Here is a 91,906-nt window from a genome sequence, read left to right on the forward strand (position 1 = left end):
CCAGGAACAGATTCTCGTACTGACGCACCTCGACCGGCACTGCATGCTCGGCGCTGACCCAATGGATGACACCCTTGACCTTGCGGCCTTCCGGGTTCTTGCCGAGGGTATCGAGGTCGACACTGCACCGCAGCTCGACGATCTCGCCGGCGTCATCCTTGATCACTTCATCACAGCGGATGACGTAACCGTTGCGCAGACGCACTTCCTTCTCGGGCGCGAGACGGAAGAACTTCTTCGGCGCGTCTTCCATGAAGTCATCCGCGTCGATCCACAGCTCACGGGTCAACGGAATCTGACGCGTGCCCATGTCATCACGCGCCGGATGGCCGGGGACCTCGAACACTTCCTCATGGCCTTCCGGGAGGTTGGTCAGCACCACCTTGAGCGGGTTGAGCACGCACATGGCACGCAGCGCGTTGTCTTCCAGGTCCGAGCGAATGGCGTGGTGCAGCATGCCGATCTCGACCATGCCGCCGTCAGCACGGCTCACGCCGATCATGTCGCAGAACTTGCGGATGGAAGCCGCGGTATAGCCACGACGACGCATGCCGGAGATGGTCGGCATGCGCGGATCATCCCAGCCATCGACCACGCCTTCATCCACCAGCAGCTTCAGCTTGCGCTTGGAAGTGACGGTGTAATCCAGGTTCAGACGCGCGAACTCGATCTGACGCGGCGTGCTCGGCACCGGCAGATTGGCGAGGAACCACTCGTACAGCGGGCGGTGGTCTTCAAACTCCAGCGTACAGATGGAGTGCGTCACGCCTTCCAGTGCATCGGATTGACCGTGGGTGAAATCATAGGACGGATAGATCTTCCACTTGTCGCCGGTCTGATGGTGGCTGGCATGACGGATGCGGTAGAGGATCGGGTCGCGCAGATTGATGTTGGGCGCGGCCATGTCGATGCGCGCACGCAGCACCTTCTCGCTCTCGCCGAACTCGCCCTTCTTCATGCGCTCGAGGAGATCAAGATTCTCCTCGGGGCTACGCTCACGATACGGGCTGGGACGTCCCGGCTCCTTGAGCGTGCCACGGTATTCACGGATCTCGTCCGGCGAGAGGTCATCGACATAGGCCTTGCCTTCGCGCACCAGGTGCTGAGCCCAGGCATAGAGCTGATCAAAATAATCGGAGGCGAAGCGCACCTTGCCGGCCCACTCGAAGCCCAACCACTCGACGTCTTCCTTGATGGCGTCGATATAGGCCTGCTCTTCCTTGGCCGGGTTGGTGTCATCGAAGCGCAGGTGACAGTCGCCACCCAGCTGTTGCGCCAGACCGAAGTTCAGACAGATCGACTTGGCGTGCCCGATGTGCAGGAAGCCGTTGGGCTCCGGCGGGAAACGCGTGACAACCTTTTCGGCGCGGCCGGCGTCGAGTTCTTCGCGGATCTGGTTCAACACGAAGTTCGGGGCGCTCTGGGTCTCGGTACTCATGAAGTTTCGCTGCACCTCTGTGTGGTTCTTGGGCGTCGTGTTCCGGGACGTCACGGGGACTGGCACTGGGTAGCAGGCGATCGTGACGCGCGCTGGCGTGCGTCTCCGGGGCCTGCCGCCCCCTCAGGCTTTCGTCTCAGGATACAAAGCCGCTATTATAGCGCGACGCCCGCAGGCGATGCCATGAGGCCCCGCCTGCCTGACACTTGAGCAAGACAGATGACCGGGAAATTCGCATGATCGTTCTTCACACCAACTACGGCGACATCACCCTCGAACTCAACCACGAGAAGGCCCCGAAGACTGCGGCCAACTTCGAGCAATACGTGCGTGAAGGCCACTACAGCAACGTCCTTTTCCACCGCGTCATCCCGGGTTTCATGGTTCAGGGCGGTGGCTTTGACACCGACTTCAACCAGAAGCCGACCAACGGCGTGATCGAGAACGAAGCCGACAATGGCCTCAAGAACGACCGCGGCACCGTGGCCATGGCACGTACCATGGATCCTCACTCCGCCAGCGCCCAGTTCTTCATCAACGTCAATGACAACGACTTCCTGAACTTCACCAGCAAGACCAGCCAGGGCTGGGGTTACTGCGTGTTCGGCAAGGTCGTCGAAGGCATGGACGTGGTCGAGAAGATCGAGGCGGTCAAGACCACGCGTCGCGACGGCCACGCCGACGTGCCGGCAGAAGACGTGATCATCACCAGCGCCGAAATCACCGAATAAGCGATTTCCGCTGATCGCGCCTCACCGCGTACCTGCCGCCCGGCCTTGCCTCGTGATATCGAGCGTCAGGCCGGGCGGTTTGCGTTGCTCTCTCACTCGGCCTCTTCCGTCGCCTGCTGCGCATGACGACACCCGCCCCGACCCGTGGACCTGACCATGACTGCCACCACTCTGTTCATCTCCGACCTGCACCTGCAGCCCGAGACTCCCGAGATCGCCCTGGGCTTTCTTGACTACATGGCGCGCCTGGCGACCTGCGAACCTGCGGTGGATCGCCTCTACCTGCTGGGGGATATCTTCGAGGTATGGGTCGGCGATGATTATCGCGACGACTTCACCCAGCGCATGAGCGAGGCCATGCAGCGCGTCTCGGCCCGCGGCACCAGGCTCTACTTCATGCACGGCAATCGCGACTTCCTCATCGGCGAGACCTTCGCGGCCGAGGCCGGCGTGACCCTGCTGCCCGACCCGAGCGTGATCGAGCTCGACGGCGAGCGCGTGCTGCTGATGCATGGCGACAGCATGTGTACCCGCGATGAGGCTTACATGAAGTTTCGTGCCATGACGCGCGACCCTCAGTGGCAGGCACAGATTCTGGCCATGCCGCTGGAGCAACGACTGGCGCTGGCCCAGTCACTGCGCATGCAGTCCGGCGAGACCAATAGCGAGAAGGATGAGGCGATCATGGACGTCACGCCCGAGGAAGTGGTTCGCGAGATGCGCGAGCACGGCGTGCGCACCCTGATCCACGGCCACACCCATCGCCCGGCGGTACATGAACTCGAGATCGATGGCGAAGCGGCGCGCCGCATCGTGCTGGGCGACTGGCGCCCCGATACCGCCTTCGACATCATTGCCTGCGGCCAGGGGCCGACCCTGCGGGAATTCGCATTGCCACTGTGTGATGCGATCACCCACGGCTGATCGCTCGCAACGCCCATGAAAAGCCCCCGTTGCCTTGAGTGGCAACGGGGGCTTTTCCTTGTCCAGCCTCGGCTTGCGAAGCGACTGGCGCCGTTCAGAGTCTGCTCAGCCCGGAGCGCCGGGCGTGCGCGTCAGGCCGGCGAGGACGCCTTGCGACGCGCACGCCCTTCCACCGCCTCCACCAGCTGATGCCACCCCAGTACCGCGGGTGCATCCGTTGCCGGCAGCTCATCCAGCAGTGCCTTGAGGCGCTCGCAGCGCTCGGCATCCTGCGCATCGACCAGCCTCAACCAGGCAGCGAGTCCCATTGCTTCATGATGCGGATTTTCCTGCTCGATGGAGTAGGCCAGGCCCTGCTCGATCAAGGAACGCACCTTCTCGCTCGGCAGACCTTGAGCGGCACGCAACGCGGCCACCAGGTAGCTGACCTCTGCCAGATAGAAGGAGTTGCGCTCCTGAGCCACCAGCAGCACCTTCTCCATGTACTCTTCGGCCGCCGAATGCTCACCCAGCGCCATCACGGCATCCATGTACCAGAGATTGGGCCGCTGATGCCGCTCACGCCCGGTCAGCTCGGCGAACTCGTTGATGCTGGACTGCAGCATCGCGAGCCCGTCGCGGTCGCCGTTCATCGCCCGCGCCCAGCCAAGCACGCCATGCGCCGCCATGTGCCAGAGGTGCAGATCCGCTGAGCGGGTCAGCTCCAGCGCCCGCTCGGCACGCTGGGTGGCCAGATGGGTATGCCCCAGCTGACGATAGAGCGAGGTGGAGAACATCAACGCCATGGCCAACGAGCCCGGCTGACCGATGGCCTCCGCCATGCGGATGGCCGCCTCGGCCTGCTGCTCGGCCTGCACGTAATCAAAGCGCAGGCAGGACGTCCAGCTCTGCAGACATGCCGCTGCCACCTGAGGGTGATCACTGAACGGCAACCATTCGAGCACCATGGGATTGTGGACCGGATCGATCTCATCGAGATGCTCACCTGCCACGCGTACGCGACCGGCCCAGAATTCGCAGTGTGCCCGCGCATAGTCGGCCAGACGACGATAACGCCCATCCGACAGCTCTTCCGCCAGATCACTCAGGCCCGAGGCCAGCGCGAAGGCATCCGCATGCGCATGGCGCTCACTGCAACCGACCCACAGTCCCCACTTCACGATGAAGGCCTGCTCGAGATCCGGCTCATCATCTTCCAGCAGCGCCGGACTGTTGAGCAGATTGCGCGCCTGCACGAAGCTCTCGTGCGCGATGCGGGAACCATGCCCTTCCAGCGCGAAGCCGGCCTGGCCGCGCACGGTCAGCAGGCTCACCTCGCGCTCCTCCTGCCCTTCGACATGCTTGAGACACGCCAGACCACTGTCGGCCATCTTGAGCGCGGTACGGTTGGCGCTGATCTTGAGCGCCTCACGTGCCGACAGCTCGAAATAGCGCGCAGCACGACTGAAGTTCTGTGACTTGCGCAGATGGACGGCGAAATAGCCGGGGTGACGGCTGATCCAGGCAGGATGCTTGTCCTCGATGAGGGCCACGACCTGCAGGTGAATGCGGCGACGCACATCACGCGGGCAGGACAGATAGGCCGCTTCCTGGATCAGCTGGTGGGTGAACTGATAGTCGAATTCACTATCGTTGCCACAGGCCTCGATGATCTCCAGGCGCTGCATGCTCTCGATGGAACGCTTGAGGCGCCCTTCCTCGAATTCGCAGCTCTGGCGCAGGAAGCTCAGCTTGAAGACACGTCCCAGCACGGCGGCGGCGTGGGCCACATCGCGGCCTTCTTCCAGCTGGTCGATACGGCTGGACAGCAGGCCGATCAAGCCCTTGGGCAGCTCGTCGAGCTGCACCGGACGCCCCTCACGGCGATCCATGTCGAGACGACGACAGATCTCCTGCAGGTAGAGCGGCACACCATCGCAGCGCTCGATGAGCTGGCTGCGCATGCGCGGGCTGAGATGCAGACGATAGCGACGCGACAGATGCGACAGCAGACGCGAGACCTGCATCGGGTCCAGGCGACCCAGCGAGATATGCTGGTCCCAGTTGAGCTTGACGGCAAGGCTGTCGCGGCCGTTATGGCTGGCCGCCAGCATGAAGCCGATGTTGATGGGCAGGCGCGCCTGCAGTCCCGCCAGCACCTTGAGCGACGGTTCATCGAGCCACTGCAGGTCGTCGATCATCATCACCAGCGGGCGCAGGCTTGCCGATTTCTCGATCACCAGATGCAGCACACGCACCACACGCTCGACCGTCTCGCTGCTCTGGATCAGGGATTCATCTTCCGAGGCCTCCTCCGCGGTCCCCAGCACCGCATGGAAGGAGCGACGCACGTCCTCGTCGAGAGCCTGCAAGGCCTCGGAGGATTCAAATACCTGTTCGACGCCATCACGATCCACATGACCATCGAGGCGCCAGCGCATCAGGGTGCGCACCACGCTGTAGGGTTCCAGCTGCGAGAGGCGAGTCGTCGGCATCCAGCACAGGCCCACGTCCTGACTCTGTTCGAGCTGCCGGAAGTTGACCATCAGGGCCGACTTGCCCATGCCGGAGTTGCCGCTGACCAGCACGCTCTGACGCAGCCCGATACTGGCACGCGCCAGCGCATCGCGCAGACGGCGCAGCTCGCCTTCACGTCCGATCAGTGTCGGCAGTGACGCCTCACGATGCCCCACGCCGCTGCTCAGGACCAACGCGCGCAGACGCACCCGTCCGTCCGCTGCCAACAGGCGTGACGTGAGACGTGGCTGCAGATCCAGTGCGGGAGGCATGTGCTGACTGGCCTCCTGGGAAATCACCAGCTCGCTGCCTTCGGCCGCCGTCATCAATTCCAGGGAATACTGGGTCACCTGGCCAAGCGGGTCGGCCAGCTGACGCTCCGGCAGATAGATGACCTGCCCGGAGTGGAGACCCGCCGACAGCGAGAAGACCGGCGGCTTGCCTTCGCCATCCCAGATCCGCTCGATCTCATCCGGCATCGCCTTGCTGCAGTGCTCATAAAGCGCCACGAGCTCTGCCAGCTGGTGGGCCGGGCCATGCGTGCCGAAGCACGCCAGGCCGACGCCACCCGTGGCACCCGGCAGCCAGAAACCGCCCAAGTGGTGACATTGCTGCTCCAGCCAGCGCAGCAGCTCGATCTGCAGGGTCAGACTGGCGCGGGCCCAGACGCGATCGCGATGACTGTCCTTGACGCTGAGGCGAATCGCCATGACCGACAGCTGACGATGGTCGATCTCGTCTTCACGCAGCGGCGCGCTGTCCAGCGACAGCGTGCGAGAAATGGCGCCCTGCGGCGTGAGCGCGCCCATCTGCTCGCTCTTGCCATCGGACCAGTAACGGGCCAGCTGCAGGAATCCCGGATCAGGCTGCTGACCGGAGAGTGCCAGCTGTTGCAGGAAGGCATTGAACTGCTCATGCGCCGCAGCCGACTGACCATCTTCCGCGAGCTGACGTACCAGGCGTTCATGGAAGGGGCCATATCCGGAGAAGCGGCTCACCAGGGTCCGCAGTACGTCGTCCGGGACCGGCTCATCGGTCGCCAGTACTCGCTCGGCATACTGGATGACGCGCTGACGCCATTCGCCGCGCACCTTGATCATCCAGCGCTGGAATTCCGGGCACTGGGTCAGGGCAAGCTCTTCGACGAGATCGCCCCGGTAGAGTCCCAGCACCTCGTTGAGCGTCGCCACCGAGGGCGGCGCCAGCAACAGGCCGTTGAGCTCGTCGAGATCCAGCTCCCAGTAATCCGGAATCGACAGCGCGATCGTCTGACGTGAGACCGTCAGAAGATTGTCGGCCTCCTCCCCCAGGCTCTGACGCAGGCAATGCAGGGCATGGCGCAGGTTGGTGCGGCCCGAGGACAGCCCCTGATCCGGCCATAGCAGCTCTGCTAGCCCCGCCCGCGAGACGGCCTGATCATGCAGCAGAAGATGCAGCAACAGTGCCTTGACCTTGTCGTAGCTGAACTGCGTCAGCGTGTCATCGCCCAGGGTCAGCTGGAAATGTCCCAGCAGCGCCAATTGAGCTTGACCAGATGTTTCCTGCGTCATGTGTCATCCATTTCAAAGTCGCGAACGAAACGCCAGCCCAGCCATGGCGCCGGAGGTCCCCTGTTCTTGAGCCTTGCCTTGTGTCTGTACTGCCTCAACTCACCTGGCTTGAGGCGTTTTCCACCCGATTCGTGACGGGGATGCCGCTGTGGAAACGGAAGCTGACATCAGGACGTTCGATCAGCTCCTTCTCCACCGCACGCAGTACCGCAAGACGGGATTCCAATGGTTCCTTGCTGTAACGCTCGGCCAACATGAGGTAATCCTCATAATGGCGTCCCTCAGACTTAACCAAAGTGCGATAGAACTTTGCAAGCTCGGGCTCAAGATACGGGATCAGACGCGCGAATCGCTCGCAGGACCGCGCTTCGATCAATGCCCCGATCAGCAGGATATCCACCAGCCGCTGAGGGTCTTCCTTGCGCACCTGCTGACGCAGTCCTTCTGCATATCGGGAAGCCTTGATATGACGATAGACGATTCCACGCCTTTCCATCAGTCCTACCACCTGCTCGAAGTGCAGAAGCTCCTCTCGAGCCAGCTGTGACATCTTGCTCAGCAGCAAGGGGTGGTCCACATAGCGGTACATCAGACTCATCGCGGTGGAGGCCGCCTTCTTCTCGCACTGCGCGTGGTCGATCAGCAACAGCTCAGGATTGTCGAGCGCCGCCTCTACCCAGGCGTGCGGTGTGCGGCAACCGAGAAAGGCCAGCAGGGAGTCCGGCAGCAGTACATCGGTATCCTCGTTGCTCGGCCCCTGCGGCGCCTTGATGACGCGTGAAAGCTCATGGGCCATCCGAGCGTCATGCTCATCCGTCGCGAAACGCTCGCGGTCAGTCATCAGGGTCATGCCATCGTCCATCATGTCAGTCTTTTCTCTTGCCAGCGTCATCCTGCGTTGCATCAGGAGGATGACCTGCCGGACTCACTTCATTATTGGCCCGCTTTGCCGCTTCCACCATGATTTCATCGTTTATTCGCGAAAAAAGCTGTTCCGGCTCAAGTTCTTCGCCGTCACTGCACGGCGTGATGCCATAGGCAGAGAGGTCACGGATCCTGGTGCGTCCCACCCGCAGGAGCTCCACCGCACGTGACAGCGCCGACTGATCCTCACGAAAACGAATCCGGTGGCGCGTCAACTGTTCCGCCAGCGCCGCCTCGTCATGCACGTACAGCCAGCGCCCGGCGACGTCACTGCGCAGCGCATCCAGCTCGCGCATGCGCTGCGTGCGCTGCTCACTGTCATACCCGAACCAGTCGAGGATCTCCTGGTCATGGCGCTGGCATCCACGACAGACGTTGTCACCCACCGTGGTGGAACACACCCCGACGCAGGGAGAAAGAATACGGCTCATGCTGCCCTCGGCTTGCGGCGAAATTTCAGGAAAAAGGATAACAGCATCATACCGTGCGCCTGCTGAGCTCGACAGCGGTGCCCGGAGACCGCAAGGCTCGAGTCACCTCGACGCGACATCGGGCGATGCGAGCCGCGCCATGCCTGAAGCGCGACAAAGAAATGCAATATCAAGCTGTTAAGGTCGAAATGGCGCCCTGGATGACGACCAAAGTCTCAGCCCCCGCACGGGGGTGCTCCTTAACATTGTCGACAAAGTTGAGTAGACTCGCGTTCGCCCCGTAGCGCCTGATTCGCTCGCAATAAGACGCTTGAATTACCCGCAAGAAGCCTCGGGATGTCTCTGCCGGTTCGCGTGACGACTGGCACACGCATCTCGACACGATTACAGATGAGGGTCTCCCACGTGCTTGAAGCCTACCGTCAACAGGTTGAAGAACGCGCCCAGCAGGGCATCCCGGCGAAGCCGCTGAATGCAGAGCAGACCGCTGATCTGGTCGAACTGCTCAAGAATCCGCAGGCCGGTGAAGAAGAGTTCATCCTCGACCTGTTCACCAATCGCATCCCGCCGGGCGTCGATGAAGCCGCTTACGTCAAGGCTGGCTTCCTGACCGCCATCGTGCGTGGCGAAGCTTCTTCACCGCTGATCGACAAGACCCACGCCACCAAGCTGCTCGGCACCATGCAGGGCGGCTACAACATCGCCACGCTGGTCGAGCTGCTGGACGACGAGTCCATGGCCAAGGAAGCCGGCGAACAGCTCAAGCACACCCTGCTGATGTTCGATGCCTTCCACGATGTCGCCGAGCGCGCCAAGGCCGGCAACACCGTCGCGCAATCCGTGCTGCAGTCCTGGGCGGACGCCGAATGGTTCCTGTCAAAGCCCGCCCTGGCGGACAAGATCACCCTGACCGTCTTCAAGGTGCCGGGCGAGACCAACACCGACGACCTGTCCCCGGCGCCTGACGCCTGGTCACGTCCGGACATCCCGCTGCACGCCAACGCGATGCTCAAGAACCCGCGTGATGGCATCATCCCGCAGGAAGAAGGCGTCATCGGCCCGCTGGCCCAGATCGAGGAAGTGAAGGCCAAGGGCTTCCCGGTCGCCTACGTCGGCGACGTGGTCGGTACCGGCTCCTCACGCAAGTCCGCCACCAACTCCGTGCTGTGGTTCTTCGGTGACGACATCCCGAACGTGCCCAACAAGCGCGCTGGCGGCTTCGTGTTCGGCAACAAGATCGCGCCGATCTTCTTCAACACCATGGAAGATGCCGGTGCCCTACCGGTGGAAATGGACGTCGAGAAGATGGCCATGGGCGATGTCATCGACATCTACCCGTACGAAGGCAAGGTCTGCCGTCACGACACCGACGAAGTCATCTCCACCTTCGAACTCAAGACGCAGGTCCTGCTGGACGAAGTGCGTGCTGGCGGCCGTATCCCGCTGATCATCGGTCGCGGTCTGACCGACAAGGCACGTACCGAGCTGGGACTGGACGCCTCTGACGTCTTCCGTCTGCCGGAGCAGCCGAAGGATACCGGCAAGGGCTTCACCCTCGCGCAGAAGATGGTCGGCAAGGCCTGCAACATGGAAGGCGTGCGTCCGGGCATGTACTGCGAGCCGAAGATGACCACCGTCGGCTCCCAGGACACCACCGGCCCGATGACTCGCGACGAGTTGAAGGATCTGGCATGTCTGGGCTTCCAGGCCGACCTGGTGATGCAGTCCTTCTGCCACACCGCCGCCTACCCGAAGCCGGTCGATGTCGAGACTCACCACACCCTGCCGGACTTCATCATGAACCGCGGCGGCGTGTCGCTGCGCCCGGGTGACGGCATCATCCACTCGTGGCTGAACCGCATGCTGCTGCCGGACACCGTCGGTACCGGTGGTGACTCCCACACCCGCTTCCCGATGGGCATCTCCTTCCCGGCAGGCTCTGGCCTGGTGGCCTTCGCTGCCGCGACTGGCGTGATGCCGCTGGACATGCCGGAATCCGTGCTGGTGCGCTTCAAGGGCAAGCGTCGCCCGGGCATCACCCTGCGTGACCTGGTCCACGCCATCCCGCTGTACGCCATCAAGCAGGGCCTGCTGACCGTCGACAAGTCCAACAAGAAGAACGCCTTCTCCGGCCGCATTCTGGAAATCGAAGGTCTGGAAGATCTCACCGCAGAGCAGGCCTTCGAGCTGTCTGACGCCTCTGCCGAGCGCTCCGCCGCGGGCTGCACCATCACGCTGTCCGACGAGAGCGTCACCGAGTACCTGACGTCCAACATCACCCTGCTCAAGTGGATGATCGCCAACGGTTACGGCGATGCCCGTACCATCGAGCGTCGTATCGCCGGCATGGAAGAGTGGCTGGCCAACCCGAGCCAGATGCGTGCCGACAAGGACGCGGAATACGCCGAGATCATCGAGATCGACCTCGACGAGATCGATCAGCCGGTGCTGTGTGCCCCGAACGACCCGGACGATGCGCGTCTGCTGTCCGACGTGGCCGGCCAGAAGATCGACGAGGTCTTCATCGGCTCGTGCATGACCAACATCGGTCACTTCCGTGCCGCCGGTAAGCTGCTCGAGAAGCAGCCGGCCGGTAGCCTGAAGACCAAGCTGTGGCTGGCACCGCCGACCAAGATGGACCAGCACCAGCTGACCGCCGAAGGCTATTACGGCATCTACGGCCGTGCCGGCGCGCGCATGGAAATGCCGGGCTGCTCGCTGTGCATGGGTAACCAGGCACGTGTGGCTGCCAAGTCCACCGTGGTGTCCACCTCCACGCGCAACTTCCCGAACCGTCTGGGCGACGGCGCCAACGTCTTCCTGGCGTCTGCCGAACTGGCCGCCATCGCCGCGGTCATCGGTCGTCTGCCGAGCGTCGAGGAGTATCAGGGCTACATGGGCGAATTCGATGCCATGGCCGGCGAGATCTATCGCTACCTGAACTTCCATGAGATCGAAGAGTTCCAGAATGCCGCCTCCAACGTGATTCCGGTCACTCAGGAAGCCTGATCAGGCGAGGCGCCGGGCTCCAATGTCCGGCGCCTCTCTGGACCGCAGCCGTCACTGGTCACGCCAGAGCTGCCAGCGAGACAACGAAACGGGCCGCCCCATCAGGGACGGCCCGTTTTTTCATGCCTGGCGTTTCGCCCGCCGCCCGAGACGGCCTGACGACCTGCTCGGCCTAGAACTTGTAACCGACAGAGGCCGTGAAGGCATCTACCTGATAGTCGCTGTCGAAGTCATAACGCTCGTATTCGGCACGGATCAGGAACGGATCGAGATTGACCTGGGCACCGGCACCATAGACCGGGTCGAAGCCGTCATTGTCCTTCAGGTCGACACTGGAATCGCCCAGATTGCCATCGACATCGGTTTCCCACTTGGCCATGCCCGCCTTGGCGAACAGCGAGAAGTACTGGCCGATCGGCAGGATACCCACCACGTTGACGCCGTAGGCCTTGGACTTGAGATCGGTATTGCCGAAGTCATTGCCCTTGAGCTGAACGGTCCCGAGGTCCGTATAGAAGGCTTCGGTGGCGAAGTACGGGTTGTACTGATAGCCCACGAAGGCCTTGTAGACGTTGTCGTCATCATCCACGTCGAAGTCATCGCTGCCGGAGTCGATGAAATCGCCGGCCTCATCGGAATCATCGTTCTTCAGGCTGGAAAAACCGGTACCGGCACCGATATAGAGCCCTTCGGTGGCATTGCCTGCCGCCTGGGCGTGACCACTGAGCGCCAGAGCGAGAGCGGCGAAGGAAACGGTGGCCAACGGGGCGGCCAGAAGACGTGACTTGCTCATGTGTTGCTCCTTGATCCAATGGGCGGCACAGGCGGATGCCTGCCAGAGGCAGTCTGGTTCAACGTCGCCTGCCATGGGTGCAGGAGCATCGTGGTAGATATCGAACGGTGTTTCAAGAGTGGCGTTTTCACTACTTCCCACGTCGCCAGTCAGCAACATGCCCTCGTGACCCTCCCGTCCCTCGCTTGCACGCGCCCGAGGCCCGCTTAGCCCTTCGCACAGGTGCAATGCCTTGGCGTATCGGGCATTCTCGACGTTGTGGCATTGCAGCAATCGCCAGCGCTCCGTCCCCAAGCGACCCTCACCGGGCCGCCCAGCACAAGGAATCCGACATGACGCACTCCATCTCCACCCCCGATCTCTGCGATGAGTTCCCTGATGTGCAAGTCCTCGAGCCCCTGTTCATCAACTACGGCGGCGTCGAGTCCTTTGGCGGCGAAGTCGTGACCATCAAGTGCTTCGAGGACAACTCGCTGGTCAAGGCGGCGGTCGCGGAACCCGGTGCAGGGCGCGTGCTGGTCGTCGATGCCGGTGGCTCGATGCGCTGCGCCATGCTGGGCGACATGCTCGCCGAGCAGGCCGCCAAGAGCGGTTGGGCCGGCGTGATCATGTATGGCTGCATCCGTGATGTCGACGAGATCCACGCCACCCAGCTCGGCGTGCAGGCACTGGGCTGCTACCCGCGTCCCAGCATCAAGCGTGGCGAAGGCCAGCGCGATATCCCGGTCACCTTTGCCGGTGTCACCATCGTGCCGGGCGACTTCCTCTATGCCGACAACAACGGCATCGTCACCTCGAAGGAAGCGCTGATTCGCACCCAGCCGACGCCCTGACCGGTTCCCGACCACCGGTCGAACCGTTCAAGCCCCCAATGAAAACGCCCCCGCAACCGTTCTGGCTGCGGGGGCGTTTTCCTGTCAGTCGTGTCTGTCTCAGCGCACGCTGACCGGCTCACCTGATGCGGTGTCCTGGCGCTCGGCGACCGCATCATCGGCACGCGCAAAGCGATCCACCACGGCGGCGCAGGCCGCGTCACCGGTGATGTTGAGCGCGGTACGCGTCATGTCGAAGATACGATCCAGCGCGAACAGCAGCGGCAGGCCCTCGATGGGAATGCCGGCCGCCAGCAGCACGGCAACCACCAGGAACGACGGCCCCGGCACGCCAGCCTGACCGATGGCACCCAGGGTTGCGGTGAACACGATGGCGGCGTAGGCGGAGAAGCCGAGATCGACGTTGAAGACCTGGGCGAAGAACATCGCCACCAGCCCGTAATAGATGGCGTTGCCGCTCATGTTGATGGTCGCGCCCAGCGGCAGCACGAAGGCCGTCGTGGCGTTCTTCAGGCCCAGCTCCTTCTCGCAGACTTCCATGTTGACCGGCAGGGTCGCCATGGAGGACGCCGTGGACAGCGCGACGGCCTGCGGCTTCTTCATCACCGACAGGAAGCGACCCAGCGGCACGTCAGAGCCGAACTTGACCACCAGCGGGTAGAACACGAAGCCATAGATGAGGATGGCGCCCATGTAGACGAGGAACAGCTTCATCACCAGGGTCAGCACATCGAAGCCGAAGGTGCCGACGGCGTCCGCCATCAGACCGAAGACGCCGATCGGCGCGATCAGCATCACCACGTTGATCATCCACACGAAGGCCTCGATGACGGTATTCAGGCCTTCGATCAGCGGCTTGCCACGCTCGCCGGTCTTGGACAGGCCAATGCCGAGAAACAGGCAGAACACCAGAATCTGCAGGATGTTGGCATCGGTGAGTGCGCCGAAGATATTGGTCGGCACCATGCCCAGAATGGTATCCATCACGCCCGGCACGCTGCCCTTGTCGGCGTAGGCGTTGGAGAACATGCCCTTGGCGCTTTCCAGATCCACCCCACTGCCCGGCTGGAACACATGCCCCATCACCAGCGCCAGCATCACCGCCACGGCTGAGGTGAGCATGAAGAAGGCGAAGGTGGAGAGACCGATCTTGCCGGCAGAAGGGCTATCGCCCAGATTGGCGGCTCCCGACACGATGGAGACCGCGATCAGCGGTACCACCAGCATCTTGATCAGGTGAATGAAGAGCTCACCGAGTGGCGCGAACATCGCGGCGCTCTCGCCCATGTAAGCGCCTACACCAGCGCCCAGTATCATGGCGATGACTACCTGGACGCCGATGTTCTTCCATAAAGACTGTTTCACGTTACGACTACCTTGGATTGTGTCTGAAAGGTCGGTTGTTGCGTGCCACCGCATTGCTGGCTACCGGTGAGGCCTGCCGTCATGGTCACCATGGATGCATGGTCATCATGGATTCATAGCCACCATGGATATTGTGGTCAGCGGGGTGGCTGGGATTATAAATGACTGCCTTTTCCACACGAGGCAGGATGATCATCATTTAGTCGCGGATTCGAGATCATTTTGTTGCTATTTGTTACGAACTGACATGCTTCTGCCGGTTTCTACACCATTGGTCTAGTGTCGCGAGCTGACCATCCATTCAGTTTTCGGGCGAGAAAATGAAAAGCGCCCACCGCACATGATGTGCAGTGGGCGCTAGATCAGCCGGCGACTGGCGCCAGCATCTGGTAGTACGCCAGCCTAGGGCCTCTCACGGGATCAGATACCGAGGCTGGGCATCACATCCGCTCGCGAGCGGGATCAGGCCAGTTCCTTGTCCGCCAGCATGAACCAGGTTTCCAGCACGGAATCCGGGTTGAGGGAGACGCTGTCGATGCCCTCTTCCATCAGCCACTTGGCCAGCTCCGGATGATCCGACGGCCCCTGGCCGCAGATACCCACGTACTTGCCCTGCGCCTTGCAGGCACGGATCGCCATCGACATCAGCTGCTTGACCGCCGGATTACGCTCATCAAAGAGGTGAGCGACGATGCCGGAGTCGCGATCCAGTCCCAGGGTCAGCTGGGTCAGATCGTTGGAGCCGATGGAGAAGCCATCGAAGTGCTCCAGGAACTGATCCGCCAGCAGCGCGTTGGTCGGCAGCTCGCACATCATGATGACGCGCAGACCGTTCTCGCCACGCACCAGGCCATTCTCGCCCAGCAGCTTGATGACCTGTTCCGCCTCGCCGGTAGTCCGCACGAAGGGCACCATGATCTCGACGTTGGTCAGCCCCATCTCGTCACGCACACGCTTGAGCGCACGGCATTCGAGATCGAAGCAGTCGCGGAAGGTGTCGGACACGTAGCGCGAGGCGCCACGGAAGCCCAGCATCGGGTTCTCTTCACCCGGCTCGTACATCTTGCCGCCGATCAGGTTCTCGTACTCGTTGGACTTGAAGTCCGACATGCGCACGATGACCTTCTGCGGGTGGAAGGCGGCCGCCAGGGTGGAGATGCCCTCGACCAGCTTGTCGACATAGAAGTCGACCGGACTTGCGTAGCCGGCGGTACGCGCATCGATGGTCTGCTGCAGGTCGATGGGCAGGGTGGCGTAGTCAAGCAGCGCCTTGGGGTGCACGCCGATCATGCGGTTGATGATGAACTCGAGACGCGCCAGGCCCACACCGGCATTCGGCAGACGCGAGAAGCTGAAGGCGCGGTCCGGGTTGCCGACGTTCATCATGATCTTGAACGGAATCTCCGGCATCTCGTTGACGCTGGTGACGGTGCGGTCGAAGTTGAGGATGCCGTCATAGACATGCCCGGTATCGCCTTCGGCGCAGGAGACCGTCACTTCACGGCCTTCGGCGAGCACCGAGGTGGCGTCGCCACAGCCGACGACGGCTGGAATGCCCAGCTCACGCGCGATGATCGCCGCGTGGCAGGTACGGCCGCCACGGTTGGTGACGATGGCGGAGGCGCGCTTCATGACCGGCTCCCAGTCCGGGTCGGTCATGTCGGTGACCAGCACGTCGCCGACCTGCACCTTGTCCATCTGCTCCGGGTTGTCGATCACGCGTACCGCGCCCTGGCCGATACGCTGGCCGATGGCACGCCCGGTCACCAGGGTCCGGCCCTTCTCGCGCAGCTGGAAGCGCTCGAGGTTGCCGCCCTCTTCCTGGCTGACGACCGTTTCCGGACGCGCCTGGACGATGTAGAGCTTGCCGTCATCGCCGTCACGCGCCCATTCGATGTCCATCGGACGCTGGTAGTGCTTCTCGATGATCATGGCCTGGCGCGCCAGGGCCTCGACATCGGCGTCGCTGATGCAGAATCGATGACGCTCCGGCACCGGCACGTCGACGGTCGCCACGGAACGCCCGGCGCTGGTGTCGTCGGTGTAGACCATCTTGATCAGCTTGGAGCCCAGGTTGCGGCGCAGCACCGCCGGGCGGCCGGCGGCCAGCGTGGTCTTGTGGACGTAGAACTCGTCAGGGTTGACCGCGCCCTGTACCACGGTCTCGCCCAGGCCCCAGGAGCCGGTGACGAAGACGGCGTCGCGATAGCCGGATTCAGTGTCCAGGGTGAACATCACGCCGGAAGCGGCCGTCTCGGAGCGCACCATCTTCTGCACGCCGGCAGACAGCGCGACCAGCGAGTGATCAAAACCCTTGTGCACGCGGTAGGAGATGGCGCGGTCGTTGAACAGTGACGCGAACACCTCGTGCACCGCACGCTTGATGTTGTCGAAACCTTCGATGTTGAGGAAGGTTTCCTGCTGACCGGCGAAGGAGGCGTCCGGCAGGTCTTCCGCGGTGGCGGAGGAGCGCACGGCGACCTTCAGGTTCGGGTGTCTGGCCTGCAGCTCGGCATAGGCACGTTCCATCTCGGCCTCGAAGGCCGGCGGCAGCGGCGTATCGATGATCCACTGACGAATCTCGGCACCGACGCGCGCCAGTTCGACCACGTCATCCACATCGAGAGCATCGAGGGCGGCATTGATACGCTTGTCGAGGCCTTCGTGAGCCAGAAACTCGCGATAGGCAAAGGAGGTAGTCGCAAAGCCGCCGGGCACGGTGACACCGGCATCGGCCAGATTGGAGATCATCTCACCGAGCGAGGCGTTCTTGCCGCCAACGCGATCAACATCGTTCATGCCGAGCTGATCGAAATCGACGACGTATTCGGATGTGGCTTGCTGTGACAAGGGAACCCCCTGGTACCAATGGATGGAAACGAATGACCGATGGAGGACGTTGAACCGCCTTCCGTTCAGCAATGACGCCACCCTAACAAGCTCTCTCTAGTATTAGCCATTGGTCTAACCGGCTAGTCAGTGGAGGAGGACTACAACCCTGAGACTGTTTCAGGCGTTCTGTCGCCATCGTCGCCGAACATGTCGACAAGCCAGAAACGGCCGCTACAGGAATGTAGTCATGGGCCGCTTTGCCGGAGAACGGGAACACGAGATTTCCCATATCGCGCCACTGGCCATCCACCGGATATTGCAAGCACGACAGTGAACGCCGACACTTGGGACTTCACGAGACGACACCCTGCGCCGGGTTGTGTCTTCGATTCGTTCTTCACGAGTGCCCGTCATGACCCGAACCGCCTTCTTCATTTCCGATGGAACCGGTATCACCGCCGAGACACTGGGACGCAGTCTGCTGGCCCAGTTCGAGAACACCGACATCCGCATGGTGACCAAGCCCTACATCGACTCCTCCGAGAAGGCCACGGCACTGGTCAAGGCCATCGAGAGCGCCCACGCCACGGACGGTGAGCGCCCCATCATCATCGACACCATCGTCGATCAGGACATCCGTGACATCATCTCGGAATCCTCCGGTTTCAAGGTCGATATCTTCTCCACCTTCCTCAAGCCACTGGAAGAGGAGCTGGATACCCACTCGTCCTACAGCGTCGGCAAGACCCACTCCATCGGTCAGGATGATGTCTACATGAACCGCATCGATTCGGTGCATTTTGCCCTCGACAACGATGATGGAGCGCGCACCCACCAGTACGACAAGGCCGACGTCATCCTCATCGGCGTCTCACGCTGCGGCAAGACCCCGACCTCGCTGTATCTGGCCTTGCAGTTCGGCATCCGCGCGGCCAACTACCCGCTGACCGAGGATGATCTCGACGAATCCGGCACCCTCAAGATGCCGGCGTCACTGGCGCAATATCGCCACAAGCTGTTCGGACTGACCATCGACCCGCGCCGCCTGGCTGCCATCCGTACCGAGCGTCGCCCCAACAGTCGCTACTGCTCGATCGACCAGTGTCTGCAGGAAGTCGAGCAGACCGAGGCGCTGTTCCGCCGCTCCAAGGTGCCCTACATCGATACCACGCGCTTCTCGATCGAAGAGATCTCGACGCGCATGATCGCCGAGACCGGCCTGGCACGCCGCTTCTCACCGCGCTGATACCCGGCGCTACGTTACGCCCCCAACAACATACATCGACCACAACAGCCCCCCTACTCACGCAGGAAGTCTCCCCATGTTCCACACCAACCACTACTTCGACGGCCAGGTGGCCTCCATCGCCTTCCAGAGCGCAGATCTGCCTGCCACGGTCGGCGTAATGGCCATCGGCGAATTCGTGTTTTCCACCAGCCAACGCGAATACATGACGCTGATCAGCGGCGACATGCAGGTACTGCTGCCGGGCGCGGAAGAGTGGTACCAGCTTGCCGCAGGGGAAAGCTTCATCGTCGAAGCCAACCAGAGCTTCGAGGTGCGCACCACGGTCGAGTCCGCCTATCTGTGCAAGTACGAAGACGCCTAAGGCACTGGGAATAAGCCGCCTAAGGCACTTGAAAACAGCCGCCTGAGGCACTGGGCAACAGCCGCCCAAGGCACTGAAAGCCAGACATGAAGAAGCCGCCGTGCCTTCGAGCACGGCGGCTTCTTTCGTCTCGATCTCTGTCTCTCGATACCGTGCTCAGGCGCGTCGCCTGAGCACGGAACGCAGCGCCAGATAACTGATACCGCCCATCAGCAGATAGCTTGTCGCCACCCCGGCAAAGATACCGACCACACCGTGAAGCGTCCCCCCCAGCCAGGCCAATGGCACCAGCAGGGCGAACAGTCGCACCAGCGAGAGTGTCATCGCACGGCGTGGCTCGTGCAGCGCATTGAGGCTGGAGTTAGCGAGGATGATCACGCCCTGGGCGCCGAGTGCGGCGGGAATCAGCCACAGGTAGGTGACCACCAGCTGCGCGACTTCCGGGCTTTCAGCGAAGCGCGCCGCGATCCACTCACCGCCAAGCCCCAGCCCCAGCCAGACCGCCAGCTGCCAGACGAGAATGAAGCCGAGTATGCCGTGGATGGCTCGCCATACCCGCCGGTGCTGCCCGGCACCATCGTTCTGGCTGATGAAGGGTGACAGCGTCATCGAGAGTGCCAGCACCAGAATCAGCGCCAGTGACTCGATGCGTGAACCGATGCCATAGGCCGCGACGGCGGCATGACCATGCTGACTGACGATCCGCGTGACCAGCGCCGTGGCGATCGGCGTCATCACGCTGGTCATGGCCGCAGGCAGGCCGATGGCCCCCACTTCTCGCCATGAGGTGATCAGACGTGTCAGCGACAGCTGATGCAGATCCAGCCGCGCGCGCAGCAATGGCAATGCCAGCAAGCCCAGCGTCATCGCCAGCCACGACAGCACCGTGGCCAACGCCGCCCCCGCCACGCCCATGCCCTGCCAATCTCCGATGCCGAAGATCAGCAGCGGGTCGAGCAGCGCATTGAGCCCCCCTGCCGCCGCCATCACCAGCGAGGGCACCAGGGTATTGCCCTCGGCGCGCAGCACGCTGCCCAGCACGCGTGGCAGCAACACGAAGGGCGCCCCGAAGTACCATACCTGCATGTAGTCCTGAATGTGCGGCATCAGGGTGTCATCGGCCCCCAGCAACCCGAACAGCGGCCCGATGCTGACAAGCCCCGCCACGATCATCACGACGCCCAGCAGCAACCCCAGCAGACTGGCATCCGTGGCCCGCGCCTTGACCGTCTCGAACTCGCCACGCCCGAGCCTGCGCCCCACCACGGCGGTGGTGCCGATGGACAGACCGATGGCGATGCTGATGACGGCAAAGGTCACCGGAAAGGTGAAGGTGACCGCCGCCAGCTCCGCGGTGCCCAGCTGGGCGATGAACCAGGCATCCACCAGGTTGAACAGCATCATGGTGACGATGCCGCCGATCACCGGCCCCGTCATGCGGGCAAGCGTCGAGGCGATCGGATCACGCAGCAGATCACGCCGACCACGCGGGGACGGGTTTCTGGCAGAGGAAGAGGACGTGGGGTTGGCAGGCTCAGGCATGCAGGCTCCGGACAGTAAACGGCCCCGTCAGGCGAGCTGCCTGCGGGGCCATCGGGGGCTATCGATCGTACGATCTGTCGTGCAATCCGTCGTGCAGGACGGGCACAGTGTAAGACATCCGCGCGGCGAGAGCAGTTCCCTTGCGGATCAGGGGCTGCAAGCCGGACTAGTTGCCCTGCATGAAGGGCGAGATGACTTCGCCTCCCGACTCACGCCAGGCCGCGAAGCCGCCCCCGAGATGGGCGACCGGCCCGAATCCCATGTCCTTGAGCGACTTGGTGGCCAGCGCCGAGCGCAGTCCACCGGCGCAGAACAGCACATAACGTCCCTCACGGGCGAAATCGGCACGGTGATAGGGCGAGGCCGGGTCGACCCAGAACTCCAGCATGCCGCGTGGCGCATGGATGGCCCCGGGAATGCGGCCTTCCCGCTCCAGCTCACGCACATCGCGGATATCCACCAGGATCAGGGGTGTACCGCCTACGCGAGACTCCTCCAGCGCCTGACGCAGCGCCTCAGGCGATAGAGTGTCGATCTCCTTCTCGGCCGCTGCCACCAGCTCACTGACCGGTCGAATCATGGGGTCCTCCTTGCAGATGATATCGTCCTGATGATGCATGCCACTCACCGCCTGCGTGACACCTCACACATCCGCCTCGCCGCAACGATAGAAACGCTGGATGCTCGAGAAATCGAGACGTCCCGCACCCTGGGCGGCATGCTGGGCGAACAGGTTACGCGCCTGGGAGCCCATTGGCACTGCCGATTTCGAGCCCAGCGCCATTTCCCAGGCAAGGCCGAGATCCTTGGCCATCAGGTCCACCAGGAAGCCGCCCTGATAGTCGTTGGACGCAGGTGCCGCCTCCATCACCCCGGGCCAGGGGTTGTAGACGTTGAGCGCCCAGTTGCCGCCGGAGGACTGCTTCATCACCTCCGAGAGCACGGCCGGGTCCAGTCCGTTCTTGACCCCCAGCGCCAGCGCCTCGGCGGTGCCGCTCATCAGGATGCCCAGCAGCATGTTGTTGCAGATCTTGGCGACCTGACCGCTGCCGGCCGGGCCGGCATGGAACAGATTCTTGCCCATCACTTCCAGCAGCGGCACGGCACGCGCATAGCCGTCGGCCTCACCACCGACGATGAAGCTCAGGGTGCCGGCACGTGCGCCACCGACCCCGCCCGACACCGGGGCGTCCATGAAGGTGATGCCACGCTCGGCGGCATGGCGAGCGACCAGCCGGGCATCATCCGGCGCGATGGTCGAGGCGTCGATCACCAGTACCGAAGCGTCGAGTGTCGCCAAGAGGCCACCCTCGCCGTCTTCCTTGTCACCCAGATAGAGCTTTCGCACGTGCTGCCCCGCCGGCAGCATGCTGATGACGACGTCAACGCCCTCTGTCGCCTGGCGTGGCGACTCGGCGCGTGAGGCACCCGCCTCGACCAGCTGGCTCATGGCCGACTCGACCAGATCAAAGACCTTCACCTCATGGCCGGCCTTGACCAGATTGAGGGCCATGGGGCCGCCCATGTTGCCGAGCCCGATGAAACCGATGGATGTCATGGCAATGCTTCCTCGTGAACAGGTTCTTGTTGTCATTGGCGTCCGGCGGCATGTCCGCACCTGCCGCCCGTGCTGAAAAGCGCGCTTATAGATCCATCAGCGGATGCTCGTCCTCTTCCCACAGCGGCGCGAAGAAGCCGTCGATGTATTCCTCGGAGACCTGGGCGATCGAGGCATAGGCCCACTGCGGCTGCCTGTCCTTGTCGATCAGCAGGGCGCGCACCCCTTCAGCAAGCTCGGTGCCCATGCAGCAGCGCACCGACAGGGTCAGCTCGTCGCGGAAGGCTTCCGCCAGCGAGGAGTGGCGATGGCGTGCCAGCATGCGAAATACCAGATGCGGGGAACTGGGGCAGCCGGCTTCCAGACGCTCGCGATTGGCGTTCAGCCATGCATTGCAGTCACTGCGCGCCTGGGGATCATCGAGGATCCGCTGACAGGCCTTCAGCACTTCGCGCCCGGCGACCAGCTGCTGGAGATGGTCGTAGAGCGGCATGACCTGTCCCGGCGGCGCCAGCTCACGGCGCTCGAACTCGCTCAGCACCTGGCTCAGATGACGCGACGGATGACGCCCGAATTCCCCCTCGCACAGCGCCTGCTTGAGCGCCTCGCGCTGCGCGTCGGGAATCAGGCGTGTGGCAAGCCCGAGATCCAGCGCATCGCGGGCATTCAACTGCGCGCCGGTCACTCCCAGATACTCGCCGATGCCACGCGGCAGGCGATTGAGCAGCCAGCTGGCCCCGACATCCGGGTACAGGCCGATGCTGACCTCCGGCATCGCCAGCCGTGAGCTTTCGGTGACCACGCGCTCGCAACCGCCGGCGAACAGCCCCATGCCGCCGCCCATCACGATGCCGCCGCCCCACACCAGCAGCGGCTTGGGGAAGGTATGCAGCCGGTGATCGAGCCGGTATTCCGCGGTGAAGTAGCGGGTGGCGAAGAAATCCTCCAGCGCCTCGAGGGGGTCTGCGCCTTCGCTGGCAGGCGCCGTGGTCATCGCCTGATAGAGCGCCACGATATCGCCACCGGCACACAACGCACGCTCGCCGCCACCTTCCAGCCACACCATGGCGATGCTGCCGTCCAGCTCCCAGGCATCCAGCTGGGCCTCGATGCGCTCGATCATGGCCAGCGACAGCGCATTCAGCGAGCGCGGCGCATTCAGGCGCATGATGCCCAGCTGCTTGCCGTCGCGGGCGCGACGCGTCTCGAACACCACGGGCGCCTCGACATCGGTCGCGGCCTTGGCAGTGACACCTTCTATCTGGCTCATGAGCGCCCTCCTCCCTTCACCTCTTTCTGATGCGAGACCCACTGTGGTGCACGCTTCTCCAGGAAGGCACTCACGCCCTCCTTCTGGTTGGGGTCATCGAACAGCTCGACGAACAGCTCGCGTTCCATGCGCAGGCCATCGCTCATGCCGCGATGGCGAGATGACATGATCAACGCCTTGCAGCGCGCCACCGCACTCGGGCTCTGGTTGGCGACGCTCTCGGCCATCGCCAGCGCACGCTCGAGGCTCTGGCCGGTCTCGACCACCTCTTCGGCCAGCCCGATGCGACCGGCGGTCTCGGCATCCACCTGCTCACCACACAGGATCATGCGCTTGGCCCAGCCCTCCCCGACCAGCCACGGCAGGTGCTGGGTGCCGCCCGCGCACGGCAGCAGACCGACCTTGGCCTCCGGCAGCGCCAGTTTCGCCTGACGCTCGACGATACGGATATCGCAGGCCAGCGCGCATTCAAGCCCACCGCCCATCGCGTAGCCGTTGACGGCGGCAATCGTCACGCCGGGGAAGTTGGCCAGCCGCTCGAAGGCCAGCCCGAAGCGGCGCGCCATGGTGGCGGCCACGCCCTTGTCACCATCGGCGAAGGTCTTCAGATCGGCCCCTGCGGAGAAGAACCTGTCGCCCTCACCGGTGATCACCACTGCACTGACGCTGCCATCGCCCTCCAGCTCGTCGAGCAACTGCTCCAGCTCGATCAAGGACGCCTCCGTCCAGGTGTTGGCCGGCGGATTGTTGATGGTGATACGGGCGATATGACGATCCTTCTCGAGAACGAGGCATGGCCCTTGATTGGATGACATCACGTAACTCCCTGAAAGATGGTAACCACTGACGAATTGAAGTGGAGGCGCCGTTACGCCAGCGACTCGATCATGCCCGGCGTCAGAAGACGGCGCGCGATGATCAGACGCATGATCTCGTTGGTGCCTTCCAGAATCTGGTGCACACGGGTGTCCCGCACCAGCCGCTCCAACGGGTACTCGCGGATATAACCGTAGCCGCCATGCAGCTGGAGTGCCTGATTGCAGACCTCGAAGCCCATGTCGGTGGCAAAGCGCTTGGCCATCGCACAGTGGGCGCTGGCCTCGCCGTCACCCTCATCGAGCTTGAAGGCCGCCAGTCGCACCAGGGTGCGTGCGGCGGTCAGTTCGGTGGCCATGTCGGCCAGCTTGAACTGCAGGGCCTGGAACTGCGCCAGCTCGCGCCCGAACTGCTTGCGCTCGCCGAGATAATCCCGCGACAGCTCCAGCGCCTTCTGGGCCGCGCCCAGCGAGCAGGTGGCGATGTTGATGCGTCCGCCATCCAGCGCCTTCATCGCGAAACGGAAGCCCTCGCCCTCCTCGCCCAGACGATTGCCCGCCGGGACCCGCACGCGATCGAAGCTCACCAATCGGGTCGGCTGGCTGTTCCAGCCCATCTTGTCTTCCTTCTTGCCGTAGCTGATGCCGTCGGCATCCGCTGGCACCACGAAGGCCGAGATACCCGCCGCGCCGCTGTCCGGCTCGCCGGTGCGCGCCATCACCACCAGCACGTCCGTCGCCCCGGCACCGGAGATGAACATCTTGGAGCCACTCAGGTAGTAATCATCGCCGTCACGCTCGGCGCGGGTGCGCAGACTGGCGGCATCACTGCCGCTGCCCGGCTCGGTCAGACAGTAGGAGCCGAGCTTGTCGCCCGCCACCATCGCCGGCACCCACTGCTCGCGGCACTCGTCACTGGCGAAGCTCGCGATCATCCAGCCGACCATGTTGTGGATGGTGATGTAGGCGGTGGTCGAGATGCAGCCGGTGGCCAGCTGCTCGAGAATGATGGAGCTGTCCAGACGCGGCAGGCCAAGACCGCCATGCTCCTCGGGGACATAGAGCCCCATGAAGCCAGCCTCGCCCGCCTTCTTCAGCGTCTCGATGGGGAAATGGGCCGTGGCGTCCCACTCGGCGGCATGCGGGGCAAGCTCGGCATCCGCGAAGGCACGCGCGCCCTCCTGCAGGGCACGCTGGTCATCGGTCAGCGAAAAGTTCATGCAGCTGCCTCCTGTTGTCCTTGTTCTTTATCTCCAGGCCCGCCGAGTCCTCGGCGGGCTTGTGAAGAGAGCCATCAGCGGTCTTGTGAAGAGAGCCATCAGCGCATCTGAATGGAGAAGTTGGGCTGATTGCCCTCGGCCGGCGCATCATCGAACCAGCGCGCCGTCACCGTCTTGGTCTCGGTATAGAAGCGCACCGCCTGCTTGCCATAGGCATGCAGATCGCCGAAGAAACTGCCGCGCCAACCGGTGAAGGAGAAGAACGGCAGCGGCACCGGAATCGGCACGTTGATACCGACCTGGCCCACCGCGATCTCATTCTGGAAGCGGCGTGCCGCCCCGCCGGAGCGCGTGAAGATGGAAGTGCCGTTGCCGTAGGGGTTGTTGTTGATCAGCTCGATGGCCTCAGACAGATCCGCCGCCTCCATGCAGCACAGCACCGGCCCGAAGATCTCCTCGCGATAGAGCACCATTTCCGGCGCCACCTTGGAAAACAGGCACGGCCCCAGCCAGTTGCCGTCGGGATAGCCCGCCACCGAGATGCCGCGACCGTCCAGCAGCAGCTCGGCCCCTTCCTCGACGCCCTGCCCGATCCAGCCCGTCACGCGCTCCAGTGCCTGCGGCGAGATCAGCGGTCCGTAGCTGGCGCCCTTGTCATTCCAGGCACCGGGGCGCACCTCGGCCAGCGCATCACGCACCCGCGCGATCAAGGCCTTCGAATCACCGACGAAGACCGCCACCGAGATCGCCATGCAGCGCTGACCCGCCGCACCGACACTGGCCCCGACCAGCGCATTCACCACCTGGTCCGCCGGAGCGTCCGGCATGATCACCATGTGGTTCTTGGCACCCGCGAAGCACTGGGCGCGCTTGAGGTTGTCAGTGGCGGTACGATAGATGTGCTGCCCCACCGGTACCGAACCGACGAAGCTCACGGTGCGCGGTGTCTCGTGGGCCAGCAGGTGATTGACCTGATCGCGCCCGCCCTGCACCACGGTCAGGATGCCCTCGGGCGCTCCCGCTTCCATGAACAGCTCCGCCAGACGCAGCGTGGTCAGCGGTACCTGCTCGGAAGGCTTGAGCACGAAGGCATTGCCGCAGGCGATGGACAGCGGGAACATCCAAAGCGGTATCATGGCGGGGAAATTGAACGGCGTGATCCCCAGGCAGACGCCCAGCGACTGGGTCACGGAGTAGCTGTCGATGCCGGTGGCGACGTTCTCCACCGTCTCGCCCATCAGCAGACTCGGAATGTTGGCGGCATGCTCGACCACCTCGATGCCGCGCCAGACATCGCCCTTGGCGTCCTCGAAGGTCTTGCCCAGCTCGTGGGAGATGATCTCGGCCAGCTCGTCATGGTGCTGCTTGAGCAGATGCTGATAGCTGAGCATCAGACGGGCACGGGTCGGCACCGGGGTGTTGCGCCAGCGCTGGAAGGCCTGCTCGGCATGCACCAGCGCCTCGTCCAGTTCGCTGAGCGGCGTCAGTGGAACACGCGCCACTTCAGCGTTGGTGGCCGGGTTGGTCACGCTCAGGTGCTGATCGGCGGCGCTTGCGACAAACTGGCCATTGATCAGCTGTGGCAATACCAGTGGTGCGCTGTCACCGGCGACGACGGCGCGCAGTCGTGACAGCAACTCAAGCGAGCCGTTTGCGGACGTGAGGGTAGTCGAAGACATGACGTGGCATTCCTGTGTCTGTTGTTATTGGGTGAAGGACGGCGTGTCAGCAGAGCCGGAGACGTCAGCCAGAGCCATCTTGCCGAAAGCGGCAAGCCGACATTGCGATCTGACTCAACCTAGCATCTGCTTGGTTGGCTGCAAATACTATTACCCTTTACGTTAACGTAAACAATGCTAGTCTGTAGAAAATTCACTGCCAGACGCCGCTGGCATCCACTGCGCAGAGGGGCATGCCATCTCCTCGGCGCACACAGCATTCGGAGCGGCAGTGCCCATGACGGATACGATGATTACCTCAACGCCTGACACCCAGAACCCGACAGCCTCCGAGAGTCCGGACGATGGCGTCGGCATGGAAGGCCTGCTGAGTGCCACCAGCACCAGCGACGCCATTCGCCCGACCCAACGCACCTGGAGCATCGGCGAGCTGGCACGTCATTTCGACGTGACCACACGCACCATCCGCTTCTATGAGCAGGAAGGCCTGCTGCATCCCCAGCGACGCGGCCAGACGCGCATCTATCACGACAAGGACCGCGTGCGCCTCAAGCTGACGCTGCGCGGCAAGCGGCTGGGATTCTCGCTGGCCGAGATTCGCGAGGTGGTGGATCTCTACGATGCCGCGGATGGCGGCGGCGAGAAGCAGCTCACGAGGCTGCTCGACATCCTGGCCGAGAAACGTGAAGGACTAGAGCGCCAGCTGCGCGACCTCACCGCCATGCAGCGCGAGCTGGACGATGTCGAGACGCGGGCGCGGGAAGCGCTGGCCCGCCTGACGACACACGGATGATGCGCGACCCCCGTCACTCTCTTCCAACACCTTTGAGAGCATCACGACAGCAAGATCGATAACGACAACAAGCACCATGACATTCACGCCGCCGCCTCCTGGCGGCGTGACCGCCCGCCGGGCGGCTCCCCCTGATACGCCTTGCCACACCAATAACAACCAGGGACACAGGACAACGCCATGTCACAGGACACCATTGCCACACGCCAGTCTCTCAGCTATCTAAGCACCCCCTCCGACACTCCCCTGATGGGGGAAACCATCGGTGACTGTCTCGATCGCATCACCGCGCGCTGGCCCGAGCGCGACGCTCTGATCAGCCGTCATCAGGGGCTGCGTTACACCTGGGCCGAGCTGCATGCAGAGGTCGAGCGCGTGGCGCGCGGCCTGCTGGCGATGGGAATCGAGCGCGGCGACAGGGTCGGCATCTGGGCGCCCAATCGTGCCGAGTGGACGCTCATCCAATACGCCACCGCCAAGATCGGCGCGGTGCTGGTCAATCTCAACCCGAGCTATCGCGGCCATGAGCTGGCCTATGCGCTCAAGCAGTCCGGCGCGGCGACGCTGATCTTCCAGGCACGCTTCAAGGCCTCGGACTACGTCGCGATCCTCGAGGAGCTGTTCCCTGAGGCCAGGGAGGCCCGCGGCCGTGATGGCATTCACAATGGCGCGCTGCCGGACCTCAGGCGTCTGGTCTGCTTCGAGGCCGAGGACGCCCTGCCCGGCATGCTCCACTGGCAGGATGTGCTGGGCGGCGCCGGAGAAGTCAGTCTCGAGACACTCCACGAGCTGCAGGCCAGCCTGACCTTCGATGACCCGATCAACATCCAGTACACCTCCGGCACCACCGGGGCCCCCAAGGGGGCCACGCTCTCGCATCACAACATTCTCAACAACGGCTTCTTCGTCGCCGAGCGCATGAATCTCACGGAGCACGACAAGCTGGTGATGCCGGTGCCGCTCTATCACTGCTTCGGCATGGTGATGGGCAATCTGGGCTGTCTGACACACGGGGCGACGATCATCTATCCCGAGGCGGGTTTCGATCCGCTGGCCACGCTGCAGGCGGTCAGCGAGGAAGGCGCCACCGCGATGTTCGGCGTACCGACGATGTTCATCGCCGAACTCGAGCACCCGCGCTTTGACGAGTTTGATCTCTCCAGCCTGCGCACCGGCACCATGGCGGGTTCCATCTGCCCCATCGAGGTGATGCGCCAGGTCATCGAGCGCATGCACATGCGCGAGGTCACCATCGCCTATGGCATGACCGAGACCAGCCCGGTGAGTCTGCAGACCACCCGCGAGGCACCGCTGGACAAGCGTGTCTCCACCGTCGGCACCCTGCATCCCCATCTGGAGATCAAGATCGTCGACCCCGAGACAGGCCAGGTGGTCCCGCGCGGCGAGAAGGGCGAGCTGTGCACACGCGGTTACAGCGTGATGCTCGGCTACTGGAACAACCCGGACGCCACCGCCAAGGCCATCGACAGTGGCCGCTGGATGCATACCGGTGATCTCGCCACCCTCGATGAGGACGGTTACGTGACCATCGTCGGGCGCATCAAGGACATGATCATCCGCGGTGGCGAGAACATCTATCCCCGCGAGATAGAGGACTTCCTCTACACCCATCCTGCCGTGTCGGACGTGCAGGTGATCGGCGTGCCCGATGAGCGCTATGGCGAGGAAGTGATGGCCTGGGTCAAGCTCAAGGAAGGCGAGCAGCTGGATGCCGAATGCCTCAAGGCGTTCTGCCAGGGCAGAATCGCCCACTTCAAGGTGCCGCGCCATATCAAGTTCGTCGAGGAATTCCCGATGACCGTCACCGGCAAGATCCAGAAATTCAAGATGCGCGAAACCGCCACGGCGGAGCTGGGTCTCAAGGCATGAGCGGACACCTCGGAGGGCCACGGAGAACACGCGCATGAGTCACGACACGCCGAGAGGCGATGACGCCTCCTCCGCTCGCCACCTGAGCACGGCCTGTGCCCAGGTGGCGCACTACGCGCCCCCTCGGCATCACGCGGCACTGGAGGAGGCACTCGAGGCATTGATCAAGGCGCATCCTGAGCCCGTCCTGCCGCCCACGGCGCTGGCAGGGCTGGATCAGCTGCATCTGGGAGGCGCGGCCGGCAGCCGCGAGTTGCTGGCGATGGCGGCTCTCGAGACCCCCGAGGGCATGCCACTCGCGATTCTCGAGCCCGGTGCCGGGCTCGGCGGACTGGCACGCATGCTGGTCAGTCAACATGCCAGCGTCGGGCATCACGTCACCACGCTGGATCTCTCGGAGAGCCTCTGCCAGCTGGCCATCGCGCTCAACCGTGCCACCGGCCTGCGCGAACGTATCCGAGTGCTGGAGGGCGACGCCTGCTATCCCGAGCTGCATCCCGCCCTGACGGGGCGACATGTCGACCGCATCCTGAGCCAGCACCTGCTGGTCCATCTGAGCGACAAGACCGACGTGTTGCGTCAGTGGCATGACTGCCTCAACGATGACGGCTATCTGGTGCTGCATGAGCCGGTGCTCAGCGTCCAGGCACAAGCCTTCCATGAGCGTCCGCAGCTGCCGGTGCCCTGGGCACTGACACCCCGCGCCGATCACCTGGCCAGCTGCGAGGAACTGCACGAGGCGATGGCCAACAGTGGTTTCGAGGTCGAGGCGCACGCCGAACTGACGCCTCAAGTGCTCGCCTGGCAGGCGCGGCGTCTGCGCACACCCTCCCCCGGCGCCCCCGGCCAGCCCCCACTCTCGCCCGTCCAGCGTGCCAGCCAGGCGCTGACACCGGAGCTGATCTTCGGGCCGCATTTCCCGACGATGCAGCACAATCTGGCCGAGGCGCTGGAGGCCGGCTGGCTGGAAGTGCACCTGTGGCGACTGCGCAAGCGCCGCCATCCATGACGGTGATGAGCCTGGAGGTTTCCCGCGCGAGACCAGTCCGATACCGGCGTGAAAAAAATTAGAAAACACCGCTCGTAAATGACTGGCATCCACTGTCATCAACCGTTATTCTTGCCAGTACAGTCCCGTTCGGGGGATAAGCCGTTCGTTATCCGTCGTCATGCAAGAGGGTCTTCCTCACCATGATGACCGCACTGGAGCATGTCTTTCATTTCCATGTGCCAGTGCACAGTTTCCCGATGCTCGCGCACCGTTTCTCCGGGAATCTGTTCATCAAGGCGCTGATCTGATCAATCCGCGCCGACTGCATCAAAGATTCCCTCACGGGAAAACCGAAAGGGCCTCCATCTGGAGGCCCTTTTTTTGTCTGCTCGCTTTGTCTGCTCGTGCTGTCAGCTCGATTCCTGCCGGTGCGAGCCATTGATCCGACACGCCGTCCGTCAGCTCATCGGCACGGCATGGCGCACTGGATCAGCGAGCCCTCACGCCTGCCAGGCGGCCAGTGCCGCGAGGTGATCCTGGCGCGCCTGGCCCGGCGTCACGGCCGCCAGCCGCACCCTGGTGCCCGGCACGCATTGGGCGAGCTGCGCGCAGGCCAGCGGCGTCAGTGCGCCAAGGCGCGGATAGCCGCCGATGGTCTGGCGATCATTGAGCAGGATGATCGGCTGGCCATCGGCGGGCACCTGTACCGCGCCCAGCGGAATGCCTTCGGAGACCATCCCGGCACCGTCACGCTCCAGACGCGGGCCGGTCAGACGCACGCCCATGCGATCGGCACGCCCGTCCACTGCCCAGTCGCGGTTGAAGGCGCGAAAGAGGCTGTCGCCGCTGAATTCGGCAATCTGGGCGCCTACCACCAGCGCCAGTTCGAGCGCCTCGCCCTCCTCGGGGGTCAGCGACTGCTGCCATGCCTGTGCCGACGCCGGCAATTCGCGCAGCGACAGCTCATTGCCGGCCGCCGTGAGCACATCGCCGCTGGCCAGTGCATGGCCTTCGCCATCCAGCCCGCCCAGACCATCACGCACGGTACAGGCCGCACTGCCCAGCACCGGGGCGACATCCAGCCCCCCCGGGAAGGCCAGATAGGCGCGCAGCCCGGCGACCGGACGCTCGAACTTGAGCACCTGCCCCGCCGTCACGGCGAAGGCCTGCCCGGGCAGCAACGCCTCACCATCCAGTGTCGCCGCCAGATCAGCGCCACACAGCGCCAGCGTGCCCGCCTGCCCGACCTTGAGGGTCAGGCCGCCGCCCATGGTGATCTCGAGTCCCGGCGCATCCGGGGCATTTCCCAGCAGCCAGTTGGCCCAGCCCAATGACACCCAGTCCGCCGCGCCGCCCTGGGTCACGCCCAGATGGCGGACACCCAGGCGTCCCGCATCCTGTACCAGTGCCAGGGCACCGCTGCGCTCGACGTCGAGTCTCACGCGCTTGTCGTTGTCGGCACTCATGCGCGCTCCTCCAGCGGGGTGACATCGCCGCCCAGGCGAACGAATTCCTCTCGGCTCACGGAAACGAAACGCACGCGATCACCGGGCATGAAGCGACTGGACGGCTCACCGGCCTCGTTGCGGCCGAACAGCGTGATGGGCGTGCGGCCCAGGATGTTCCAGCCACCGGGAGAGCGGGACGGGTAGATCGCGGCCTGACGGTCGGCGATACCGACGCTGCCGGGGGCGATCTTCTGGCGCGGCGTCTTGAGGCGCGGTGTGGTCAATGCCTCCTCCAGCACGCCCATGAAGGCGAAACCGGGGGCGAAGCCAAGCGCGAACACGCAGTAATCATGCGCGCCATGCCGCGCGATCAACGCCTCGACACTGATGCCGAGACGCGCGGCGATCGTCGCAAGCTCCGGACCGACACTGTCGTCGTACCAGACGGGCACCTCGTGCAGCTGGCCCTGCTGACCGCTCTGCGGAGCGAGGTTCTCGAGGGCCGCCTGGATACGGGCACGCACCTCGCCTTCTTCCAGTGCCGCCACGTCATAGTGCAGCAGCAAGGTGGTATAGGACGGCACCAGATCCACCAGCGCCGTGCCGAAGGCCTCACGCAAGGCCCCGTCAGCGGCCAGAATCCAGGCCATGTTGGATTCCTCGATGCGGTCGAACAGCCGGATGATCAGGCTGTCCATGCCGACGGTCTCGAGGCGCAGTTGCGGTGACGAGCCACGTTCGTGGCTATTCCCCCCAACCATCAGGCACCCGCCAGCGCATCGAAGGCGTCACGGATGGCACGCACCGCGGCCACGGACTCGGCGTTGTCACCGTGCACGCACAGGGTGTCGGCACTGAGCACCAGATCACCGCCGCTGCTGTCGGTGAGGGCTTCACCGCGCGCCAGCGTCACCGACTGGGCGATGATCACCTCGCTGTCGTGATGCACGGCGCCGGGCTCACGACGCGAGACCAGGTGACCGCGCGAGTCGTAGGCACGGTCGGCGAAGGCCTCGAACCACAGCGTGATGCCCATCTCGTCGGCCAGTGCCTGCATCGGTGCCGGATTGGCGGTCGCCATCACCATCAGCGGCAGGCTGGCGTCATAGCGCACCACGGCCTGCATGACGGCGCGCAGTAGCGTCGGGTCAGCGGCCATGTCGTTGTAGAGCGCACCATGCGGCTTCACGTACTGGACGCGAGTGCCTTCGGCGCGACAGATACCGTCGAGCGCGCCGATCTGATAGAGCAGCATGTCCTCGACTTCCGCAGGCGAGCAGGCCATGGAGCGGCGCCCGAAGCCCTGCAGATCCGGATAGGCGGGATGCGCGCCGATGCGCACGTCGTGCTTAACCGCCAGCCGCACGGTGCGGCGCATGATGGTGGGGTCAGAGGCGTGGAAGCCACAGGCGATGTTGGCGCAATCGACGTAGGGCATGACCTCGTCATCGAGGCCGATCTTCCAGTTGCCGAAGCTTTCGCCCATGTCGCAATTGAGCAGAGGGAGGGAGGGAGCGGAACGGGACATTGAGACACCTCGCAGGATGATCTTGTGTGTTGTTATCCCTCCACTCTAAGTAAGGCCATGCCTCGGTATCCAATCGTATTTTGTGATTCGTTATATCGATGAAATCTTTCATTACCAGAAGGTATGAAAGCCCAGTCAATCATCCGCTTGCCTGTCAGACCGCCACATGCTTCTGTCTGGGGCACCCCGGACAGCCACGAAAGGGCCGTCATCTCTCCGAATGCCGGCCTGACTCAGGCGACCGACGCGTCCTGTCTGGCGGAACCACCCACAACAACAGGAATTTTCCACATGGCCGTCAGTGATCCGTTCCACCTCGCGATTCAAGTGCGTGACATCGCCGAAGCCCGGCGCTTCTATGGCGAATTCCTCGGCTGTCCGGAGGGACGCTCCTCGGACAGCTGGGTCGATTTCGACCTCTACGGCCACCAGTTCGTCTGCCACCTGAACCCGGCACTGGCCGACCCTGACAACCCGCTCGCCCAGCACCGCAATCCGGTCGATGGGCATGGCGTCCCGGTGCCGCACTTCGGGGTGGTACTCGAGATGGAGGCCTGGCAGGCACTGGCGGATCGTCTCACTGCCGAAGGCGTGACATTCGAGATCGCACCTCATGTGCGCTTCAAGGGCGAGCCCGGTGAACAGGCCACGATGTTCTTCCTCGACCCCACCGGCAACGCGCTGGAGTTCAAGGCCTTCAAGGACCGCGAGAGCCAGCTGTTTCGCAAGTGAAGGTCCCGCGCCCCGTCTCGTGCGGGGCATGCCCGGTGATGAAAGCTGACGCCCTGCACGGCATGCGGCAAGATGGTCGGTCTCAACGATTCATCACGGGGCATCTGTCATGTTCGATTTCAAGGAACTCGAGGCCTTTGTCTGGGTCGTGCGGCTCGGCTCGTTCCGCAAGGGCGCGACCAAGCTGCACCTCACCCAGCCCTCCATCTCGGACCGCATCAACCGTCTTGAGGCCGCCGTCGGCGAATCGCTGCTCGAGCGTGCCACCCGCCCCATCCAGCCCACCCTGCGCGGTCGGGAATTCTTCGCGCATGCCGAACGCCTGTTGAGCGGGCGCGAGGAAGCCATGCGCCTGTTTCAGGAGGAAGGCGCCTTTTCCGGCACGCTGCGTCTGGGCGTCATCGAGACCATCGCCAACAGCTGGTTCCCGGCCTTCATGCGCCAGCTGGCCGAGCGCTACCCCAAGCTGACGCTGGAAATGACCGTCGACATCTCGCCCTTTCTGCATCAGCGCCTGGCCGACAATGACCTCGACATGCTGTTCGCGATGGACAGCGCCGCCATGGGCCCCTACGCGACCCAGACACCGCTGTGCACCTTCGAGATGGGCATGTTCGCCTCGCCGACCCTCGCCGAGCAGCTGGCCCAGGACGGCGAATGCTTCGCCAGAACCCCCTTCATCTCCTTCAGCAAGCAGGCCCGTCCCTATACGGAGCTTGTCAGCTACCTCGCCGAACAGGGCATCACCCAGCCCAAGGTGCACTGCACCAGCACCCTGATGACCATTCTGCGCATGAGCAGCGAAGGACTGGGCATCGGTGTCCTGCCGGTCGCCACCGTCGAGGACGTGATCAATCACGGCGAACTGGTGCGCCTGCCACTCGAGACCCCGCTGCCGCCGATGGTCTATGAGGCCATCTGGCGCAATGCCAATTACCCCGACTTCTGCGCCAGTGTCGCGCGCCTGGGTCGCCAGTGTGCCGAGACCTACTCGCAGCAACACGCGCATGCCGATCCCTGATCAGGCCGCCTGCCATGCGCTGAGTCAGGGTTGATCGCGCCCCGCCCTGCATCAGATCAGCGTCAGACCAAGGTCTAACAATATCGCCAAAGGCTTTCATGCGACGACACGATGAAAGATTTCATCGATACTGTGAATCAGAATTAACGATTGGACGGGATGGCCTGTCACTTGAAGAATGAAATCGTCTGCCGACAACATTCAATAATAATGAGGAACTAGACATGCGTAAGCCCAGCGACTCCCTCACCCGCAAATCTGCCACCTCCAGTACCCTCATCGGACTGGCAGCCGCCGGTGCCCTGGCCTTCAGTGGCTCGGCCCTCGCGGCACAGTGGAACCTCGCCACTCCGTATGGCGATGCCAGCTTCCACACCAAGAACACCAAGCAGTTCGCCGAGGAGGTCACCGCGGCCACCGATGGCGAGCTGAGCATCACCGTGCACAGCGGCGGTTCGCTGATCTCCCACGGCGAGATCAAGCCGTCCGTGCGTCGCGGCACCGTCCAGGCCGGCGAGATCTTCCTGTCGATCCTGTCCAACGAATCGCCGGTCTACGAGCTGGACACCCTGCCGGGCGTCGCCTCCAGCTACGAGGAAGCCTTCGCTCTGTGGCAGGCCTCCAAGCCGGACATCACCGCACTGTTCGCCAAGGAAGGCCTGATGCCGCTGTACGCGGTCGCCTGGCCGGCCCAGGGCATCTACACCGACTTCGACCTGACCGACGTCTCCCAGCTCAAGGGCCTGCGCATCCGCGCGCCCAACATCAACACCCAGCGCTTCGTCGAGAACGTCGGCGGCAAGCCCACCGAGACCGAAGAAGCCGACATCCCCACCGCCTTCAGCACCGGCCGTGTCGACGCGATGATCACCTCCAGCTCCACCGGCAAGTCCATGTCGGCCTGGGATTACGTCAAGCACTACAACGACGCCAAGCTGTGGCTGCCGAAGAACATCGTCTTCGTCAACAAGCGTGCCTTCGATCGCCTCGATGAGAGCACCCAGCAGGCCGTGCTGGACGCCGCCAAGGCCGCCGAGACCCGCGGCTGGGAAGCCAGCAAGGCCGATGCCGACGAGAGCGCCAAGGTGCTGACCGAGAATGGCTTCACCATCAGCGAGCCGGACGAGAAGCTGTCCGAAGACCTCAAGGCCGCGGGTGACAAGCTGTTCCAGGACTGGAAATCACGCGCCGGCGATGAAGGCCAGCAGCTGCTCGAGCGTTATCGCGCCGATCTCGATGCCTGAGCCCCGCCTGCCAGCGCCGGGCGTTCGTCCCATCAGCTGAACGCTCGGCACCTGGCCGGTATCGTCACCCCGCCACGCGATGATCACGTCGCTCCCCTGTCAGCCTCTGCCCGCTGGCAGACGCGACAGGGGTCTCCCCGACACGGCATCGCGTGGCCACCCTCACCTTCCCTGTGAGTGCATGTCATGACCTACTTCCTCGACAGACTCTATCGCCTCGGCGCGTGGGGTGCGGCAGCTTGCATGCTGCTGATCTGCACCCTGGTCAGCCTGCAGGTCTTCCTGCGCCTGATCGACGCCATCCTGGTGATGTTCGGTGCCGAACGTCTCGGTTTCGAGATCTCCGGCGTTTCGGAAATGGCCGCCTTCCTGCTGGTCGGCGCCACCTTCCTGAGCCTCGCCTATACCTTCACGCACCACGCGCACATCCGCGTGACGCTGGTCATCAATCGCCTGCCGCCCGCCGTGCGCGTGTGGGTCGAGAGCCTGGCGCTGCTGATCGCACTGAGCCTGAGCGTATTGATCACCCATGAACTGGTGCTGCTGGTCGGCGAGAGCCTCGAGTACCACGACATTTCCTCCGGCCTGCTGGCCCTGCCGCTGTGGATTCCGCAGAGCGTGCTGGTCGCCGGTACCGGCCTTCTGTGCCTGGCGATTCTCGAGACACTGATCGCCACGCTGCGCACCGCCTTCACCGCGCCTTCACGCTACGTGGCGCCCGAGCCCGAAGACGGAGCCGAATGACATGCTGACACTCATCCTCGTCACTCTGCTGGCCCTCGCCTTGCTGCTCGGCGGCGGCGTGTGGGTCGCCTTCTCGCTGATCGGCACCGGCTGGATCGTGCTGACCTTCTTCTCCAGCTTCGAGACCGGCCCGATCCTGGCCTCGGACTTCTGGGGTGCCAGCTACGGCTGGGACCTGACCGCCCTGCCGATGTTCGTGTGGATGGGCGAGATCCTGTTCCGCTCCGGACTCGCCGACAACATGTTCCGCGCGCTGGCACCGTGGCTCAATCGCCTGCCGGGCCGCCTGCTGCACTCCAACATCATCGGTAGCGGTCTGTTCGCCGCCGTGTGCGGCTCCTCCGCCGCCACCTGTGCCACCGTCGGCAAGATGACCCTGCCGGAGCTTGAGCGACGCGGCTACGACAGCAACCTGGCCATCGGTACCCTCGCCAGCGCCTCGACCCTCGGTCTGCTGATTCCGCCGTCGATCATGATGATCGTCTACGGCGTGGTCACCGAGCAGTCCATCTCGCGCCTGTTCATCGCCGGTGTCCTGCCGGGCATGCTGCTGCTGGCCCTGTTCATGGGCTATCTGGCGATCTGGTCGAAGGTCGTCGGCGAGCCGCAGGGTCGCGCCGGCCATGATGAGCCGCACATGAGTTTCATGGCCAAGCTGCGCAACAGCGCCCAGTTGATTCCGCTGCTGGCACTCATCGGCGGCATCCTCGGCAGCATCTACGGTGGCCTGGCGTCACCGACGGAAGCGGCGGCGGTCGGCGTGGTGCTGTCGCTGATCATCGCGCGACTCAATGGCCACATGAGCGCCGCCACCTTCAAGGAATCGCTGTTCGCGGCGCTGCGCACCTCATGCATGATCGCCTTCATCATCGCCGGTGCCTCCTTCCTGTCCTCCGCGATGAGCTTCACCCAGATTCCGATGCAGCTGGCCGAAGGCATCGCCACCCTGGGGCTGTCGCCGACCATGCTGCTGGTGGTGCTGACGCTGTTCCTGCTGATCCTGGGCTGCTTCCTGGATGGCATCTCGCTGATCCTGCTGGTGACCTCCATCATCATGCCGGTCATCGAAGCCGCCGGTTTCGACCTGATCTGGTTCGGTATCTACCTGATCATCGTGGTCGAGATGTCGCAGATCACCCCGCCGGTGGGTTTCAACCTGTTCGTGATCCAGAGCCTGACCGGCAAGGACATCATCACCATCACCAAGGCGACGCTGCCGTTCTTCCTGCTGATGATCTTCTCCATCGTGCTGATGCACGTCTTCCCGGAAATCGTGCTCTATCTGCCCCAAGCCATGAACGGCTGATCCGGCCCTCCACGTCTCCGACGCACTGTCACGGCAGACAGATCCCTTCCCGGGACGTCGTCCTCTTCCAGACCTCCCTTCGGGGAGGTCTTTTTCGTGGCTTCTCCTTCCCACGCCAAGTCGCTAGGCTTGTGACACGCAAGCGCTTCAGGCTGCCGCCCGTGCTTCACACTGACACGCCACCGCCGGACCTCACCGTGCCCGACTCCCTGACTTCTCCCGTCACCTCACCCATCGCCGACTGGCGCCGTCGAAAGCGCCATGGTGCCCTGTGGCTCTGGACCAGTGGCCTCGCGGTCCTGGCCGCCTGCCTGCTGGATATCAGCCAGGGCAGTGGCGAGCTGCCCCTGGCACGTCTGCTGCCCGCACTGTGGCAGAGCGAAGCGAACGATCCGCTCGCCCACGCCATCCTCTGGCAACTGCGCCTGCCCATCGCGCTGATGGCGGTGACCGTCGGCGCCTCCCTGGCCATGGCCGGTGCCCAGATGCAGACCCTGCTGCACAACCCGCTGGCCGACCCCTTCACGCTGGGAGTCTCGGCGGCGGCCAGCGTCGGTGCCGGGCTTGGCCTGATCCTGCATCTCGACCTCGTGCAGCTGGTGCTGCCCTCATGGCAGAGCCTCGCAGGCGCGGGGCTTGGGGTCACGCTGAATGCCTTCCTCTTCGCGCTGGGGGCCTCGCTGGTGCTGTGGAGCGCACAGCGCCTGCCCGGCGTCGGCGTACAGACTCTGGTACTGCTGGGCATCGCGCTGATGTTCTTCTTCAATGCCCTGCTGGGCGTGCTGCAGTTCGTCGCCTCGCCCGAGGCATTGCAGCAGCTGATCTTCTGGTCGATGGGCAGCCTCGAGCGCAGCAGCTGGTCACGCCTGGCCGTGTTGAGCCTGGTGATCGCGCTGTGTGCGGTGGTCTTTCATCGTCGACGCAGCGAGCTGACCGCCCTGAGCCTGGGGGAAGCCCAGGCCCGTGCGCTGGGCGTGGACGTGCGCCGCCTGCGTCTGAGCGGCCTGATGTGCACGGCGCTTCTGACCGCCACCGCCGTCTCGTTCGTCGGCAGCATCGGCTTCATCGGCCTGGTCGCGCCCCACATCGCCCGCCTGCTGGTAGGTGAACAGCAACAGCGCCTGCTGCCCCTCTCGGCGCTGATCGGCGCCCTGCTGCTGTCGCTGACCTCGATCCTCAGCCGTTCGCTCATCCCCGGCGTGCTGCTGCCACTGGGCATGATCACCGCGTTGATCGGTCTGCCCTTCTTCGTCAGCCTGACGCTCAAGCGCCGAGGACACGACGGATGAACCAGCGACATGACGCGCCCACCGCCGAATCCGACGCGCCAGCCCGCCTCGCGCAGTCTCGCGTCGAAGGCGCTCTCGATGACCAGGGGCTCGTGCTTCAGGATCTCAGCGTCCTGCGCGGGGGGCATCCGGTGCTGGACATGCCGGGCACGCTGCGCGCACACCGTGGCGAGCTGACCGCCCTGCTCGGCCCAAACGGTGCCGGAAAATCGACCCTGTTGCAGACGATCGCCGGGCTGCTGCCGGCCAGCGGCCAGCTGTGTCTCGACGGGCAGGCGCTGGCGTCCCTCACGCCACGCCAGCGCGCGGCACGTATCGGCTACCTGCCGCAGCTCAGTGAAGGCGGCGCGATGCTTGAGGTCTTCGAGTCGTTGCTGCTGGCGAGACGCCTGGCCGGCCATCTGGACGAGCAGGCCAATCTGCGCCACTGCGAGGCGCTGGTCAGCGCACTGGAGCTGGCCCCGCTGGCCTCCCGACGACTCGGGCAGCTTTCCGGCGGACAGCGCCAGCGTGTCGCCATCGCGCAGGCGCTGGTACGCGAGCCGGCGCTGCTGATGCTGGATGAACCCACCAGCGCCCTGGACCTGCACTTCCAGCTGGCGGTGCTCGACTGGCTTGGCCGCGAGGCCCGCGACCGTCAGCGCATCGTGATCGTCGCGCTGCATGACCTGAGCCTGGCCGCGCGGCATGCCGCCCAGCTCTGGCTGCTGGATCGCGGGCGTCTGGCGGCCAGCGGCCCGCCGCGCGAGGTACTGAGCGTCGAGCGACTGCGCGAGGTCTACGCCATCGAGGCACGGGTCGACTGGCCAGAGGATGGCAGCCCGCCCGCCATCGTGGCCCTTCGCGCACTCTAGGCCTGCCAGCTCTTCCCGTTCTTCCAGCCCTGCCGACTCATCCCGTCCCTTCTGGCGCTTTGCGTTCTGTCAGGCGCGTCGCGTTCGCAAGCGCTCTTGGTCAGCCGCCTCTTGCCTTCTAGCGAAGACAAAAAAAACCGCCCCCGACGCATGCGTCGGGGGCGGTTCTTCACGGGGCCATCAGCCCTCACGCAGACTCAGGACAGGTGAGAGGCCTGAGAGCCGGTGTCGATCATGCCGTGCTGCTGGCCGCCACCATGACCGCCGCCGTGGCCGCCATGACCATGATCGAACAGACCACAACCGCCGAGTGCCAGGGTGGCCGCGACCAGCGCGATCGGGAACAGATTCTTGATACGCATGAGACGTCTCCAATTCAAGGTTCGCTACACAAGACTCCCGTCAGCGAGTCTTCACTATGGCGTTCACTCTACTCACATCGGTGGCCAACGATAATCCTGCGCAACGCCTTTCCTTGATTGCTGCACACCGTGTACAACAATCGCGACGGGCCTGTCTGGGTTTTTCCGGCATCCGTCCAGATCAACGCGCCTTGAGCCCGCGCATATGCGCCGGAATCACCATGCGCTCGAACAACTCGAACAACAGCTCCGCGCAGATGGCCAGCAGCGCCGCCGGAATCGCGCCGTACAGCACCAGATCATAGTCGTTGAGCGAAAGTCCCGTGACAATGGGTTCGCCCAGCCCGCCCGCGCCGATGAAGGCCGCCAGGGTCGCGGTACCGATGTTGATGATGGCGGCGGTCTTGATCCCCGTCAGCAGATTGGGCGTCGCCAGCGGCAGGATGACGTGACGCAGCTGCTCACGGCGCGTCAGCCCCATCCCGCGCGCCACCTTGACCAGCAGCGGGTCCACCGTCAGCAGTGCGGTGATGGCCGCGCGGATGATCGGCAGCAGGGAGTAGACGAACAGCGCGATCACCGCCGGCACCACCCCGATCCCGAACAGCGGAATCATCAACGCCAGCAGCGCGATGGAGGGGATGGTCTGCAGCAGGCCGGTGACGTAGAGCACGACCCGCGAGACCTTCGGATTGCGGTAGACCAGCAGTGACAACGGCAGACCGACCAGACACGCCAGCAGCAGCGCGGACAGCGTCAACTGCAGATGCTCGATGAGATTGGTACCGAGCTTGTCCCACTTGGCGCCACTGACTTCGCGTTGCTCGGTGGTGATGCCCTGTTCCTGAATGAAGCGGCTGGCCACCTGGGCGAAGCTCTGCTCCTCGGTGGAGACCTCGGCATTCAGCGCCTGCATGCTGTCCTCATCGAGACTGCCCGCCAGCTGATCCAGCGCCGCGACAGCCTTCTCCGGCAAGGCGGCATTCACGAAGGGCACCGCCAGATACTCGGGGAAATAGCCCTGGTCGTCATCGAGCAGCACGAAGTCGAAGCGCTGGATGTCACCCTCAGTGGAGTAGGCATCGGTGGCGTCGATTTTGCTCTCGCGCAGCGCCTGATAGGCGATGCCGTGTTCGATGCCACGGGGCACCTGCGGCAGCGCGTAGGCATCCGCCAGCCCCGGCCAGCCATCCGAGCGCTTGATGAACTCATGCGACATCGCGATCGAGAGCTCCGGGTGATCCGCCAGATCACCGATCGTCCTGATGCCCAGCGACTCGGCCTGCTCACGCCGCATGCTCACGGCATAGGTATTGTTGAAGCCCAGTGGCTTGAGCACCCTGAGCCCCCGTTCACGACTCAGAGCATCGAGCTTGTCGAGCGGCGGCACGCTGTCCAGATTGAGGATGGCGTGCGCCAGGGTGCCGGTGTACTCGGGATAGACATCCAGCTCCCCCTCCGCCAGCCCCTGATAGGTGATGATGGTCTGCCCCAGCCCGAGGCGACGCTCGACCGTGAAGCCGGCATCCTCGAGTACCTGGGCGAAGATCTCGCCGAGCAGATGGCCTTCGCGATCCGCCTTGGAGCCCACCACGATGGGCTTGTCCTCGGGCCATGCCGCGGCTTCCTCTTCCGCGCTGGCAAGCGGGCTGCTCACCAGGGCCCCCAGACTCGCCAGCGCCAGGCCGGCGATCATCAGCGCGCCGGACAGCCCGCGGCGCGAACGTTGCAGGACGGGAGTCGTCATCAGCATCTTCATGCGCGTGCCTCCAGCAGTCGGGCCACGCGCTCATCCGCTGGCGCCCTGGCGATCGTCTCGGGACTGGCAGCCTGCAGCACCACGCCGGGTGCCATCACCACCATGTGGTCGGACAGACTCAGTGCCTCATTCATGTCATGGGTCACCATCACCACGCTGCGCGGCTCTTCCTGCTGCATGCGCTGGAACTGGGCATGCACCTCGATGCGTGTGATCGGGTCCACCGCAGAGAAGGCCTCATCGAGCAGCAGCAGCGGAGGCTCCAGCATCATCGCGCGACACAGGCCGACCCGCTGCGCCTGCCCGCCGGAAATCTCATGCGGATAACGCGTCAACAGCGCCAGATCCAGGTCCATCATCTGGAACAGCCGCGTGATGCGCGCCTTGACCCTGTCCGCCGTCCAACCTTCGCGGTCCGCCAGAATGGCGATGTTGTCGCGCACGCTGAGGTGCGGAAACAGGCCGATCTGCTGGACGGCGTAGCCGATGCGTCTGCGCATGGCAGGCAGATTGGCGTAGTCCACCCCCTTGCCGAAGACCTGTACCTCACCGCTGTCTGGGCGTATCAGCCCGTTGATCAGCTGCAGCAAGGTGGACTTCCCGCAGCCACTGGCACCGACCAGCGCGGTAATACGATCACGCGGCAGTTCGAGGTCGATGCCTTCGAACAATCGCTGACCCGAAAAGCCCTTGTGCAGATCGCGAAAGCGAACCGCCGGGGCGCGAGCATCACTCATCGAGAAGATCCTTCTTGCAGGTGAGAGGTGGGCAACGATGACGGCGCCTGCCCGTAGGTCAGGCCTTTTGCCTGCCATTCAGATTAACAGTGACACGCAGGTCAGGCGACTCTGGTCACGGCGTGAGTGCCGGCGTGAGTGCAGGCGTGAGTGCCGGCGCGATCCCAAGAGCCAGCACACGTCAGCTGACACTGCCTGCGACCTTGGTCAAAGCGCATGATGATAACCTTTACGTTAACGTCAACTTTACTCTAGAGTGATTCCAGAGCCACCTCAGGCGGGCTGTCACTGACGAATCTCCCACCGCCTGCACCGGCCATGCACACTGCCTCGCCTGTCGCGTGGCTGCACGCACAGTCAAGACGCTCGAAGCGCTTCTCATCTCATCGCTGCAAAGGATGCCCGCTCATGCACAGCCTCTATACGCCGCTGGATTTCGGACTCGACGAGACACACACCCTGCTGCGTGAGCAGATCAATGCCTTTGCCCGCGACGAGATCGCACCACGCGCCGCGGAGATCGACGCCAGCAATGCCTTCCCCGATGACCTGTGGCAGAAGTTCGGCGACATGGGCCTGCTGGGCATCACCGTCCCCGAGGAAGATGGCGGCAGTGGCATGGGCTATCTGGCGCACTGCATCGCCATGGAAGAGATCTCGCGGGCCAGTGCCTCGGTGGCGCTGTCCTATGGGGCCCACTCCAACCTGTGCGTCAACCAGATCAAGCTCAACGGCAGCGCGGAGCAGAAGGCGCGCTACCTGCCCAGGCTGATGAGCGGTGAGCATGTCGGTGCCCTGGCGATGTCAGAGCCCGGCGCAGGCTCGGACGTGGTCTCGATGAAGCTCAAGGCCGAGAAGCGAGGTGACCACTACGTGCTCAACGGCAACAAGATGTGGATCACCAATGGCCCGGATGCCCACACACTGGTCGTCTATGCCAAGACCGACCCGGACGCCGGCTCCAAGGGCATCACCGCCTTCATCATCGAACGCGACTTCCCCGGCTTCTCCACCGCGCAGAAGCTCGACAAGCTGGGCATGCGCGGCTCCAACACCTGCGAACTGGTCTTCCAGGACTGTCAGGTGCCGGCCGAGAACGTGCTCGGCGAGGTCAATCGCGGCGTGAAGGTCCTGATGCGTGGACTGGACTTCGAGCGCACCGTGCTCGCCGCCGGCCCCATCGGCATCATGCAGGCCTGCATGGACATCGTGGTGCCCTATCTGCATGAGCGCCGTCAGTTCGGCCAGGCGATCGGCGAGTTCCAGCTGGTACAGGGCAAGATTGCCGACATGTACACCACGCTGAATGCCTGCCGCGCCTATCTCTACGCCGTGGCCGGCGCCTGTGATCGCGGCCAGACCTCGCGCAAGGACGCCGCCGGCGTCATTCTCTATTGCGCCGAGAAGGCCACCCAGATGGCGCTGGATGCCATCCAGCTGCTGGGCGGCAATGGCTACATCAACGAGTACGCCACCGGCCGTCTGCTGCGCGATGCCAAGCTCTACGAGATCGGTGCCGGCACCAGCGAGATACGCCGCATGCTGATTGGCCGCGAGCTGTTCAATGAAAGCGCATGACGCCCCACACCATCCGTTTCCCTTCGCTGATGGAGCTGCCGCATGGCCATTCTGACCTCCCTGATCAATCCGCGTAGCGACCAGTTCCGTGCCAATCATGCCGCGATGCAGGCCGAGGTCGAGCGCCTGCACCAGCTGCTGGACGGCGTCGCCGCCGGTGGTGGCGACAAGGCCCGCGAACGCCACGAATCGCGCGGCAAGCTGTTCGTGCGGGAACGTATCGACCACCTCATCGATGAGGGATCACCCTTCCTGGAGCTGTCGGCGCTGGCGGCGCATGACGTCTATGACAGCCCGGTGCCCGGCGCGGGGCTGGTCACCGGCATCGGCCGCGTCAGCGGTGTGGAATGCGTCATCGTCGCCAACGATGCCACCGTCAAGGGCGGCACCTATTTTCCGCTGACGGTGAAGAAGCACCTGCGCGCCCAGGAAGTGGCCCGCAAGCATCGCCTGCCCTGCCTCTACCTGGTGGATTCCGGTGGCGCGCATCTGCCCCATCAGGACGAGGTCTTCCCGGACCGCGATCACTTCGGCCGCATCTTCTACAACCAGGCGACGCTCTCCGCCGAAGGCATTCCGCAGATCGCCGTGGTGATGGGCTCGTGCACCGCCGGTGGCGCCTACGTTCCGGCGATGGCCGATGAATCCATCATCGTGCGCGAGCAAGGCACCATCTTCCTCGCCGGCCCGCCGCTGGTGAAGGCGGCCACCGGCGAGGACATCAGCGCCGAGGCACTCGGTGGTGCCGAGGTGCACTGCAAGATCAGCGGCGTGGCCGATCACTTCGCCGACAATGACGCCCACGCCCTGCAACTGGCACGGCGAGCCGTCTCGCGCCTCAACTGGCAGCGCAAGGGGCAGCTCGCGCTGCGCGAATCCCGCCCGCCACGCCTGGACCCCAACGAGCTCTACGGCATCGTCGGCACGGACCTCAAGAAGCCCTATGACGTGCGCGAAGTGATCGGTCGGCTGGTGGATGATTCGGACTTCGATGAATTCAAGCGCTACTACGGCGAGACACTGGTGACCGGCTTCGCTCACCTGCACGGCCATCCGGTGGGCATCATCGCCAACAACGGCGTGCTGTTCTCGGAAAGTGCCGTCAAGGGCGCCCACTTCATCGAGCTGTGCGCCCAGCGCAAGATTCCGCTGATCTTCCTGCAGAACATCACCGGCTTCATGGTCGGCTCACGTTACGAGCACGAGGGCATCGCCAAGCACGGTGCCAAGCTGGTGACGGCGGTGGCCTGTGCCAGGGTCCCCAAGTTCACGGTGCTGATCGGCGGCAGTTTCGGCGCCGGCAATTACGGCATGTGTGGCCGCGCCTACGACCCCAACCTGCTGTTCATGTGGCCCAACGCACGCATCTCGGTGATGGGCGGCGAGCAGGCGGCCAACGTGCTGGCCCAGGTCAAGTATGAGCAGCATGCGCGGGAGGGCCGCGACTGGCCGCAACAGGCACAGGAGGACTTCAAGGCACCGGTGCGCGAACAATACGAGCATCAGGGCCACCCCTGCTATGCCAGCGCCAGACTCTGGGACGATGGCGTGATCGACCCGCTGCAGACCCGCGACATTCTCGGCCTGTCACTGGCCGCCGCGATGAATGCCGAGATAGAGGAGAGTCGCTTCGGTGTCTTCCGCATGTGATTCGCTCAACCAGAGAGACGCCCTGACAGCCGACTCATTGGATGAATGATGATCCATTGGCTAACTGATTGGACAAGGTGACGATGACTGAATTCTGCCGACTCGAGATCGACAAGCGCGGTGTCGCCACTCTGACCCTGGCGCGCCCCGAGGTGCACAACGCCTTCGATGACCGGTTGATCAAGGCGCTGAACGGCCATCTGACGCACCTGCACGCCCTGGCGAGTCAGGGCGAGGTACGCGTGATGGTGCTGGCCTCCGAAGGCAAGAGCTTCTCGGCCGGGGCCGACCTCAAGTGGATGCAGCGCATGGTCGAGTATTCGCGCGAGGATAACCTTGCCGATTCCCGGGAGCTTGCCCGCCTGATGCAGCTGCTCGATGAACTGCCCTGTCCCAGCGTGTGCCGCGTGCAGGGGGCCACCTTCGGCGGCGCCGTGGGTCTGGCGGCCTGCTGCGACATCGTGCTGGCGGCCGAACGCGCCCGCTTCTGTCTCTCCGAGGTGCGCATCGGCCTGGCACCGGCGGTGATCAGCCCCTACGTGCAGCGCGCCATCGGCATGCGCCAGATGCGCCGCTATGCACTAACCGCGGAAGTCATCGATGCCCACACCGCCCACCAGCTGGGGCTGGTGCACGACGTGTGCAGTGATGAATTGCTGGAGGCGCGCGTCGCCGACATGGTGAACACGCTGCTGGCGACCTCGCCCGAGGCCAGCCGCGCCACCAAGGCCCTGCTCGCCGAGGTGGCCGTCGCCGACGACGACACCCGGCGTCAGACACGCTGCTGTGAGGTGATCAGCCAGCTGAGGGTCAGTGAACAGGGGCAGGCTGGACTGGCGGCATTCTTCGCCGGGACTCGCCCGCCCTGGGCGCCATCCGACGACGACAGCGCATCATCATGACGCGCCCTTCATCGACTCGCGGACAACGTCCTGAGCCACCCTCGGTCTTCTGCTGAGACGCGCCTTGCGACCGCCCCCTTTTTCCACTTCGCCACGGGATCTTGCCATGAACGTCAATCGCGATACTGAACAGCGACTGCCCACCGGTTGCGGTGAGATCCGCAAGCTGCTGATCGCCAACCGAGGTGAGATAGCGGTCCGCGTGATGCGCACCGCTCGCGCCATGGGCATCCAGACCGTTGCGGTCTACTCCGATGCCGATGCCAATGCCCTGCACGTGCGGGAAGCCGACGAAGCCGTGCGCCTCGGCCCTGCCAGCGCCAGGGAGAGCTATCTGGATGTCGACAAGGTCATCGCGGCAGCCCGCCAATGTGGCGCCGATGCCGTGCACCCGGGCTATGGTTTCCTGTCCGAGAATGCCGGCTTCGTGCGCGCCCTGGCCGAGGCCGGACTGATCTTCGTCGGCCCGCCGGAAAGTGCCATCGCGGCCATGGGCGACAAGTCGGCCGCCAAGGCGCGCATGCAGGCCGCCAGCGTGCCGTTGGTGCCCGGCTATCACGGCGATGACCAGAGTGACGCGCTACTGCAGTCCGAAGCCGACCGCATGGGCTACCCGGTCTTGATCAAGGCCTGCGCCGGCGGTGGCGGCAAGGGCATGCGCGTGGTCGAGCAGGCACGGGAATTCCAGGCAGCGCTGGACAGCTGCCGACGCGAATCCCGCGCGGCCTTCGGCGACGAGCGCATGCTGATCGAGAAGTATCTGACCCAGCCGCGCCATGTCGAGGTGCAGGTGTTCTGTGACAGTCATGGCAGTGGCGTCTATCTGTTCGAGCGCGATTGCAGTGTCCAGCGTCGTCACCAGAAGGTGCTGGAAGAAGCCCCGGCGCCCGGCCTGACACCGGCACTGCGCCGCGAGATGGGCGAGGCCGCGGTACGCGCCGCACGGGAAATCGGCTACGTCGGCGCCGGTACCATCGAATTCCTCCTCGATGCCCCGCAGCCCGGCAGCGAAAGCCATGGCGCCTTCTACTTCATGGAGATGAATACTCGTCTGCAGGTCGAGCATCCCGTCACCGAGATGATCACCGGCGAGGACCTGGTCGAATGGCAACTGCGCATCGCGCGTGGCGAGCCACTGCCCCGCCAGCAGGATGAGCTTGAGCTCAAGGGCCACAGCTTCGAGGCGCGGCTCTATGCCGAGGACCCCGACAACGACTTCCTGCCTGCCACCGGTCTGCTGGAACGCTTTCGACTGGATCTCATCGGCGCCGGACTTGCCGGTGCCGAGGTCGAGAGCGCGCAACAGGCCTCCGGCTCGACGGCCCTCAAGGTGCGTCTGGACAGCGGCGTCGCCGAGGGCGATGACGTCTCGATGCATTACGACCCGATGCTGGCCAAGCTGATCACCTTCGGCCCAAGCCGTGAACAGGCACTCGATGCGTTGCTGCGTGCCCTGGCGGCGCTCGAGATCCGTGGTGTGACCACCAACCGTGCCTTCCTGACGCGACTGGCGGCGCATCCGGATTTCCGCGCCGCCCATCTGGATACCCGCTTCATCGAGCGTCACCACGCCAGTCTGTTTCCGACGCCTGAGCTGGACCCCGGCACGCTGGCGACGAGTGCCCTGCTGGCCCTGGCACGCCTCAATGACAGCGATGACGCGTCTGGCTCGTCCGCGCCGACCCAGCCTGTCAGCCCCTGGCAGCGCCGTGATGGCTGGCGCAATGGCACGCCCCACCAGGTGACGTTGGCGTTCTGCCTGCCCGGGGACGCCGAATGCGAGGAACACAGCGACAAGGTGGCCCAGGTCATCGCCCGCCGCCCGCGTGCCTCGGGCGGGCCCGCGAGCGTGAACGACGCCCCTGTGCCTGCCTCGGGCTGGCAGCTGGAAGTGAGCACCCACTCTCACGGGAAGCGCCAGACGACACGCCTTGATGGCCACCTGTCGCGTCTTGCCGGCAATGCCATCGCCGTGACGCTGGACGGGCACCGTCGTCGCTATCAGGCCAGTCACGCCCCGGCGCGTGGCGGCGAGCTGCTGGTGCTGACCTGCGCGCAGAGCAGCGACGCACTCCCGTCCGAGTCACGCCTGCTGTGGCGCCGCGCGGACGCCGTCGACCACGCGCAGCATGAGACCCAGGCGACCCTCAACGCCCCGATGAATGGCACCGTGGTCGCCCAGCTGGTCGAGGCCGGCGTCGCGGTGACGGCCGGCACGCCCTTGATGGTGATGGAGGCCATGAAGATGGAGCACACCATGAACGCGCCCACCGATGGTCAGGTCGCGCAGTTCCACTTCCGTGCCGGCGACAGCGTCACCCAGGGTGACGTGCTGCTGGAATTCACGGCTGACGACGCCAAGGAGTGAGTGAGCATGCACTTTCCTGACAGCGTACGTATCGTCGAGGTTGGCGCGCGTGATGGCCTGCAGAACGAGTCCGCCCATGTCGATACGACGACCAAGCTGGAACTGATCCGGCGCCTTGCCGACTCGGGCCTGCGCCATGTCGAAGCCGCCAGTTTCGTCTCCCCCCGCTGGGTACCCCAGATGGCGGACCATCGCGAGATCATGCTGGCACTGGCTGAGCATGACACCCGTGGAGTGGCCACTTACTCCGCCCTCACTCCCAATCTCAAGGGGCTGGAGGCGGCGCTTGAGTGTGGCGTGCGTGAGGTGGCGGTGTTCGGTGCGGCCAGCGAGTCCTTCTCGCAGCGCAACATCAACTGCTCGATCGCGGAATCTCTCCAGCGCTTCGCCCCCGTGATGGCGCGTGCAGCGGCAGCCGGCGTGCGTGTGCGCGGCTACGTGTCCTGCGTGCTGGGCTGCCCCTACGAGGGCGAGATCGCCCCTGAGCAGGTCGCGGCGGTCGCGCGTGAGCTGCGTGACATGGGCTGTCATGAAGTCTCGCTGGGGGACACCATCGGCACCGGCACCCCGCTCAAGGCCAAGCAGATGCTGGAACGCGTCAGCCGCGAGGTGCCGGTCGAACGCCTCGCCGCCCACTTCCACGACACCTATGGGCAAGCGCTTGCCAACCTCTACGCGGTGATGGAAGAAGGCATCGCGGTGATCGATAGCTCGGTGGCCGGACTGGGGGGCTGTCCCTATGCCAAGGGGGCCTCGGGCAATGTCGCCACCGAGGATGTGCTCTATCTGCTGCAGGGAATGGGCATCGACACTGGCGTGGATCTGGCACGCCTGGCCGCGACCGGCGACTGGATCAGCCGCAAGCTAGGGCGCCCCAATGGCTCACGCGTCGGCCAGGCTCTGATGGCGAACGGCTGATGGCGAGCGGGGAAGGTTGCCGTCGGAATTGCGACCAAGCGCCGCAGCAGTGGGCCATCTGCCCGCAATCGGTGTAGGCTTGCCGGCTTCCGCGCACCGCTTGAGCCCGATGCGCGCCTTTCCATCGCATGTCCTTGCCTTGAGCGCCGCGCACCCCGCAGGCGCACGACACAAGCGGGACAGACTTCAGGACACCGAGATGAGCGCCCTCCCCAACTGCCCGGCCTGCAATTCCGAATTCACCTACGACGACGGCATGCAGTTCGTCTGCCCGGAGTGTGCCCACGAGTGGTCCAAGGAGGCCGTCGTCGAGGACACCGGGCCGGTCTATCGTGATGCCAACGGCAACGAGCTGGTGGATGGCGACACCGTCACCGTGATCAAGGACCTGAAGATCAAGGGCACCTCCTCCGTGGTCAAGGTCGGGACCAAGGTCAAGAACATCCGCCTGATCGAAGGGGACCACGACATCGACTGCAAGGTGGATGGCGTCGGCCCGATGAAGCTCAAGTCCATGTTCGTGAAGAAGGCCTGAGCGGTTCGAGTGCCTCTGGCGACACCAGAGAAGCGTCATGGGCCATGAGCCATGAATGAAGAGCCATGAGCCATGAATAATGAAGCCCCGCCAGAGTCTGCTCTGGCGGGGCTTCATGCGCTGATGCTCAAGAACACCCGATCTCGCCGGGGGTCTGTGAGCACTCACTGCTTGGGAGTCGGCTTGTCCAGGGGCGTGACGTTGGAAATCTCGATCAGCCGTTGCCCACCCACCTTGAATTCGAAACGACCGCTGATCTGGACTTCGCGCCCGAGATAGGCACCGATGCGTTCGGGAGGATGCAGCTCGATACGCTGCTGCCCGGCGCCTTCCAGCCAGTAGCGCTCCGGCACCTGCTCACTGCGTATCCTGCCCTGCACGGCCACCTGCTCGCCCTGCCAGGCCTCCGAGTGCTCGAGCAGCGTGGTGACACTGGCAGGGCGCGGCGCACCCAGCTCGTCACAGCCGCTCGCCAGCGCCAGCAGCATCGCCACGCCCACCATCAGTCCGCGTTGCCTGTGATCCTTCATGTTCGTTCCTCATGTCGCTGCCCATTTCCCGTGATGGGCAGCGCTCCTGAAAATTCGGGGATGGCGTCTTTCAGGCAATCCTGTCGCGCAGGGGTTCCCGTCCCCTGACACGGCCAGACGACGGATCACCACTCGCGAGGGGGTAAATGCGAAGTTCCGAATACTTCAGTGCCAAGTGTGACAGCTGTTAGACGAAGCGATAAGTCGCCAAGGCGGACAGACCAACAGAATCAGCCAGTCTCATCAGGTCGTCGCGTCTGCCACGGGGCACTCGACCAGTAGCTGGCATGATGGCAATGTCTCGTCACGTCATGCTTTCGCATGCCCCGCTTGTCATCCTCACGATCAGGACACAGGTCAGGGTCGCCATGTCGAAGGCCGGCGCCACGTCGGAAACGACGTGGCAGACCCGGCAGGACGAGAGACCATGAAGGACATTCCCCACCCAGAACGCAAGAGACTTCACGATGATGACACGCAAAGTGGCCTATATCACCGGCGGTGCCCAGGGAATCGGACGCGGCATCAGTGACTACCTGCTCGCCCGTGGCTGGCGAGTCGCGGTGGTGGATATCGACGCCCGGGCGGGCGAGCAGTATCTGGCGAGTCACGCCGCGACCCACGGCGAGCCGGACAGCCTGCGCGTCGAGGCCGTGGATGTGCGCAATGAAGACGCCGTCGCCGCCAGCATCGCGGCCACCTGCCAGGCCTTCGGGCACCTGGACGCCGTGATCAACAACGCCGCGATCGCCGACCCCTTCCAGGGCAAGCTCGAGGAACTGTCCCTTGAGCGCTGGCATCAGGTACTGGATACCAGCCTGACCAGCAGCTTCCTGACCGCCAAGCACGCCGCGCACCATCTGCGCGAGACTGGCGGCAGCATCGTCAATCTGGCCTCCAGCCGCGCCCTGCAATCCGAGCCGGATACCGAAGCCTACGCCGCCAGCAAGGGCGGCATCGTCGCCCTCACCCACGCCATGGCGATGAGCCTCGGGCCGGAGATTCGCGTCAATGCGGTCAGTCCAGGCTGGATCGATGTAAGCCACCTGCAGAAGGACGGTGAGGCGGAGTCGCTGAGTGACGAAGACCACGCCCAGCATCCCGTCGGACGCGTCGGCCATGTCGATGACATCGCCGCGCTGGTGGCCTTCCTCATCTCGGAAAAGGCCGGCTTCATCACCGGCCAGAATCATGTCGTCGATGGCGGCATGACGCGCAAGATGGTTTACGTCGACTGATACGACAAGGCCGACTGAGACGACAACGCCTGACGCGATTGCACGTCAGGCGTTGTCAGTTCTTGAGCTGCGTCCGGGTTTCCCTGAACGCTCAACTGCGGACTTCTCGCGCGCGGGCCGTGGTCACACCGCGTGCGGTGCCAGCCACTGCTTGAGCTGACCGGCCTGCATCACGCCTGATTCGCGCGCCAGCTCCTTGCCCTGCTTCATCACCAGCAGCGTCGGAATGCTGCGGATGCCGAAACGACCGGCCAGCGCCTGCTGGGCTTCGGTGTCGATCTTGGCGAAACGCACACGGGTGCCCATCTGCGCGGCGACTTCATTGAAGATCGGCCCCATCATCTTGCACGGGCCACACCAGCTGGCCCAGAAGTCGATGACCACCGGCATTTCACTGCGCACTACCAGGGCCTCGAAGTTGTCGCTGGTCAGTTCCAGCGGCTCCTTGGGCAGTACGGCGGCGCTGCACTTGCCGCAGCTGGGGTTGTCATCCAGACGCGCGGTGGCCAAACGATTGAGAGCGAGACATTGCGGACAGGCCAGCACGAGGGATTCAGACATGATCGGACTCCAGAGAAATGGGGATGCGGCGCGCTGCGCTGACGACTCAGCGTCAGACACGTACCGATAGCGCAGATCATACGACTCGTGGGCCGATAAGCAATTGAGGCATCTTATCGCCCTGATTGGCTGGCTGTATCAGCCGCTCACGGGCTGACATCTGCCCCCTCGGGACCCTCCCTCATCAACGACACGGGCCCTGCCAGTCATGGCAGGGCCCGTGTCGTTCTGCCCCCGTGCGCTCCATACCGTCAGGTCACACGCTGGCCAGCCCGAACTTGATGCACAGCGTCACCAGCACCAGCAGGAAGAGAGTTTCCACCACCATCAGGATCACCGGCTTCCAGCCCACCACCGCCAGCTTCTGAAACGACGTCTTGACGCCCAGCGCGGCAATCGCCGCCACCAGACACCAGCGTGAGAGGTCGGTGAAGCCTTCCACGGCGACGCTCGGCACCCAGCCGAGACTGTTGATCAGCACCAGGGCCACGAAGGCGATCAGGAAGGTGGGGAACATCGGCACCTTGCCCCCCTCATCGCCATTGGCCTGACGTGCACTGCGAAACAGCAGCATGAAGACCATCACCGCCGGTACCAGCATCGCCACGCGCAGCAGCTTGACGAAGGTGGAGACATCGCCGGTGTGCTCGGAAATGATGTAGCCCGCCCCCACCACCTGGGCCACGTCGTGGATGGTGCCGCCGAGGAAGATGCCGGCCTCGGTATCCTCCAACCCCAGCAGTCTGACGATCAGCGGATAGGTGATCATCGCCACGGTCGAGAGGGTCGTCACCCCGACCACGGTCATGATGGTGTGACGCTCACTGGTCGCGTTGCGCGGCATCACTGCCGACAGCGCCAGTGCCGCCGAGGCACCGCAGATGGCCACCGAGCCACCGGTCAACAGCCCCATGTCACGGTCCAGCCCCATCACGCGCGCCAGCAGCGCGCCGAACACGATGGTGGCCACCACCCCGAGCACCACCGTGATCACCGGGCCAACACCGAGACTTGCGACCTGCTCCAGCGTGATGCGCACGCCCAATAGCGCCACGCCGAGGCGCAGTACCGTCTTGGAGGCGAACTCGATCCCCGCCCTGCAGGGTCCGTCCTCGGAGAGAAAGTGCAGCGACATGCCGAACAGCAAGGCATACAGCAGCGTCGGGCCGCCGTAGTGATCGGCGATGAAGGTGGTCGCCAGCGCGATGAGGATGCAGATCAGCAGACCCGGCATGATGATGCGCACGCGCCCTTCCAGATTCCGCAACAGACGGGCAGGCGGTGTCGATGTGTCGTGAAGTGATGAGCTGTCGTGATTGGCCACGCGAATATCCCATGAAAAGGCAAGCAGGATGGCAGGGCCTGAGCCCTGCCCTGGAAGATGACAGATGCCGGTGCCTGCTAGCTCGCCTGCGCCATCTCGCGCTGAGCCGCCTTGATCATGTCAGCGGCCTTCTCGGCGATCATGATGGTCGGGGCATTGGTGTTGCCCGAGACGATCACCGGCATGATCGAGGCATCGACCACCCGCAATCCGTGCAGGCCATGCACTCGCAGCGCGTCATCCACCACCGCCAGCGGGTCGTGGCCCATCTTGCAGGTCCCCGCCGGGTGGTAGATGGTCTGGCTGAACTGGCGCGCGGCCTCCAGCAACTCCTCGTCACTCTCGTACTGCACGCCGGGCACGTACTCTTCGCTGATCACGGCGGCCAGCGGTGCCGCCCGGGCGATACGCCGCGCCACCTTGATGGCGTCCACCACCACGCGGCGATCTTCCTCGGCACTGAGGTAGTTGGGCTGGATGGAGGGATAGACGCTGGCATCCGCGCTGGTGATGCGCACATGGCCGCGGCTGTGCGGACGCAACTGGCATACGGACGAGGTGAACGCCGAGAACGGGTGCACGCCATCGGCGGGCTTGTCGGCACTCAGCGGCTGCATGTGGAACTGGATATCCGGGCGTGTCAGCCCCTCGCGTGACTGGGTAAAGGCACACACCTGGCTGGCCGCCAGGGTCAGCGGGCCGGTGCGTGTGAAGAGGTACTGGGTGCCGACCGCCAGCTTCTTGATCGGGCTGCGCACTTCATCATTGAGGGTGCGGCACTGGGTCTTGAACACCAGCCGCACCTGCAGGTGGTCCTGCAGGTTTTCCCCGACCCCCGGCAGCGCATGCAGACATTCCACCCCGACACTGGCCAGATGCTCAGGGTCCCCGATGCCGGAGCACTGCAGGATCTGCGGACTGCCGATGGCGCCGCTGGACAGCACCACTTCGCGCTCCGCCCGCGCCGAGCAGACATTGCCCTTCACCTCGTACTCGACCCCGACCGCGCGCTTGCCTTCCAGCAATACCCGACGGCAGTGAGCATGCTTGACCAGCGTCAGATTGCTGCGCGTGAGCGCCGGACGCAGGAATGCCTTGGCCGTGCTGCAGCGCAGGCCCCGATACGTGGTCTGCTGGAAATAGCCCACCCCCTCCTGACGCTCGCCATTGACGTCCTGGTTGAGCGGAATCCCCGCCTCCACCGCTGCCTGGATGAAGCGCTCGGCGATCTCTCGCTTGAGGCGCAGATCCGAGACATGCAATGGGCCATCCGCCCCATGCCACTGGTTGGCCCCCCGCGCCTGGCACTCCGACTTGCGGAAATATGGCAGGACCGACTGATAGTCCCAACCTTGATTGCCCTCGGCGGCCCAGTCGTCGTAGTCCTCGCGCTGGCCACGAATGTACAGCAGGCCATTGAGCGAACTGGACCCCCCCAGCACCTTGCCGCGCGGCCATTGCAGCCGACGACCATTGATGCCGGCATCCGGGTCGGTCAGGTAGCACCAGTCGGTGGCGGGGTTGTGCATGGTCTTGAAATACCCGACCGGCACATGGATCCACGGATTCCAGTCCGAGCCACCCGCTTCCAGCAGCAGCACCTTGATGGAAGGGTCTTCGGTGAGACGATTGGCCAGTACGCAACCGGCGGAACCCGCCCCGATCACGATGTAGTCATAGAAGGCTTTGGCGTCTGCATTGGCGTAACGTGTTGTTTTCATTATTTTCTCAACCATATTGAGACATATTGTCTCGTAATCATGGTATCGAAAGCATGTTTCGTCAAATACGAAACAAAACGTCTCGTTTATTTTGCCAAAGCACAAGAACTGCCCTACATTGAGATTTGTCTCGCGCCGGTAAGGGATGTGAAACGCCCCCCGAAGCCGAAGCGGAACCGAAGCGGAACCGAACCGGGACCGAAGCGGAGCCGAAGCGGAACCGAAGCGGAACCCAGTCACACGCTCGCTTTCGTCACGTGTGAAAAGACACCACAAGAAAAAGACGCCAACAGGTGTCATGACGCCAGGGAACACCAGATTCCCACTGCGTTCAGCCCAGACTGCATCCCACCACAAAAGCAAACACAACACCGGGAGCACTACCATGCCATCGCCACTCAGCAAGTTGTCACGCCGTGACTTTCTCGACATCTCGGGCCGCTTCGGTCTGACCTCGACCCTGCTGGCCGCCACCGGCCTCGGCGCAGGTCTTACCGCGTCCACGCTGGCGCGCGCCGCCGATCAGGAGCAGCAGAAACGCTACAAGACTGCGCCCAAGTTCCAGCTGCGCTTCGGTGCCTCGGGCTTCAACGAGCGCAATCTCGATATCCAGAAGTCCGGCCAGCTGTTCTTCGCGCGGGATCTGGAAGAACGCACCAACGGCGCCATCCGCGTCGAATTCATGGGCAGCAACGAGGTCTGCAACCAGCTGGACTGCGTGGCCAAGACCCAGCAGGGCATCGTCGACATCTACTCGGCCTCCACCCAGAATTCCTCGGGCAGCGCGCCCTACCTGAACGTGCTCGACTTCGCCTATCTGTTCCCCACCGTCGCCTCGATGTTCCACTTCTTCTATCACAGGAAGAGCGAGCAGCTGCTGCGTGAACCCCTGCGCCAGCGCCACAACCTGCAGTTTTTGTTCACCCACTGTGACCTGCGCGGCATCATGCTCGGCCTCAAGTGGCAGGACAAACCGCTGGTCACCAGCATCGACCAGCTCAAGGGCACCAAGAACCGCGTCACCGGCACCCAGATGGGCCGGATCGCCATGGAGCAGCTGGGCCTGAATCCGGTGCCGGTCGCCTGGGAAGAGACCCTCGATGGCCTGCGTCAGGGCCTGCTGGATGGCGCCGAGACCTGGATGAGCGCCGTGGCCTACGCCGGCATGGCCCCGGTGGTCTCCCAGGCCGTCGACCTGCGCTTCTTCGCCGGCACAGAGCACACCGGCATGAGCCTGCCCAAGTTCGACAGTCTCGGCGCAGAACTGCAGGACCAGGTGATGGAGTCCGCCTACTGCGCACAGATCTTCACCCAGGGCATGAACGAGGCCGGGCGCTTCGAGATCGTCGGGGCCACCGAGCACCCCGCCCCCGGCACCGTCTTCGCCGAGAACAACGTGCGTGTGGCACCGCTGTCGGATGCCGAACGCTCACGTGCCGAACAGATGTGCTCGCCGGAATTCAATCCCGAGCCGTGGGAGCAATGGCGTGAGCGCCTCAACAAGTGGTCCGGCGGTCTCGACATCTATCAGGAAATCCATGCCGTCGCGCGTGAGATCTCCCGCGACACTGCCGCCGTCAACGTCAAGCCGCAGCGCTGGTGGAGGGGGTAATGGGCGATACCACCATCTTCAGCCAACCGACCAAGCACCCCGCCATCAAGAAGGCCGCGCCCTGGGCGCGTCCCTTCCTGTGGCTGGATGCCCATCTGGAACAGGTCGTCATCCTGATCGCCTATTCCGGCATGGCCGGCATCATCTTCGTCGAAGTCATCCGGCGCTTCTTCTTCGGCCTGCAGGCCCCCTGGAGCACCAGCATTCCGGTGCTGCTGTTCCTGTGGCTGACCTGGTTCGGCGCCTCGCTCAACGTCAAGAAGCGCACGCACCTGAGCCTCAACGAGATCCGCATGAAGCTGCCGCGCGGTGGCCAGTTCGCCTGCCTGATTCTGGATGCCGTGCTGTGGATCGGCTTCGGGCTGATGGTGATCTACTTCACCACCACCCAGGTGACGCTGGCCTATGACAACTACGCCATCGTGCCGGGCACCGACAACGTCATGCAGTGGTGGTTCTACCTCGCCACACCGCTGGCGTGGGTGATGATCATCTATCGCGTGCTGCAGAATCTCTACGCCGACTGGGCGCGCTATCGCCGCGGCGAGTCCTTCAACCTGCAACCGTCCATCATGGACTGAGGAGGTCATCATGACTGACAGCATCTGGATCTCCCTGATCACGGCGGGCGTGACGGCCTTCTTCCTGCTGGGAGTGCCCATCTTCCTCGTCATCGGCCTGTGGGTGGTCGGCACCAGTCTGGTGATCGACTTCACGCTGGCCAATGTCGGGGTCACCCTCTTCCAGGGCCTGAGCTTCTTCGGCCTGCTGGCACTGCCGCTGTTCATCCTCACGGGGGACCTGATCAACGCGGCGGGCATCGCCAAGCGACTCTCCGACTTCGCCTACTCGACCCTGAGCTGGATGCGCGGCGGCATGGGCATGTCGACCCTCGGCGCCTGTGGTCTGTTCGCGGCGATTTCCGGCTCCAACGCCGGCACCACCGCCACCATCGGCTCGATCATGCAGCCCGAGATGGTCAAGAACGGCTATGACGAACGCTTCGCGGCCGCCACGGCCGCCTCCGGCGGCACCGTGGGCATCATCATTCCGCCCAGCATCATCTTCATCGTCTACGGCTTCATGATGAATCTGTCGATCAGCGACCTGTTCATCGCCGGCATGGTGCCGGGCGCCCTGATGGTCATCGCGATGATGGTCGCCTGCTATCTGGTGGCCCGCCGAAATGGCTGGGGCCAGCTGCAACCCTTCAAGGCGGGTGTCAGCGCGAGGCTGGCACGCAAGGCCTATCTGGGCTTCGCGACCATCGGCGTGGTGGTCTACGGCATCTACTCGGGCAAGTTCTCTCCGACGGAAGCCGCCGCCATCACCGTAGGCTTCACCATGATCGCGGGACTGCTGATCACACGGGAAATCAGCCTGAAGAAGCTGCCGACCATCATGCTGCGCTCAGGCCAGATCGCCGGCATGCTGGCACCGCTGATCGCCATCTCGGTGGTCATGCAGCAGCTGCTGTCGGTACTGGGGGCCGGTCAGGCGCTCAGCGACATGCTCAGCGGTATCGACAACTACTATCTGACGCTTGGCACCTGCATGCTGATCATCCTGCTGGCCGGCATGATTCTGGAAAGCCTGCCGGTGACCATCATCCTGGCGCCGATTCTGGCCCCCATCGCCCAGCAGGCCGGCGTGGACCCGATCCACTTCTCGGTCATCTTCCTGGTCGGTGCGGCCATCGGCTTCGTCACGCCCCCCTTCGGGCTCAATCTGTATGTCGCCAGCAGCATCACCGGCATCTCCTACGTCAGACTGGTGAAGTACGTGATTCCCTACTTCATCGCCCTGATGGCCTGCTGGCTGGCCATCTGTCTGATTCCGTCTCTTTCCCTGTTCCTGGTAAACCTGTAACACTAGCCTCATCGACAGCCCCGCGAGGGGCTGTCTTCGTCTCATTGCCGCTGCGGACACCCCCGTTCCCGGTTGACGTGATGAATCGATGCACTGACGCCCTGCCAACCTGCACCTGACGGCCGACATGTCCCTTGAGACCTTCCGCGACACGCACCGACAGGCAGGATGAGGACACTAGATGAGCAAGGACACTCCCACGAATTCGACGCTCTTTCGCGCGCTGGGCCTGCTGGAAGAGGTCGTCACCGCTCAGCACCCCATCAGCGCCGCGGATCTCGAGAAGCGCTTCGAGATTCCCAAGCCCACCGTGCACCGTCTGCTCAAGCAGCTGGAGGAACAGCAGCTGATCAGCCGGGATCTGGATGGCCGTCACCTGTTGCCCGGCCAGCGCTTCCGGCGCATGTCGCTGGGTGCACTGGCCAATGAGGGCCTCAAGGCGCCGCGCCGCGTACTGCTGGAAAAGCTGGCCGGGAAGGTCGGCGAGACCTGCAACCTGACCCTGCTGGATGGCCACGAGGTGATGTACTACGACCGCGTGGAAACCAACTGGCCGGTGCGTATCCAGCTGGCCCCCGGCTCGCACCTGCCCTTGCACTGCACCGCGAGCGGCAAGCTGTTTCTGGCACTGATGCCGCTGCACCGTCGCCGCGCGCTGCTGCAGAGTCTCGCGCTCGAGGCCCATACACCCTGCACGCTGACCTCGCGGGCTACGCTGGAAGAGGCACTCGACACCGTGGTGCGCAATCAGCTGAGCACCGACGACGAGGAGTTCATCCAGGGCATGGTGGCGATTGCCGTGCCGGTCTTCGATGATGTCGGCCAGATCCAGGCCACCCTGGCGATCCACGCGCCACGCCTGCGCCACTCCATCGAGTCCTTGCTGGAATGGGCACCGCTGATGCGCCAGATCGCCACTGAGCTGGAAGGTACGCTATAGACCGTGGCTTCCCCGCTGCATCGCCCGAAAGACATCGCCCGACTGGCATAGCCCGAAAGAGATCACTCGACTGGCATCGCTCGACTGGCATCGCTCGAGTTGCATGACACTCAAACAGCTCGCCCCCGCAGACAGTCACTGTCCTGTGGGGGCGAGCTGTTTCATATGGTCTTGCTGCCTCCGCCTGTTTCCAAGGCGTCTCTTCCGGGGCGTCTCTCCCACTGGGCTCAGGGCGTCGGTACCACCACCACCGGAATGCTGGCGCGCTTGATCACCCCCTTGGTGACCTTGCCCGCGTAGGAGGCCACGAAGCCGCGCTTGTTGGTGGCCATGATGATCATGTCGCAGTCATGGCGCGTGGCGTAGCGGATGATCTCCGAGGCCGGATAGCCCTCCACCACATTCAACCCGGCGATCACCGGACGTGGATCGCCGTCGTCATAGGTGCTCCAGAAGTCCTCCATCATCTTTTCCAGGTTCTCCCTCGCCTGATCGAGCCGTTGCTGCATCAGGCCCTCCAGCGTCGGCTTGTGACGGATGTTGACCTTGAGGGTGTTCATCACGTCATCCGACAGCGCCTTCACCGCATGCAGCACATGCAGCTCGGCGCCCGTCGCGCCCGCCAACCATACCGAGCGCGCCAGTACCCGCTCACAGTCTCCGCGCAGGCCCACACAACACAGGATTCGTCTGACTGCCGGCATATCCACTCTCCTTGCCGTTGATGAGAGGCATCAGGTGCCGCTGGCCTTTCAGTAACCCATCACCCTGGGTAGCCACAGCGAGATCTCAGGCACATAGGCGATCAGGAAGATGGCCGCCACCGACCCTGCCGCAAAGGGCAATGCCTTGAGCGAAATCTCCTCGATGGAGGCCCCGCCTATCCCCGAGGCCACGAAGAGGTTCTCCCCCAGCGGTGGCGTCTGGAAGCCGATGGCCAGCGCACAGACCACCACGATGCCCACGTGCACCGGGTCCATCCCCAGCATGTACATGATCGGCAGCAGCACCGGGGTGAGAATCATGATCGCGGCCAGCGTCTCCATGAACATGCCGACGAACAGCAGGAAGACGATGATCATCGCCCAGATGAGATAGAGGTTGTCGGTCATCGCCAGCATGCCCTCGGCGATATGGGCCGGCACGCGTTGCTCGACCAGCAGCCGCCCGAACACCGTCGCCGTGAACAGGATCAGCAGCACGCGACCGGTGATCCAGGTAGTGGTTTCCAGAGTGCGCAGCGTCGGCTTCCACTTGAGTTCCTTGTGCAGGAAGATGCCGACGATCAGGGTGTAGACGATGGCGACGATGGCGGATTCGGTCGGCGTGAACAGGCCGCTGTAGATGCCGCCGAGGATGATGAAGGGCGCCAGCATCGACCAGATCCCCTTCCTCAAGGTGGCGCGGATATGTGTCCACGACCAGCTGTTGGTCAGCCCGCGATAGCCGCGTTTCTTCGAGATCACGTAGTTGATCATCAGCAGGAAGCCGGCGATCACCACGCCGGGCATGACACCCGCGATGAACAGCTTCGGGATGGAGAGTGTCTGGAAATCGCCATGCAGCGCCACCGCTTCGGGGGGTGGCTGCAGCCCCATGCCGGAAATCCCGAAGATCACCATCGGGATCGAGGGCGGAATCACCACGCCCAGTCCACCGGAAGACGCCGTGACCGCCGAGGCATATCCCCGGTCATAGCCGCGCTTGGCCATCGCCGGAATCATCAGCATGCCGACCGCCGCCGTGGTGGCAGGTCCGGAGCCGGAAATCGCGCCGAAGAACATGCAGGCAAACACCGTGGCGGCGGCAAGCCCCCCGGTCACCGGGCCGGCAAAGGCCTCGGCGATATCGACAAGACGCCGCGAGATGCCGGCGGCCTCCATCAGCGCCCCGGCCAGAATGAAGGCCGGCAATGCCATCAGCGGGAAGGCGCCCACCGAGGTAAAGGCGATCTGCACGAAGGCCATCGGGTTCTCGCCGATGCTCAGGTAGGTCGCCAGTGCCGCGACCCCCAGCGAGACGGTGATCGGTGCGCCAAGCACCAGCAACAGGAAGAAGACGCCAAACAGGATATAGATGATGGTGGAATCGATCATGGTGTCCCGCTCCCGCGCTGGTCGTCATCATTGACGGATGGGCCTGTCTGCTTCAGCTCCTGCATTGCCTGGGAATCCGGGTCCACGATGTCTTCCTTGCGCACGAACTTGAGATAGTTGGTCTGGAGAATGCGCACCGTCATGGCGGTAAAGGCCAGCGGCAGAATCAGATAGAAGTACTTCATCGGCACGCCCATCGTCTGCGACTTCCAGAACAGGTTCATCTTGTTGAACACGAAGTCGTAGCTGTAATAGATGAACACCGCATTGAAGGCGATCCAGATGATATCGGTGAGCACGCCACAGGCGGTTTCCACCCAGCGCGGCAGAAAACGGAACTGGAAGGTCACGCGGTTGTGCGCCGACATGCGGGTGGCATAGACCGCCCCGAGATAGGCAAACCACACGAAGGCATAGGTCGCCAGCTCGTCTCCCCAGGGAATCGAGTAGCTGAAAAGGTTACGCAGCATGATCTGCGCGAAGAGAATGATGACGAACACCACCAGCAGGCACTGGCAGAGATAATTCTCGAGATTGTCCAGACACTTCAGAAATATCCGCATGCAGATACGTCTCCTGACATCGATGGCATTCGCCACCCCTGTCTGGCGCCCTTCGCAGGACGACAGACAGGGGAGTGGCGGACGGGCCGTTGAAAGCCTCAGCAGCTCAGCGCGTCATCAGGGAGCGGTGGACGGATCACGCCCGAGTGTCTCGAGCACTTCCACCAGCTTGTCGCGCCCACCGATGCTGTCGTAGAAGTCCGGCCAGATGCTGGACGCCTTGGCGATCCATTCCTTTTCGTCATTGGCGGGCTGGGTGATGGTCATGCCGTGCTCTTCCACCAGTGATTTCTTGATGGAATCCTCGGTGGCCAGCAGGTAGTCGTAGCTGTGGGACGTCGCCTCTTCACCCGCCGCCAGCACCAGCGTCTGCTGCTCTTCGCTCAAGCTCTGGAAGGTGCCTTCGCCCATGATCAGCGGTTCCATCGAGAACACGTAACAGCTGTCGGTGACATGGTTCTGCACTTCGTAGAACTTCATGGCATCGATGGTGATGTAGGGATTGTCCTGGCCATCGACGACACCCTGCTGCAGGGCGGTGAAGGTCTCGGACCACGCCAGCGGGTTGGGATTGACGCCCCAGGACTGGTAGGAGGAGATCATGATCTCGTTCTTGGGCACGCGGATGACCATGCCGGCCAGGTCCTCGGGTGAGGCGACGGCCTGCTTGGAATTGGTCAGACGACGGCAGCCGGAATAGGCCCAGCCCAGAATGCGGATACCGGAATCGCGCAGGGTATTGTCACGCAGCTCATCGCCGATCTTGCCGTGGGTCAGCGCCTTGGCATCGTCAGGGCCGTGGATGACATACGGCAGGGTCAGCACGCCGACGCTCGGCGAGAAGGGCGTCAGGTTGTTGATCGCCACTACGGACAGATCCACCAGGCCCATGCTGGCGTTGTTGACGGTGTCCTGCTCGCTGCCCAGCTGGCCGTTGGGGAAGAGGTCAACCTTGATGTCACCGCCGGACTTCTCTTCCACCAGGCTTGCGAAGGTCTTGCCCAGCTCGTACTGGGTGCCACCGGCGGCGTCCCCCAGGGCCATCTTCCAGGTCGCGGCATTGGCGCCCCCAGCCATGGCCAGACTCGCGGCCATCACCGCGACGGCCAATGACGCCTTGAGCGCGCTGGCGCCAGAGAAGTCGCGGAGGTCTGCTGATTGGGTCTGTGTCGAGTCGATCATCTTGTCTGTCCCGTCGTTATTGTTGTTGCGGGCTCCTGACGGCTGCGTGTGACCGCGAGCGTGGCACTGCACCGGCACTCGTCAATGACGCCCTCTCTGCCTCCCACCTCCAGCAGTGTCGGTCTGTCATTCACGAGGTCCATCACACACTCATCTGCAGCCCTCAAGAGAGGGAGTGGGAAGTCGCGTCGTGCTGTCACTGTGCTTGCCACTTCACTTTCTTCCCCTGCGCCAGACCTCCATAGAACCAGTCCACTCCCATCGATGGGGCCAGTCTCGCCAGGCGCTTGCCCTGCCCCGCGCCGTCTGCCTCAATGAGGGCATTCCCGACGCATGACGAGGCGATCAAGCTCACCGCTCGCCCTGGACATGACGGGACAGGCAGGTATGAAAAATGCATGAAAAACGGGGACTTCCACGAAGATCCCCGCGACAACAACAGAGAAGATGCATGAGCCACCCGCTGTTTCACCTCGATGCCTCGCGCAAGGAAAGTCTGCAGTTCCAGATACGCGAGCAGATCTCGCAAGCCATTCTCGAGGGCCATCTGCCCCGCGATGAGGCACTGCCCTCCAGCCGCAAGCTGGCCCGCGAGCTGAATGTCGCGCGCAATACCGTAATGCTGGCCTATGACCAGCTGCTGGATGACGGCTTCCTGATCGCGCGCCAGCGCAGCGGCTATTTCATCAACCCCGACATTCTCAAGGGCCGCGCCGACACGCCGGTACGCCTCAATGACATCGATGCCGACAGCCTCGACTGGGATGAGCGCCTGGCCATCAAGCCCTCCGTGCAACGTGCCATCGAGAAACCCGGCGACTGGCACCAGTACGACTACCCCTTCCTGTATGGCCAGCTGGACCCGGAATTCTTCCCCACCCAGCACTGGCGGGAATGCAGCCGGGACTCGATGAGCGTGCCGTCGATCCGCAGCTGGTCGGTGGACCACATCAATCATGATGACCCGTTGCTGGTCGAGCAGATTCACCAGCGGCTGTTGCCACGCCGGGGAGTCTGGGCAAGCCCGGAGGAGATCCTGATCACGGTGGGGGCGCAGCAGGCGCTGTGGATCAGCTGCATGCTGCTGCTCAAGCAGGGCCAGCGGTTCGCGATGGAAAACCCGGGCTACGTCGACATGTACAACATCGCGCGTACCTTCACGGACGACATCCAGCTGCTGCCCATCGACGGCAAGGGCCTGCAGCCGGTGGAATCGCTCAAGGACTGCCGGCTGGTGTTCGTCTCGCCCAGTCACCAGTCACCCACCGGCGTGACCTTGCCGCTGGAGCGCCGCCGCCAGCTGCTGGACATGGCCGAGACGGGCAATTTCCTGATCATCGAGGACGACTACGAGAGCGAGAGCAACTACGCCGACAACCCGACGCCAGCGCTCAAGAGCCTCGATCGCCACAAGCGGGTCATCTATGTCGGCAGCCTCTCCAAGACCCTCGCCCCCGGCCTGCGTCTGGGCTACATGGTCGCGCACCCCACGCTGATTCGTGAGGCGCGTGCACTGCGCCGCCTGATGCTGCGCCATCCGCCGACCAACAATCAGCGCGCGGTGGGCCTCTTCATCGCGCGGGGCTATCACGACAGCCTGCTCAACCAGATGCATCAGGTGATGCAGCGCCGCTTCCTGGTGATGCGCGACGCCATCCTGCGTCACCTGCCGATGATGAGCACGCCCTCCACCTATGGCGGTTCCTGCTTCTGGATGCACGGGCCGGCCAGCCTGGATGCCCATCGACTGGCCGCCCTCGCCCGCCAGCAGAGCATTCTGATCGAGGTGGGCGATCTGCACTTCTTCTGCGATCGCGATCGTCATCGCCACTACTTCCGCCTCGGCTTCTCGGCGATTCCGGAATCGCGTATCGAAGCCGGCATCATGAAACTGGCCGAGCTGGTGCCACTGGCGATGCAGGCACCCGAAAGGGTCACTGACATGAGCGCCTGATTCTCGACAGGCACTAATGGCAAACTATTACCCTATAGCTAAAAAAGAGGCTCCCTGACTGGCCAACAAGACGTGGCAATCAGGGAGCCTCTTGTCCTTCAGGCAACCTCACTTGCAGGCTACTGCGCCTCGTCCTTCATCGCATACCAGCGATACAGGCAACGCTGGCCGGTGCGACGGAACGGCGCGAACAGCGGCGATTCGACCTTGTTGAGCACATTGGGATACGGCAGACGTGACTGGAAGATCGGCAGCACCAGATCCGCCGCGTCCCTGGCGATCCACTGGGCGAGACGCTTGCCCGCCTGGGCGGAGTACATCACGCCGTTGCCGCCATAGCCCATGGCGTAATAGACGCTCTGCTTCGGGTCCGGCTGATGGATGCGCGGCATCATGTCGTGACTGACATCCACCCAGCCCCACCAGGAGTAATCGACCTCGATGCCGGTCAGCGCCGGGAACTTGCGATGCATGTCGGCGATCAGCAGCTGCTCGTATTGCGCCTTGGGCGCGTCACGGCCTGACACGGCACTGCGGCTACCGATCTGCAGGCGGTTGTCCGGCAGCAGGCGGTAGTAATGGCGCAGCACGCGAGTGTCGGTGAGCACCTGGTGGGTATGAAAGCGTGTCGCCTCGATTTCCTGCGCCGTCAGCGGGCGCGTCACCAGCGAGTTGGAGAGCACCGGCATCAGGCGCTTGTCGAGCTCCGGATGCAGCTTGCCGGAGGTGTAACCGCCGGTGGCCATGCCCACCGAACGCGCCTTGACCACGCCACCCGGCGTTCTCAGATAGTGCACGCCATCGCGGATCTCCCAGCTCTCCACCGGACTTGCCGGGTGTACCTTCACCCCCAGACGTCGCGCCTTGCGCAGATAGCCGAAGGCCAACTTGCCCGGGTGCACGCCGATGCCTTCCGGCTCGTGCATCGCACCGCAGGCCTCTTCATCCCCGACCCACTCGTTGCGCACCGTGGCACCATCGATGATGCGGGCATCGTAGTGGAAGGTCTCGCGCAACAGGCGCGCCTCCTTCTCCAGCCCCGGCATCATGCGCTCGCGGTGGGCGATATACAGATGACCGCCCGGCTGCGGATCGCAGTCGATGTCCTTGATCAGCTCCTTGAAATTCTCCATGCCCTCGACGCACTCACGGTGCAGGCCGTGGGCGGCCTCGAGCCCGTAGCGCTCGATCCACTGCGAGCGCTTGAGGCGGCCTGTGGCGCACTGCGCCTGACCGCCATTGCGGGTCGAGCAGCCCCAGCTAACCCGATTGGCCTCCAGCACGGTGGCCTTGATGCCGTACTTCTCGGCCAGCACGATGGCGGCGGTCAGCCCTGTGAAGCCGGAGCCGACGATCACCACATCGGCGTCGATATCGCCCATCACCGGGCCATCGTCTGCCGGCGGCTCACCGGCGGTGGCGACCCAGTAGGTCGGCGCGTAGTCACGCCCTTCGCCGGGGGTGGCGCTCACCAGCGGGTCGTAGGCCGGGTCATACGGCCGCGAGGCCTGAGTGGCCGGGCGCAGCTCTGATTCGTTGCCCATGTCCGACGGCCGGGCGCCGTGCTGCACGATAGTTTCCATCTCGAACACCTCCTCTCACCCGCAGGGCGCGCACGCCATGAACTGACGCCATGACGTGCTGCCCCTGGGGCAAAGACAGCTTCAGAAACCTCTTCCCTGATCGGTGCACCGCTGGCGCTCAGACGTTGACGGGCGGACGGTTCTTGCGGAAGGCATTCTTGATCGCGATCTTGCCGTCACGCAGCGTGAAGGCGTCGATCATGCGCGCTTCGCTGCGCGCGCCATCGGCAGTGGTGCCGGTGTAGGTGCTGATGACGAAGCCACGCTCGCCATCGGCGAAGATTTCCGCGTCGATCCACTGGGCATCCGGCGCGTTCTGCCAGGCAGCGGAGAGGCCCGCGCGCACTGCGTCCTGACCGGCGAAGGTCTTGCCTTCGAGTTCCGGCCCGGCGATGGCGAGGAATTCGCAGTCATCGGTCATCATCGACAGGCAGTCGTCGATGTCGTGACGGTTGAGGGCATCGCAGAAGGCACTCAGCAGTTCGATGGTGGCTTGGTGGGTCATGGGTCGGGCTCCGCAGTCTTGTTGTTGGGCTTGTTGGTCGAGCGTGTCGTTTGAGCAAGGGCATCAGCGATCGCTGCGCCATGCCCCGAGACTACGCCCCTGCCATCATTGCCCTTTAGCACCAGTTGGCGGCCAGCGATTGGGCCAGTTGGCGCCATTGCGGCGTGCCTGGTGCCAACTGGACCCATCGTCCCCCCAAGCCCGCACGAGACAGCGGGGTCAACTCGCCAGAGCGGTGGCGATCTCGACTCCCGGCGGCGTGAAGGCCTGAGCCGACATGAAGCTCTCGCGGCCCAGCAGAATGTCACTGAGCAGACGCGTGGCAGCCGGCGCCAGCACCAGGCCGTTACGGTAGTGGCCCGCATTCACGTAGAGGCCGTGAAGCCCCGGTACCGCGCCTATGAAGGGCGTGCCATCCGGCGTGCCCGGACGCAGGCCAGCCCAGTGATGCTCCGGTTCAAGCTCACCCAGCGCAGGCAGAATGCTCGCGGCGCTGGCATGCAGTGATTCGCGCGCCTGCGCGGTGGTGCTCTTGTCGAAGTCCTGATGCTCCAGCGTCGAGCCGATCAGAATCCGCCCATCGGCGCGCGGAATCACGTAGCGGCCATCGCACAGCACCACCCGCGACAATAGTGGCTCGTCCACACTGCAAAGCCCCGCCGCCACCGGATTGAACACCATCATCTGGCCCTTCACCGGGCGCACCGGCAGCAGTACACCGGCCGCGGCCAATAGCCTGCCGCTCCAGGCGCCGCCACACACCACGACGTTGTCTGCGCTGACGGTCTCATCAACCAGCCGTGCGCCCGTGACGTGGTGATCCGCGCCGATCATCAGCTCCTGCACCTCGCAGCCTTCGCGCACCTCGACACGCACATGCGCCAGCAGACGCGCACGCAGCGCCTGTCCGAGACGCGGATTGCGGATGCTGCCCAGCGTCGGCATCCACAGCGCCTGCTGATGGCCCGCCGCCAGATGCGGCTCACGCGCGTAGAGCGCCTCCCGCCCGATCACCTCCAACGGCTTGTGCTGAGTGCGCGCCCAGTCCAGCGCCAGTGCCTCATCCTCCACCCGCAGGTAGATCAAGCCCTTCTGGCGGTATTCGGGGTCGATGCCGGTGGCCTCCTTGAGCGCCTCGGCAAGCCTGGGGTATTCGCCTTCTGACCAGCGTGACAGCGACGAGATGGCACTCGAGTAGCGCCACGGATACAGCGGCGAGACGATGCCGCCCCCGGCCCACGACGCCTCGCGCCCGCACTGGCCGCGCTCCAGCAGCGTGACCGTCTGGCCGGCCTCGGCCAGCTGCCACGCCATCATCATGCCCATCACGCCGCCACCAATGATCAGGGTATCGCTCATCTGCCTTGCTCCTGCGGGGGAATGAATAATCACAAATCTCATATTTCGATACGATTTGCATTATTTTTAGAAACAAAGCTATATTCAAGCCATTGCCGCTGCCCGGTTTCCTGCGTCTTCGCGACAGGTCTGCCGACCTCCCCGATACAGGTCTGCCTGGCAGCCACCGACAAGAATGACGAGGGAGACACCCCGTGAGCGACGCCAGCTTGACGCCTTCCAGCAGTGATGAAAGCTCTGTCAGTGATAGAAACCCTGCCAGCGATGCAAACCCTGCCACCTCTGCCGAGCAGCCCCTGCCCGCCGGCCAGTTGCAGCCCACTGAGCTGCGCGGCGTGCGCGAACTGTTCGGCATCGACAGTGATCTCAAGGTGCCGGTCTTTCTGGAGCGCGACGCTCACGTGCCGGAAATTGATGACGCCTATCGCTTCAATCCCGATGTCACCCTCGCCATCCTCGCCGGCTTCACCAACAACCGCCGCGTGATGGTTCAGGGCCTGCATGGCACCGGCAAATCGACCCATATCGAGCAGATCGCCGCGCGCCTCAACTGGCCGTGCCTGCGCGTCAATCTCGATGGCCATGTCAGCCGGCTGGATCTGGTCGGCAAGGACGCCATCGTGATTCGCGACGGCGTGCAGGTCACCGAATTCCAGGAAGGCATCGTGCCCTGGTCACTGACTCGCCCCATCGCGCTGATCTTCGATGAGTACGATGCCGGCCGTCCGGACGTGATGTTCGTCATCCAGCGCATTCTGGAGCGTGACGGCCACTTCACGCTGCTGGACCAGAACCGCGTGATTCGCCCGCACCCGCAGTTCCGGCTGTTCGCCACCGCCAATACCGTGGGGCTGGGCAATCAGGATGGGCTCTATCACGGCACCCAGCTGCTCAACCATGCGCAGATCGATCGCTGGAACATCGTCGCCAAGCTGGATTACCTGCCACGGGATGAGGAAGTGAAGATCGTGCTGGCCCGCGTGCCCGCCAAGGACAACGAACGTGGCCAGGCGCTGATTCGCGCGATGGTCGCGGTGGCGGACCTCACCCGCAAGGGCTTCGCCAATGGCGATCTGTCGAGCCTGATGTCGCCGCGTACCGTGATCACATGGGCGGAGAACTGCGAGATCTTCCGCAATCCGGCGCTGGCCTTCCGCCTCTCCTACCTCAACAAATGCGATGAGCATGAGCGCCCGCTGGTCGCCGAGTTCTATCAGCGCTGCTTCGCCAGGGAGCTTGAGGAATCCGCGGCGCTGATGGAGAGCGATCTGATGAATGAACAGGACATCGACAAGGGAGCCCGGGCATGAGTTCGGCCCAGCAGGTACGCCGTCGTCAGCAGTATCTCGAGGAGCTTGCGGCGGCAAGTCTCGGGGCACTCAGCGGTCAGGCCGGCTGGGCCTATCGGGGGCGGCGCCTGAGTCGGCATGCTCAGGCGCTGCCACTGCGCACGCCGCATCTGCGCCTTGAGGAAGATGACTGCACGCTCGACAACTATCGCGCGGTCAGCGATGCCATCGCGTTGCGCCTGCTCCACACCAACGAGGCGCTGCATCTGGCGGCGCGTCCGGCGCTGCCGGAAACCCGCCTGATCTATGACCTGCTGGAGCAGCTGCGCGTCGAGGCGCTGGTCGATCCTGACATGCCCGGCGTGAAGGAGAATCTGGCGCGGCGCTTCACCGACTGGTGCCTGGCCTTCTATCACGCGGGCCTGACCGAGACGAGCAGCGGCATCCTCATCTACAGCGTCATCCAGTCGTGCTGGTCGCGCCTGATGGCCTGTGCGGTGATCCACGAGACGGAGGATTACATCGAGACGACGCGCGCCTCCTTCTATCAGGCACTGGGCGCTGACATGGCGGGGCTGAGACGCACGCGTTTCGATCAGGCGGCCTATCAGCAGCATGCGCTGAGCATCAGCCTGTGGCTGGAGCAGGAGCTGGCCGAATCGCTGGAGGAGCAGGACGGCGAGGAGGAGGACGACTCCGATGCCAGACAACGCTTCGCGCTGTTTCTGGAAAACGAGGATGAGGAAGCGAGTCTGCTCGAGGAGCAGGCGGCATCGCCGCTGCCGAGTCATCGGCGTGGCGCGCCGGAGGAATTGCTGCCCTATCAGGTGTTCACCACGGCCTATGACCGCGAGCTGGAACCGGCCAGACGCATGCGCGCGGCCCTGCTCGATGAGTATCGTCAGGCGCTGGATACGCGTCTGGCGGAACAGAAGATCAACGTGCGGCGCCTGGCACGTCAGCTGGCGCGGCATTTCAGCTCGCCACAGCGTGAGGGATGGCACTTCGGGGAGGAGGAAGGAATCATCGATGGGCGGCGGCTGAGTCAGGTGATTTCCTCGCCGGCCGAGCGGCGGGTCTTCCAGCGCGAGCGCTGGGTGCCCGAGGCCAGTGCGCAGATCAGTTTCCTGATCGACTGCTCCGGCTCGATGAAGGTACATGGCGAAGCGGTGGCAATGCTGATCGAGATACTCACCCGCGCGCTGGACATGGCCGGTGTGCCCACCGAGGTGCTCGGCTTCACCACTGGCGCCTGGAATGGCGGCCGCGCCCTCAAGGACTGGCGACGCGCCGGCAAGCCCGCACGACCGGGCCGCCTGAATGAAGTGCAGTATCTGATCTTCAAGCCCGCCTCGCTGGCGTGGCGCCGTGCGCGCCGCCACTTCGGCGCTCTGCTCAAGGCCGATCTCTACCGCGAAGGTGTGGATGGCGAAGCCGTGCAATGGGCCTGCTCACGTCTCGCCGACCATGCCTCTGCGGGGCCAACCGGAGCCCCTGCCAAAGAAGGCGCGCGCCGTCTGCTGGTCGTCATCTCCGATGGCAGCCCCTGTGACAGCGCCACCAACACCGCCAATGACGAACAGTACCTCGACAGCCACCTCAAGCAGGTTGTCGCGCAACAGACCCGCTCCGGCCGCCAGGCCATCCTCGGCCTCGGCGTCGGGCTGGACCTCAGCGCCTACTACCCCAATCAGCTGATCATCGATCTTGAGCGCACCCTCGACAACGCCCTCGCCGATGAGATTGTTCATCACATGGCGCTGGCGTGTCGACATCAGGGGAAGAAAAAGTAGCAATGGAAATTCACTAATAACAACTTTGGCACTAGATTTTTAGCTTATAGCTAGCCAAAAATCTAGTATTGCCCCCTAACACAAAAACATTTACTGCTGCTTGCCAAATCACTGCATTGCTAATGTTAGTTTATCACTCCGCTTTTTATTCTTCTCCATAGCTTTAAAATTACTAAAATCTTCCAATATTTTTATATAACATTCATATGTACACAAAACCTCATCTACCACTCTATCTTCTATAGCCAGCCTATTATTTGAGTCATATAAGTCCCAAACACTCTTACCGTCGTCGAATTTCCTCTCCGGAAGATATTTCTGTAGAATACTCTTTTTTGTTTTTGGATACATAAACCTATTAGCATTATTGAAAACTCCAATAGATAATTGAGATATATCAATTACTCTGAGAGAATTTTGAAAATAAAACGCCTCTGCATTAGAAATTAAGCTGTGTTTCTTAAACAACTCGAAAAGAATAGGTACATCAGATGACGAAATGCCTATACCACATAACACAGGCGACACTTTTCCTTGATGGGCACTATAGACAACATCATAAGAGCTTCTAATTAAGCCATATATAGACTCTAAGAGCTCTTTTTCAGACTCATGATCCCATAACCATAGAGATTCTACTTTACCGCTATCAATCTTACTATTATGAACAAAGTCTTTCTGTGGGTTTGCAACTAAAAAGCTACCACCCAATAACCTATGATCATCATGCCAAGGGTTATAGCAAAATCCTTTCTTATTTCGACCCTCTGAGGGCACATAGAACTCAAGATCAAAAAATATAACCCGACATTTATGTAGCTTGATCCTAAAATTACTCATAGCATTCCTTATAACAAAATTATCATCTTCCATGAAAGCTTCAAAGTTACATAGATTGAATGCAAAGTCAATCCTAGGTCAACAGGAGGGATAACCAAATAATACAATCAAGCATGACCACAACGGCCCAGCGTAAATATCGATCACACTAAACTGACTCCTACAACCTTTAAACGCGCTAAAGCAAAAATGCAGGGGAAAATTACCCACTAATAAAGTAATTGAAAACAATATTCTCATTACAATTATTTTGGAATAAACGTATAACTGCACGAATAATAGAAACATCGACGCATTCAACTAATAAAGTTATCACTTACTAGTTCCACTTATAAGCTAGCTTATGAATTCACTACTAGACTCAAATTCAGCACCGCTCACCTCAACAAACTAGTCAACATATCCAACCGCTATCAATATATCACACTGCATATATTAGATATGCGAAAATTTATTTTTCATCTATAATGAATTTATCCCAACAACAATCTTGCAATAACAAACATAGTACTATGTTCGCTAAAACTAATTGATAAATTCGGAATTATTATAATGACACTTTCAGAAGAATCATATAAAGAGAAATGCAGAGAAATTGTTTTTTATTCTTTTGGAACCGTATTTATACTTAAGAACAAAAAGAAGAAATACTCAAGAATAACTACTACCATACTGTTACTAGGGATAATTGTTCCTATATTAAGCTACTCATTACTATTAATATCAGATACTGATTCACTACAGATAACTGAGGAGCTGAAGATTTTATTCTACATTCTAGGTGTAATCCAAGTTGTGATTTCAGTAATTTCACTAGCATACAAATGGGAGGACAAAAAAACACACGCTGATAAAGCCATTGAAAAAAACTTAGAATTCCATAACAAAGCTAAAGATCTTCAGGACTCTAACTTAACTGCGACCAAACAAGAAATAACAAGATTATGGGATGATTATAACCATCAAGAAAAACTAGATATTGGAGTAATTTCAGTATCGCGCAAAGAAGAAAGAGCAGCGATGAGCCATACTTTATATAACCTTGGCTTAAACTGTGCAAAGTGCGATAAAACACCAATAAGGTCATCACTACCTTATTTCGGATATAAGTGTGATTGTTGTGGACAAAATTTAAAGGAGAGATTATGAGCAACGAAAAGTTATTAAAAGCCCTCGAAGCTTATAACAAGCTTAGCAGAATTGAGCAGAGGTTGTTTTTGATAGAAATAAGAAAACGAAGCTCAAAACACACAAAACCAGCTTCATCGGGCATAGCCTTTCAACATAAAATAAGAAAAAGTGAAACGCATCATGGGACTATGTCATATAGTGGGGTCGATCCCAAAGGAGCTACTATCAATTTTGGGCCTAGACCCAAAAGAACAAATGATAACGAAGATGACATTCAAGACTAACCAAGTGTAATTTTATATTTTACTCTGGGCAGGCTTTCGCCTGCCCTATACGCCGTGAGCGGCTAACAGAAGGAAAAGAAGGAAAAATCAGTCTTGCGGGGTGCGCTGCTGTGCCTGGACGACAGTCACCGCAATGACATTGAGGATGTCGGCGGTGGAGCAGCCGCGCGAGAGGTCGTTGGCGGGTTTGGCGAGGCCCTGGAGCAGCGGGCCGATGGCTTCAGCACCGCCGATGCGTTCGGCAAGCTTGTAGCCGATGTTGCCGGCTTCCAGATTGGGGAATACCAGCACGTTGGAGGTGCCCTTGACGCGGGAGGTAGGCAGCTTGCGCTCGGCGATTTCCGCCACGATGGCGGCGTCGAGCTGCACGTCTTCATCGATGGCGATCTCCGGGCGTTGCTCCCGCACGAGATGCGCGGCCTGCACCACCTTGTCCACCGAGGCGTGATGCGCGCTGCCATTGGTGGAGAACGACAGCATCGCCACCCGCGGGTCTTCCCCGAGCAGAGCCTGGGCGCTGTCGGCGGCGGCCAGCGCGATCTGCGAAAGCTCTTCCGCGTCGGGGTCGATCACCAGCCCGCAGTCCGAGAAGATCATGCCGCCCTTCAGGTTGTGGAACGGCTTGCACAGCATCATCAGAAAGAAGCTGGAGACCAGCTTGCTGCCCGGCGCCAGGCCCAGTAACTGGATGGCGCTACGCACCACATCGGCGGTGGTATTCACCGCCCCCGCCACCGAGCCATCCGCCAGCCCTTCGCGCACCAGCATGTTGGCGAATGTCAGCGGATCACGAATCTTCTCGGCGGCCTGCTCCGCCGTCATGCCCTTGGCCGCGCGATGGGCGTGCAGCGCCTCGGCAAGCCTGGCGGTGTGCTCGGAGATGGCGGGGTCGATCAGCTCACAGCTTCCCAGCGAGCCATCCTCGAGCCCGGCTTCTCTGGCGGTGGCGGCGATGACGGTCGGGTCGCCCACCAGCATCACCTGCGCCAGGCCCTGCTCCGCCGCGCTCATCGCCGCCTGCACCACCCGCATGTCCTGCCCTTCGCAGAGCACGATACGACGCGGGTCTGCCTTGGCCCGCGCCAGAATGTTGTTGAGTGCCTTCATGTCTGTCTCCTCGCTGCCCTTGCAGGCAGCCGACACATCCAAAAAGCCCCGGACATCAGAAATGGCCGGGGCAAGGGAGAGGTTCCGTCTAGCTTGCGTGTTGCGCCATGTTCGCTTGCGCGCCTGTCCACTCAGGCGCGCAAGGGCCGGGCGTTACACGTAATCCTGATACTTCTCGAGCAGACGCACCGGCTTCTTGAGGGCGTCGCGGCGGAACGGGTCGCCCAGTTCGCGCGTACACATCACCTCGATGACGCAGGTCTTGCCTTCGTTCATCTGCATGTCGATGGCCTTCTTGAGCGCCGGGCCCACGTCTTCCAGACGGTCGACGGTGATGCCTTCGGCCCCCATGGAGCGTGCGATCTCGGCGAAGCTCTGGTTGTCCAGCTCACCGGCGACGAAGCGACGGTTGTAGAACTCGACCTGGTTCTTCTTCTCGGCGCCCCACTGACGGTTGTGGAAGACGACGGCGGTGACCGGAATGTCGTGACGCACGGCGGTCATGATTTCCATCAGGCTCATGCCCCAGGCGCCGTCACCGGCGTAGGCGATGGCCGGACGTTCCGGCGCGGCGGTCTTGGCACCCATGATGGTCGGCAGAGCGTAGCCGCAGTTGCCGAAGCTCATCGGGGCGAAGAAGCTGCGTGGCTTGTCGAAGCGCAGATAGCTGTGGGCCACGGAATTGATGTTGCCGATGTCGGTGGAGACCATGACATCTTCCGGCATGGCCTTTTCCAGCTCGCGCAGGACCTGACGCGGGTGCAGGTATTCTCCGCCGGAGAACGGCTTCTCGTCCTTGGCCTCGTCGATGGCGTCGAGGCTGAAGGCGTCCTTCTCGTGGGTCCACTCGTCAAGCTCGGCTTCCCAGGCGGCCTTCTCTTCGCGGATGGTGCTGAGGCGCGAATCCTTGGTGGCATCGCACTCGAGATTGCGACCGGACAGGCGCTCGGTCAGGGCGATGGCCGCTTCACGCGCGTCACCGCAGATGCCGACGGAGATCTTCTTCACCAGCCCCAGCATCTTGTGGTCGGCGTCGATCTGGATGATCTTCGCGTCCTTCGGCCAGTAGTCCATGCCGTGCTGCGGCAGGGTACCGAACGGCCCGAGACGCGTGCCCAGCGCGATGACGACATCGGCCTGGGAGATCAGCTTCATGCCCGCCTTGGAGCCCTGATAGCCGAGCGGACCACACCACAGCGGGTGGCTGGCCGGGAAGGAATCGTTGTGCTGGTAGCTGTTGACCACCGGCGCGCCGAGACGCTCTGCCAGTGCCTTGCACTCCTCGACGCCATCCGCCATCACCACACCGCCACCGGAAACGATGACCGGGAACCTGGCGCTGGCCAGCAGCTCGGCTGCCTCATCCAGACTCTTGCTGCCACCCGGGCCACGGTCCACGCGTGCCGGCTTGGGAATCTCGCACTCGATCTCGCCGTAGAAGTAGTCACGCGGAATGTTGAGCTGGGTCGGGCCCATCTCGGACATGGCGCGATCAAAGCAGCGGCCGGTGTATTCCGCCATGCGCGACGGGTGGGTGACGTGGCCCTGGTACTTGGTGAATTCCTGGAACATCGGCAGCTGCTTGCATTCCTGGAAGCCGCCCAGGCCGATGCCGGTGGTGCCGGCTTCCGGGGTGACGATGACCACCGGGCTGTGCGCCCAGTAAGCGGCCGCGATGCCGGTGACGCAGTTGGAGATGCCCGGGCCGTTCTGGCCGATGACCATACCATGACGGCCGGAGACACGCGCATAGCCGTCGGCCATGTGAGCGGCGCCCTGCTCATGCACCACCGGGATCAGGCGGATGCCGGCCGGCGCGAAGATGTCCATTGCATCCATGAAGGCGGAACCCATGATGCCGAACATGTCGGTGACGCCATTGGCGACCATGGTTTCCACGAAAGCCTCGGAGGGCGTCATCTTCTGCTTGCCCTGCACGACCTTGCGGTTGTCTGCGCTGTCTTGAGTGCTCATGGCGTCTCCAACTATCAATTTTATGTTTATTGGTACATTTAGTTCCGATTAACGAAACATGTGACCAAAATTAGCCCTCACCATGGCGCTCGTCAAGCTAGATTTCATAAAATGATAGAAAACGTGTCTTTTTTAGAAACTTCTTCCGTCCTATGGAGTACTGTTAAAGTAGGCACAGCAACGCAAGGCACTGACGGGCCGAGCGTTTCGGCGCCACACTGCCCAGCGCACGGATTGAAGGAGGGAATAGCCCATGAACAGTGCCACCCAGCCCCAGGCAAGCCTGCCGCGTGCCAGCAAGGACACTGACAAGGACACCGGCAAGGAAGGCAGCAGGATAGAAGGCGATACGCCCGCCCAGCGTCTACTGGCGCTGCTGGAGGTGATCGCCGCCAAGGATCAGTTCTTCACGCTGCAAGGACTGGTGGAAGAGACCGGCCTGCCCAAACCGACGCTGCATCGCATGCTCCAGCAGCTGGAAGGCAGCGGCATGCTGCAGCGCGAGGCGGACAACCGCCATTACAGCAAGGGCAGCCGGCTGCGCCGTCTGGCGGAGAACCTGCTGCTCAACGATACCGTGCAGGGCGCGCGCCACGGCGTGCTCAGCCGGCTGATGGAAGAAGTCGGCGAGAGCTGCAACATCACCGCGCTGTCCGGCAGCGAAGTGCTGTATCTGGACCGCGTCGAGACCCAGGCCCCGCTGCGCTTCTATCTGCACCCCGGTTCCCGCGTGCCGGTGCATTGCTCCGCCAGCGGCAAGCTGTTTCTGGCCCAGATGCCGCCCGCCCAGCGCCGCCGCCTGCTGACCGGCACGCCGCTGAACGCGATGACGCGCAACACCCTGACCGACATCGAGTCCGTCGAGGCCGAGATCGAGCAGGTCCGCCAGCAGGGCTTCGCGCTGGATGACGAGGAATTTCTGCCCGGTCTGGTGTGCATCGCGGTGCTGGCGCCCAATCCCGATGGGCCCTCCAACATCGGCGTGGCGATCCAGGCGCCGGTGATGCGTCAGTCGCGTGAGGACATGCTCAAGCATCTGCCGGCACTCGAGCGCGCCGCCCGCGATATCGCCGCCATCCAGCGCGGTGCGATACCGGCCTCCTGAGGCCAGTGGGCTGGGGCTGGGGCAGAAGCTGGGCTGGAGCTCGGCAGAAGCGGGACAGCGACAGACACAAGGTCGTGCTTCCCGTGATGCGCGTGAGGGGCTAGCCTAGCGGACTGCCTTCCACACGCCACGTCGAGAACACCATGTCCGCCAGCGATGCCTTGCGTCTTGTCCTGCTTTCCACCCTGTGGGGCATGTCTTTCATCTTCATGCGCGTGGCCGCGCCGGAATTCGGCCCGACCACATTGATTCTGCTGCGCATGGGCATCGGCGCGCTGGTGCTGGCCCCGCTGCTGCTGGGCGCGGGCCGCCTGAAGATGCTGTGGGAACACAAGGGCCCGCTTGCGGTGCTGGGCCTGACCAGTCAGGCACTGCCCTTCTGCCTGCTGGCGCTGGCCACCACCCAGCTGGAGGCCGGCTTCACCTCGCTGATCAACGCCACCACGCCACTGTTCACCGCGCTGCTGGGCATGGCGCTGTTCGCCACGCCGATCCAGAAGCAACAGTATCTGGGACTGGCCGTGGCCTTCAGCGGGGTCTATGTGCTGTCGAGTGACCGCCTCGATTTCCAGCTCGGCGGCGATGGCTGGTTCATCCTCGCCGCCCTGGGGGCGACCTTCTGCTATGGCTTCGCCTCCAATTTCTCGCGCCAGCGTCTGAGTCACCTGCCCTCACCGGTGCTGGCCGCGGGCAGCTCGCTGATGTCGTCCCTGCTGTTGCTGATTCCGGGCCTGTGGATGTGGCCGACAACCAGCGTCAGCCTGGAGGCCTGGGGCAGCGCCATCGCGCTGGCGGTACTCAGCACCAGCCTCGCCTTCCTGATCTTCTTCCGCCTGCTGGCCAGCGCCGGCGCCACCGCGACCACTTCCGTCACCTTCCTGGTACCGGTCAGCGCCTTGCTGTGGGGCAACATGCTGCTCGATGAGGTGATCGATGCGCGCATCCTCACCGGCATGGGCATCACCCTGCTGGGCACCGCCATCGCCACGCGTCTGATTCGCCTGCCGACTCGCCAGAAAGTCGCCTGACGGCTGCCGCGCAATGCCAGAAGGCCCGCCCCTGAACGTGAGGTTCATGGGCGGGCCTTTTGGTTTATGGGGCTTTGGTTTTAGAGCTTTTTGGGGCTGGAGAGCTCAGACACTAGTCATTCGGGTCAACCGGCTCAGCCGGTCAATCGAATCAGCCCGCCGCTTCCTCGGCGGCATCCGCCAGCGCTTCAAAGACACGCGCCACGGCTTCCGCGCCCGGGTCGTTGTGGCCGACCAGATGGGAGGAAGGCACGTAAGCGGAGCGTCCGGCGCGTGCCTTGGTCATCTCCGCGGTGGCATCCGCTCCCTGGCGGGCGGCGCGTGCCATCGCGGCCCAATCGATGCGCTCGCCCTGCACCGACGCCTGCTGCTCACCCTGCACCGACGCCTGCAGTGCGTCCAACGCCGGCAACAGCGCATCCAGCAGGCTGCGGTCCCCGCGCACGGCGCCGCCGTAATGCTGCATCCGCCCCACGCCGTGATCGAGCGCCTCATGCCAGCGCTGCCCCAGCGAGGCAGGTGCACGGGCGTCTGCCTCGCTGGCTTGCGTCTTCCACCGCGTCGCCGCCGCGGTGAACAGGGTCGAGAGCAGCACGCCACTGGAACCGCCCATGCCGTAGGCCAGCTGCTTGCCGATGGAGGTCATCAGCTCGCCACTGTCACCACAGGCCAGCTCACAGTCCTCCAGCGCTTCCAACACGGCACGGGCACCGCCGGCAAAGGTGGTGCCGGTATCCCCGTCCCCGCTGATGGCATCGAGACGATCGAGATCCACCTCACTGGCCAGCAGGACTTCCAGCACAGCACGCAGCCGCTGCTCGACCTGAGGGTCGCCCGGCAGCGCTACCCTCGCCCGGCCTTCCCGGGCAGCACGCGCCTGGCAATCGGCCTTGGCTCGGGCGCGCTCGGCAAGAGTGGAGGCGTCTTGAACAGCGCGCCCCCCCTCCTGACGAGGCGTGAAATGCGCCAGCGGCACCACCCGCTGAACACCGGGCCAGGCACGCGGCGCACAGCGGGCGTCCAGTGCCTCTTCCAGCAAGCCGTCCAGTGGCAACAGCGTCAGCGAGAAGCCGTGCATGTCCAGTGAGGTCATCAGCGGCTGGGGTCCCACCACGGCGTGAATGCCCAGCGCCTGCAGCGACGGATGCGCCAGCGCCTCGTCGAGCAGCACCGCGCGCTCCAATGCCGAGCAGCCACCCAGATCATTGATCATCAGCAGATGGCCGGTGGCGGGCAGGTCACCCCCGGCCTCCTTGCGCGAGTGCCCCTGTATCAGCGCCGCCACTACCTGATCCATCAGGGCATGCACGTCGCAGTCTCCAGCGTGGCTGGCGAACTCCAGCGTGGTGGCGCCCGGCTCGCCATGAATGCCGAGCCCCAGCTCCGGCGCGCGTGGCTCACGCGGCTTGCCGGGATGACGCCCGACATCGAGTGCCATGCCCAGGGTCGAGCAGCTGTCCGCCACCCGGCGCGCCACGGCGGTGACCTCCTCGAGATCCGCGCCGCCTGCCGCCAGTGCCCCGGCGATCTTGTGGACCAGCAAGGTGCCAGCCAGCCCGCGCGGCTGCGGGTTGTCAGGCAGCGCCACATCATCGGCGACGATGACCATCTCGACCTTGAGTCCTTCCTGACGTGCCCGTTCGGCCGCCAGACCGAAATTGAGGCGGTCTCCGGTGTAGTTCTTGACGATCAACAGGGTGCCCGCGTCACCGGTCACCTCTCTGAGCGCCGCGAGCACCGCCTCCACCGTCGGTGAGGCGAACAGCTCGCCACATACCGCCGCGGTGAGCATGCCGGCCCCGACGAAGCCGGCATGCGCGGGCTCATGCCCGGAACCCCCGCCGGAAATCAGCGCGACCTGATCGCGCTGCCAGTCATCGCGCACCACCAGGCGCATGCCGCTGTCCGGCGCGGACAGACGCAGGCCGCTGCCATCGGGGTGCTGCAACTGGGCACTGCCGGAAAGCGCCGCGCCGATGATATCGCCCGACTGATGGAAGAACTGATTGACGCACTGTCGGCCTGTCTCGTTGTGACTCATCCTTCACTCCTTGAGGACCCTCGCCCTGCTGGTGACATGACGCCTGTCATCTCTCTGCCAGTGTCAGTCAACCATTGCCCATGCGGGATTGCCATCCGACATGACGATCAGTCCCGAGGCAGACAGAGATGACAGGACGATACCGAGCTGACAGAAGCTCCGAGATGTCAGAAGCTCCGAGATGTCAGAAGTTCTGAGAGGCAGTGATAGCACAAGCAGATGGCAATGCGGCGTCAGCCTGCCATCCGCGCTGTCACTCGTCGATGACCGGGCGGGTGGCGGGGTCACGCGCAGGCGTGAGGGGGATGGCGCTGTCTGCACGTGTCGCGGCGGAGGCCTGGGCCAGGGTGTCCAGCGGCGAGGCGACGGGGATCTCGGGAGGCAGCCGTGGGGAGGTGCCGGCGGCGTGACGCGCTCTGGAGGAAGAGTCCTGCAAAGCGCTGATGCGGGGCGCCTCGCCATGCCGCGAGGGGGCATGCAGATGGTAGCCGTGCTTGCCGCTGCGCTTGACGCGATACATCGCCTGATCGGCATATTCCAGTGCGGTCGCGAAGTTGCCGTTGGCGTCTCGGCCGAAGCAGACCCCGATGCTCAGGCCGATGCTGGCCTGTCCCGTGCTGATCTCGAGGGGCTGGCCGAAGCGTGCCAGCCAGCGCCGCACGATCATCTCGATACGCGCCGGTGTCATGCGCGGCAGCTGGAACAGGAACTCATCCCCGCCGAAGCGCGCGGCCAGGTGGTGATGGACGCCCAGATGATGCAGCTCTTCATTGAGACCGTGGGCGAGCAATACCAGCACTTCATCGCCAGCACGATGTCCCAGCGCATCATTGACCTGCTTGAAGCCATCCACGTCGATGAACAGCAGCGCACTGTCGTCCGCCAGCTGGCGCTTGAACCAGCCATTGATGGCCTGGCGATTGGAAAGTCCCGTCAGTGCATCGGTGCTGGCCAGGGCATTGAGACGAGTCTCGTAATCCTTCTCGTGGCTGATGTCGGTATGGGTGCCCAGCAGCCGCAGCGCCTTGCCATTCGCGTCACGTTCGACGACTCGCCCCCTGTCCGCGACCCAGGTGATGCTGCCGTCTCGGGCCAGCATGCGATGCACCACCTGATAGACTTCGGTGCGCCCGGCGAGATGGTCCTCGAGATTGGCGAGCACCTCGTCGCGGTCTTCCGGGTGGAGGTGATCTCGCCAGACATCGAAGTGAGCGTTCAACTCGCCGGGCTGATAACCCAGCATGCGCCCCCAGCGATAGTTGAAGATGGTGAGCTTGCCGGTGGGAACTTCCAGCTGCCAGAGACGCAGGCCCGTGCCGTCGAGGGTCGACGACAACTTCTCCTCCAGACTCGCGACACGGCGCTCCAGACGTGCCTTGTCGCGCTCCATCTGCTGGATCGTGGCCTCAAGCGACTGCTCACGTAGACTCTTGCGTGTCATTCCCTCGTCCCCGGTTGACTCCCTGTCCCGCTACCCGTCACCCACCCGGATAGCCTCGCGGGGGAATCACACTCCCGATCCCCCGCGTGATGGCCTAGGCGACATCCCGATGTCGCACCACCTCGGCCTTTGCTGCCTGCATGCCGGTCTGCATGCCCTGTCCACACGCCTGGTCCACACGCCCTGTTCACATGCCCTGTTCACATGCCCTGTCTGCGCAGGGGGTGCAGGGGCGACGTGTCGCCCCGGTCGCTCGGGGATCAGAGGGCCAGTTCGCCACCCTTGTCCACGGCGCGCTGGAAGGCGGCGCGCGCCCGGATGCGCGCCAGCCAGTCCTGGATGTTCGGATGATTCTTGAGCCCCTGACGCGTATCGAGCGCCTGGATCGGGAAGCTCATCTGGATATCGGCACCGGTCAGGGCGTCACCGGCAAGCCAGGGGCGACGTTCGAGGCAGGTATCCATGTAGGTGAGGTGCGCCTTGATTTCCGGGCTGATGAACTTGTCATTGACTCCCTTGGCCAGCAGGCGGGCGACCGGGCGGATCAACCACGGCACCGGAGGCTTGTCGAGACGCGAGAACACCAGCCTGATCATCAGCGGCAACATGGCGGAGCCTTCGGCGAAGTGCAGCCAGAAACGGTAATCGCGCTCGGCCTGAGTCCCGGGGGCAGGTCTGAGGTGGGCACTCTCCCCACTGCCCTGCGAGCCATAGACATCGATGAGGTATTCGATGATGGCGCCGGACTCCGCGACCACGACAGGCGCTCCCGTGTCACCGGACAGCGTGGTGTCGGTGATCACCGGCGCCTTGCCCAGCGGGTGGATGTCCTTGAGTGCCCGGGGCGCACGCATGCTCCCGGCGTCACGGGCATGGATTTCCAGGCGGTATTCCAGATTCAGCTCTTCCAACAGCCACAGAATGCGCTGCGAGCGTGAGTTTTCCAGATGGTGCACCGTGATCATGTCGTCTCCCTGAATCGTGCTTCCTGAACGCAGGCTTCGATGCCGAGTTCGACGAGGATACCCGCCGGGTACCCATCACGTCGGCTCAGCGTTCGAAGATCGTGTCGCCCAGATCATCGATGGTGCGTTTCGCCTTGAGCACGGTCAGCTCCACGGCGCCGTCTTCTCCCGGCACGGTGTCGGAGCGCTCGAAGCGATGCTCCAGCGTCTCGCCCCCTTCCAATGGCTTGCGAATCACGCCGGAGACCCGGTACTGCCCTTCGTGCTTCTGCGGCATGGCGACGATGAGGTAACCATTGTATTCGACGGCCTCCGGTTCCTTGACCGGCGCAGGCTCGCCTGCGGAAAACAGTTTCTTGAGCATTCCCAGCATGTTGAAGGATCCTTCGGTGGCCGGCCTCTAGTGTCACCGGCATTCACCTGGAAAAAGTGAAAGAAATGAGAGTTTATGATGAGACCCTCAGCATGCCACGCCCCCGTGCCGGGGGAAATGCGACCTTCCCACCAGACACTAAGCCGCATGCCATCCGGGGCACGCGTACGGGCGTCGCGCTGGCCGCTTGCATGGCGCGGCTTGCATATCGCGACTTGCATGGCACGACTTGCATGGCACAGATGGCAGAACGCCGGCCCCGTCAGCAGTCCGGGGACTGCCACCAGGGCCGGCGTCTTGATGACCCGACAGACATCGTCATCGGGTCAGATGGGCAGGCGATCTCTCAGCATGCGCATCCGGTGATGCCTTACTCGATGCCACGTCCCTTGCTGGCCGCGATACGCAGGCGCAGGGAGTTCAGCTTGATGAAGCCGGCAGCGTCCTTCTGGTCGTAGGCGCCTGCATCGTCCTCGAAGGTCGCGATGGAGGCGTCGAACAGTGAATCCTCGGACTGACGACCCACGACGATGACGTTGCCCTTGTAGAGCTTGAGACGCACGACGCCGTTGACGACCTTCTGGGACTCATCGATGGCCGCCTGCAGCATGCGACGCTCCGGGCTCCACCAGTAGCCGTTGTACACCAGCTCAGCGTACTTGGGCATCATCTCGTCCTTCAGGTGAGCCGCTTCGCGGTCCAGGGTGATGGATTCGATGGCACGGTGAGCACGCATCATGATGGTGCCGCCCGGTGTTTCGTAGCAGCCACGGGACTTCATGCCGACATAACGGTTCTCGACGATGTCGAGACGGCCGATGCCGTTGGCGCCGCCGACCTTGTTCAGGTACTCGAGCACTTCGTGAGCGGCCATTTCCTTGCCATCGATGGCAGTGATGTCGCCCTTGGTGTAGGTCAGGTCGATGTAGGTCGCCTCGTTCGGCGCCTGCTCCGGGCTGACGCTCCAGCGCCACATCTCTTCTTCGCACTCGGTCCACGGGTCTTCCAGCACGCCACCTTCATAGGAGATGTGCAGAAGGTTCGCGTCCATGGAGTACGGCGACTTCTTCTTGTTCTTGGCGTAGTCGACTTCGATACCGTGCTGCTCACAGTATTCCATCAACTTCTCGCGGGAGTTCAGATCCCACTCACGCCACGGCGCGATGACCTGGATGCCCGGCTTCAGCGCGTAGGCGCCCAGCTCGAAACGCACCTGGTCGTTGCCCTTGCCGGTCGCACCGTGGGAGATGGCGTCAGCGCCGGTCTCGTTGGCGATCTCGACCAGGCGACGCGCGATCAGCGGACGTGCGATGGAGGTGCCCAGCAGGTACTCGCCTTCGTAGATGGCGTTGGCACGGAACATCGGGAAGACGTAATCGCGGACGAAGGTCTCGCGCAGATCCTCGATGTAGATCTCCTTCACGCCGAGGGCTTCCGCCTTGGCACGCGCCGGCTCGACTTCCTCGCCCTGACCGAGGTCAGCGGTGAAGGTCACGACTTCACAGTTGTAGGTTTCCTGCAGCCACTTGACGATGACTGAAGTGTCCAGGCCGCCGGAGTAGGCGAGAACGACCTTTTGCACGTCGGACATGCTTGACTCCTGAGTTGATGCTTGTAGTTCCCGCGATGCCACCGCCCGAGGACGGGGACGCAGGTGGGGATGGATCGTACGGTCGCGAGGAAGGCCTGCCCAGCAGGTGGCCGCCCGTTGCCACTCGAATCACGATGTGGGGCCGATTATAGCGAGGCTGGCACCTCACCGATACTGCTGACAGGCGCTGTCATGGGCAGAACGGGACCTGGCGCCCCCCTGCCGGGGCCGCCCTGACGCCTGCGCCGCGACGTGTCCGTATCGCCCTGCTACAATTGCTCTCCTTGAGCGCCGGCGAGACGCACGGCGCAGCACGAGACGCAATGACGGGATTGGAGATCTTGATGACCCAGGCGAGCGAGCGCACGCTGATGGCACAACGCTTCCGTGGCTTCCTGCCAGTGGTGGTGGACCTCGAGACAGGTGGATTCAATGCCGCCGGAGATGCACTGCTCGAGATCGCTGCCGTCACGCTGACCATGGATGACGACGGCAACATGGTGCCGGATGCCACCTACGCCTTTCACGTGGCGCCCTTTGAAGGGGCCAATATCGAGCAGTCGGCACTGGACTTCACCGGGATCGATCTGGACAACCCGGTACGCAAGCAGGTGGCCGTGGCCGAGAATCAGGCACTGGGCGAAATCTTCAGCCCGATACGCAAGGCCATCAAGGCACATGGCTGCACACGTGCGGTGCTGGTCGGTCACAACGCGGCCTTCGATCAGGGCTTCCTGAACGCGGCGGTGGAGCGTTGCGGTATCAAGCGCAACCCGTTCCACCCGTTCTCGTGCTTCGATACCGCCTCGCTTGCGGGCCTGGTCTACGGCCAGACGGTACTGGCCCGCGCCTGCCGCGCCGCCGGCATCGAGTTCGACAACGCTTCCGCCCACTCGGCGCGCTATGACACCGAGCGCACCGCGGAGCTGTTCTGCGCGATGGTCAATCGCTTCAAGGACCTGGGCGGCTGGGATCTGGCGATGAAGGAACAGGGCATGAACGACGAGGTGCCCGCCTCGCTCGAGACGCCTGCCACCTGACAGCCAGGGGCTTGCCCGGCCCGGCCGTGCATGACAGCCCTGCCAAAGCGCCACACGAAAACGCCCCCGCAGCCAGGCTGCGGGGGCGTTTTGTCTGACAGGCTCCGCTCAGATCAGAACATGCCTGACCCGAGGAGACCGATCACTCGGCAGCCGCTTCCTGAGCGGCCTGCTTGATCATCGGTTCCAGCTCGCCGTTCTGGTACATCTCGACCACGATGTCGCAGCCGCCGACCAGCTCGCCGTTGATCCACAGCTGCGGGAAGGTCGGCCAGTTGGCGTACTTCGGCAGCTCCGCACGGATGTCCGGGTTGTCCAGGATGTTGACGAAGGCGAAACGCTCGCCGCACGCCATCACGGCCTGGACGGTCTGGGCGGAGAAACCGCACTGCGGCAGCTGCGGCGTGCCCTTCATGTACAGCAGGATGGGGTTCTCGCCAATCTGCTTCTCGATCGATTCGATGGTGGTGCTCATGTGCAATCCTCGGACGGTGGGCGCAAGGCCCGTGAGTGTCATTCCCTCATTCTACTGAGGGTGAGCCACGAATTCAGCCCCCGATATTGCCCCAGGGCGAGATTGGTGTCTGCAGGGCAGGCCGGCGATGTCGCTGTCGGCAGGCTGACCGGCGTACGCGCGGGGCGAGGCAAGGGCTCTCGATGCCTCGCGAGACGCCTCGGCGTTGCGCCCGCCCGCTCAGCTGGCTAGGATGGCTCTTTTGACAGGCAGCGCCAATCGGGCGCCGTGATCGTCGGCGACTTCCTTCCCTCCGACGCATGGCGCCCTTTTCGATGGTGCTGCCCGAGACCCTGACAGGAGCCCGCTCGATGGCCACCCGGCACTTTCTGACTCTGCTTGACCTTTCTCCGGAAGAACTCGATTACCTGATTCAGCGCGCCATCACCATCAAGGATGGCTTGAAGAAGGAAGGTCCGGTCTACACGCCGTTCGCCAACCGTACCCTGGCGATGATCTTCGAGAAGTCCTCCACGCGCACCCGTGTGTCCTTCGAGACGGCGATGGCCCAGTTCGGCGGCCATGCCCTGTTCCTGTCGCCGCGCGATACCCAGCTGGGCCGTGGCGAGCCGATCGGTGACACCGCGCGCGTGCTCTCCGAGATGGTGGATGGCGTGATGATCCGCACCTTCGCGCACTCCGATATCGAAGCCTTCGCCGATGCCTCCAGCGTGCCGGTCATCAATGCACTCACCGATGACTACCATCCGTGCCAGCTGCTGGCTGACGTGATGACCTGGACCGAGTGCCGTGGCTCCGTGAAGGGCAAGACAGCGGTCTGGATCGGCGATGGCAACAACATGTGCCATTCCTGGATCAACGCCGCACGCCAGTTCGACTTCATCCTGCGCATCTGCTGCCCGGAAGGCTACGAGCCGGACAGTGAGATCGTCGCGGCAGCCGGTCAGCGCGTCAGCATCCACCGCGACCCGCAGGAAGCCGTCCAGGGCGCGGATCTGGTGACCACCGATGTCTGGGCCTCCATGGGCCAGGAAGAGGAGCAGCTCAAGCGCGAAGCCGACTTCGCCGGCTACCAGGTCGATGAAGCCATGCTCGACAAGGCCGCCGATGACGTCATCTTCCTGCACTGCCTGCCGGCACACCGCGGCGAAGAGATCAGCATGGGGCTGCTGGATGACCCGCGCGCCGTCGTCTGGCAGGAAGCCGGCAACCGTCTGCACGCCCAGAAGGCATTGCTCGAATTCCTGATGCTGGGTCGTCAGGACTGAATCAGCCCTGCCTGTCGCCGCCTGCATCCATGCCGGCGGCGACATCGTATGCACAGACAGGCGGGCGCGTGAGCTCAGCGCCCGCCCCTGATGCCCTCGCCGGCTGTTCCACTCGCTGCCCTTCTCGTTTTCTGGACCGACCCGCCATCATGCAACCGCTCCTGCAGATTGATTCTCTGGAATGTCGCTACGACACCACCGTGGTGACCCGTGACATCAATTTCTCTCTCAACAAGGGGGATATCGCCTGCCTGCTCGGCCCGTCCGGCTGCGGCAAGACGACCCTGCTGCGCGCGATCGCCGGCTTTGAACCGGTGGCGGTCGGTGAGATTCGCCTCGAGGGAGAAGTGCTCTCCAGCGCCACCCAGCTGACGGCGCCGGAAGAGCGGCACGTCGGCATGGTCTTTCAGGATTACGCCCTGTTTCCGCACCTGAGCGTGGCGGACAACGTGGGGTTTGGCGTACGCCGCATGCCGAAGGCCGAGCGCAATGCCAAGGTAGCGGAACTGCTGACGCTGGTCGGTCTGGGGCATCTGGGCGAGCGTTTTCCGCATGAACTCTCGGGCGGACAGCAGCAGCGCGTGGCCCTGGCACGCGCGCTGGCGCCGGAGCCACGCATCCTGCTGCTCGACGAGCCGTTCTCGAATCTGGACGTGGAGCTGCGCCGCCAGCTGAGCCAGGAGGTGCGCCGAATTCTCAAGCACCTCGGCATCAGCGCGGTACTGGTCACCCATGATCAGAACGAAGCCTTCGCGATGGCGGACCAGATCGGCGTCATCCATGCCGGGCACCTGCAGCAATGGGATACGCCGTTCAATCTGTATCACGAGCCGGCCACGCGCTTCGTCGCCAACTTCATCGGTCAGGGCTACTTCATCCCCGGCACGCTGGCGGACAACGAAAGCGTCTCCACCGAACTCGGGGTGATCCGCGGCAACCGTGCCTATCCGTATGACGCCGGGACACCGGTGGACGTGCTGCTGCGTCCGGATGATCTGGTGCTGGCTGAAGGAGAGGCGGAAACCAGTGATCTCAAGGCGCGCGTGCTCAGCGCGACCTTCGCCGGTACCAGCACCCTGTATCGCCTGGCCTTGCCGTCAGGTCGTGAGGTCGAGGCGGCCTTCAACAGCCACCATGACTATCACCCCGGGGAAGACGTCAGTCTGCGCATTCAGGCCGATCACCTGATCCTGTTCGAACGACTGGAAGACAGCGACGCGGGAATGTGAATGCTTGACCGCCATTCGCCGTGGCACTGACACGGCGAATGGCTCGGGCGAGCGCTGCTGATGCCTGCGTTACCGAAGGCGGCCGACGGCGGGGGTGGCCCTGTGAAGGGCAAGAGGCAATGAACCAAAAAAAAGCGGCCACCCCGAAGGATGGCCGCTTTTTCAATATTCTGGTGGAGCCTAGCGGGATCGAACCGCTGACCTCAACACTGCCAGTGTTGCGCTC

Annotated in this window: 77 protein-coding genes (1 of these 77 running past the window's edge); 37 read left to right on the forward strand and 40 right to left on the reverse strand. The window is 63.3% G+C overall.

The window, feature by feature from the left end:
- Window positions 1-1,438: the 5' portion of a glutamine--tRNA ligase/YqeY domain fusion protein gene (locus OW493_RS12925; protein ID WP_077374771.1), read on the reverse strand. The gene continues 242 nt to the left of window position 1, outside the view; 1,438 of the gene's 1,680 nt are visible here — the first part of the coding sequence; it begins with the start codon at window positions 1,436-1,438; the stop codon falls past the left edge of the window.
- A 236-nt stretch (window positions 1,439-1,674) separates the two neighbouring features.
- Here OW493_RS12925 and OW493_RS12930 point away from each other — a divergent pair, with 236 nt between their 5' ends.
- Together OW493_RS12930 and OW493_RS12935 are read left to right on the forward strand one after the other, a co-directional pair.
- Window positions 1,675-2,169 (forward strand): peptidylprolyl isomerase, encoded by a 495-nt coding sequence (locus OW493_RS12930; RefSeq protein WP_043331309.1) that lies wholly within the window; start codon window positions 1,675-1,677, stop codon window positions 2,167-2,169.
- A gap of 156 nt (window positions 2,170-2,325) precedes the next feature.
- Window positions 2,326-3,093, forward strand: a complete 768-nt coding sequence (locus tag OW493_RS12935) for a UDP-2,3-diacylglucosamine diphosphatase (protein ID WP_289864357.1) — start codon at window positions 2,326-2,328, stop codon at window positions 3,091-3,093.
- Window positions 3,094-3,224: 131 nt separating this feature from the next.
- On the opposite strand, the gene OW493_RS12940 is transcribed toward OW493_RS12935, so the two are convergent.
- The 3 genes from OW493_RS12940 to OW493_RS12950 all read right to left on the reverse strand — a co-directional run bounded on the left by OW493_RS12940 (window position 3,225) and on the right by OW493_RS12950 (window position 8,494).
- Window positions 3,225-7,139, reverse strand: a complete 3,915-nt coding sequence (locus OW493_RS12940; RefSeq protein ID WP_077374774.1) for an AAA family ATPase — start codon at window positions 7,137-7,139, stop codon at window positions 3,225-3,227.
- 94 nt (window positions 7,140-7,233) lie between these two features.
- Window positions 7,234-7,935 carry a tRNA-(ms[2]io[6]A)-hydroxylase gene (locus OW493_RS12945; protein WP_289864394.1) on the reverse strand — a complete coding sequence of 234 codons (702 nt, stop codon included), beginning with the start codon at window positions 7,933-7,935 and terminating at the stop codon, window positions 7,234-7,236.
- Between the two features lie 70 nt (window positions 7,936-8,005).
- Complete coding sequence (locus OW493_RS12950; protein ID WP_289864358.1) at window positions 8,006-8,494, reverse strand: DUF1289 domain-containing protein; 489 nt, start codon at window positions 8,492-8,494, stop codon at window positions 8,006-8,008.
- A 405-nt stretch (window positions 8,495-8,899) separates the two neighbouring features.
- Here OW493_RS12950 and acnB point away from each other — a divergent pair, with 405 nt between their 5' ends.
- The gene (acnB, locus tag OW493_RS12955; RefSeq protein ID WP_289864359.1) at window positions 8,900-11,503 is read left to right on the forward strand and encodes a bifunctional aconitate hydratase 2/2-methylisocitrate dehydratase; all 2,604 of its coding nucleotides are present in this window, start codon (window positions 8,900-8,902) and stop codon (window positions 11,501-11,503) included.
- 172 nt (window positions 11,504-11,675) lie between these two features.
- Here acnB and OW493_RS12960 read toward each other — a convergent pair whose 3' ends face one another.
- Window positions 11,676-12,296: a porin family protein gene (locus OW493_RS12960; RefSeq protein WP_077374780.1), complete on the reverse strand. Its 621-nt coding sequence runs from the start codon at window positions 12,294-12,296 to the stop codon at window positions 11,676-11,678.
- 332 nt (window positions 12,297-12,628) lie between these two features.
- On the opposite strand from OW493_RS12960, the gene rraA reads away from it, so the two are divergent.
- A complete protein-coding gene (gene rraA, locus OW493_RS12965; protein WP_077374783.1) occupies window positions 12,629-13,129 on the forward strand; it encodes a ribonuclease E activity regulator RraA in 501 nt (166 codons plus the stop codon).
- A gap of 99 nt (window positions 13,130-13,228) precedes the next feature.
- Here rraA and OW493_RS12970 read toward each other — a convergent pair whose 3' ends face one another.
- Window positions 13,229-14,494, reverse strand: coding sequence for a dicarboxylate/amino acid:cation symporter (locus OW493_RS12970; RefSeq protein ID WP_205632738.1), 1,266 nt, complete (start codon window positions 14,492-14,494; stop codon window positions 13,229-13,231).
- Window positions 14,495-14,956: 462 nt separating this feature from the next.
- On the reverse strand, window positions 14,957-17,344 hold the full coding sequence (gene ppsA, locus OW493_RS12975) for a phosphoenolpyruvate synthase (protein WP_255304432.1): 2,388 nt from the start codon (window positions 17,342-17,344) through the stop codon (window positions 14,957-14,959).
- 394 nt (window positions 17,345-17,738) lie between these two features.
- Here ppsA and OW493_RS12980 point away from each other — a divergent pair, with 394 nt between their 5' ends.
- Window positions 17,739-18,572, forward strand: a complete 834-nt coding sequence (locus tag OW493_RS12980; RefSeq protein WP_077374789.1) for a pyruvate, water dikinase regulatory protein — start codon at window positions 17,739-17,741, stop codon at window positions 18,570-18,572.
- 76 nt (window positions 18,573-18,648) lie between these two features.
- Complete coding sequence (locus tag OW493_RS12985) at window positions 18,649-18,936, forward strand: pyrimidine/purine nucleoside phosphorylase (protein WP_077374792.1); 288 nt, start codon at window positions 18,649-18,651, stop codon at window positions 18,934-18,936.
- A 156-nt stretch (window positions 18,937-19,092) separates the two neighbouring features.
- Here the strand turns inward: OW493_RS12985 and OW493_RS12990 are convergent, their stop codons facing one another.
- From OW493_RS12990 to OW493_RS13020, 7 genes are all read right to left on the reverse strand, one after another.
- On the reverse strand, window positions 19,093-20,478 hold the full coding sequence (locus OW493_RS12990; protein ID WP_084208098.1) for an MATE family efflux transporter: 1,386 nt from the start codon (window positions 20,476-20,478) through the stop codon (window positions 19,093-19,095).
- A gap of 166 nt (window positions 20,479-20,644) precedes the next feature.
- Entirely contained in the window at window positions 20,645-21,058 is a 414-nt protein-coding gene (locus OW493_RS12995; protein WP_289864360.1) for a rhodanese-like domain-containing protein, read from the reverse strand.
- A 63-nt stretch (window positions 21,059-21,121) separates the two neighbouring features.
- A complete protein-coding gene (gene mmsB / locus OW493_RS13000; RefSeq protein WP_084208097.1) occupies window positions 21,122-22,036 on the reverse strand; it encodes a 3-hydroxyisobutyrate dehydrogenase in 915 nt (304 codons plus the stop codon).
- 85 nt (window positions 22,037-22,121) lie between these two features.
- On the reverse strand, window positions 22,122-23,306 hold the full coding sequence (locus OW493_RS13005; protein WP_289864361.1) for an enoyl-CoA hydratase/isomerase family protein: 1,185 nt from the start codon (window positions 23,304-23,306) through the stop codon (window positions 22,122-22,124).
- Entirely contained in the window at window positions 23,303-24,121 is an 819-nt protein-coding gene (locus tag OW493_RS13010) for an enoyl-CoA hydratase (protein ID WP_289864362.1), read from the reverse strand. The genes OW493_RS13005 and OW493_RS13010 overlap by 4 nt, the downstream gene beginning before the upstream one ends.
- 53 nt (window positions 24,122-24,174) lie before the next feature.
- Window positions 24,175-25,341, reverse strand: a complete 1,167-nt coding sequence (locus tag OW493_RS13015; protein ID WP_136938721.1) for an acyl-CoA dehydrogenase family protein — start codon at window positions 25,339-25,341, stop codon at window positions 24,175-24,177.
- 98 nt (window positions 25,342-25,439) lie between these two features.
- A complete protein-coding gene (locus OW493_RS13020; protein ID WP_289864363.1) occupies window positions 25,440-27,020 on the reverse strand; it encodes a CoA-acylating methylmalonate-semialdehyde dehydrogenase in 1,581 nt (526 codons plus the stop codon).
- A gap of 355 nt (window positions 27,021-27,375) precedes the next feature.
- On the opposite strand from OW493_RS13020, the gene OW493_RS13025 reads away from it, so the two are divergent.
- The 3 genes from OW493_RS13025 (at window position 27,376) to OW493_RS13035 (ending at window position 30,712) form a co-directional block, all read left to right on the forward strand.
- Window positions 27,376-27,813, forward strand: a complete 438-nt coding sequence (locus OW493_RS13025) for a MerR family DNA-binding transcriptional regulator (RefSeq protein ID WP_077375619.1) — start codon at window positions 27,376-27,378, stop codon at window positions 27,811-27,813.
- A 180-nt stretch (window positions 27,814-27,993) separates the two neighbouring features.
- On the forward strand, window positions 27,994-29,703 hold the full coding sequence (locus tag OW493_RS13030; RefSeq protein ID WP_289864364.1) for an AMP-binding protein: 1,710 nt from the start codon (window positions 27,994-27,996) through the stop codon (window positions 29,701-29,703).
- Between the two features lie 34 nt (window positions 29,704-29,737).
- A complete protein-coding gene (locus OW493_RS13035; protein ID WP_289864365.1) occupies window positions 29,738-30,712 on the forward strand; it encodes a class I SAM-dependent methyltransferase in 975 nt (324 codons plus the stop codon).
- Between the two features lie 482 nt (window positions 30,713-31,194).
- On the opposite strand, the gene OW493_RS13040 is transcribed toward OW493_RS13035, so the two are convergent.
- From OW493_RS13040 to OW493_RS13050, 3 genes are read right to left on the reverse strand one after another with little or no spacing between them, the layout of a single operon-like run.
- Window positions 31,195-32,160 carry a biotin-dependent carboxyltransferase family protein gene (locus tag OW493_RS13040; protein WP_218015148.1) on the reverse strand — a complete coding sequence of 322 codons (966 nt, stop codon included), beginning with the start codon at window positions 32,158-32,160 and terminating at the stop codon, window positions 31,195-31,197.
- Window positions 32,157-32,903, reverse strand: a complete 747-nt coding sequence (locus OW493_RS13045) for an allophanate hydrolase subunit 1 (RefSeq protein WP_289864366.1) — start codon at window positions 32,901-32,903, stop codon at window positions 32,157-32,159. Before OW493_RS13045 ends, OW493_RS13040 begins: the two co-directional genes overlap by 4 nt.
- A complete protein-coding gene (locus OW493_RS13050) occupies window positions 32,903-33,670 on the reverse strand; it encodes a 5-oxoprolinase subunit PxpA (RefSeq protein WP_084208091.1) in 768 nt (255 codons plus the stop codon). The genes OW493_RS13045 and OW493_RS13050 overlap by 1 nt, the downstream gene beginning before the upstream one ends.
- Before the next feature lie 291 nt (window positions 33,671-33,961).
- Here OW493_RS13050 and OW493_RS13055 point away from each other — a divergent pair, with 291 nt between their 5' ends.
- The 7 genes from OW493_RS13055 to OW493_RS13085 all read left to right on the forward strand — a co-directional run bounded on the left by OW493_RS13055 (window position 33,962) and on the right by OW493_RS13085 (window position 40,860).
- Window positions 33,962-34,402 carry a VOC family protein gene (locus tag OW493_RS13055; RefSeq protein WP_077374827.1) on the forward strand — a complete coding sequence of 147 codons (441 nt, stop codon included), beginning with the start codon at window positions 33,962-33,964 and terminating at the stop codon, window positions 34,400-34,402.
- 109 nt (window positions 34,403-34,511) lie between these two features.
- A complete protein-coding gene (locus OW493_RS13060; protein WP_176503108.1) occupies window positions 34,512-35,423 on the forward strand; it encodes a LysR family transcriptional regulator in 912 nt (303 codons plus the stop codon).
- Window positions 35,424-35,647: 224 nt separating this feature from the next.
- Complete coding sequence (locus OW493_RS13065) at window positions 35,648-36,667, forward strand: TRAP transporter substrate-binding protein (protein ID WP_176493437.1); 1,020 nt, start codon at window positions 35,648-35,650, stop codon at window positions 36,665-36,667.
- A 186-nt stretch (window positions 36,668-36,853) separates the two neighbouring features.
- On the forward strand, window positions 36,854-37,411 hold the full coding sequence (locus tag OW493_RS13070) for a TRAP transporter small permease (RefSeq protein WP_077374836.1): 558 nt from the start codon (window positions 36,854-36,856) through the stop codon (window positions 37,409-37,411).
- Window position 37,412: 1 nt separating this feature from the next.
- A complete protein-coding gene (locus OW493_RS13075; RefSeq protein WP_289864367.1) occupies window positions 37,413-38,717 on the forward strand; it encodes a TRAP transporter large permease subunit in 1,305 nt (434 codons plus the stop codon).
- Window positions 38,718-38,878: 161 nt separating this feature from the next.
- The gene (locus tag OW493_RS13080) at window positions 38,879-40,006 is read left to right on the forward strand and encodes an iron ABC transporter permease (protein WP_289864368.1); all 1,128 of its coding nucleotides are present in this window, start codon (window positions 38,879-38,881) and stop codon (window positions 40,004-40,006) included.
- Entirely contained in the window at window positions 40,003-40,860 is an 858-nt protein-coding gene (locus OW493_RS13085; RefSeq protein ID WP_289864369.1) for an ABC transporter ATP-binding protein, read from the forward strand. Before OW493_RS13080 ends, OW493_RS13085 begins: the two co-directional genes overlap by 4 nt.
- 197 nt (window positions 40,861-41,057) lie before the next feature.
- Here the strand turns inward: OW493_RS13085 and OW493_RS13090 are convergent, their stop codons facing one another.
- The 3 genes from OW493_RS13090 to OW493_RS13100 all read right to left on the reverse strand — a co-directional run bounded on the left by OW493_RS13090 (window position 41,058) and on the right by OW493_RS13100 (window position 43,718).
- The gene (locus OW493_RS13090) at window positions 41,058-41,222 is read right to left on the reverse strand and encodes a hypothetical protein (protein WP_167592973.1); all 165 of its coding nucleotides are present in this window, start codon (window positions 41,220-41,222) and stop codon (window positions 41,058-41,060) included.
- Between the two features lie 181 nt (window positions 41,223-41,403).
- A complete protein-coding gene (locus tag OW493_RS13095) occupies window positions 41,404-42,981 on the reverse strand; it encodes a glycine betaine ABC transporter substrate-binding protein (RefSeq protein WP_289864370.1) in 1,578 nt (525 codons plus the stop codon).
- Window positions 42,978-43,718 (reverse strand): ATP-binding cassette domain-containing protein, encoded by a 741-nt coding sequence (locus tag OW493_RS13100; RefSeq protein WP_077374845.1) that lies wholly within the window; start codon window positions 43,716-43,718, stop codon window positions 42,978-42,980. Before OW493_RS13100 ends, OW493_RS13095 begins: the two co-directional genes overlap by 4 nt.
- Before the next feature lie 408 nt (window positions 43,719-44,126).
- Here OW493_RS13100 and OW493_RS13105 point away from each other — a divergent pair, with 408 nt between their 5' ends.
- The 6 genes from OW493_RS13105 (at window position 44,127) to OW493_RS13130 (ending at window position 51,669) form a co-directional block, all read left to right on the forward strand.
- Entirely contained in the window at window positions 44,127-45,296 is a 1,170-nt protein-coding gene (locus OW493_RS13105; RefSeq protein WP_077374848.1) for an isovaleryl-CoA dehydrogenase, read from the forward strand.
- A gap of 42 nt (window positions 45,297-45,338) precedes the next feature.
- Window positions 45,339-46,946, forward strand: coding sequence for a carboxyl transferase domain-containing protein (locus OW493_RS13110; protein ID WP_077374851.1), 1,608 nt, complete (start codon window positions 45,339-45,341; stop codon window positions 46,944-46,946).
- 83 nt (window positions 46,947-47,029) lie between these two features.
- Window positions 47,030-47,848, forward strand: a complete 819-nt coding sequence (locus OW493_RS13115) for an enoyl-CoA hydratase-related protein (protein WP_289864371.1) — start codon at window positions 47,030-47,032, stop codon at window positions 47,846-47,848.
- 106 nt (window positions 47,849-47,954) lie between these two features.
- Window positions 47,955-50,216 carry an acetyl/propionyl/methylcrotonyl-CoA carboxylase subunit alpha gene (locus tag OW493_RS13120; RefSeq protein ID WP_289864372.1) on the forward strand — a complete coding sequence of 754 codons (2,262 nt, stop codon included), beginning with the start codon at window positions 47,955-47,957 and terminating at the stop codon, window positions 50,214-50,216.
- Window positions 50,217-50,222: 6 nt separating this feature from the next.
- Window positions 50,223-51,134, forward strand: coding sequence for a hydroxymethylglutaryl-CoA lyase (locus OW493_RS13125; RefSeq protein WP_289864374.1), 912 nt, complete (start codon window positions 50,223-50,225; stop codon window positions 51,132-51,134).
- A 199-nt stretch (window positions 51,135-51,333) separates the two neighbouring features.
- Window positions 51,334-51,669, forward strand: a complete 336-nt coding sequence (locus OW493_RS13130) for a zinc ribbon domain-containing protein YjdM (protein ID WP_077374863.1) — start codon at window positions 51,334-51,336, stop codon at window positions 51,667-51,669.
- 164 nt (window positions 51,670-51,833) lie between these two features.
- Here the strand turns inward: OW493_RS13130 and OW493_RS13135 are convergent, their stop codons facing one another.
- On the reverse strand, window positions 51,834-52,199 hold the full coding sequence (locus OW493_RS13135) for a hypothetical protein (protein WP_077374866.1): 366 nt from the start codon (window positions 52,197-52,199) through the stop codon (window positions 51,834-51,836).
- A 467-nt stretch (window positions 52,200-52,666) separates the two neighbouring features.
- Between OW493_RS13135 and OW493_RS13140 the strand changes: the two genes are divergently transcribed.
- The gene (locus OW493_RS13140; protein WP_289864375.1) at window positions 52,667-53,437 is read left to right on the forward strand and encodes an SDR family oxidoreductase; all 771 of its coding nucleotides are present in this window, start codon (window positions 52,667-52,669) and stop codon (window positions 53,435-53,437) included.
- Window positions 53,438-53,560: 123 nt separating this feature from the next.
- On the opposite strand, the gene trxC is transcribed toward OW493_RS13140, so the two are convergent.
- From trxC to OW493_RS13155, 3 genes are all read right to left on the reverse strand, one after another.
- Window positions 53,561-53,998, reverse strand: a complete 438-nt coding sequence (trxC, locus tag OW493_RS13145; RefSeq protein WP_289864376.1) for a thioredoxin TrxC — start codon at window positions 53,996-53,998, stop codon at window positions 53,561-53,563.
- 256 nt (window positions 53,999-54,254) lie between these two features.
- On the reverse strand, window positions 54,255-55,244 hold the full coding sequence (locus OW493_RS13150; protein WP_240499674.1) for a putative sulfate exporter family transporter: 990 nt from the start codon (window positions 55,242-55,244) through the stop codon (window positions 54,255-54,257).
- A 155-nt stretch (window positions 55,245-55,399) separates the two neighbouring features.
- Window positions 55,400-57,043 carry a choline dehydrogenase gene (locus OW493_RS13155; protein ID WP_077374875.1) on the reverse strand — a complete coding sequence of 548 codons (1,644 nt, stop codon included), beginning with the start codon at window positions 57,041-57,043 and terminating at the stop codon, window positions 55,400-55,402.
- Between the two features lie 385 nt (window positions 57,044-57,428).
- On the opposite strand from OW493_RS13155, the gene dctP reads away from it, so the two are divergent.
- From dctP to OW493_RS13175, 4 genes are all read left to right on the forward strand, one after another.
- Window positions 57,429-58,655: a TRAP transporter substrate-binding protein DctP gene (gene dctP / locus OW493_RS13160; protein ID WP_191237517.1), complete on the forward strand. Its 1,227-nt coding sequence runs from the start codon at window positions 57,429-57,431 to the stop codon at window positions 58,653-58,655.
- Window positions 58,655-59,236 carry a TRAP transporter small permease gene (locus tag OW493_RS13165; RefSeq protein ID WP_077374878.1) on the forward strand — a complete coding sequence of 194 codons (582 nt, stop codon included), beginning with the start codon at window positions 58,655-58,657 and terminating at the stop codon, window positions 59,234-59,236. The genes dctP and OW493_RS13165 overlap by 1 nt, the downstream gene beginning before the upstream one ends.
- A 10-nt stretch (window positions 59,237-59,246) precedes the next feature.
- Entirely contained in the window at window positions 59,247-60,524 is a 1,278-nt protein-coding gene (locus OW493_RS13170) for a TRAP transporter large permease (protein WP_176503114.1), read from the forward strand.
- 181 nt (window positions 60,525-60,705) lie between these two features.
- Window positions 60,706-61,464, forward strand: coding sequence for an IclR family transcriptional regulator (locus tag OW493_RS13175; protein WP_077374884.1), 759 nt, complete (start codon window positions 60,706-60,708; stop codon window positions 61,462-61,464).
- Window positions 61,465-61,691: 227 nt separating this feature from the next.
- Here OW493_RS13175 and OW493_RS13180 read toward each other — a convergent pair whose 3' ends face one another.
- The 4 genes from OW493_RS13180 to OW493_RS13195 form a co-directional block, all read right to left on the reverse strand.
- Window positions 61,692-62,168: a universal stress protein gene (locus OW493_RS13180; protein ID WP_289864377.1), complete on the reverse strand. Its 477-nt coding sequence runs from the start codon at window positions 62,166-62,168 to the stop codon at window positions 61,692-61,694.
- 48 nt (window positions 62,169-62,216) lie between these two features.
- A complete protein-coding gene (locus OW493_RS13185; RefSeq protein ID WP_205632734.1) occupies window positions 62,217-63,560 on the reverse strand; it encodes a TRAP transporter large permease in 1,344 nt (447 codons plus the stop codon).
- Entirely contained in the window at window positions 63,557-64,123 is a 567-nt protein-coding gene (locus OW493_RS13190; RefSeq protein ID WP_191237519.1) for a TRAP transporter small permease, read from the reverse strand. Before OW493_RS13190 ends, OW493_RS13185 begins: the two co-directional genes overlap by 4 nt.
- A gap of 117 nt (window positions 64,124-64,240) precedes the next feature.
- Complete coding sequence (locus OW493_RS13195; protein WP_289864378.1) at window positions 64,241-65,305, reverse strand: TRAP transporter substrate-binding protein; 1,065 nt, start codon at window positions 65,303-65,305, stop codon at window positions 64,241-64,243.
- 451 nt (window positions 65,306-65,756) lie between these two features.
- Here OW493_RS13195 and OW493_RS13200 point away from each other — a divergent pair, with 451 nt between their 5' ends.
- The gene (locus OW493_RS13200) at window positions 65,757-67,259 is read left to right on the forward strand and encodes a PLP-dependent aminotransferase family protein (protein ID WP_136938741.1); all 1,503 of its coding nucleotides are present in this window, start codon (window positions 65,757-65,759) and stop codon (window positions 67,257-67,259) included.
- Between the two features lie 119 nt (window positions 67,260-67,378).
- Here OW493_RS13200 and OW493_RS13205 read toward each other — a convergent pair whose 3' ends face one another.
- The 3 genes from OW493_RS13205 to thiO all read right to left on the reverse strand — a co-directional run bounded on the left by OW493_RS13205 (window position 67,379) and on the right by thiO (window position 70,706).
- On the reverse strand, window positions 67,379-68,842 hold the full coding sequence (locus OW493_RS13205; protein ID WP_289864379.1) for an FAD-binding oxidoreductase: 1,464 nt from the start codon (window positions 68,840-68,842) through the stop codon (window positions 67,379-67,381).
- Between the two features lie 118 nt (window positions 68,843-68,960).
- Window positions 68,961-69,347 (reverse strand): nuclear transport factor 2 family protein, encoded by a 387-nt coding sequence (locus OW493_RS13210; RefSeq protein ID WP_077374898.1) that lies wholly within the window; start codon window positions 69,345-69,347, stop codon window positions 68,961-68,963.
- A gap of 219 nt (window positions 69,348-69,566) precedes the next feature.
- Window positions 69,567-70,706 carry a glycine oxidase ThiO gene (gene thiO, locus OW493_RS13215; RefSeq protein WP_289864380.1) on the reverse strand — a complete coding sequence of 380 codons (1,140 nt, stop codon included), beginning with the start codon at window positions 70,704-70,706 and terminating at the stop codon, window positions 69,567-69,569.
- A 194-nt stretch (window positions 70,707-70,900) separates the two neighbouring features.
- Between thiO and OW493_RS13220 the strand changes: the two genes are divergently transcribed.
- Both OW493_RS13220 and OW493_RS13225 read left to right on the forward strand, forming a co-directional pair.
- Window positions 70,901-72,016, forward strand: a complete 1,116-nt coding sequence (locus OW493_RS13220) for an AAA family ATPase (protein WP_289864381.1) — start codon at window positions 70,901-70,903, stop codon at window positions 72,014-72,016.
- Window positions 72,013-73,788 carry a cobalamin biosynthesis protein CobT gene (locus tag OW493_RS13225; protein WP_289864382.1) on the forward strand — a complete coding sequence of 592 codons (1,776 nt, stop codon included), beginning with the start codon at window positions 72,013-72,015 and terminating at the stop codon, window positions 73,786-73,788. Before OW493_RS13220 ends, OW493_RS13225 begins: the two co-directional genes overlap by 4 nt.
- Window positions 73,789-73,896: 108 nt before the next feature.
- Here the strand turns inward: OW493_RS13225 and OW493_RS13230 are convergent, their stop codons facing one another.
- Entirely contained in the window at window positions 73,897-74,661 is a 765-nt protein-coding gene (locus OW493_RS13230) for a hypothetical protein (protein ID WP_289864383.1), read from the reverse strand.
- Between the two features lie 519 nt (window positions 74,662-75,180).
- On the opposite strand from OW493_RS13230, the gene OW493_RS13235 reads away from it, so the two are divergent.
- A complete protein-coding gene (locus OW493_RS13235) occupies window positions 75,181-75,777 on the forward strand; it encodes a mobilome CxxCx(11)CxxC protein (RefSeq protein WP_289864384.1) in 597 nt (198 codons plus the stop codon).
- Window positions 75,774-76,043, forward strand: coding sequence for a hypothetical protein (locus OW493_RS13240; protein ID WP_289864386.1), 270 nt, complete (start codon window positions 75,774-75,776; stop codon window positions 76,041-76,043). The genes OW493_RS13235 and OW493_RS13240 overlap by 4 nt, the downstream gene beginning before the upstream one ends.
- Window positions 76,044-76,130: 87 nt before the next feature.
- Here the strand turns inward: OW493_RS13240 and pta are convergent, their stop codons facing one another.
- Both pta and xsc read right to left on the reverse strand, forming a co-directional pair.
- Window positions 76,131-77,150, reverse strand: coding sequence for a phosphate acetyltransferase (gene pta, locus OW493_RS13245; protein WP_289864387.1), 1,020 nt, complete (start codon window positions 77,148-77,150; stop codon window positions 76,131-76,133).
- A 153-nt stretch (window positions 77,151-77,303) separates the two neighbouring features.
- The gene (xsc, locus tag OW493_RS13250) at window positions 77,304-79,124 is read right to left on the reverse strand and encodes a sulfoacetaldehyde acetyltransferase (RefSeq protein ID WP_233593319.1); all 1,821 of its coding nucleotides are present in this window, start codon (window positions 79,122-79,124) and stop codon (window positions 77,304-77,306) included.
- Between the two features lie 253 nt (window positions 79,125-79,377).
- On the opposite strand from xsc, the gene OW493_RS13255 reads away from it, so the two are divergent.
- The gene (locus OW493_RS13255) at window positions 79,378-80,229 is read left to right on the forward strand and encodes an IclR family transcriptional regulator (RefSeq protein ID WP_289864389.1); all 852 of its coding nucleotides are present in this window, start codon (window positions 79,378-79,380) and stop codon (window positions 80,227-80,229) included.
- Between the two features lie 143 nt (window positions 80,230-80,372).
- A complete protein-coding gene (locus OW493_RS13260) occupies window positions 80,373-81,257 on the forward strand; it encodes a DMT family transporter (protein WP_289864390.1) in 885 nt (294 codons plus the stop codon).
- Window positions 81,258-81,408: 151 nt separating this feature from the next.
- On the opposite strand, the gene OW493_RS13265 is transcribed toward OW493_RS13260, so the two are convergent.
- The 5 genes from OW493_RS13265 to OW493_RS13285 form a co-directional block, all read right to left on the reverse strand.
- The gene (locus OW493_RS13265; RefSeq protein ID WP_289864391.1) at window positions 81,409-83,298 is read right to left on the reverse strand and encodes a dihydroxyacetone kinase subunit DhaK; all 1,890 of its coding nucleotides are present in this window, start codon (window positions 83,296-83,298) and stop codon (window positions 81,409-81,411) included.
- A gap of 253 nt (window positions 83,299-83,551) precedes the next feature.
- The gene (locus OW493_RS13270; RefSeq protein WP_289864392.1) at window positions 83,552-84,739 is read right to left on the reverse strand and encodes a sensor domain-containing diguanylate cyclase; all 1,188 of its coding nucleotides are present in this window, start codon (window positions 84,737-84,739) and stop codon (window positions 83,552-83,554) included.
- Between the two features lie 260 nt (window positions 84,740-84,999).
- Entirely contained in the window at window positions 85,000-85,704 is a 705-nt protein-coding gene (locus tag OW493_RS13275; protein WP_289864393.1) for a glutathione S-transferase, read from the reverse strand.
- A gap of 85 nt (window positions 85,705-85,789) precedes the next feature.
- Entirely contained in the window at window positions 85,790-86,077 is a 288-nt protein-coding gene (locus OW493_RS13280; protein WP_307722815.1) for an HlyU family transcriptional regulator, read from the reverse strand.
- Between the two features lie 370 nt (window positions 86,078-86,447).
- Window positions 86,448-87,710: an argininosuccinate synthase gene (locus tag OW493_RS13285; RefSeq protein ID WP_255303132.1), complete on the reverse strand. Its 1,263-nt coding sequence runs from the start codon at window positions 87,708-87,710 to the stop codon at window positions 86,448-86,450.
- 302 nt (window positions 87,711-88,012) lie between these two features.
- Here OW493_RS13285 and rnt point away from each other — a divergent pair, with 302 nt between their 5' ends.
- Window positions 88,013-88,708 carry a ribonuclease T gene (gene rnt / locus OW493_RS13290; RefSeq protein ID WP_077375652.1) on the forward strand — a complete coding sequence of 232 codons (696 nt, stop codon included), beginning with the start codon at window positions 88,013-88,015 and terminating at the stop codon, window positions 88,706-88,708.
- Between the two features lie 142 nt (window positions 88,709-88,850).
- On the opposite strand, the gene grxD is transcribed toward rnt, so the two are convergent.
- The gene (gene grxD / locus OW493_RS13295) at window positions 88,851-89,183 is read right to left on the reverse strand and encodes a Grx4 family monothiol glutaredoxin (protein WP_077374932.1); all 333 of its coding nucleotides are present in this window, start codon (window positions 89,181-89,183) and stop codon (window positions 88,851-88,853) included.
- Between the two features lie 350 nt (window positions 89,184-89,533).
- Here grxD and argF point away from each other — a divergent pair, with 350 nt between their 5' ends.
- Window positions 89,534-90,451, forward strand: a complete 918-nt coding sequence (gene argF / locus OW493_RS13300) for an ornithine carbamoyltransferase (RefSeq protein ID WP_077374935.1) — start codon at window positions 89,534-89,536, stop codon at window positions 90,449-90,451.
- 149 nt (window positions 90,452-90,600) lie between these two features.
- Entirely contained in the window at window positions 90,601-91,680 is a 1,080-nt protein-coding gene (locus OW493_RS13305; protein WP_157109433.1) for an ABC transporter ATP-binding protein, read from the forward strand.
- Window positions 91,681-91,906: the final 226 nt, after the last annotated feature.

This window comes from Cobetia sp. 14N.309.X.WAT.E.A4 (genome assembly GCF_030397495.1).
GTDB classification, from domain to species: Bacteria; Pseudomonadota; Gammaproteobacteria; order Pseudomonadales; family Halomonadaceae; genus Cobetia; species Cobetia marina.

Coding starts and splice junctions, on each gene's coding strand:
- OW493_RS12930 (WP_043331309.1), top strand. CDS start 1,675: ATGATCGTTCTTCACACCAACTACGGCGACATCACCCTCGAACTCAAC.
- OW493_RS12935 (WP_289864357.1), top strand. CDS start 2,326: ATGACTGCCACCACTCTGTTCATCTCCGACCTGCACCTGCAGCCCGAG.
- OW493_RS12940 (WP_077374774.1), bottom strand. CDS start 7,139: ATGACGCAGGAAACATCTGGTCAAGCTCAATTGGCGCTGCTGGGACAT.
- OW493_RS12945 (WP_289864394.1), bottom strand. CDS start 7,935: ATGGCCCATGAGCTTTCACGCGTCATCAAGGCGCCGCAGGGGCCGAGC.
- OW493_RS12950 (WP_289864358.1), bottom strand. CDS start 8,494: ATGAGCCGTATTCTTTCTCCCTGCGTCGGGGTGTGTTCCACCACGGTG.
- OW493_RS12960 (WP_077374780.1), bottom strand. CDS start 12,296: ATGAGCAAGTCACGTCTTCTGGCCGCCCCGTTGGCCACCGTTTCCTTC.
- rraA (WP_077374783.1), top strand. CDS start 12,629: ATGACGCACTCCATCTCCACCCCCGATCTCTGCGATGAGTTCCCTGAT.
- OW493_RS12980 (WP_077374789.1), top strand. CDS start 17,739: ATGACCCGAACCGCCTTCTTCATTTCCGATGGAACCGGTATCACCGCC.
- OW493_RS12985 (WP_077374792.1), top strand. CDS start 18,649: ATGTTCCACACCAACCACTACTTCGACGGCCAGGTGGCCTCCATCGCC.
- OW493_RS12990 (WP_084208098.1), bottom strand. CDS start 20,478: ATGCCTGAGCCTGCCAACCCCACGTCCTCTTCCTCTGCCAGAAACCCG.
- OW493_RS12995 (WP_289864360.1), bottom strand. CDS start 21,058: ATGATTCGACCGGTCAGTGAGCTGGTGGCAGCGGCCGAGAAGGAGATC.
- mmsB (WP_084208097.1), bottom strand. CDS start 22,036: ATGACATCCATCGGTTTCATCGGGCTCGGCAACATGGGCGGCCCCATG.
- OW493_RS13005 (WP_289864361.1), bottom strand. CDS start 23,306: ATGAGCCAGATAGAAGGTGTCACTGCCAAGGCCGCGACCGATGTCGAG.
- OW493_RS13010 (WP_289864362.1), bottom strand. CDS start 24,121: ATGTCATCCAATCAAGGGCCATGCCTCGTTCTCGAGAAGGATCGTCAT.
- OW493_RS13015 (WP_136938721.1), bottom strand. CDS start 25,341: ATGAACTTTTCGCTGACCGATGACCAGCGTGCCCTGCAGGAGGGCGCG.
- OW493_RS13020 (WP_289864363.1), bottom strand. CDS start 27,020: ATGTCTTCGACTACCCTCACGTCCGCAAACGGCTCGCTTGAGTTGCTG.
- OW493_RS13025 (WP_077375619.1), top strand. CDS start 27,376: ATGGAAGGCCTGCTGAGTGCCACCAGCACCAGCGACGCCATTCGCCCG.
- OW493_RS13030 (WP_289864364.1), top strand. CDS start 27,994: ATGTCACAGGACACCATTGCCACACGCCAGTCTCTCAGCTATCTAAGC.
- OW493_RS13035 (WP_289864365.1), top strand. CDS start 29,738: ATGAGTCACGACACGCCGAGAGGCGATGACGCCTCCTCCGCTCGCCAC.
- OW493_RS13040 (WP_218015148.1), bottom strand. CDS start 32,160: ATGAGTGCCGACAACGACAAGCGCGTGAGACTCGACGTCGAGCGCAGC.
- OW493_RS13045 (WP_289864366.1), bottom strand. CDS start 32,903: ATGGTTGGGGGGAATAGCCACGAACGTGGCTCGTCACCGCAACTGCGC.
- OW493_RS13050 (WP_084208091.1), bottom strand. CDS start 33,670: ATGTCCCGTTCCGCTCCCTCCCTCCCTCTGCTCAATTGCGACATGGGC.
- OW493_RS13055 (WP_077374827.1), top strand. CDS start 33,962: ATGGCCGTCAGTGATCCGTTCCACCTCGCGATTCAAGTGCGTGACATC.
- OW493_RS13060 (WP_176503108.1), top strand. CDS start 34,512: ATGTTCGATTTCAAGGAACTCGAGGCCTTTGTCTGGGTCGTGCGGCTC.
- OW493_RS13065 (WP_176493437.1), top strand. CDS start 35,648: ATGCGTAAGCCCAGCGACTCCCTCACCCGCAAATCTGCCACCTCCAGT.
- OW493_RS13070 (WP_077374836.1), top strand. CDS start 36,854: ATGACCTACTTCCTCGACAGACTCTATCGCCTCGGCGCGTGGGGTGCG.
- OW493_RS13075 (WP_289864367.1), top strand. CDS start 37,413: ATGCTGACACTCATCCTCGTCACTCTGCTGGCCCTCGCCTTGCTGCTC.
- OW493_RS13085 (WP_289864369.1), top strand. CDS start 40,003: ATGAACCAGCGACATGACGCGCCCACCGCCGAATCCGACGCGCCAGCC.
- OW493_RS13090 (WP_167592973.1), bottom strand. CDS start 41,222: ATGCGTATCAAGAATCTGTTCCCGATCGCGCTGGTCGCGGCCACCCTG.
- OW493_RS13095 (WP_289864370.1), bottom strand. CDS start 42,981: ATGAAGATGCTGATGACGACTCCCGTCCTGCAACGTTCGCGCCGCGGG.
- OW493_RS13100 (WP_077374845.1), bottom strand. CDS start 43,718: ATGAGTGATGCTCGCGCCCCGGCGGTTCGCTTTCGCGATCTGCACAAG.
- OW493_RS13105 (WP_077374848.1), top strand. CDS start 44,127: ATGCACAGCCTCTATACGCCGCTGGATTTCGGACTCGACGAGACACAC.
- OW493_RS13110 (WP_077374851.1), top strand. CDS start 45,339: ATGGCCATTCTGACCTCCCTGATCAATCCGCGTAGCGACCAGTTCCGT.
- OW493_RS13115 (WP_289864371.1), top strand. CDS start 47,030: ATGACTGAATTCTGCCGACTCGAGATCGACAAGCGCGGTGTCGCCACT.
- OW493_RS13120 (WP_289864372.1), top strand. CDS start 47,955: ATGAACGTCAATCGCGATACTGAACAGCGACTGCCCACCGGTTGCGGT.
- OW493_RS13125 (WP_289864374.1), top strand. CDS start 50,223: ATGCACTTTCCTGACAGCGTACGTATCGTCGAGGTTGGCGCGCGTGAT.
- OW493_RS13130 (WP_077374863.1), top strand. CDS start 51,334: ATGAGCGCCCTCCCCAACTGCCCGGCCTGCAATTCCGAATTCACCTAC.
- OW493_RS13135 (WP_077374866.1), bottom strand. CDS start 52,199: ATGAAGGATCACAGGCAACGCGGACTGATGGTGGGCGTGGCGATGCTG.
- OW493_RS13140 (WP_289864375.1), top strand. CDS start 52,667: ATGATGACACGCAAAGTGGCCTATATCACCGGCGGTGCCCAGGGAATC.
- trxC (WP_289864376.1), bottom strand. CDS start 53,998: ATGTCTGAATCCCTCGTGCTGGCCTGTCCGCAATGTCTCGCTCTCAAT.
- OW493_RS13155 (WP_077374875.1), bottom strand. CDS start 57,043: ATGAAAACAACACGTTACGCCAATGCAGACGCCAAAGCCTTCTATGAC.
- dctP (WP_191237517.1), top strand. CDS start 57,429: ATGCCATCGCCACTCAGCAAGTTGTCACGCCGTGACTTTCTCGACATC.
- OW493_RS13165 (WP_077374878.1), top strand. CDS start 58,655: ATGGGCGATACCACCATCTTCAGCCAACCGACCAAGCACCCCGCCATC.
- OW493_RS13170 (WP_176503114.1), top strand. CDS start 59,247: ATGACTGACAGCATCTGGATCTCCCTGATCACGGCGGGCGTGACGGCC.
- OW493_RS13175 (WP_077374884.1), top strand. CDS start 60,706: ATGAGCAAGGACACTCCCACGAATTCGACGCTCTTTCGCGCGCTGGGC.
- OW493_RS13180 (WP_289864377.1), bottom strand. CDS start 62,168: ATGCCGGCAGTCAGACGAATCCTGTGTTGTGTGGGCCTGCGCGGAGAC.
- OW493_RS13185 (WP_205632734.1), bottom strand. CDS start 63,560: ATGATCGATTCCACCATCATCTATATCCTGTTTGGCGTCTTCTTCCTG.
- OW493_RS13190 (WP_191237519.1), bottom strand. CDS start 64,123: ATGCGGATATTTCTGAAGTGTCTGGACAATCTCGAGAATTATCTCTGC.
- OW493_RS13195 (WP_289864378.1), bottom strand. CDS start 65,305: ATGATCGACTCGACACAGACCCAATCAGCAGACCTCCGCGACTTCTCT.
- OW493_RS13200 (WP_136938741.1), top strand. CDS start 65,757: ATGAGCCACCCGCTGTTTCACCTCGATGCCTCGCGCAAGGAAAGTCTG.
- OW493_RS13205 (WP_289864379.1), bottom strand. CDS start 68,842: ATGGAAACTATCGTGCAGCACGGCGCCCGGCCGTCGGACATGGGCAAC.
- OW493_RS13210 (WP_077374898.1), bottom strand. CDS start 69,347: ATGACCCACCAAGCCACCATCGAACTGCTGAGTGCCTTCTGCGATGCC.
- thiO (WP_289864380.1), bottom strand. CDS start 70,706: ATGAGCGATACCCTGATCATTGGTGGCGGCGTGATGGGCATGATGATG.
- OW493_RS13225 (WP_289864382.1), top strand. CDS start 72,013: ATGAGTTCGGCCCAGCAGGTACGCCGTCGTCAGCAGTATCTCGAGGAG.
- OW493_RS13230 (WP_289864383.1), bottom strand. CDS start 74,661: ATGGAAGATGATAATTTTGTTATAAGGAATGCTATGAGTAATTTTAGG.
- OW493_RS13235 (WP_289864384.1), top strand. CDS start 75,181: ATGACACTTTCAGAAGAATCATATAAAGAGAAATGCAGAGAAATTGTT.
- OW493_RS13240 (WP_289864386.1), top strand. CDS start 75,774: ATGAGCAACGAAAAGTTATTAAAAGCCCTCGAAGCTTATAACAAGCTT.
- pta (WP_289864387.1), bottom strand. CDS start 77,150: ATGAAGGCACTCAACAACATTCTGGCGCGGGCCAAGGCAGACCCGCGT.
- xsc (WP_233593319.1), bottom strand. CDS start 79,124: ATGAGCACTCAAGACAGCGCAGACAACCGCAAGGTCGTGCAGGGCAAG.
- OW493_RS13255 (WP_289864389.1), top strand. CDS start 79,378: ATGAACAGTGCCACCCAGCCCCAGGCAAGCCTGCCGCGTGCCAGCAAG.
- OW493_RS13260 (WP_289864390.1), top strand. CDS start 80,373: ATGTCCGCCAGCGATGCCTTGCGTCTTGTCCTGCTTTCCACCCTGTGG.
- OW493_RS13265 (WP_289864391.1), bottom strand. CDS start 83,298: ATGAGTCACAACGAGACAGGCCGACAGTGCGTCAATCAGTTCTTCCAT.
- OW493_RS13270 (WP_289864392.1), bottom strand. CDS start 84,739: ATGACACGCAAGAGTCTACGTGAGCAGTCGCTTGAGGCCACGATCCAG.
- OW493_RS13275 (WP_289864393.1), bottom strand. CDS start 85,704: ATGATCACGGTGCACCATCTGGAAAACTCACGCTCGCAGCGCATTCTG.
- OW493_RS13280 (WP_307722815.1), bottom strand. CDS start 86,077: ATGCTGGGAATGCTCAAGAAACTGTTTTCCGCAGGCGAGCCTGCGCCG.
- rnt (WP_077375652.1), top strand. CDS start 88,013: ATGACCCAGGCGAGCGAGCGCACGCTGATGGCACAACGCTTCCGTGGC.
- grxD (WP_077374932.1), bottom strand. CDS start 89,183: ATGAGCACCACCATCGAATCGATCGAGAAGCAGATTGGCGAGAACCCC.
- argF (WP_077374935.1), top strand. CDS start 89,534: ATGGCCACCCGGCACTTTCTGACTCTGCTTGACCTTTCTCCGGAAGAA.
- OW493_RS13305 (WP_157109433.1), top strand. CDS start 90,601: ATGCAACCGCTCCTGCAGATTGATTCTCTGGAATGTCGCTACGACACC.